Annotated in this window: 100 protein-coding genes and 2 pseudogenes (1 of these 102 running past the window's edge); 58 read left to right on the plus strand and 44 right to left on the minus strand. The window is 47.1% G+C overall.

The window, feature by feature from the left end; translation table 11 throughout:
• Nucleotides 1-52 precede the first annotated feature (52 nt).
• The 7 genes from M3P05_RS12840 to mutM form a co-directional block, all read right to left on the minus strand.
• Nucleotides 53-1,447, minus strand: a complete 1,395-nt coding sequence (locus M3P05_RS12840) for a hypothetical protein (RefSeq protein ID WP_249700103.1) — start codon at nt 1,445-1,447, stop codon at nt 53-55.
• A gap of 172 nt (nt 1,448-1,619) precedes the next feature.
• Nucleotides 1,620-2,555: an N-acetylmuramoyl-L-alanine amidase gene (locus M3P05_RS12845; protein WP_249700105.1), complete on the minus strand. Its 936-nt coding sequence runs from the start codon at nt 2,553-2,555 to the stop codon at nt 1,620-1,622.
• Between the two features lie 137 nt (nt 2,556-2,692).
• On the minus strand, nt 2,693-3,031 hold the full coding sequence (locus M3P05_RS12850; protein ID WP_249700106.1) for a hypothetical protein: 339 nt from the start codon (nt 3,029-3,031) through the stop codon (nt 2,693-2,695).
• Between the two features lie 79 nt (nt 3,032-3,110).
• Entirely contained in the window at nt 3,111-3,443 is a 333-nt protein-coding gene (locus M3P05_RS21020; protein ID WP_283777798.1) for a substrate-binding domain-containing protein, read from the minus strand.
• Complete coding sequence (locus tag M3P05_RS12855) at nt 3,421-4,143, minus strand: LacI family DNA-binding transcriptional regulator (RefSeq protein ID WP_332842013.1); 723 nt, start codon at nt 4,141-4,143, stop codon at nt 3,421-3,423. Before M3P05_RS12855 ends, M3P05_RS21020 begins: the two co-directional genes overlap by 23 nt.
• Complete coding sequence (locus M3P05_RS12860; RefSeq protein ID WP_249700107.1) at nt 4,127-4,333, minus strand: substrate-binding domain-containing protein; 207 nt, start codon at nt 4,331-4,333, stop codon at nt 4,127-4,129. Before M3P05_RS12860 ends, M3P05_RS12855 begins: the two co-directional genes overlap by 17 nt.
• Nucleotides 4,334-4,451: 118 nt before the next feature.
• Nucleotides 4,452-5,267, minus strand: coding sequence for a bifunctional DNA-formamidopyrimidine glycosylase/DNA-(apurinic or apyrimidinic site) lyase (gene mutM / locus M3P05_RS12865; RefSeq protein WP_249700108.1), 816 nt, complete (start codon nt 5,265-5,267; stop codon nt 4,452-4,454).
• 102 nt (nt 5,268-5,369) lie between these two features.
• Here mutM and M3P05_RS12870 point away from each other — a divergent pair, with 102 nt between their 5' ends.
• Complete coding sequence (locus M3P05_RS12870) at nt 5,370-5,858, plus strand: arylamine N-acetyltransferase family protein (protein WP_249700109.1); 489 nt, start codon at nt 5,370-5,372, stop codon at nt 5,856-5,858.
• A gap of 328 nt (nt 5,859-6,186) precedes the next feature.
• On the opposite strand, the gene M3P05_RS12875 is transcribed toward M3P05_RS12870, so the two are convergent.
• Nucleotides 6,187-7,206: a tryptophan--tRNA ligase gene (locus M3P05_RS12875; protein ID WP_249700110.1), complete on the minus strand. Its 1,020-nt coding sequence runs from the start codon at nt 7,204-7,206 to the stop codon at nt 6,187-6,189.
• 171 nt (nt 7,207-7,377) lie between these two features.
• Between M3P05_RS12875 and M3P05_RS12880 the strand changes: the two genes are divergently transcribed.
• The 6 genes from M3P05_RS12880 (at nt 7,378) to M3P05_RS12905 (ending at nt 14,852) form a co-directional block, all read left to right on the plus strand.
• The gene (locus M3P05_RS12880) at nt 7,378-8,790 is read left to right on the plus strand and encodes an FAD-binding protein (RefSeq protein ID WP_249700111.1); all 1,413 of its coding nucleotides are present in this window, start codon (nt 7,378-7,380) and stop codon (nt 8,788-8,790) included.
• A 362-nt stretch (nt 8,791-9,152) separates the two neighbouring features.
• On the plus strand, nt 9,153-10,184 hold the full coding sequence (locus M3P05_RS12885) for an ABC transporter substrate-binding protein (protein ID WP_249700112.1): 1,032 nt from the start codon (nt 9,153-9,155) through the stop codon (nt 10,182-10,184).
• A gap of 85 nt (nt 10,185-10,269) precedes the next feature.
• Nucleotides 10,270-12,375: an ABC transporter permease gene (locus tag M3P05_RS12890; RefSeq protein ID WP_249700114.1), complete on the plus strand. Its 2,106-nt coding sequence runs from the start codon at nt 10,270-10,272 to the stop codon at nt 12,373-12,375.
• Entirely contained in the window at nt 12,372-13,481 is a 1,110-nt protein-coding gene (gene fbpC, locus M3P05_RS12895; RefSeq protein ID WP_249700115.1) for a ferric ABC transporter ATP-binding protein, read from the plus strand. Before M3P05_RS12890 ends, fbpC begins: the two co-directional genes overlap by 4 nt.
• Nucleotides 13,482-13,539: 58 nt before the next feature.
• Nucleotides 13,540-13,788, plus strand: a complete 249-nt coding sequence (locus tag M3P05_RS12900) for a hypothetical protein (RefSeq protein ID WP_249700116.1) — start codon at nt 13,540-13,542, stop codon at nt 13,786-13,788.
• A gap of 83 nt (nt 13,789-13,871) precedes the next feature.
• Nucleotides 13,872-14,852 (plus strand): NAD-dependent epimerase/dehydratase family protein, encoded by a 981-nt coding sequence (locus tag M3P05_RS12905; RefSeq protein ID WP_249700118.1) that lies wholly within the window; start codon nt 13,872-13,874, stop codon nt 14,850-14,852.
• A gap of 63 nt (nt 14,853-14,915) precedes the next feature.
• Here M3P05_RS12905 and alaE read toward each other — a convergent pair whose 3' ends face one another.
• The gene (gene alaE / locus M3P05_RS12910) at nt 14,916-15,347 is read right to left on the minus strand and encodes an L-alanine exporter AlaE (RefSeq protein ID WP_249700119.1); all 432 of its coding nucleotides are present in this window, start codon (nt 15,345-15,347) and stop codon (nt 14,916-14,918) included.
• A gap of 606 nt (nt 15,348-15,953) precedes the next feature.
• Here alaE and M3P05_RS12915 point away from each other — a divergent pair.
• Complete coding sequence (locus M3P05_RS12915) at nt 15,954-16,553, plus strand: hypothetical protein (protein ID WP_249700120.1); 600 nt, start codon at nt 15,954-15,956, stop codon at nt 16,551-16,553.
• A 30-nt stretch (nt 16,554-16,583) separates the two neighbouring features.
• Here the strand turns inward: M3P05_RS12915 and M3P05_RS12920 are convergent, their stop codons facing one another.
• Nucleotides 16,584-17,336: an SDR family NAD(P)-dependent oxidoreductase gene (locus M3P05_RS12920; protein ID WP_249700121.1), complete on the minus strand. Its 753-nt coding sequence runs from the start codon at nt 17,334-17,336 to the stop codon at nt 16,584-16,586.
• 256 nt (nt 17,337-17,592) lie between these two features.
• Here M3P05_RS12920 and xapA point away from each other — a divergent pair, with 256 nt between their 5' ends.
• Nucleotides 17,593-18,444 carry a xanthosine phosphorylase gene (xapA, locus tag M3P05_RS12925; RefSeq protein ID WP_249700122.1) on the plus strand — a complete coding sequence of 284 codons (852 nt, stop codon included), beginning with the start codon at nt 17,593-17,595 and terminating at the stop codon, nt 18,442-18,444.
• A 70-nt stretch (nt 18,445-18,514) separates the two neighbouring features.
• Here the strand turns inward: xapA and M3P05_RS12930 are convergent, their stop codons facing one another.
• Nucleotides 18,515-19,432, minus strand: coding sequence for a LysR family transcriptional regulator (locus M3P05_RS12930; RefSeq protein WP_249700123.1), 918 nt, complete (start codon nt 19,430-19,432; stop codon nt 18,515-18,517).
• A gap of 208 nt (nt 19,433-19,640) precedes the next feature.
• Between M3P05_RS12930 and M3P05_RS12935 the strand changes: the two genes are divergently transcribed.
• From M3P05_RS12935 to M3P05_RS12955, 5 genes are all read left to right on the plus strand, one after another.
• Nucleotides 19,641-20,417 (plus strand): DeoR/GlpR family DNA-binding transcription regulator, encoded by a 777-nt coding sequence (locus tag M3P05_RS12935; protein ID WP_249700124.1) that lies wholly within the window; start codon nt 19,641-19,643, stop codon nt 20,415-20,417.
• A gap of 3 nt (nt 20,418-20,420) precedes the next feature.
• A complete protein-coding gene (locus M3P05_RS12940) occupies nt 20,421-21,599 on the plus strand; it encodes an MFS transporter (protein ID WP_249700125.1) in 1,179 nt (392 codons plus the stop codon).
• Between the two features lie 16 nt (nt 21,600-21,615).
• Nucleotides 21,616-21,801 (plus strand): hypothetical protein, encoded by a 186-nt coding sequence (locus M3P05_RS12945; protein ID WP_249700127.1) that lies wholly within the window; start codon nt 21,616-21,618, stop codon nt 21,799-21,801.
• A 661-nt stretch (nt 21,802-22,462) separates the two neighbouring features.
• Nucleotides 22,463-23,851 (plus strand): tryptophanase, encoded by a 1,389-nt coding sequence (locus tag M3P05_RS12950; protein ID WP_249700128.1) that lies wholly within the window; start codon nt 22,463-22,465, stop codon nt 23,849-23,851.
• A gap of 106 nt (nt 23,852-23,957) precedes the next feature.
• A complete protein-coding gene (locus tag M3P05_RS12955) occupies nt 23,958-24,440 on the plus strand; it encodes an SLC5/6 family protein (protein ID WP_249700129.1) in 483 nt (160 codons plus the stop codon).
• On the opposite strand, the gene M3P05_RS12960 is transcribed toward M3P05_RS12955, so the two are convergent.
• Nucleotides 24,425-25,537 carry a hypothetical protein gene (locus M3P05_RS12960; protein WP_249700130.1) on the minus strand — a complete coding sequence of 371 codons (1,113 nt, stop codon included), beginning with the start codon at nt 25,535-25,537 and terminating at the stop codon, nt 24,425-24,427. The two genes, M3P05_RS12955 and M3P05_RS12960, sit on opposite strands and share 16 nt — an antisense overlap.
• 100 nt (nt 25,538-25,637) lie before the next feature.
• On the opposite strand from M3P05_RS12960, the gene M3P05_RS12965 reads away from it, so the two are divergent.
• Nucleotides 25,638-25,856, plus strand: coding sequence for a hypothetical protein (locus tag M3P05_RS12965; RefSeq protein WP_249700131.1), 219 nt, complete (start codon nt 25,638-25,640; stop codon nt 25,854-25,856).
• Here M3P05_RS12965 and M3P05_RS12970 read toward each other — a convergent pair.
• On the minus strand, nt 25,823-25,933 hold the full coding sequence (locus tag M3P05_RS12970; RefSeq protein ID WP_408635912.1) for a hypothetical protein: 111 nt from the start codon (nt 25,931-25,933) through the stop codon (nt 25,823-25,825). The two genes, M3P05_RS12965 and M3P05_RS12970, sit on opposite strands and share 34 nt — an antisense overlap.
• 68 nt (nt 25,934-26,001) lie before the next feature.
• On the opposite strand from M3P05_RS12970, the gene M3P05_RS12975 reads away from it, so the two are divergent.
• On the plus strand, nt 26,002-26,202 hold the full coding sequence (locus M3P05_RS12975; RefSeq protein WP_249700132.1) for a hypothetical protein: 201 nt from the start codon (nt 26,002-26,004) through the stop codon (nt 26,200-26,202).
• Here M3P05_RS12975 and M3P05_RS12980 read toward each other — a convergent pair.
• From M3P05_RS12980 to M3P05_RS12990, 3 genes are all read right to left on the minus strand, one after another.
• On the minus strand, nt 26,145-27,299 hold the full coding sequence (locus tag M3P05_RS12980; protein WP_332842014.1) for a 5-(carboxyamino)imidazole ribonucleotide synthase: 1,155 nt from the start codon (nt 27,297-27,299) through the stop codon (nt 26,145-26,147). The genes M3P05_RS12975 and M3P05_RS12980 overlap by 58 nt on opposite strands.
• A 54-nt stretch (nt 27,300-27,353) precedes the next feature.
• Nucleotides 27,354-27,836 (minus strand): 5-(carboxyamino)imidazole ribonucleotide mutase, encoded by a 483-nt coding sequence (gene purE / locus M3P05_RS12985; RefSeq protein WP_249700135.1) that lies wholly within the window; start codon nt 27,834-27,836, stop codon nt 27,354-27,356.
• A 434-nt stretch (nt 27,837-28,270) separates the two neighbouring features.
• The gene (locus M3P05_RS12990) at nt 28,271-28,981 is read right to left on the minus strand and encodes a hypothetical protein (protein WP_249700137.1); all 711 of its coding nucleotides are present in this window, start codon (nt 28,979-28,981) and stop codon (nt 28,271-28,273) included.
• A 174-nt stretch (nt 28,982-29,155) separates the two neighbouring features.
• Here M3P05_RS12990 and M3P05_RS12995 point away from each other — a divergent pair, with 174 nt between their 5' ends.
• The gene (locus M3P05_RS12995; protein WP_249700138.1) at nt 29,156-29,629 is read left to right on the plus strand and encodes a hypothetical protein; all 474 of its coding nucleotides are present in this window, start codon (nt 29,156-29,158) and stop codon (nt 29,627-29,629) included.
• 317 nt (nt 29,630-29,946) lie between these two features.
• On the opposite strand, the gene M3P05_RS13000 is transcribed toward M3P05_RS12995, so the two are convergent.
• Complete coding sequence (locus M3P05_RS13000) at nt 29,947-30,216, minus strand: DUF411 domain-containing protein (RefSeq protein ID WP_249700140.1); 270 nt, start codon at nt 30,214-30,216, stop codon at nt 29,947-29,949.
• Nucleotides 30,217-30,476: 260 nt separating this feature from the next.
• Nucleotides 30,477-30,815 carry a hypothetical protein gene (locus M3P05_RS13005; RefSeq protein ID WP_249700141.1) on the minus strand — a complete coding sequence of 113 codons (339 nt, stop codon included), beginning with the start codon at nt 30,813-30,815 and terminating at the stop codon, nt 30,477-30,479.
• A 153-nt stretch (nt 30,816-30,968) separates the two neighbouring features.
• On the opposite strand from M3P05_RS13005, the gene M3P05_RS13010 reads away from it, so the two are divergent.
• Nucleotides 30,969-31,253, plus strand: coding sequence for a hypothetical protein (locus tag M3P05_RS13010; protein WP_249700142.1), 285 nt, complete (start codon nt 30,969-30,971; stop codon nt 31,251-31,253).
• 116 nt (nt 31,254-31,369) lie between these two features.
• Nucleotides 31,370-31,786 carry a hypothetical protein gene (locus tag M3P05_RS13015; protein ID WP_249700143.1) on the plus strand — a complete coding sequence of 139 codons (417 nt, stop codon included), beginning with the start codon at nt 31,370-31,372 and terminating at the stop codon, nt 31,784-31,786.
• 22 nt (nt 31,787-31,808) lie between these two features.
• On the opposite strand, the gene M3P05_RS13020 is transcribed toward M3P05_RS13015, so the two are convergent.
• The gene (locus M3P05_RS13020) at nt 31,809-32,891 is read right to left on the minus strand and encodes a hydrolase (protein WP_249700144.1); all 1,083 of its coding nucleotides are present in this window, start codon (nt 32,889-32,891) and stop codon (nt 31,809-31,811) included.
• On the minus strand, nt 32,815-33,402 hold the full coding sequence (gene rsmD / locus M3P05_RS13025; RefSeq protein ID WP_249700145.1) for a 16S rRNA (guanine(966)-N(2))-methyltransferase RsmD: 588 nt from the start codon (nt 33,400-33,402) through the stop codon (nt 32,815-32,817). Before rsmD ends, M3P05_RS13020 begins: the two co-directional genes overlap by 77 nt.
• 931 nt (nt 33,403-34,333) lie before the next feature.
• On the opposite strand from rsmD, the gene ftsY reads away from it, so the two are divergent.
• From ftsY to M3P05_RS13055, 6 genes are all read left to right on the plus strand, one after another.
• Nucleotides 34,334-35,653, plus strand: a complete 1,320-nt coding sequence (gene ftsY, locus M3P05_RS13030; RefSeq protein ID WP_249700146.1) for a signal recognition particle-docking protein FtsY — start codon at nt 34,334-34,336, stop codon at nt 35,651-35,653.
• 33 nt (nt 35,654-35,686) lie between these two features.
• A complete protein-coding gene (gene ftsE, locus M3P05_RS13035; RefSeq protein WP_249700148.1) occupies nt 35,687-36,358 on the plus strand; it encodes a cell division ATP-binding protein FtsE in 672 nt (223 codons plus the stop codon).
• Nucleotides 36,355-37,464: a permease-like cell division protein FtsX gene (gene ftsX, locus M3P05_RS13040; RefSeq protein ID WP_249700149.1), complete on the plus strand. Its 1,110-nt coding sequence runs from the start codon at nt 36,355-36,357 to the stop codon at nt 37,462-37,464. The genes ftsE and ftsX overlap by 4 nt, the downstream gene beginning before the upstream one ends.
• A 91-nt stretch (nt 37,465-37,555) precedes the next feature.
• Nucleotides 37,556-38,986, plus strand: a complete 1,431-nt coding sequence (locus M3P05_RS13045) for a hypothetical protein (protein ID WP_249700150.1) — start codon at nt 37,556-37,558, stop codon at nt 38,984-38,986.
• 186 nt (nt 38,987-39,172) lie between these two features.
• On the plus strand, nt 39,173-40,030 hold the full coding sequence (rpoH, locus tag M3P05_RS13050; RefSeq protein WP_249700151.1) for an RNA polymerase sigma factor RpoH: 858 nt from the start codon (nt 39,173-39,175) through the stop codon (nt 40,028-40,030).
• Nucleotides 40,031-40,059: 29 nt separating this feature from the next.
• Nucleotides 40,060-40,278 (plus strand): VF530 family protein, encoded by a 219-nt coding sequence (locus tag M3P05_RS13055; RefSeq protein WP_249700152.1) that lies wholly within the window; start codon nt 40,060-40,062, stop codon nt 40,276-40,278.
• A 36-nt stretch (nt 40,279-40,314) separates the two neighbouring features.
• Here M3P05_RS13055 and rep read toward each other — a convergent pair whose 3' ends face one another.
• Entirely contained in the window at nt 40,315-42,324 is a 2,010-nt protein-coding gene (gene rep, locus M3P05_RS13060) for a DNA helicase Rep (RefSeq protein WP_249700153.1), read from the minus strand.
• A gap of 234 nt (nt 42,325-42,558) precedes the next feature.
• Between rep and M3P05_RS13065 the strand changes: the two genes are divergently transcribed.
• Entirely contained in the window at nt 42,559-43,950 is a 1,392-nt protein-coding gene (locus tag M3P05_RS13065) for an MFS transporter (RefSeq protein ID WP_249700154.1), read from the plus strand.
• Nucleotides 43,951-44,017: 67 nt separating this feature from the next.
• Here the strand turns inward: M3P05_RS13065 and ppx are convergent, their stop codons facing one another.
• Nucleotides 44,018-45,520 (minus strand): exopolyphosphatase, encoded by a 1,503-nt coding sequence (gene ppx / locus M3P05_RS13070; RefSeq protein ID WP_249700155.1) that lies wholly within the window; start codon nt 45,518-45,520, stop codon nt 44,018-44,020.
• A 315-nt stretch (nt 45,521-45,835) separates the two neighbouring features.
• Here ppx and trxA point away from each other — a divergent pair, with 315 nt between their 5' ends.
• Both trxA and rho read left to right on the plus strand, forming a co-directional pair.
• Nucleotides 45,836-46,159, plus strand: coding sequence for a thioredoxin TrxA (trxA, locus tag M3P05_RS13075; protein ID WP_249700156.1), 324 nt, complete (start codon nt 45,836-45,838; stop codon nt 46,157-46,159).
• Nucleotides 46,160-46,556: 397 nt separating this feature from the next.
• Nucleotides 46,557-47,816, plus strand: coding sequence for a transcription termination factor Rho (gene rho / locus M3P05_RS13080; RefSeq protein ID WP_249700157.1), 1,260 nt, complete (start codon nt 46,557-46,559; stop codon nt 47,814-47,816).
• Between the two features lie 191 nt (nt 47,817-48,007).
• On the opposite strand, the gene M3P05_RS13085 is transcribed toward rho, so the two are convergent.
• Nucleotides 48,008-48,787 (minus strand): class I SAM-dependent methyltransferase, encoded by a 780-nt coding sequence (locus M3P05_RS13085; protein WP_249700158.1) that lies wholly within the window; start codon nt 48,785-48,787, stop codon nt 48,008-48,010.
• Between the two features lie 117 nt (nt 48,788-48,904).
• On the opposite strand from M3P05_RS13085, the gene ubiD reads away from it, so the two are divergent.
• Together ubiD and M3P05_RS13095 are read left to right on the plus strand one after the other, a co-directional pair.
• The gene (ubiD, locus tag M3P05_RS13090; protein ID WP_249700160.1) at nt 48,905-50,371 is read left to right on the plus strand and encodes a 4-hydroxy-3-polyprenylbenzoate decarboxylase; all 1,467 of its coding nucleotides are present in this window, start codon (nt 48,905-48,907) and stop codon (nt 50,369-50,371) included.
• A gap of 80 nt (nt 50,372-50,451) precedes the next feature.
• Nucleotides 50,452-51,198, plus strand: coding sequence for an NAD(P)H-flavin reductase (locus M3P05_RS13095; RefSeq protein ID WP_249700161.1), 747 nt, complete (start codon nt 50,452-50,454; stop codon nt 51,196-51,198).
• A gap of 215 nt (nt 51,199-51,413) precedes the next feature.
• On the opposite strand, the gene parC is transcribed toward M3P05_RS13095, so the two are convergent.
• Complete coding sequence (parC, locus tag M3P05_RS13100) at nt 51,414-53,663, minus strand: DNA topoisomerase IV subunit A (RefSeq protein WP_249700163.1); 2,250 nt, start codon at nt 53,661-53,663, stop codon at nt 51,414-51,416.
• 244 nt (nt 53,664-53,907) lie between these two features.
• Between parC and M3P05_RS13105 the strand changes: the two genes are divergently transcribed.
• Nucleotides 53,908-57,123, plus strand: coding sequence for a hypothetical protein (locus tag M3P05_RS13105; RefSeq protein WP_249700164.1), 3,216 nt, complete (start codon nt 53,908-53,910; stop codon nt 57,121-57,123).
• Between the two features lie 51 nt (nt 57,124-57,174).
• Here the strand turns inward: M3P05_RS13105 and M3P05_RS13110 are convergent, their stop codons facing one another.
• Nucleotides 57,175-58,548 (minus strand): serpin family protein, encoded by a 1,374-nt coding sequence (locus M3P05_RS13110; RefSeq protein WP_332842015.1) that lies wholly within the window; start codon nt 58,546-58,548, stop codon nt 57,175-57,177.
• A 174-nt stretch (nt 58,549-58,722) separates the two neighbouring features.
• Between M3P05_RS13110 and M3P05_RS13115 the strand changes: the two genes are divergently transcribed.
• From M3P05_RS13115 to M3P05_RS13130, 4 genes are all read left to right on the plus strand, one after another.
• A complete protein-coding gene (locus tag M3P05_RS13115) occupies nt 58,723-61,602 on the plus strand; it encodes an ankyrin repeat domain-containing protein (protein WP_249700166.1) in 2,880 nt (959 codons plus the stop codon).
• 103 nt (nt 61,603-61,705) lie between these two features.
• A complete protein-coding gene (locus M3P05_RS13120) occupies nt 61,706-62,728 on the plus strand; it encodes an AraC family transcriptional regulator (protein ID WP_249700167.1) in 1,023 nt (340 codons plus the stop codon).
• A 418-nt stretch (nt 62,729-63,146) separates the two neighbouring features.
• On the plus strand, nt 63,147-63,617 hold the full coding sequence (locus M3P05_RS13125; RefSeq protein ID WP_249700168.1) for a hypothetical protein: 471 nt from the start codon (nt 63,147-63,149) through the stop codon (nt 63,615-63,617).
• Nucleotides 63,618-63,839: 222 nt separating this feature from the next.
• On the plus strand, nt 63,840-66,743 hold the full coding sequence (locus M3P05_RS13130) for a hypothetical protein (protein ID WP_249700169.1): 2,904 nt from the start codon (nt 63,840-63,842) through the stop codon (nt 66,741-66,743).
• 306 nt (nt 66,744-67,049) lie between these two features.
• On the opposite strand, the pseudogene M3P05_RS21325 reads toward M3P05_RS13130, so the two are convergent.
• Nucleotides 67,050-67,656, minus strand: a pseudogene (locus M3P05_RS21325) (IS30 family transposase); the annotation flags it as partial.
• 119 nt (nt 67,657-67,775) lie between these two features.
• Between M3P05_RS21325 and M3P05_RS13145 the strand changes: the two are divergent.
• From M3P05_RS13145 to M3P05_RS13160, 4 genes are all read left to right on the plus strand, one after another.
• Nucleotides 67,776-67,976 carry a hypothetical protein gene (locus M3P05_RS13145; RefSeq protein ID WP_249700172.1) on the plus strand — a complete coding sequence of 67 codons (201 nt, stop codon included), beginning with the start codon at nt 67,776-67,778 and terminating at the stop codon, nt 67,974-67,976.
• A gap of 139 nt (nt 67,977-68,115) precedes the next feature.
• Nucleotides 68,116-69,321: an acetyl-CoA C-acetyltransferase gene (locus M3P05_RS13150; RefSeq protein WP_249700174.1), complete on the plus strand. Its 1,206-nt coding sequence runs from the start codon at nt 68,116-68,118 to the stop codon at nt 69,319-69,321.
• An 11-nt stretch (nt 69,322-69,332) separates the two neighbouring features.
• Complete coding sequence (locus tag M3P05_RS13155) at nt 69,333-71,477, plus strand: 3-hydroxyacyl-CoA dehydrogenase NAD-binding domain-containing protein (RefSeq protein WP_249700175.1); 2,145 nt, start codon at nt 69,333-69,335, stop codon at nt 71,475-71,477.
• 148 nt (nt 71,478-71,625) lie between these two features.
• Nucleotides 71,626-73,155: a hypothetical protein gene (locus M3P05_RS13160; protein WP_249700177.1), complete on the plus strand. Its 1,530-nt coding sequence runs from the start codon at nt 71,626-71,628 to the stop codon at nt 73,153-73,155.
• Nucleotides 73,156-73,174: 19 nt separating this feature from the next.
• Here M3P05_RS13160 and M3P05_RS13165 read toward each other — a convergent pair.
• From M3P05_RS13165 to rbsD, 5 genes and pseudogenes are all read right to left on the minus strand, one after another.
• Nucleotides 73,175-74,737, minus strand: a pseudogene (locus M3P05_RS13165) (FAD-dependent oxidoreductase).
• A gap of 50 nt (nt 74,738-74,787) precedes the next feature.
• Entirely contained in the window at nt 74,788-74,982 is a 195-nt protein-coding gene (locus M3P05_RS13170; protein WP_249700178.1) for a prolyl oligopeptidase family serine peptidase, read from the minus strand.
• On the minus strand, nt 74,963-75,127 hold the full coding sequence (locus M3P05_RS13175; RefSeq protein WP_249700179.1) for a hypothetical protein: 165 nt from the start codon (nt 75,125-75,127) through the stop codon (nt 74,963-74,965). The genes M3P05_RS13170 and M3P05_RS13175 overlap by 20 nt, the downstream gene beginning before the upstream one ends.
• 18 nt (nt 75,128-75,145) lie before the next feature.
• The gene (gene rbsK, locus M3P05_RS13180) at nt 75,146-76,081 is read right to left on the minus strand and encodes a ribokinase (protein ID WP_249700180.1); all 936 of its coding nucleotides are present in this window, start codon (nt 76,079-76,081) and stop codon (nt 75,146-75,148) included.
• A complete protein-coding gene (gene rbsD / locus M3P05_RS13185; protein WP_249700181.1) occupies nt 76,081-76,485 on the minus strand; it encodes a D-ribose pyranase in 405 nt (134 codons plus the stop codon). Before rbsD ends, rbsK begins: the two co-directional genes overlap by 1 nt.
• Nucleotides 76,486-76,751: 266 nt before the next feature.
• Here rbsD and M3P05_RS13190 point away from each other — a divergent pair, with 266 nt between their 5' ends.
• Entirely contained in the window at nt 76,752-77,936 is a 1,185-nt protein-coding gene (locus tag M3P05_RS13190) for a CaiB/BaiF CoA transferase family protein (RefSeq protein WP_249700182.1), read from the plus strand.
• 53 nt (nt 77,937-77,989) lie between these two features.
• Here M3P05_RS13190 and M3P05_RS13195 read toward each other — a convergent pair whose 3' ends face one another.
• Nucleotides 77,990-79,642 (minus strand): hypothetical protein, encoded by a 1,653-nt coding sequence (locus M3P05_RS13195; RefSeq protein WP_249700183.1) that lies wholly within the window; start codon nt 79,640-79,642, stop codon nt 77,990-77,992.
• A 168-nt stretch (nt 79,643-79,810) separates the two neighbouring features.
• Between M3P05_RS13195 and M3P05_RS13200 the strand changes: the two genes are divergently transcribed.
• The 5 genes from M3P05_RS13200 to M3P05_RS13220 all read left to right on the plus strand — a co-directional run bounded on the left by M3P05_RS13200 (nt 79,811) and on the right by M3P05_RS13220 (nt 87,129).
• On the plus strand, nt 79,811-81,100 hold the full coding sequence (locus M3P05_RS13200) for a hypothetical protein (protein WP_249700184.1): 1,290 nt from the start codon (nt 79,811-79,813) through the stop codon (nt 81,098-81,100).
• A gap of 68 nt (nt 81,101-81,168) precedes the next feature.
• On the plus strand, nt 81,169-82,323 hold the full coding sequence (locus tag M3P05_RS13205; protein ID WP_249700185.1) for an acyl-CoA dehydrogenase family protein: 1,155 nt from the start codon (nt 81,169-81,171) through the stop codon (nt 82,321-82,323).
• Between the two features lie 32 nt (nt 82,324-82,355).
• Complete coding sequence (locus M3P05_RS13210) at nt 82,356-83,132, plus strand: enoyl-CoA hydratase (protein WP_249700186.1); 777 nt, start codon at nt 82,356-82,358, stop codon at nt 83,130-83,132.
• Between the two features lie 176 nt (nt 83,133-83,308).
• Nucleotides 83,309-86,344 carry a hypothetical protein gene (locus M3P05_RS13215; RefSeq protein ID WP_249700187.1) on the plus strand — a complete coding sequence of 1,012 codons (3,036 nt, stop codon included), beginning with the start codon at nt 83,309-83,311 and terminating at the stop codon, nt 86,342-86,344.
• Nucleotides 86,345-86,496: 152 nt separating this feature from the next.
• Nucleotides 86,497-87,129: a hypothetical protein gene (locus tag M3P05_RS13220; protein ID WP_249700188.1), complete on the plus strand. Its 633-nt coding sequence runs from the start codon at nt 86,497-86,499 to the stop codon at nt 87,127-87,129.
• A 4-nt stretch (nt 87,130-87,133) separates the two neighbouring features.
• On the opposite strand, the gene M3P05_RS13225 is transcribed toward M3P05_RS13220, so the two are convergent.
• Nucleotides 87,134-87,568, minus strand: a complete 435-nt coding sequence (locus M3P05_RS13225; RefSeq protein ID WP_249700189.1) for a Rap1a/Tai family immunity protein — start codon at nt 87,566-87,568, stop codon at nt 87,134-87,136.
• A 191-nt stretch (nt 87,569-87,759) separates the two neighbouring features.
• On the opposite strand from M3P05_RS13225, the gene M3P05_RS13230 reads away from it, so the two are divergent.
• Nucleotides 87,760-88,110 (plus strand): hypothetical protein, encoded by a 351-nt coding sequence (locus tag M3P05_RS13230; RefSeq protein WP_249700190.1) that lies wholly within the window; start codon nt 87,760-87,762, stop codon nt 88,108-88,110.
• A gap of 64 nt (nt 88,111-88,174) precedes the next feature.
• Here M3P05_RS13230 and M3P05_RS13235 read toward each other — a convergent pair whose 3' ends face one another.
• The gene (locus tag M3P05_RS13235) at nt 88,175-89,077 is read right to left on the minus strand and encodes an L-type lectin family protein (protein ID WP_249700191.1); all 903 of its coding nucleotides are present in this window, start codon (nt 89,075-89,077) and stop codon (nt 88,175-88,177) included.
• Nucleotides 89,078-89,227: 150 nt separating this feature from the next.
• Between M3P05_RS13235 and glpX the strand changes: the two genes are divergently transcribed.
• From glpX to M3P05_RS13265, 6 genes are all read left to right on the plus strand, one after another.
• On the plus strand, nt 89,228-90,238 hold the full coding sequence (glpX, locus tag M3P05_RS13240) for a class II fructose-bisphosphatase (RefSeq protein WP_249700192.1): 1,011 nt from the start codon (nt 89,228-89,230) through the stop codon (nt 90,236-90,238).
• A gap of 94 nt (nt 90,239-90,332) precedes the next feature.
• On the plus strand, nt 90,333-90,848 hold the full coding sequence (locus tag M3P05_RS13245; protein WP_332842016.1) for a cytosine permease: 516 nt from the start codon (nt 90,333-90,335) through the stop codon (nt 90,846-90,848).
• A complete protein-coding gene (locus M3P05_RS13250; protein ID WP_249700193.1) occupies nt 90,833-91,045 on the plus strand; it encodes a hypothetical protein in 213 nt (70 codons plus the stop codon). Before M3P05_RS13245 ends, M3P05_RS13250 begins: the two co-directional genes overlap by 16 nt.
• A gap of 21 nt (nt 91,046-91,066) precedes the next feature.
• Nucleotides 91,067-91,417, plus strand: a complete 351-nt coding sequence (locus M3P05_RS13255; protein ID WP_249700194.1) for a hypothetical protein — start codon at nt 91,067-91,069, stop codon at nt 91,415-91,417.
• Between the two features lie 79 nt (nt 91,418-91,496).
• Nucleotides 91,497-92,621, plus strand: a complete 1,125-nt coding sequence (locus M3P05_RS13260; RefSeq protein ID WP_249700195.1) for a hypothetical protein — start codon at nt 91,497-91,499, stop codon at nt 92,619-92,621.
• Nucleotides 92,622-92,693: 72 nt separating this feature from the next.
• Nucleotides 92,694-92,885: a hypothetical protein gene (locus M3P05_RS13265; RefSeq protein ID WP_249700196.1), complete on the plus strand. Its 192-nt coding sequence runs from the start codon at nt 92,694-92,696 to the stop codon at nt 92,883-92,885.
• A 46-nt stretch (nt 92,886-92,931) separates the two neighbouring features.
• Here M3P05_RS13265 and M3P05_RS13270 read toward each other — a convergent pair whose 3' ends face one another.
• The 3 genes from M3P05_RS13270 to M3P05_RS13280 all read right to left on the minus strand — a co-directional run bounded on the left by M3P05_RS13270 (nt 92,932) and on the right by M3P05_RS13280 (nt 96,428).
• Nucleotides 92,932-94,110 carry a GGDEF domain-containing protein gene (locus M3P05_RS13270; RefSeq protein ID WP_249700198.1) on the minus strand — a complete coding sequence of 393 codons (1,179 nt, stop codon included), beginning with the start codon at nt 94,108-94,110 and terminating at the stop codon, nt 92,932-92,934.
• Between the two features lie 247 nt (nt 94,111-94,357).
• Entirely contained in the window at nt 94,358-95,842 is a 1,485-nt protein-coding gene (cls, locus tag M3P05_RS13275; RefSeq protein ID WP_249700200.1) for a cardiolipin synthase, read from the minus strand.
• Nucleotides 95,843-96,197: 355 nt separating this feature from the next.
• The gene (locus M3P05_RS13280; RefSeq protein WP_249700201.1) at nt 96,198-96,428 is read right to left on the minus strand and encodes a DUF2496 domain-containing protein; all 231 of its coding nucleotides are present in this window, start codon (nt 96,426-96,428) and stop codon (nt 96,198-96,200) included.
• Between the two features lie 311 nt (nt 96,429-96,739).
• Between M3P05_RS13280 and M3P05_RS13285 the strand changes: the two genes are divergently transcribed.
• Nucleotides 96,740-97,993 (plus strand): Bcr/CflA family multidrug efflux MFS transporter, encoded by a 1,254-nt coding sequence (locus M3P05_RS13285; protein ID WP_249700202.1) that lies wholly within the window; start codon nt 96,740-96,742, stop codon nt 97,991-97,993.
• A 60-nt stretch (nt 97,994-98,053) separates the two neighbouring features.
• The gene (locus tag M3P05_RS13290; protein ID WP_249700203.1) at nt 98,054-99,376 is read left to right on the plus strand and encodes a hypothetical protein; all 1,323 of its coding nucleotides are present in this window, start codon (nt 98,054-98,056) and stop codon (nt 99,374-99,376) included.
• Nucleotides 99,377-99,441: 65 nt separating this feature from the next.
• Here M3P05_RS13290 and M3P05_RS13295 read toward each other — a convergent pair whose 3' ends face one another.
• The 7 genes from M3P05_RS13295 to M3P05_RS13325 all read right to left on the minus strand — a co-directional run bounded on the left by M3P05_RS13295 (nt 99,442) and on the right by M3P05_RS13325 (nt 108,634).
• Entirely contained in the window at nt 99,442-100,632 is a 1,191-nt protein-coding gene (locus tag M3P05_RS13295; RefSeq protein ID WP_249700204.1) for an acetate kinase, read from the minus strand.
• A gap of 361 nt (nt 100,633-100,993) precedes the next feature.
• Nucleotides 100,994-101,986: a murein tripeptide/oligopeptide ABC transporter ATP binding protein OppF gene (oppF, locus tag M3P05_RS13300; protein WP_249700205.1), complete on the minus strand. Its 993-nt coding sequence runs from the start codon at nt 101,984-101,986 to the stop codon at nt 100,994-100,996.
• Nucleotides 101,983-102,969, minus strand: coding sequence for an oligopeptide ABC transporter ATP-binding protein OppD (gene oppD / locus M3P05_RS13305; protein ID WP_249700206.1), 987 nt, complete (start codon nt 102,967-102,969; stop codon nt 101,983-101,985). Before oppD ends, oppF begins: the two co-directional genes overlap by 4 nt.
• A 16-nt stretch (nt 102,970-102,985) precedes the next feature.
• On the minus strand, nt 102,986-103,894 hold the full coding sequence (oppC, locus tag M3P05_RS13310; protein WP_408635914.1) for an oligopeptide ABC transporter permease OppC: 909 nt from the start codon (nt 103,892-103,894) through the stop codon (nt 102,986-102,988).
• A gap of 24 nt (nt 103,895-103,918) precedes the next feature.
• Entirely contained in the window at nt 103,919-104,842 is a 924-nt protein-coding gene (gene oppB / locus M3P05_RS13315) for an oligopeptide ABC transporter permease OppB (protein ID WP_249700209.1), read from the minus strand.
• 70 nt (nt 104,843-104,912) lie between these two features.
• A complete protein-coding gene (locus M3P05_RS13320; protein ID WP_249700210.1) occupies nt 104,913-106,529 on the minus strand; it encodes a peptide ABC transporter substrate-binding protein in 1,617 nt (538 codons plus the stop codon).
• 482 nt (nt 106,530-107,011) lie between these two features.
• Nucleotides 107,012-108,634, minus strand: a complete 1,623-nt coding sequence (locus M3P05_RS13325) for a peptide ABC transporter substrate-binding protein (protein ID WP_249700211.1) — start codon at nt 108,632-108,634, stop codon at nt 107,012-107,014.
• 396 nt (nt 108,635-109,030) lie between these two features.
• Here M3P05_RS13325 and M3P05_RS13330 point away from each other — a divergent pair, with 396 nt between their 5' ends.
• The 4 genes from M3P05_RS13330 to M3P05_RS13345 form a co-directional block, all read left to right on the plus strand.
• Nucleotides 109,031-109,618 (plus strand): DNA-3-methyladenine glycosylase I, encoded by a 588-nt coding sequence (locus M3P05_RS13330; RefSeq protein WP_249700212.1) that lies wholly within the window; start codon nt 109,031-109,033, stop codon nt 109,616-109,618.
• A gap of 208 nt (nt 109,619-109,826) precedes the next feature.
• Nucleotides 109,827-111,983, plus strand: a complete 2,157-nt coding sequence (locus M3P05_RS13335; RefSeq protein ID WP_249700213.1) for a type I secretion system permease/ATPase — start codon at nt 109,827-109,829, stop codon at nt 111,981-111,983.
• A gap of 35 nt (nt 111,984-112,018) precedes the next feature.
• A complete protein-coding gene (locus M3P05_RS13340) occupies nt 112,019-113,362 on the plus strand; it encodes an HlyD family type I secretion periplasmic adaptor subunit (RefSeq protein WP_249700214.1) in 1,344 nt (447 codons plus the stop codon).
• Nucleotides 113,363-113,420: 58 nt separating this feature from the next.
• Nucleotides 113,421-115,343: part of a DUF5801 repeats-in-toxin domain-containing protein coding region (locus tag M3P05_RS13345; RefSeq protein ID WP_249700215.1), annotated on the plus strand (this coding region is incomplete at its 3' end). The annotated region continues 747 nt past the right edge of the window; the window shows 1,923 of its 2,670 annotated nt.

A 115,343-nucleotide genomic window follows, 5' to 3' on the forward strand; every position in this document is an offset into this window, starting at 1 on the left:
GCTGGAACGGCTGTTTTTAAGATGGTTTTTCTACAGATTCGTTATGCATCTTCTACTTAAAGAACCACGTGAAATCATGTCCATGATAATAATACTTGAGTAATTGCATTCCAACGAGGCTATGTGCTTCTTTGTAATATCGGTCTGGATTATAAGCATCATCAAGAGATTCACTCTTTGGCTTTTGATGAAGGTCTATAAGCCAAGGTCTCTTTAAAGCTCCTCTCAAAAAAACATCTTTAGAATGCTCTGACACAAAAAAACAACTATTTTCACCTTCCCAATAAACTCCTTCATCAGGTTTCAATAAATAATTGTAGTGAGGTGAAATATGTGCTAACTGTTCTGAAAGGTATTTGAAATTACATTCTGCCTCACCACTTAAAATATAATCAAAAAGCTTTTTGGCCTTTTCTGTAGACCATTTCCATGATTTACTTTTATCGAAGTAAGGGATTTCAGAGAAAAAAGATCTATGTTTCATTAAACGATGTTTATCGATGTCGGATAGTTTTTCTACAACGTCACCATCTATAGAGATAAGTGGTAGTGTTATTGAAAGCTTGGGCTGAGTAAAAATACCGTGACGGGCTAATATATAAGGTGGCTTAGATAACCACTGATTATCAATGTCTGAATAAAATAAATAATTAACACCGCATTTTTCTAAGCGCTTAGCTAATTTCATTTTTCTTTCAGAAATTGCTTTCTCTATACAAAAAGTTATAACCTTACTAATACTTTGAGATACAACAACTCTTATAGAATCCATAAACTCAACGCACATAGATTTAGCATGTTTCTCTAATTCGACGATGAATTTAAGTTGCAATTCAGTTTCGAAACTAACAAGTAAAATGTTGTTATGAATCTCAAATTCAGCCTTCATCTCATCAATTTGATTCTTTGTTAGGTTCATCTCTGAAAACACTATGAGTAGTGGGATATCATGCTTGCTAAGGTCAGTTGCTTCTCCCAATATTCTTTCAACATAATTAATTCCTGCGAGTTTTTTTGGATTATTAGAGCCATTAAATATAGTTGTACCATACAATCCAACCCATGTGTGAAATACTGGGCAGGGTGGGCATAATCTCAAATCCATAGCAATCGCTTTATCTAAGGAGTCAACACCTGAAAACATCAGGCTATCTGCCATATTTTTCCAAGATTCTTCATCAATGGAATCAAAAAAAACAGGATCAAATTTAGAAATTAGAGCTTTTGCTATGCCAGCGTAGTAACTATTGTCTTTTTTGGTGGAAACCGAAGAAGTGCATCTTGATTTTAATTTCTTTTGATAAGATTCATGCTCTATTTTCTGTGGCGCATTAGGAAGATGTTTTTGTTCATTGCTCCTATTTCTTGATGGACTGTCCAATCCTATTTCAGAATAGGGTTGGAGATATTCATCTAGAGGTTGGGCTGATCTTGAAAATGGTTGCATATCCTTACTCCTTACTCCTTAGTTGGTTGTAACCTTTATTCGTTCAAACTTATTGATAACAGGTGTGTAAGGATGCCTAACGAATAAGGATAGATTGCGCGCAAATGATGTAGCAATTATTGGTATAGGTATATTCCAAAAAATTGGGGCCGAAGGCCCTTAAAAACGTCCTTTAAGGAAGCTGGTCTCTGTCATACAGAGTAAGTAACTGTTTTGCCCTGAGGGGGTGATATTTCTCCAGCAGGGCAAATAGTGTGGCCGCGGTCATAATGTCTGGCTCACCATCTATCTGCCAGGGGAGGAAGTGAGTCTGAAAGGCAACGATAACATCTGTTGTCTGCTCATCCATTTCGCCGGTCTGTTTAACCCGGTATCCGTATTCACTCAGTGCAATCTGAATTAACTCCACAGAAGGCGGGTTTTCTGCAAAGTTATGCCAGTAGCGGGTAACTGTCTCATTGTCATACCAGGCACCAATACCTTCCTTGTACAGGTGATACCAGGGAAAGCGGGGGCCAGGGTCCAGTTTGCGTGATGGTGCAATATCTGAATGACCAATAATATTTTTGGCAGTGATCTCCGGATATTTTTTTTGGATCTTTTTAATCAGGGCAATTAACAAACTGATCTGTTCCGGATCAAAATCAGGGTAGAAACAGTAGTGGTTTGAGTAATCGAGCCTGGAGGCATAGTCTCGTGAAAACAACTCCTCCGGGCTTTGGTGGCAGTCCGGAACATTCACCAGCTCAATGCCTATGGACAGATCATTCAGATTTTCCTGGCCATCCCAGTAACTTATACCGGCATGCCAGGCGCGGAAAGACTCATCGACCAGCTGGAATATCTTTAGCTTCTTATCGTAGGTTTCATCATGATTTTCCGGAATCAGGTAATGAGAACTGACGCTGCGTTTTCCTTTTACCAGATAGTTCATTGACTTTTCGAAGTTTCCACCCGTGAAATGGAGAACAAGATAACGAACTCTGTTGTTGTAGTTCTGACTTGGGGTGTACTGAATTGGCAGGGATGAACAGCCGGTAAGAAAAGTGATTAGCCCAGCTACCAGAAAGTGTTTAATAGTTATTCTTTTCATGGAACGAAAAAACACGTTCTTCTCCCTGAGAACATTTTTCTTATTGATACTCAGCTTATCAGAATAGATTGCTGAAAAAGAATATGAGGGATGTGGGAAGTGTCTGATGCAGCAATTATTCAGGTAGAGCTGCACCATTCAGAGGAAAGAAATCAGAAGCCTTCGTCAGTATGAGCCGAACATCCCAGGCAACGCACAAAAGTTGCTTTGAATGGGTCGTAAACCAGAGTCTCGGCTGACTGCTTCACATTGCCTCCGAAAATGGAGAATGGAGAGCTGACCACAAATACCGCTGTACCGACGAGAGTGGTTGCAAGCATCAGCGGTCTGGCCAGTACCAGATCACCCGTCATGGCAAACAGGCTGGGGTTTTCCTTTCTGACCTGAGAGTCAGATCCCCAGGCCGGGGTAATGGATAAAGTGGCTGCGGTAGCGAGGGCCAGCGCTAATGAGCGGAGCTTGTTATGTCCGGTGTTGTTTCCGGTAATCATCTCTATTCTGCCTCCCTGCATTCTTAGAGTACCTTCAACAAATATATCAGCTCATATCAGACTTGCTTGAGTTCTCCGCTCAGGAAGCTGTTTGCAGCAGGGGTTCCAGAGGTTGATCAGCCCTGCTTTTAGCCTTCACCGATTTGCGCTCTACCAGACTGGATTTCAGTGTTCTGATAGCCGGGGCAATTGATGGATTCTCAATACGGTTCAGCAGGGTTTCAGCGGCCAGCTGGCCGAGACGGGCCTTGGGCTGGTGCATTGTGGTCAAAGGTGGAGATGTGTAGGAAGCCAGCTCGATATCATCGTATCCGATAACGGAAATATCTTCCGAAACCTTATGCCTGAGGCTCTGAATGGCGCAGATCGCACCCATAGCCATCAGGTCATTACCGGCTAGGCATCTCTCCATTGCCTTCTTTAACGCCCTTCATGAGCTGTTTGGTGGCCTGGTATCCACTTTCAGCATTCAGTTCACCCTGAATCACCCAGGAAGGGGTTACTCTCAGGCCTGCCTCTTTCATGGCGCGATGATAGCCGGCAAAACGGCCATTACTGGGAGAAAGGTGCTGTGGGCCACTAATGCAGGCAATATCGGCAAAACCCTGATCAATCAGGTAACGGGTGGCTTCATAACCACCGGCTTCAGGATCTTCCATAATGATGTCGGCTTTTATGCCGGGGGACTGGCAATCCAGGATGACCATCGGGCTTTCACTGCAGTCCTGCAGCAACTGGAAAAACTCAGGTTCACTGTGGGCTGTCATGATTAACAGACCATCAACCCGCTTTTCTTCCAGGGTTTTCAGGTTTTCAATTTTCTTTTCGGTATCGTCACCGGAGTTGCTAAGAATCAGATGGTAGCCCCGCTCGTTACAGGTCGCTTCAACGCCATGAATAACCTCCGCAAAGAACGGGTTGGTATTGGAGGACGTCAGCATACCTATGGTGCGGGTGCGATTGGTCTTCAGGCTGCGGGCTACAGCACTGGGCTTATAGCCGAGCTGCTTAATAGTGGCATGTACTCTCTCTGTCGCTGCATGGCTGACAAAGCGGGTGCCGTTAATTACATGGGAAACTGTGGAGATAGAGACATCAGTCAGCTTCGCCACGGTCCAGAGTGATTACAGGGATTTCAGCACGGTTGGCTGCGCGAACAGAATTACCGGCTGCATCGGAGTCTGCAGGGTTGATCAGGATAGCGCTGACGCCTTTAACGGTCAGGTCTTCAACGTTGGTCATTTCACGGGCAGAGTCGTTCTGGGAGTCGAGAATGGTCAGGGTAGATGTTAAGATGAGCATCGTCGAGGGCCTGGACTCCGGGGAATTCCTTTTGGCCTGAGAATAACAGTGGCTTCGCGCATGCGGGCATCAACGATGAAGAAGCAATTTTAAAAGGCAATTTGATGTTTGAGCCTCTTCACTTCTGGCATTCAGGGCAGTAGCAGGAAGCCCGGTTACTGAGCTTGATCTCTTTTATCGTTGTTCCACATGTTTTGCAGGGTTCACCGGAACGGCCATACATGGTCAGTTCAATTGCGAAGTATCCTGGTTTACCGTCTCCCCCCACAAAATCCTTCAGTGTTGTTCCCCCAACTGTAATCGCTCTTTCAAGAACCTTTTTGATAGCTTGTGCCAGCTTGTCGTATCGCTGACGTGAGATTTTGCCACAGTGAATGTCTGGTCTTATGCCAGCCATAAACAGCGCTTCGCTGGCATAGATATTCCCAACCCCCACCACATTGTGATTATCCATAATGAAAGTTTTCACAGCCTGTCTGCGACTACGCGAACGCTGGTAAAGTCGATCACCGGAAAACTCTTCGGATAATGGCTCAGGGCCAAGTTCAGCCAGAACCTTGTGATTATTAGGATCTCCTTCAGCCCATAGAAGAGCTCCAAACCGTCTTGGGTCAGTCAAACGCAGCAGCTTGCCGTTAGCGAAAACAATATCCACATGGTCGTGTTTTTCTGCGGGTGTTGAAGCCGGAAGAATTCTCATGGACCCGGACATACCCAGATGACCGATCAATGTGCCGTTGGGAAATGTCAGCAACAGGTACTTTGCCCGCCGGGTTACATCCAGCAGTTCCTTATCTTTCAGAAGTTGTGGCAGATCGTCTCTGACCGGCCAGCGCAGCTTTGGCTGACGAACAATAACATCAGCGATTTTCTGGTTTTTGATATGTGGTGAAATACCACGACGGGTTGTTTCAACTTCTGGTAGTTCAGGCATTGTTCTATTTACTGATCTCTGAGCAAGACAACCCTACCAGACAATCTTTCTCCTGTCGGTTATTGGTCTACATTGATTCACTTCTTCTGAGAGGGGCTGCCGGTGAAGACTGTTGAGAAATATCTGGATCGCATTGGTTTCCATGGAAGAGTTGAAGATACCCTTGAGACCTTTCAGCAGCTCCATCGTGCCCACCTTCATACGATTCCTTACGAAAATATTGAAATTCGCCTGGGCAGGAAAGTCTCTCTGGACACTGATGATGGAAAGATCGTTGTAAACGGAAGAGGTGGTTACTGCTATGAGTTAAACAGTCTCTTTGCCTGGCTTTTGCGGCAGATTGGTTTTGAGGTTCAACTTCTTTCTGCACGCCTTCTCTCTTTTTACTCTGACGGAAACCCGGGGCCTGAGTATGAGCACCTTGTTCTAAAGTTTAAAGCCGGAGATAACTGGTGGCTGGCAGATGTCGGGCATGGTGAGGTTTTTGAAATGCCAATGCCTTTGATGTCAGGTATTGAACAGAGTGAACCACTGGGTGATATGTGTCTTTTACAAACAGTGATTCAAACAACTCCCTGTTGGCGTAATTAGCGAAGCGTATATGCCTGCTATTGCTGGAATCGATGCTAAGAGCACCTTCTGTTTCTGAGTCTTGGGAAATATCAATGCCGAGTCTGGCTGAATCAAACTCAACAATCTCTGGGTTAACAAGTATCGCTGCTGCCGGTGTGTCCCATAAACTCCATATATGAGTACCATCAGTTTTCTTCCAGCCATCAATGGTCGTGGCTGAAAAGTCAGTAATGGGGTTCTTCTGGGCGCGAAGAGTTGCTGTCAGCTGATCATTTTGACGCTATCCGCATCAAAAACAAAAATGCCACACCTTTTGGGAGTGGCACTGCAATATTGAAATGAAATATTACTTAAAGCACTTGATGCCAGCAGCTTTACGGATTTTATCCAGGAATGGAGCCGCTTCAGCACGAGCTTTTTCAGCACCTTTTTGCAACTCAGCTTCCAGGTAAGCCGGGTCATTCATAATTTCGTTATAACGCTCACGAGCCGGTGCAATTTCAGTATTCACCAGTTCAAACAGGCGCTTCTTGGCTTCACCCCAGGCAATACCGTTTTCAAACTCACGGCGCATTTCTTCGGTTTGCTCCGGTGTTGCAAAGGCCTTCCAGATCTGGAATACCGCTGAGGTATCAGGGTCTTTAGGTTCACCTGGTTCCAGCAGGTTGGTCAGGATCTTGTTGATATGCTTCTTCAGCTGCTTTTCGGTCAGGAACAGCGGAATAGTGTTGTCATAGCTCTTGCTCATCTTGCGACCGTCAAGACCCTGCAATACAGCACTGCCATCATTAGCATCAGCTACCACTGCTTCAGGCAGTGTAAACAGCTTTTTGTTATAGATATGGTTGAAGCGGCCAGCAATATCACGCGCCATCTCGATATGCTGAATCTGGTCACGGCCAACAGGAACCTTGTTGGCATTAAACATCAGGATATCGGCAGCCATTAATACCGGATAGCTGAACAGACCCATGGTCACTTCGAAATCCGGGTCAGCACCATTGGCTACGTTCGCATCAACGGAAGCCTTGTAAGCATGAGCTCGGTTCATCAAACCTTTGGCGCAGACGCAGTTAAGCATCCAGGTCAGTTCTGGAATTTCAGGAATATCAGACTGACGGTAAAAAATCGTCTTGTCAGTATCAAGGCCCAAAGCCAGCCAGGTCGCAGCGATTTCCCGGGTGGATTGGTGAACCCGCTCAGGGTCCCAGCACTTGATCAGTGCGTGATAGTCGGCAAGAAAGTAGTAGGAGCGGACGTTTTCGTCCTTGCTGGCCTCAATTGCCGGGCGAATTGCGCCGACATAGTTCCCCAAATGCGGGGTACCGGATGTAGTAATACCGGTAAGTGTTCTAATTTTGCTCATAATCTTTCAATCTTGGGTATTGCTGCGAGCGAGCATTATACGACCGTAATGCAAAAGCCCCCAAGTCAAATGTGCAATGTTCCTGGATATTGCTGGTTATACTATTTATTAATACTCGAATAACAAATTAAAGGTGTCAGGAAGACACTTAAATAAGAGCAGGGCAGCACATTGAACAGCAGAGCTTGGGTTTATTTTTTAAGTGTCTACATCTGGCTGGTGGGTTATGGATCTGCACAGGCAGCCAACTTTGAAGATTTTTCCTTCTATGAAACCGTTGAAGTTCATACTGATGCTGGTGGTTTGAATACCTGCCAGGACATCAGAAAGTACTCGCCTGAAACCCGAAGGCAGCTGATTGATCTGGTTAAGAGCGCCAATCAGTCAGGAAAGAAGTTGATTCTCACCGGTTCCAGTCACAGCATGGCAGGGCAGGTGGCCTGTCACAGGGATGCCACGCCTGGTGAGTATGTGCTGGTCACCCTGAACAGCATGCCAATCAAACATGAGCTGGACGGGCGATATATCACCATATCTGCTCAGGCGACCTGGAAAGATTTGATTGAGGTATTGAAAACGAACGACAGCATTGGCCCCGGTCTGGCTCCCAGCATTATGCAGGACTTCAATGTTTTCACGATTGCCGGAACCTTGTCTGCCAATGCCATGGGGCGAGATCCGAACTTTGGTCCGGTGATAGAGTCGGTTCAGTCATTCACATTGCTTAAGGCAGATGGAGAAGTCATCGAGTGTTCCCGGCAGAGAAACAAAAACTGCTTTGAGGCGGTTATTGGAGGTTATGGCGCATTCGGTGTCATTCTGGATGCCAAGGTAATGCTGGTTCCCGATGTGGCTATTCAATCTGTCAGGTTGAGGCTCAGTAATGATGATTATGCCGAGCACCTTATGTCTAATGTTGTTGGTGTGGAAGAGCTTGATAAGCATTACGGCACCATCGAAATAGAATATGGCCGGGTTTTTGTGACTGTTCAGGAATATTACAAGGTTTCAGAACAAGGACTGCCATTCTGGGCAGAAGATTTAAAACAAAGCGGTCGCCTGCCCCTGTCTGCAAATCAGACAACCCGACGGGAGTATTTGGATAACCACAGGTTCTCTTATAAGTGGGGAGGTTTGAATCAATCCAGCCAGTTATTAAGTGTGGCTATACCGCTGCAGAGATATGAAACCTTTTCCAACAGTATTCCCCAGCTGGTGACCAGCTTTCCAAGTCTGAAGTTCCATGAAATCACGACAAGGTTTATACCTGAGCAGATTTCACCAAACATGTTGCAGTTGATTACTCAGGACTCAATCGTTTTTGTCTTTATGATTGAAAACCGAAGGGTTGATCAGCCAAGCCTTGAGCTGTTCAAAAAGCGACTATACAAGCTGGCCCGAGGAACTGGCGGCAAGCCTGACCTTGCATTTGACCTGCCCAGAGATGCGGGCTGGGTTATGGACTCATACCCACGAGTTGGTGAGTGGCTGGCACTGAAGCGGGAGTTCGATCCCAGCCATACCTTCTACAGTAAATTCTTTCATAACTTCCAATTGAGAATGACCGGAGCACCTCGGAAATAGTGAATTAATTAGAACTCTTTTTTCGATAGTTGTTCATAAGATATTCAATTGCTACCTGAAGATTGACAATTAAGATAATTATCAATCGCCTGGGCAATTAATCGACAATCCTTCCTTTGATGCCAATCAAAACAGCAAGTTACGATTAGTTGCACGATAACAAAGATGAATATTGTGAGTGTTGTTTCTTTTTCGCTTGTGCTTGATTTGATTAGATTGAAAAAGGCGTAAGAAGTTAGGAGCCACGTCATCAGGACTTAATCTGGATCTTCTCTCTGGATTTTCAAAGCAGGCTATCTCGCGCTCTGCTGTTTACGGATAAACGCCCCACACATTTCTCGACACCAAGGGAATTCAAAAGAATGAAGCGTCACCCTCTGACCCGGCTGGCTGCTGCCTGTCTGTTGACTTCAGCTGTTATTGCTCCTCAAGCCATGGCTAAAGGCCGTCTGACCGTATACTGCAGCGCGACTAACGCTGCCTGTGAAGCCCAGACCAAGGCTTTCTCTGAAAAGTACGATGTAAAGACTTCTTTCGTACGTAACGGTTCCGGTTCCACTCTGGCCAAGATCGAAGCTGAGAAGAAGAACCCACGTGCTGACGTTTGGTATGGCGGTACTCTGGACCCCCATTCCCAGGCTGGTGAGATGAACCTGCTGACTCCTTACAAGTCTGGCAACCTGACTGAAATCCTGACCCAGTTCCAGGACCCTGCCAAGCGCAAGGGCAATTACTCCTCTGCTGTATACATGGGTATTCTGGGCTTTGGTGTGAACACTGAGCGCCTGGCCGAAAAGGGCCTGCCTGTACCTAAGTGCTGGTCTGACCTGACCAAGCCTGAGTACAAGGAAGAGATCCAGATTGCTGACCCTCAGAGCTCCGGTACTGCGTACACTGCACTGGCTACCTTCATGCAGCTGTGGGGTGAAGAGAAGGCATTCGATTACTTCCAGAAGCTGGATAAGAACATCTCCCAGTACACCAAGTCCGGTGTAACTCCTTCCCGTAACTCTGCCCGTGGCGAAATCGCTATCGGTATCGGCTTCCTGCATGACTACTCCCTGGAGCAGTCCAAGGGTGCACCTCTGGAGCTGATTTCCCCTTGCGAAGGTACCGGTTATGAGATTGGTGGCGTAAGTATCATCAAGGGTGCCCGTAACCTGGATAACGCCAAGCTGTTCGTAGACTTCGTACTGTCCAAAGAAGGTCAGGAAAACGCATGGAAGAAAGGTCAGTCCCTGCAGATCCTGACTAACACCACTGCCGAGCAGTCTCCTTACGCTCTGGACCCAACCAAGCTTTCCCTGATCAACTACGACATGGAAACCTATGGTTCTGCTGACGTGCGTAAGCGCCTGATCAGCAAGTGGGTTGATGAAGTGAAGATGCAGTAATCGTTCTGATTACTGGTCTTTCGGACAGCCAGACGGATTTTCATCCGCCTGGCTGTTTGCGTTATGAAATAAAGCTGATGTTTATATGACTACTCTTGCAAGCGCTGCTGACGGGCGAATATCGCAGCTATCACAAACGCGCGATCCCGTTTTTTACTGGCTGCTGTTAATGATCGGGGCCTTTGTACTGTTCCCGGTATTTGCTCTCGACTATGGCCTGATGGAATCCACTTCTGATGAGCTCTATGAGGCTATGGGGTGGAGCAGCCAGAATGTTTCCTGGCTCTGGTTTGGCCTGCCGCTGTTACTGTTTCTTCGTCCGCTGCATGCCCCAGCTCGGAAAAAGTGCCGGGATGCAAAATCACGACACTGGTTTGATATTGGCTGGGCCGGATTCTGCGTACTGTTTATTGTGATCAGCGCATGGGTTCAGGGAACCGGTCTGGGTTACGGCTGCATTCTGCTGCTGTTGGGATTGGGAGCCATTGCCACGCTGGGCTTTTCCCGCCTTGAATTCCTGGGCGGTGATATTTTTATTATCGGTGCCCTGATCTCCATTGTTACCCTGATCTCGACCTTTATTATTTTCCCCAGTGCATCCATTTTCGTGCCGATGTTTGAAGGGGATATGGGAGAGTTCGCCCCCTGGCAGTTCCTCGATATTCTTGGCCGCAGGCAGATTATCCAGATAATCAAGAACTCCATTCTGCTGGGAACAACCGTTGGTGCCAGTGCCACCTTCTTCGGCCTGCTGTTTGCGATCTACACCACACGAATTGCCAAGCGCTCTGCCTTTATTGCCCGCATCTTTTCCATTCTGCCCATCGTGACTCCGCCATTTGTGGTTGGCCTGGGTGTGACTTTGATGCTGGGTCGTTCCGGTTATATCACCGAGTTGATGGTTGATCTGTTTGGCCTGACCAAAACCAACTGGCTGTATGGTTTTCCGGGAATCTGGATGGCGCAGGTGCTGGCCTTTACGCCGATGTCTTTCATGATTCTTGATGGCGCGATGAAGTCACTGCATCCGTCTCTGGAAGAAGCTTCCTACACTCTGCGGGCTAACCGTTCCCAGACCTTTATGAAAGTGGTGATGCCACTGCTGAAACCGGCACTGGCAAACTCTTTCCTGATTGTGTTTGTGCAGTCTCTGGCCGACTTCAGTAACCCACTGGTTCTGGGCGGCAGCTTCGATGTTCTGGCAACCCAGATTTACTTCTATATCGCTGGTGCCCAGCTGGATTACGCCTCTGCCAGCACTCTGGGTGCAGTGCTGCTGATCTTCTCCCTGGCGATCTTTGTGATCCAGTATATGTGGATTGGTAAGCGTTCCTACGTCACTGTATCCGGTAAGGCTTATCGTGGAGATGTTCAGCCGCTGCCGTCTTTTGTGAGGACTGGTGTAACTGCATTCCTGTATTTCTGGATGGCCTTCACTCTGCTGCTGTACGGAAGCATTGTGTTCGGTAGCTTTACCGTGAACTGGGGCGTGGATTACAGCCTGACGCTGGATAACTACATTCGCCTGTTTGGTCTGGGTGTGACAGAGGGTGCCTGGCCGTCACTGATTTCCACCATGACTTACGCCGGTATTGCTGCGCCAATTACTGCCATCTTCGGTCTGTTGATTGCTTATATCGTTGTGCGCCAGCAGTTCCACGGTAAGAAGGTTATCGAGTTCGCCACCATGCTTTGCTTTGCCGTTCCCGGCACTGTGGCAGGTGTGTCTTACATTCTGGCCTTTAACGATGCGCCGATTTATCTGACTGGTACTGCAGCAATCGTGGTGATCTCCATGGTGATGCGAAATGTGCCGGTGGGTATTCGTTCCGGTATTGCCGGACTGGGGCAGCTGGATAAATCTCTGGATGAAGCTTCCCTCAGCCTTCGCGCCAGCTCCTTCGGCACCATTATCCATGTTCTGGTACCATTGCTGCGCCCCGCGATTCTCTCCTCCCTGGTGTACAGCTTTGTCCGCGCCATGACCACCGTGAGTGCAATTATCTTCCTGGTGACTCCGGAAACCCGGGTGGCAACTGCCTACATCCTGAACCGGGTGGAAGATGGAGAATACGGTATCGCCATTGCTTATGGCTCCATTCTGATTTTCGTGATGATGGCCATCATCCTGACTTTTGACCGGCTTGTTGGTGAAGCCAGAAATGCCCGTACCAAGGCGAAAGAAATATGAGCAAAGACAGTAAAAACAACTTTGTAGTACTGAAAAATATCTGCAAGCGATTTGGTCAAAACACTGTTATTGGTGATCTGGATTTGGAAATCGAGAAGGGCAGTCTGGTAACTCTGCTTGGTCCATCCGGCTGTGGTAAAACCACAGTTCTACGGATGGTTGCAGGTCTGGAAAAGCCAACCAGCGGACAGATCTTCATCGATGGTGAGGATGTCACAGACCGTTCCGTACAGCACCGGGATATCTGCATGGTGTTCCAGTCCTACGCCCTGTTCCCGCACATGTCTCTGTACGGCAATGTGGCTTATGGTTTGAAGAACCTGAAACTGCCGGCAGATGAGATCAGTCAGCGAGTGGATGATGCTCTGAAACTGGTCAACCTGGAAGGAATGGGTGACCGTTTTGTGGATCAGATCTCCGGTGGTCAGCAGCAGCGTGTAGCACTGGCCCGTGCCCTGGTTCTGAAACCCAAGGTGCTGCTGTTTGATGAACCACTGAGTAACTTGGATGCCAACCTGCGCCGCAGTATGCGGGAAACCATTCGTGACCTGCAGAAGCGCTTCAATATTACCTCTCTTTACGTAACTCACGACCAGGCTGAAGCCTTTGCGGTTTCCGATAAGGTCGTAGTTATGAAAGATGGCGATATTATGCAGCAGGGCGCTCCGTCCGAACTGTACCAGGTGCCGGACTCCCTGTTTATGGCCAACTTTATGGGCGATGCCAATATCTTTGATGGCCACTTTGATGGCGAAACCATCACCATCAATGGGGTACAGGTTAAAGCCAATCAGCGCACGGTTGAAAGCAAGGCATCCGGTCATTACCAGGTAGGTGTACGACCAGAAGCGATTACCCTGAGCCATGAAGGACAGCCCGAGCATATCTGCAAGGTCAACAAAGTCGTCTATATGGGCGCTATGTATGAAGTCTCAGTGACCTGGGGTGAGCATGAACTGCTGCTGCAGATTAACTCCACGGAATTTGATACGGATATTAAGGATCAGGCTTATTTGTCTGTGAATCCTGTCGGAGTGTTTTTGCTTGATCCGGTGGTGCTTTCTTCTAAGAAGGTGCAGCCAGAGCTAACTGCAGAAGTTGCCTAGTGGCATTCGGCAATACTGAGATTTCTCCGGTATTGCCTTTTTATTTTCAGGAATAGATGTGGACAACAATAGAATAAAAATTATTATTAATTGCTTAATCGCACTTGTATTTGGAACTGGTGTGCTCTTATACGGTGTTATGGTATATGGCGATGGGCAGCTAACTTCTGTTGGGAGCTATGGTTTTGTTCATCAGCTTAGTGAAGAGGCGGGAGAAGCTGTTGGTGGAGTTCTGATGCTTGTAGGGATTATTTTTAATCTATTAACCATCAAAGATGTCAAAAAACTTTGGACTAATACTAAGTAGAGCATTACTGACTAAAAATAGACATCGCTAAGGTTTCTCTTAGCTGTTAGGCTCACAAAAACTAATAAAAATGAGCTTGTAGCATGTCGATCACTCTAATCACCGGAGCCACAGGAACCGTAGGCTTCAATGTCGTAAAGAGCCTGCTTAAACAGAATCGTGCTGTTCGAGTGCTGGTCAGAGATATTGAGAAAGCCAAAAAGCTCCTTCCACAGGAATGTGAATTTATCCAAGGTGATATAACCGATATTCCCAGTATCGAAAAAGCCATGACCGGCTGTGATGTTGTCCATCATGCAGCTGGCCTGCCGGAACAGTGGTTCAAAAATCCCGATATCTTCGAACAGGTCAATGTAGCTGGAACCTGTAATGTGCTGGCAGCAGCTAAAAAGTTGGGTGTGAAAAAGCTTGTGTATACCAGCACGATTGATGTGTTTGAGGGTGAGGCGCATCAGCAGTTTGATGAGTCTGTTATTGCTTCAGAGCCAAAGGGAACATTCTACGAACGCAGCAAGCAGAAAGCTGACCAGTGTGTTGTTGAGGCGATTAAAGATGGTTTGGATGCAGTCTTTATTCATCCTTCTGCCGTTTATGGCCCAGGGCCGGATATCCATCATTCCGTGGGTGTGAATACCATTATCACCAAGGTTAAGAACAATGATATTCCTGTTCTTCTGCCGGGTGGTTTCCCTGTTGTATATAGCGAAAATGTTGGGGAAGCCCATGTTGCTGCTGAGAGCATGCCAGCGGGGAGCCGTTATATTGTCAGCGACCAATACGTCACTCTGACAGAACTTGTTGGGCAGATTCACAGCCAGCTGAAAATCAAGCGTGCGGTTCCAAAGGTGATGCCGGTATGGGTAGGAAAGGCCCTGGCCGGAGCAGGAGAGTTTATTGCTGGAATTATCAACAGGAGCCCGCTGATAGCTAAAGGTGAACTCACTTTTCTGCAGTGGCAGGCTATTCCCAATGGACAGAAAGCTACAAAAGAGTTGGGGATAAGTTATGTCGGTTTGCAGGATGGTTTGAATCGAACCATTGAGCTGCAAAAGCAGGGGAGCTAAAAGGGCCTGTATCGATTAGGTCATGGAACTCTGCTACAAGCTCCATGACCAACTCACTGAGACTCATGCCGGTGTCATGTTCTTATTCAGAATCATGGAGCGAACAAAGCCAAGCCAGCGTCCGTAGGGTGCACCCAGAATAACCAGAGCCAGAGTTTGGGTTACAGAAGCCTTGATAATTCCCTGCATATCCATACCAACAGCAATCAGAATCCCGATGTAGAGAGGAAGCTGGAAAGAGAGGTAAGACAGGATATCTCCCAGTGTCTCTTTCAAAAATGTTCTCTTCTCACCACAGATTTTGTTGATGATCTTATCCCGATAAAGTCCGTAGACCCTTCCCAGGGAGATATTGAGGGGCTGGCACATAAGCCGGGAGATGATCGACTGGCGCAAAGTCATCCCGACAATCGCAATTTCAATAAACATCCCTGTTACAACGGTAAAGGAGATCAGGGCGACAGTATCAGCGATCCAGCTGCGATTCAGTTTCATGGTTTTCAGCTTAAAAACAGCAGACAAACGACCATTACTCTTCACAATGTGAAAAGTAATACCGGACAGGCAAAGAGTTACCTTGTAAAAATTACGTATGCAGGATTTATTTCTTTTTAATAGGTAATGAAAAGCAATTAACCATATTTGTAGTTAGTTGGAATTTCATTGGTTTAAAAAGAAAGCCTGAAGAATCAGTTTCTGCCGTAGAAAACTGACAGGCAGCGGCCGCCGAACAGGCCCATCATGGCCCGCAAGCTGGATAAAGACATTTGCTGGCAGTTTCTTGATTCCATCATGGCAGGAATACCATAAAAGAGGGGGTGAAAGAGGCCTGTATTGTAAGTGAGTATGATCTCTTTGGAAAATAGGGTGGGGTTAGTGATTTTGTGATTCTGGTCAATAAGAGCTCTATTAAAGATGGGCTAAAAAATCATAGCCAAAATTAAATTGACCACAGTTAAAAATATTATTTTTTAGGGTGCGTTTACTCATGCAGATGCTCACTGTGTCAGGTTGTTACCTATAACAGTGATGTTATAGATCATCAGCTCCCAATAGATATTAATGTTCGTTTCAACTAGCTGACCTAGGAATGTATCGAGTATGAAAAGGTTATTTCCGTGCCTGTGCATGACACTGCTGATGGCTTCGTATTGTTACGGAGAGGATGTCCGGGAAATTGAGGGCCTCAAGGTCTTTCTCGGGGACTATAGCGAGGTGGATGCTTCATCAAGTGAGATAGATACAGTTGCCAACTTTTTCCTGGAGCACCTTATGACGAAAGGAGGTGTTGATGGCTGGATATGGGGTATATCCAAGTACAAGTACATCGAAAAAGACTTTGGAGATTTGGTTAAGCTGTATAAATTCATGAAATTTGGTGAAGATCTTGCAAAGAGAAGATTGACTCTATTTTTTAAATCAACAATAGATATTTTTATGAGAAATGATATTAACGAAGTTGTCTCAAAGAAGTTATTAGCTTTCATGGGGGGGGAAGATGCATGTCTTTACTCTGGGAGTGTTAATAGTTTTACTTGTGAAGCACATCTGCCAGAATATTTAAATGTTGATAACAAAGATCACATATACCTGAATCCAAAATTATTGCTTAATAAAATAACTAATCTATTTATTGATCACCTTGGTCATGAATTTACTGTTTATTTTTATGAGAAGTACTTGCAGCAGAGCGAGGAGTAGAATCCATTACACGGAAGATGCTCATAGTCATTAATTGGCCCTTCCCATCAGGAAGAAATACATACAGTAAGGCAGAATTTTCATCAAGTGCAGCAAGCTTGCAAATATGAAGGGAAAGCGTATTTCGAACCCAGAGCGTGAGAGGCCTTTGATAATGGCCTGAGCGGCCTTATCTGCCGGTGTCAGGAAAGGCATTGGAAATTTGTTCTTATCGGTAAGAGGGGTTTTCACAAAGCCGGGGTTAATCACTTTTACATCAATGCCGTTACCGTGCAGTTCCAGCTTCAGGCATTCAGCCATATTGATAAGGGCAGCCTTGCTGGCACCATAAGCTGCAGCCTTCGGCAGCCCCCGGTAGCCAGATAGAGATGCATTAATGGCAATAACCCCACGTCCCTGTTTCTTCATAACTTCAATAACAGGTTCCAGGCAGTTGCAGACTCCCATCACGTTGATATCCATCTGTCTGCGAACAGTCTCAGCTCTAAACTCGTTACCTTTCATGGGGAAAAAGGTTCCGGCGTTTAAAACAGCCTGATCCAGCTGACCATGTTTATTCATGATCTGCATAATGGCCTGAGAACAAGCCTGAGCGTCGGTCACATCAAGAGGCAGAGGTTCTATACAACCTGACAGATTGCTGGACTCCTGAGCCAGTTGCTCAAGGTTTTCTCTGGATCTGGCACTGGCGACAACATGTGTACCCTGTTCGGCCATTGCCCAGGCTAATGCCTTGCCGATACCCTGGCTGGCACCTGTTATCCACACAACTTTTTTATTCATTATTTCTGTCTGGATACCTATGAGTGTTTTGCAAATACAAATATCAGGATACCCTGCAGTTTCATAACAGTCGATGCTTTGCAGACATTCATTTTCTTCTTCAACCAACTGAAAGAAAACTTACCTGACCAAAGTCTTCTGCAGCAGTAAACAATGCACCATTGTTTTGCAAAACAGAACGATCGGTTGGGTAATCGTGATTCATTAACAACCAGCATTTCAATATATTGGCCGCCACAGTGGATACCTTACAACCATGGAGGTTGATAGAGAGATGGATGCTCCTAATAACGCAGTTGCGACGATTCTTAAATATAAGTCCGGTTTTCAACCTAAAGCGGCTTTTATTCTTGGCTCCGGTCTTGGAGTGATTGCTGACCAGCTTAAGGACAAGGTTGAGATCCCCTATGAAGATCTTGCAGGTTTTCCTGTCAGTACCGTCGAGGGGCACTCCGGAACACTGGTGATCGGTTCATTAAATGGTGTTGAAGTTGCCTGCATGAAGGGGCGTGGCCACTTTTATGAACACCAGACCATGAGAGTCATGACTGTTCCGGTGCGCACATTCAAGCTGCTCGGGTGTGAGTTTATGCTGACGACCTGTGCGGCCGGCTCCCTGAATCCGGATCGTATCCAGGTAGGTTCGGTGGTTGCGCTGACTGATCATATCAACACGATGCCTGATTCACCGATGTGCGGGAAAAATGATGAGGAATATGGTCCGCGCTTTTTCAGCCTTGCCAATGCTTATGACAGGCAGCTTCGTGAAGAAGTTCTACAGGTTGCCAGCCAGAAGGGTATTGCAGTAGAGACCGGAGTATATGTTTCCTACACCGGTCCAAATTTTGAGACGGCGGCAGAAATTCGCATGATGCAGATAATGGGTGGGGACGTTGTGGGAATGTCGATTGTTCCTGAAATCATTACTGCTGCTCATTGCGGCCTGCCTGCCTTTGCTCTTGCTGCAATCACAAATATGGCCGAAGGGCTTGGTGAAACGGAGCTTTCACATAATCAGACTCTTGAATGTGCCAAACTGGCGCAGCCCAAGCTGATCAAGCTGATTCAGTCATTTATGGAGAATCACTTCCAGATAACTTCGATGTAAAGTTGGGGGCAAACCCGCTTTGTAGCTTCACTTGCTTAAGGGGTTGCTGCTACAAGGCGGGTTTCCATGCTTAAGCAATTCCCTTGATAAATTTATGTACGACAGCTGAACTGCTCTTGTGATCATAAAGGGCATACAACCCCGCCGGGATATACTCTTTTAAAGCCAGAAAGCGAATATGACTCCACTTGTGAAATTTGAATGAGGAGGGGACGATTGTGATTGACTGGTTTGAAACAACAAATGCCAGAGCTGTGTGTGGCTCTTTGACCTCATGGTAAATATCTGGGTGAAAACCAGCTTCCAGGCAGGCACTGATAACCAGATCAGTCTGGTCAGACTGGTTCTTATTCATGGCTACCATCTGTTCATTTCTTATCTCATCAAGACGAACTACCTTCCGGTTTTTCAGAGAATGCTCATCCGAAACGGCAACACACATTTTTTCTTCAGTAATTTTCTTTGATGACAGCGGGCTGATGTTATGGGTATCAGCATAACGCGATATTCCTATATCAATTCGATTTTCCTTTAATGCCAGCTTCTGTTCTGCTGGAGACATTTCTATGAACTTAAGCTCGCAATCCGGTTGATTGGTCTTGAAGTTCTTCACCATAGAAAGGAAGTTTGTCCAGAAAGCGGAGCTGACAATACCGATATTCAGAGTGTTATTCTGATTTCTTTCGGCCCTGATAACATTGTTCACCGAAGCATTCATAACATCGAATATCTTCCGGCATTCACTTTTCAGTAGCTCACCTGTTGGTGTTAGCCTGACATTTCTGGAATCCCTGATAAAAAGAGTTGTCTCAAGGGCATCTTCCAGCTCCTTGATCTTGGTACTGAGCGGAGACTTGGAGATGTTCAGTTCTTCTGCCGCATGACCAAAGTGCTCGTTTTCAGCGACGGCATAAAAGTACCGCAACATTCGCAATGTAAGACGGCCACTGGAAATCAGGTTGCTTGTCATTGTCTGCTTAGAATCCATTCCATATGCCAGAGGCAGAAATAGTAGGAGCTTTTCTGCGGAAATACTTTGATTAAGCTTCCAGTTCCTTCAGGGCAGACAGTACATTTGAGTGCCTTTTGCATTGTTTTGCATTTCAATGCATTATCTTGCCTATTAGTGCATAATGCGCTTCGACCTGTCCAGGTCACCAGCTTTCATTGGATTTCAGTCTTCAGGGGTAACTGCAATGTTGGACCTTAATAATCCTGATACCCGTCAGGCGGCAATTGCTGCCAAGCTCAACATTGGAACACCGTTGGTTATTGCTGATGTGGCCGAGGAGTTTGGTGTATCTGTCGATACTATCCGCAGAGATTTTATTTCCCTTGAGCAGCAGGGGCTTCTTAAACGGGTGAAGGGAGGTGCAGTTCCGCTGTTGCCGCCATCGAAGCCGATCAATGTGAGAATAAAGGAAGCTGATCAGTGGCTTTCTTCGGGGCGGGAAACCATTGCTGAAGTAACTGCGGGGTGTCATACGATTTTCTTTGACGGAGGAACTTCAGTTGTGGAGTTCGCCTCTCTTTTGCCCAATAACTTCAATGGCCTGGCTGTCACACCTTCGCCGCTGGTGGCTGTAGAACTGCTTAAAGCTGGTATCGAAACTCAGCTGATAGGTGGAAACCTGAAAGGCCAGGGAGGCATTGCAACTGGTGCTCAAACTGTTCAGTCGTTGTCTGATATCAAAGCGGATCTTTGTGTTTTGGGTGCCTGTGGCATTGATGCTGGGTTTGGTCTGTCAGCGGATGACCTGAGTGAAGCAGATGTGAAGCGGCAGATGATTCTATCTTCAAAGAAAGTCCTGGTGCTGGCATCGGTACAGAAATTTAATGCCTGTGCGCGTCATAAAGTCGCTCCTGTTACTGATATCGACATCATTATTTCCAATGGCCCTGACGAAACTGTTACATCAATCCGTGAAGCCGGCGTGACAGTTCTCAAAGTGAATGGCGAGGCAGAAGAATAAACAATGGATTTGTCACAACTTAAATCACCAAAGAAAGCTGTTTCTGCACTCTTTATCCTGAATGGGGCTTTATTTGGTGCCTGGGCTTCAAGAATTCCATCTCTGCAAACGCAGTTCGGCTTGTCAGAACAAGATCTGGGACTTTATCTTCTTCTCCTTGCGGGAGGCGCTGTTATTTCATTCCCGGTTGCTGGGGTTCTGTCTGACAGGTTTGGTGCTGTCAGAGTTTCCAGAATAGCCACCATACTTTATTGCATAAGTCTGCCGCTTATTGCCCTGGCTCCAAATCTTCTGTTTCTTTCTCTGGCTATTTTCCTGTTTGGTATGGCACATGGCGGGCTGGATGTTGCGATGAATACCTGGGGTACGGAAGTTGAGGCATCGCTTGATAAGCCTGTTATGTCTTTCTTCCATGCCATGTTCAGTGTAGGGGCTGGAAGTGGTGCCGCATTTGGAGGGATGACAGCCTGGATGGGACTGAACACCCTTCAGCACTTTGTGATTTTTGCCATCTTGATGGTTCCAATTCTATCGTTCGCTAACGTTCCCTGGGCCAGTAAAACTGTTAGCAAGCGGGAAAGTGTCGGGTTCCGTATACCAAAAGGTTCTCTTCTTATTGTTGCACTGATTGCCTTTTCGTCAGCTTTGGTGGAAGGAGCCATGGCAGACTGGAGTGCTGTATTCCTTGCCAGTGAGATTCAGGCATCTGTAAGTGCAGCGGCGGCTGGTTACACCGTGTTCTCAATTTTAATGGTGATGATGCGCCTGAATGGAGACTGGATAACCCGAAAACTTGGGCCTGACAGCACCGTTAAGTTGTGTGGAGCCTTTGCACTTATCGGGAGCCTGGTTTTGATTCTGGCTGATACACTGTTTATGTCGTATTTAGGCTTTGGATTTATGGGTATGGGTTTCGCCATTATTATGCCACTGGTGTTTTCTCGTGCGGCGCAGGAGGGGGCTGCTCTTGAAGATGGGGGCGGGGCTGGTGCATCAATAGCGGGAGTTGCCAGCTTCGGTTATGGCGGCATGTTACTGGGGCCACCAGTTATTGGTTTCATTGCAGAATATTTCTCTTTAAGAACGGCATTTTCTCTCTTTGTTGCCATCGGAATCGCCATTATTTTCAGCTCGTCCTTCTTCAGACGGGAAAGAACCTGTTGTGCGACAGCGGCTGGTTGATCAGGAGAAAACTGAAATGAAAGATTATCAAATTTGGGGTACTGTTCTTTCTTCCAGCCAGATAGAGCAGGGTACAGGTACTGTTGCCAGCATGCTCAATGATAGATCCAATAACTCTGCCATTGTTTACCATCAGAATATTTCAATTCAGGGTAGGCATGTTCTACTCGTTGATGATGGCATTGATCAGGTGGAACAGTAAAAAGGATTGTTGAGTTCATTAAGCGAGAGCACGATCCTCTATCTGTTTCAATTGCAACGCTATTCGCAAAACCCGGACGAGTAGTGATACCAGCAGATCATTATTTTGCTTATGAAATGGAAAATGACGACCTGATAGTAGGTTATGGCCTTCCCTTGAAAGACAAGCACAGGAATATTCCATATATATCCAGATTGGTACTACTGGTGACGAAATCGTGAGATATGTCTGGAGTTCCATTCTTTTTACCAGACATACAAAGAAAGTACTTCCCAAATATAAACAAAAGCAAACATTGATCGTGCTTGATTAATGTCAATATGAACACAAAACTATAGGTGTACGTTACTCGCGTAATATGTGAACTCACCTATGGGGAGTTATTGTGTTCTCATTCATATGCACAGATGGCAACAAGAGTTCCTTCTGGTATACTCAGGATGAACGGTTGTCTGCCTCGCTTCTACGTTTCTAATTTCTTGTCCTTATCTTAAACAGCTGATTGCAGCATGTTTTGCTGTGGCCGCTGTTAACAAAAGACTAATCATTTGCCTTTCGAACTATTGGAGCTTGTTTACCAAGCATCCAATGGGTGAGTTATGGCTGCTGAAAATTGATCGAACCAGATTAGAAAAATTCTCAAGATAACAGGCCTTTGAAAATGAAGCGTATTCCAGAACCTTTCCGCATCAAGATGGTTGAACCGATCCGTATGACCACTATGGAAGATCGGCAGAAAGCTCTTGAGGGGTCTGGCTACAACCCGTTCCTGCTGAAGAGTGAAGACGTTTATATCGATCTGCTGACCGACTCCGGCACCGGTGCCATGAGTGACCGCCAGTGGGCCGGCTTGATGATGGGTGATGAGTCTTACGCAGGAAGCCGTAACTTCTTCCATCTGGAGCAGAATGTTAAGGAGCTGTTCGACTATAACTACACCATTCCTGTCCACCAGGGTCGTGGTGCTGAGCAGATTCTGTTCCCAAGCCTGATCAACCGTGTTCAGGGTGGCAGCCCTGTCTTTATTTCCAACTATCACTTTGACACTACTGCAGCTCACGTTGAGCTGAATGGTGCCAAGGCAATCAACACCCTGACTCCGGAAGCTCTGGACACCACCACATACCACGAGTGGAAGGGTAACTTTGATGTTGATAGCCTGAAGCAGGCTATCGCCAATAATGGCCCTGAGAATGTTGCTGCGGTTATCGTTACCGTAACCTGTAACAGCTCCGGTGGTCAGCCAATCTCCATGGCCAATATCCGTGAAGTCAGTGCTATTGCCCGTGGACACAACATTCCTGTTGTTATCGACTCCGCCCGTTTCTGCGAGAACGCCTGGTTTATCAAGCAACGAGAGAAGGGTTACGCCGATAAGAGCATCCGCGAAATCATCATGGAGATGTACAGCTATGGCGACATGCTGACCATGTCTGCCAAGAAAGATTCTATGGTTAATATCGGTGGACTGTGCTGTTTCAAGGACGACGAAGAACTGTTCCAGGAAGTGCGTACCCGCTGCGTACCTATGGAAGGGTTTGTGACTTATGGCGGTCTGGCTGGCCGGGATATGGAAGCTCTGGCTGTTGGCCTGATGGAAGGTACTGATGAGGACTTCCTGACTTACCGTATCAGCCAGGTGGAATACCTGGGTGAGCGCCTGCGTCAGGGCGGTGTACCCATTCAGTATCCTACCGGTGGTCACGCGGTATTTGTGGATGCCAAGCTGATGTTGCCTCATATCCCAGGTGACCAGTTCCCGGCTCACGCTCTTGCTAATGAGCTGTACCTGGAAAGTGGTGTACGTGGCGTTGAGATTGGTTCCCTGCTGCTGGGTCGTGATCCTGAGACCGGCGAGCAGAAGCCTTCTCCTCTTGAGCTGCTGCGTTTGACCATCCCGCGTCGTGTATATACCAATGATCATATGGACTACATCGCTGACAGCCTGATCTCTGTGTATCAGCGTCGTGAGCAGATCAAGGGACTTGAATTTGAGTATGAGCCGCCCGTATTGCGGCACTTCACTGCCAGGCTGAAGCCAGTGAAATAACCCACCTGACCGGAGTTTAACGCTCCGGTCTTTATTTCTGTACTATTACAACAGTACAATAGTAGCCATTAAGAGTTACGTTGTACTTAATATTCCGGAAAAAAACATGCAGAGTGTTCAAAGCCATACCGCTGCCAGTGATGTTGCAGCGCCGGGGAGAGATAGTTTCAATACAAGGGTCGGATTTATTCTGGCCTGTATCTGTTCCGCGGTAGGCATGGCCAATATCTGGCTGTTTCCCTATCGTCTCGGGCAGTTCGGGGGAGCTGCATTCCTGATTCCCTACTTCTTTTTCATTATCGTCATCGGCCTGTTCGGCGTGATGGGGGAAATGGCATTTGGACGTGCCATGAAAACAGGCCCTCTGGGTGCATTCAAGAAAGCCTTTGAACGCAGAGGTGTAAAAGGAAGTGATGTCTTTGGCGTGATTCCTGTGATTGGTTCCCTCGGCATAGCAATTGGTTATGCCGTGGTAGTTGGCTGGATTCTTCGATTCACCTTTGGTTCCTTCTCTGGTGCGGTGCTGGCAGCGGAAAACAGCGGCGCCTACTTTGGTGAAATTGCAGGACCTTTTTATCGCCTGTATTGATCTTTTGCTTTTATCACATAGAAACGAAAGATGACGATTGCAGCCACTATCGCGCCGCTGTAACCACAGTACGTCATGATGTAATTCAGCAGCGCCTGATAGGGAAACAACAAGGTGACGAAATAGACAACAGCTCCTGCACCAACACAGATTATTTTATAGCTCAGACTCTTTTCATCCTTGGCAAGCATATGCGTGCAGGTCCAGATAATCGGACACAGCGTAGTATAGATCGCAAGAAGGATAAAAATGGCAAATACCCCACTAATCGAGCCAACAATATGATTTGCAAGTGTCAAATTCGGTATGGCTGCACTACTGGATTCATGAATATTTCCGATGTGATTAAAAGCCATGACAATATTGACGAATGGAAGTGCAACCGCTGCTACACACAAAATAATTCGGGTATATTTAAAACCATACTGCCGCAATCTGAAGCCCATACGACCAACCATTGCTGAGACCAGCAACAGACAATCCCCACCATATGATAATCCTGAAAGAATCACATTTGAGCCTGCCCTGCTGAGGTTAACCTCTGCGTTATTGATAGCTGTATTACCCGCACTAACCAGCGGATAGAACCTGAACGCTGATATAACAGCAATAATCAGTGTCAAAATAATGATCAACGGCCCCACTTTCCCAATGACATCAATCATTTTATTCAACCCCAGCATCGCAGTAGAGACAGAGATAATAACAGCCGCCAGATTGCCATAAGCTAAGGGGGCCCCCCATTGCTGAGAGAGTGTGTTACCAAACCCAGAGACCATAAATACATAAGCACTGGCATTGAAAGCCCATGCGCATGCTGCGAATGCCTTACCGAGTTCTGGCCCCGCATAAAACCTGAATACGCCACTGACATCTTCAAGTTCTCGGGTGCGACCTGCGTAGGCATAAGCGACATAGGCAAGATAGGTCATAATGAAGGTAATAAAGCCAACGACAACTGGCGCCCAGACAGTACCCCAGCAAGAATAGTACTGCAGCGTTTCCTGGCCGGTAGCAAACCCAGCCCCGATTAGGTATGCACACAAAGCCCCCGTCAGAGTGATTTGCATACCAAAGCCCATTTTTTCCGAGCCCATATCAATACTCCCAACTAGAGTTTAGAGTAAGCAGACTTCAAAAATTGCCAGAAAAAGGCGCAAGATGGCGGTTCCGAATCCGATAATGTTTGGAGTCGCCATGCTCACCCAAGAACAGAAAACCATCCTCGGTAAGCTGGGCTATTACAGCTCTTTTCTGACTGTAGCGCTACCCTCAAGATCAGTACCGACGTTTTGCGGACTGCTCGTCGCCAGCATGATCACTACCGAGGATTTTGTCACACAGTCATGGTTTCAGGAGAAGCTTCATAACTTTTGGGGCAACTACCACAAATGGTTGGACACAGGCCAGAAGTAAGCCTTCTGCATTTTGCCTTTTACTTTACGACCTGCTTTGATCGGGGGTTCGTCAATGGCCAGAACGCTGCTCTCCAAAACACAGGCAAGCAGGGCGTCGTATATAGGGCGTAACAGTTCGATATGGCAGTGTCAGCTGGCACTTTATGGCACTGGCAATCACCTTTGCTGTCATGATGGGTATCTCCAACGGTATTGAGAAAGTGAACAAGGTGATGATGCCTGCCGACCATCTGTTTGCTGTCGTCTTCTTTGTCGTTGTGCTGTTTGCCGGAGTCCGTATTGTTAATTACGCATCAAACCACTGTTTGCGAACACTTTCCAGCTTCTCAGCCAGCTCTTCCTGACTGCTTGCCAGTACATTCACATGGCCGATTTTCCTGCCCGGGCGGGAGGTTTTTCCGTACCAGTGTAAGAACTGCTTTGGCTTAACTAGCGCCGTTGGCGGCGTTGTGTCGTCAGATAGGGTTTTTCCAAGCAGGTTGTGCATACCCGCTACGCCATATTGCTGTGTACTGCCAAGAGGCAAATTGGCAATGGCCCGAACATGATTTTCAAACTGGCTGGTATCGGCCCCATCCATGGTCCAGTGACCACTGTTATGCACTCTTGGCGCCAGCTCATTAATCAGTAAATCATCACCAACCACAAAGCACTCGACAGCCAGCACTCCCGCATACCCTGTTTGCTCCAACAAAGTAGAGATGTAGTTTTCAGCTTTAGCCCGAATGGTTTCTGAAAGCTTTGGTGCAGGCACTATTGTTGTATGAAGAATTCCGTTTTGATGGACATTTTCTCCCGGAATATAGGAGGTGATGTCTCCATCAACATTTCGTGCTCCGATAACGGAGATTTCCCGTTCAAATGAAATTTTCTTTTCAACAATCCATTCAAGAAGAGAATGTTTGTGCTTGCTTTCACCTTTCAGGATTAACTTTCGGTCTGATTCAAAAGCTGCAATCTGGTCAGGTGTATCAAGAACCCACTGATTATGGCCGTCATAACCATCTTCTGTTGACTTGATTACGACCGGCAAACCACCAATGGCTTCTATTGCATCTGGCAGTGATTCCTCACCCTGAATACGCGACCAGGGAGAAGTCGCAAGACCTAGTTCATGGACTAGTGATTTTTCGCGGTGGCGGTTTTGAATTGTCCAGGCAATATCCGGATCAGGATAAACAGGACAAAAAGCTTTTAACTCTTTAAGTAAAGGAACATCAACGGCTTCACGCTCAATAGTGATGACGTCCGGCTGACCCAGAGCTTTATAAATCTCCTCGGCAGACATTCCATTAGCAAAGGTAACTGTGTTGCCAAGCCCGGATATACACCGGGTAGATTCTCTTGGGTCTGCCAGGAAGCTGAATTCAAACCCCATTGGCCAGCCTGCCAATGCCAACATCCTTGATAACTGTCCACAGCCTATGATGGAAATACGCATAATGAAATTACTGATACCTGTGCCGGGCTCACAAAATGAGAGTTAATCGCTTAATTATTCAACGTCTTCGGGAACCTGCTCGGTCTGGCGAGCACGCCAGTCAATCAGCCTTCCGGTGAGAGCTTTATCAGACGTAGCCAGAATCTGGGCAGCCATCAAGCCAGCATTTGCAGCACCAGCTTCACCAATGGCCTGAGTGGCTACAGCCACACCTTTTGGCATTTGGGCAATAGAAAGGAGGCTATCGACACCACTCAGAGTCCGGCTCTGGACAGGCACAGCGACAACAGGCAGATGTGTCATGGCAGCAACCATTCCCGGTAAATGAGCAGCACCACCGGCACCGGCGATAATTACTTTGCAGCCTTTGTCAGCGGCATTTTTCGAAAAATCGACGAGACGATCTGGGGTGCGATGGGCAGATACCACCTTGGCAATATAGGGTACTTGCAGCTGATCAAGGATTTCAGCTGCTTTTTTCATAGTTGGCCAATCTGACTGAGAGCCCATCACAATATGAACTAAAGCCGTCGTCATTTAATAGTCCTGAGTTGTTATTCGTAAAAACGGTTAGAGCTGCATGAAATGGATTTTATCAGGTTTGGAAAAGTTTGCTTTGGTTCTTTCAATGGAAAATGGATTTAAATCCAAAACTCTGGGTATCGATTCTTAATTTATTGAAATAAATGAGTTTTTTGTTTTCTGGGTATCGGCCTTATCCCTGCGGTATCTGAATTGATGGCAGCTCGCTTTGGATTGCCTTCATGGATTGTGGTCTTTTGGAAGCACAAAGAACCTTTCAAAGTACCTTGGCTGGAAACGTTACCTTAAGACCGAAACCTTTTCGGATGATGGGCCTTTAGATCGCATTGCAAGTCACTGGGTTAAACCACTATTTAACTAAACAGCGCTGGCTATGTACACAATAACCTTGTTAGGGCTACTAACAAGGTTATTGTGTCTGATTTGGCTTAATACTTTCTTAAGGTAGGCTCAATTGACTTTCCGACGTAGGTTGAGTCAGGCAAAGGCTCCCTGAGAAAATCACCAGTTATAAATGGGTTGGGATTTACGCAAATGTTTGTAAGTATCAGCGCTTCCTGCCGGATATAGACTCTGTTGGCATAATCCAGGCTGAATATCCACTGAATCAAAAAGTTGAAAGCCTTGTAATTGTCCTTGTACTTCTTCAGGTGATCAATTGTATCTTCGTTTACAGAAATAATTTTGTTGCGGTAAACATTGATCAGGTTTCCACATTCAGGGTTATCACTGTGGACATAACTGCCTAATTTATTGAGTAGATTTTTTTCAAGGGAGTTTTGCCGGGAAAGCCACGCGATAACCTGCCTCCCGGCATCATTGTCGATACTGCCACCAAATTTTTTGTCAAAATAAGCAAGTCTCTGTGAATCAGATGCCTCTGATATCGCTACAAGCTCGGCAATGCTTATTTCTGAGTTAAAAGCCGTTGAATCTGGAGCTTCAGGCATCGTTTCGAAGTGATCCAGAAGTGGCTGGTAGAGTTTTTGAGCTTCTGCGGCACGTTTCTCAACTTCTTCATACGACGTTTCTTCAATAACCAGTGCTGTCGCTGATTGAGAGAAGATCCAGGACAGGGAAAGCAGAATGATTGCAGCAATTTCTTTTCTGATAAGTTCTGCTTTGAATAGCGGTAACATTGAGTGATTTCCGGTTATCTTGTTTTTGTATTCAGCAAGAATAATCGTAATCAGGGTTCATCTTCAAATGTGAAAGTTTGATGATCTGATATTTTGTTGCAATATGGTGCATAACCACAGGGGAAATCAGCGAAAATAGAGATACCACATCGTCTATCGCTGATATTTACCCCCATGGATTCCGTATTTCAGGGGAAAGCCACGTTCCGCAACCTGAGCCGGTATTCTGATGCCAGTGAAAAACGCTTCAGCCGTTGGTTTCGTCGTACATTCGACTTCGTCGCGCTGAATTGGCTTACCCTCTCTGATGCTCTTTCGTCAACCAACGAGCGGATTGCAGCAGTGGTTGCCAGTTTTGTCCGCAAGAGTGGTAAGAAGACGGATGGACTCGGCGTATTCTATAACGGCTGTGCTGGAAAAGCAGAACAAGGTTTGGACATCTCTTTGCTTTCACTGGTCAGCTTATCATCCAATACAGCCTATGCTCTTGATGCGGAACAGACCGTTGATGAAGAAGGTAAGACACGCGCTGACCTTTACGCAGAGCAGGTGGTCAAGCTCGCGGGACAACTTCTCGAAGAGGGCGTCAAGTACCTTGCAGCTGATAGTTATTATTTCAAGCAGAAGTTTGTAACCCCCCGTTGTTGAAGCGGGTTTGCATGTTGTCAGTAAATTGAGAAATGATACTTTCCTTCGATGGCTTATCCCTGAATGACGAAAAAAACATGGATACCTACAGGCAGCTCAGTAGCTACGGAGCTATTGCTGCCTAAAAGTGTCCGAAGTATTGTACTAATGAGACTATCATCATCTGTTCGTTGTAAAATCAAGGTTGCGATATGTAATCTCGATTCAGTATTGGGTCGTGATTTTGTTTTTATTCTATCTGCTGTGGGTTTAATTTCTATCAATGCATCAACAGTGACTCGAAAGAGTCACTGTTGATTTGAACAAATAATGATTAATCAGTGAGAGGCAAAAACGCTTACTTCTCCCTCAGCTGTATAGCTGAAGGTCTCATAAGGAACCTTTTTACCATACTCCATGCCGGGTGATCCCATTGGCATACCCGGTACAGCCAGGCCTCTGACATCAGACTTCTGCTCCAGCAGTCGTTTGATATCGGATGCCGGTACATGACCTTCAATAGCATAATCATCGACAAAAGCGGTATGACAGCCTCCCAGTCCCCTTGGTAACTGCGCTTTTTGTTTATAGGCGGTGACATCCTTCACATTATGGTTTCTAACAGTAAAACCATTGTCTTTTAAATGACTGACCCAGCCATCACAGCAGCCTCAGGTTGGAGACTTGTAGACATCGATAACGGGTAACGGCTCAAGAGCCAGTGCACTCAGGGATGCAAATCCCAGAACTGTGCTGATAATCAGTTTCTTGATGGCAGACATGCTGCATTCTCCACATTTACTGGATATAAAAATTTCAAGTTGATTGTTCAGACTCATCGCAATGATCTGAAAGCGGAGAATGTGATCTATTCCAGGAAAGTGGCATTGGCCAGATAGATATCGGGCCTCAGAGCCAGCATGTCAGGCTCGGTATTAGACAACCATTGATGAAGCTTTCGTGGTTGGGTGATTACTAGCGGGGCAACAACATAAAGCAGGGCAAATATTGGCTCTGCATTATCCAGCGGCTGGATCTTCAACGCTGAGCTGATACTGACACATTCCGGGCAGGTTTCATCCATTTCCAGAATAGGCGTGTTATCAAGGCAGCAGTCATGGAGCTCCATATCCATAACCGTTTCCTGAACGCTTTCTGCCAAGGCTGGCGCTGCCTTGACTGCAGGCATCACACAAAGTTGCAGCACAGACAGTATCATCACAGCGATCAGGGCTGTGCAGATAGATCTATGGTGCTGACTGTGAATCATCGTTACCTTGAGTACAGGAATAAGGATTGTGTAATGAGAACACTTTCGGCAACATCTGGTCAATCGATAATCACCCACTGATAGACAGGTATGAAACCGGATACCCAAACAGCTATGACGGATCTGATTGCGGAAGTCAGAAAAGTCATCCCCTTCGGGCTGTCAGAAACAGAGCTATGCAGTGGAACCTGTAAAGGGTGTTCAAAAAAGCTGCTGGAGTTTCTGGATCAGGAGCTGAGTGAGTGGAGCCTTTTTATTGAACAGGGCGGAAAGCCAAAGCTGGGTGATGTCAGTAAACTGGCTCGAATATCAACAAAAGTGTACAAGGCTCTGGAAAAGAATAATCTGGTCAACAGTTTTGATACTGACAACTAAAAGAAACTGATAAATCGTACATACCCGCAAGTTATTGAAGCTTTATTTCTGACATAGCCTTCTACACTGAAAATCCCGTGCACAGGATGTGCTTCAAGCCTTAAGCAAGCATGATCATGAGTAATACAATTTTATTTTCTGATATATCAGGTAAAAGACACTTATCAATACTCCATATATTTTTATTGTCTCTGGTTTCTTTTGATTTGTCTTCTTATGAAAGGGATTCTCTCTCTGTGACTGATGAAAGAACTGATATGGAGGTTATTCATAACTACGAGAGAAATAATAAGATTCTTAAATTCACTTTAAGAAGCCCATCTGAAATAAGAGATTTTGCGAAAAGAATCCGAGATGAAGGAATAAGAAAACAAGATTTGAAAAATGCGAAGCTTGAAGAAGTATCAGCTGGTGGTTACACATACTACAGACCGATCGATCCAAATGAGAAAGTTTCCCCGGAGGTAGAGGAAAAGAGAAGAGCGCTCTATAAATCTTTAGGCAAATCCTATGCAAGAATGTATGGTTTCTAAAACCTTTCACACAGCAGCGTAATTATGGATAGCCTCTAAGAAACTGTGGAATTCTTTGCTCTAACCAGTAAACAGGTTTCAAACCATCACTACTGATAAAACCAACATGTCCTCCACCTGAGGAAAGTTCCATCTGAGTGCTGCTGCTTAACTCATCCTGTTCAGGGACTGAGTACGTAAATAAAAATGGGTCATCAGAAGCCTGCAGGATAAGAGTTGGCTTGGTGATATGTCCCAGAAACCCACGGGAGCTGCACTTCCGGTAATAGTCTTCAGCGCTGGAATAACCATGCAGCGGGGCTGTCACCTGGTCATCGTATTCGTAGAAGGTTGTTAGATTCTCCACACAACCCAGCTCATCCATAGTTTTCAATCTGTCGTGCCAGTCATGCTTGCGGAAGTGCTCTTTCTTGACGGCGACATACTCTTTCAGCTCCTGCATAAAGCGGTTGCGATAGACTCTTGAAAAGCCCTGGTCTATACGCCTTGAGCATTGGTCAAGCTCAAAAGGAACAGAAACAGCAACTGCCGCATCCAACAGGCTTTTACCCCCGTTTTCCCCTTGGTATTTGAGCAGAACATTGCCGCCAAGTGAGTAGCCAACAGCCCGCAAGGTTCTTCCTGGAAAACGGCTGCTTAACTCATTAAGCACCAGCTTCAAATCACTGCTGATTCCCGAGTGATAACCAACAGTCAAATTGTTAGGTTCGCCACCACAGCCCCGAAAATTCATAGCGACACTGGGCAGCCCTTCACCGGCCAGTGCCCGCTGGAGCCCGACAATATATTTTGACTGGGAGCATCCGGTCAGGCCGTGGAGAAGAATCGTTAAGGGCTTTTTCCCGTCTTCAGGTCCAAACCAGTCGAGGTTGATAAAGTCGCCGTCTGCCAGCTCCAGCCTTTCACGGTGACGTTCAGGAATTTCCTGCCGTCGAAACAGAGGAGACCACAGCGTTTGCATATGAGCACTGGATAACCATGGCGCTGTTTGAAAAGGCAAATGTCCGGCAGACATGTGAAAACCAGAATCAATTTGTTCGATAAAGGCGGGAGACCAGTTGTCCTGCTCCCTTCTCTTTCCATAGTTGCCAGTTATCTGGAACATCCGGTTGTCCCAGGGTGGCTTCTGTTTCCACGTAAATTACAACATCTTCTTTTAAATAACCATTTTCAGCCAGCTGCCTGCAGGCTGGTGCCAGCATCCCTTTATTGAAAGGGGGATCAAGGAAAATCAGGTCATAACCTTCGGTCGCGGGTTGATTCAGCCAAAGGCTGGCATCCGTCTGAATCACTTCGGCATTGTTACATTTCAGAGTATTCAGGTTGTCCTTCAGCATGCGGGCAGCAATGGGAGAAAACTCCAGAAAGGTTGTGTGCGCTGCTCCTCGTGACAGAGCCTCCAGTCCGAGAGCACCAGTACCAGAGAAGACATCAAGACAGCGTGCACCGGCGACCCAGCCGGTCAGCCAGTTATAGACTGTTTCACGAACACGGTCTGGAGTGGGGCGAAGTCCTTCAACGGAGGCCACGGGAAGCTGACGGCTTCTCCAGTCTCCGCCAATAATTCGCAGGCGGCCAGCTCCGTTATGGGAGGTCGTTTTACGTTTGCGGGGCATGAATGATGAAATCAGATCAAAAGATCCATTCTACTATGAATCCTGTTTCCAGTCGGCAATAAAGACAGGGCTTACGCATCAGTATTCTCATTCTCATCTAGGTGAGCTGTAATAACGGGATACTCGCCCTTGGGTCTACATAGCTCCGTTCACTAACCTGTAGAATGATGTGTTTTTGATACATGATTTTCGACTCTCCCTCTCATGACATTCCTAACGATCTCAACTTACTGTCTACCCACAAGGAATGGCAGGGCATCTTAGCGGCTTAAGGAAGAACTGCTGAATTGTGGAAAGCTCACGGAAAGATGGTGGCAGGCCCACCGGAGTCTGTTGTCGGAGACCGGCTCCAAACCACCTCATGAAGCTGGCAGGTGTGGTATAGAGAGGCGAGTTTAGGCGAACCTATGTGGACGCGTCGTAATCCAGAGACTGACATCAAAACCGGGGGCGTTTCTATCTCTCGGGACAAGTCTGCAGGTGAATTCCGAATGCTGTGCAGGCGGTGTCCGGCGTTATAGTGGGCGCGACTCTATATCGGGCTTTCCGTGGAAACTGCGGGAACCAGTCATCACGATGCTAAGGGAGAAATACAAATCACTGAATTGATGAGTATGAGAGTACCGATGCGTGGTACTGGAGCGGAGTTGCTCGTAGTAGTGAGGAAGTACCTGTAATGGGTATGGAGCGAAGAGTGTCTCTGTCATGTGCTTGGCTTGATCAAAGAATGATTATGCGTTTGCCCTGAATCAGATGCGATATGACTAACGGAAAAGAAAGAATAACTAACCATGTCCTACAGCCATCAGCTCCAACTGAACAACATTCTTTATGCTGCAGGCACCTCTCTATGCCATGAAAGGAGAGGAGGTGTTAATATTACCCGCTGTTTCACCCGTTACACTGCGGAATGCGGGAATTTTCTTATACGATGTTTTCCAAAAAAGACGATAAATCAGCCAGTCGCAAAAAGCGTTTCTGGCCTTGGGGTCGCAAGAGCGAAGAGGCCTCCGTCGAGCCAACACAACCGGTTGAAGATGTAAAAACCGAGGCTCCGGAAGAGACCGCCCCTGCTCCAGCCGTTGAACCGTCCCAGCCCGCTGAGCCAGTAGCCCAGCAGCCTGTTGCGGAACAGGAAAAACAGCTGGAAGAGCCTTCTCCTGTTGAAGCTGCTGTTGCTGAAGCCACTGTACAGCTATCAGCAGAACCAGTAGAGCCAATCGAGAAGGTTGAGAAGCCTGAACCTGCTGCTCCTGTTCAAACTGCACCAGTTCCTGAACCTCAGCCTCAATCCATGCCCGCAGAAGAGCCCGTTGCTGAAACGAATGGTTTCTTCTCCCGGATGAAATCCGGCCTGGCCAAAACCCGCTCTTCTCTGGTGCAGGGGGTTACCACCCTGTTCATCGGTAAGAAGGAAATTGATGATGAGCTGCTGGAAGACCTGGAAACCCAGCTGCTTGTTTCCGATGTGGGTATTGAGGCAACACGTCAGATCATTGATGGCCTGACCCAGCGTGTCGCCTATAAAGAACTGGATGATGCAGATGCGCTGGTCAATGCGCTGAAGGCTGAACTTGGCAAGATACTTGAGCCTGCTGATAAGCCTCTGGTTATTGATACCAGCAAAAAGCCTTTCGTGATTCTGGTTGTGGGTGTTAATGGTGTGGGTAAGACCACCACCATCGGCAAAATGGCCCGTCAGTTCCAGAACGACGGTAAGAAGGTGATGCTGGCAGCTGGTGATACCTTCCGTGCGGCTGCCGTTGAACAGCTACAGGTCTGGGGTGAGCGTAACGATATTCCTGTTGTTGCCCAGCATACCGGTGCTGACTCTGCCTCGGTTCTTTATGATGCCTTTGAAGCCGCCAAGGCCCGCCAGATGGATATCCTGATAGCGGATACCGCAGGTCGTCTGCATAACAAAGACAACCTGATGGAAGAGCTGAAGAAGGTGAAGCGGGTGCTTGGCAAGATCGATCCGGAAGCTCCCCATGAAGTTCTGCTGGTTGTTGATGCCGGTACTGGTCAAAATGCCCTGAGTCAGGCGCACCTGTTCGACAAGACTGTAGGTCTGACCGGTATGGCACTGACCAAGTTAGATGGCACTGCTAAGGGGGGGGTAACCTTCGCCCTGTCTCAGGAGATGAGTCTCCCGATTCGTTTCCTTGGTGTTGGTGAGCAGATCGAAGATCTGCGTCCGTTCAAAGCCAAAGAGTTTGTCGATGCGCTTTTTGCGGATCTTGACCTTTGAGCATGATCTGACTGACAGGGCAGGGAGTGGCCAGTGATTATCTTTGAAAAAGTCTGTAAGCGCTTTTCCAACGAACATATTGGTCTGGATGACATAACCCTGCGCCTTGAACGCGGGGAGATGGCCTTCTTGACCGGCCATTCCGGTGCTGGAAAAAGCACCCTGTTGAAGCTGATCATGTTGATGGAACGGCCAACCAGCGGTCAGGTGTGGGTTGGTGGCTATATGCTGTCCAAGCTGCGCCGGGGCCAGATACCTGCCCTGCGTCGTAATATTGGTGTGGTTTTTCAGGATCACCAGCTCCTGTTTGACCGCACTGTTTACGACAATGTTGCCATTCCACTGTTGGTATCCGGCTATAACCCTAATGATATTGGTAAGCGTGTTCGAGCTGCCCTCGATATGGTTGGGCTGCTGGATCGTGAAAAGCTGAACCCTCTGGCACTGTCCGGCGGTGAACAACAGCGGGTTGGTATTGCCCGTGCCATGGTTAACCGCCCGGCAGTTCTGCTGGCGGATGAACCAACCGGTAATCTCGACCCTGATCTTTCTGCAGATATCATGCAGCGCTTTCATATGTTCAATCAGGCAGGGACTACGATTCTGATTGCTACCCATGATCTGGGTCTGGTTAAACGTATGGGGCACAGGGTCATCACCCTTGATAAAGGTCATCTGTATAACCAGCAGGAGCAGATGGCATGATTCAGAAAGTAAAAGATGGGAAAGCGAAAGACAGGTCTGGCCGTAAAGCGGCTGTAACGACCTGGCGCAGAACTCCCCAGATAGAGCTAGATCATTCTGCAGCGCATAACGCCAAACAGAAAGCAGAGCAGAACAATACAGCGAAACACAAAGCGAGAAGAGGTGCAAAAAAACGGGAAACCGGCTCGTCTGCCCAGCACTGGAAAATCATTTTTGCTTTACACCGCCAGGTTGCCGGAGAAGCTTTGTCCCGAATAATGGTAACGCCAATAGCAAGTTTGATGACCATTCTTGTGCTTGGTATAACCTTGGCGCTGCCCGCCACATTGTCCATGACATTGGAAAACCTTCAGGCTGCAGCAGGTGGTACAAGTTCTGTTGTGCGTCTGGCACTCTACCTTGATGAAGGGTTGAGTAATACCAAGGCTCTGGATCTTAAAAAGGATCTTCAGGGTGATCCAGCTATCAATAAAGTGACGTATATTTCACCCAAGCAGGGGCTGGCGGAATTCGAGAAATTCTCTGGTCTTGGGCAGGCATTGGACTTACTTGATGATAATCCGCTACCAGGTGTTCTGGAAGTAGAGCCAAAAGATACAACTCCCCTGGCTGTCAGCAATCTTCAGAACCGGCTGGGCAGGCTTGGTGAAGTCAACGATATCAGAGTCGATAACGAGTGGCTTAAGCGCCTGCATGCCATGCTTGAGCTGGGGGAACGCGCTCTGAATGGTTTAACGACTCTGGTCGTTCTGTCAGTGCTTCTGGCTGTAGGAAATACCATTCGTTTGCTGGTTGTTAACCGTAAAGAAGAGATTAAAGTTGTTAAGCTGGTGGGTGGTTCCGACAGCTTTGTCATGATGCCGTTTTTATACAGTGGTTTCTGGTATGGCCTGCTTGGTGGTGTTCTGGCCTGGCTGGTGACTGCCTGCCTGTGGTTTATGCTGGCGGATTCTGCCAATTCTCTTGCAAGTCTTTATCAAAGTTCGTTCCAGATGAGTTTTCCTGACTTTGCCACAACGGTTACGGTCATTTTTGGAAGTGTTTTGCTGGGTGTAACCGGAGCTTTCTTTACAAGCTGGCGGCAACTCAGAGCGATTGACCCGTAACAGTCGATAACGAATTTCATCTTTTCTATCTGAACCTGCTTTCTGATCAGGGTGTCATAGCTGACTCTTGGGCAAATAGCAGGTCTCTCCTGTGCGGGTAAGATTCCTATGCTGGTGGTTCTTTATTGCCGTAGCCACTTTCCTCAGCTCTGTGACTGCTGCTTCCATGCAGTACCCGGAAGTAGAGGGTGGAGACCGCAGCATTCTGGAATCCTTTCAGAACTGGCTTCCTGATATTTCCGGTTCACTGGGTGACCTGGCTCAGCAGGGACGATATCTGATGTCCGACTGGACGGGTATATACCAGGGAGCCACCGACCTCTCAGGCTTTGAAGAAAACGAACTGCAGGATCAGCTGGAAAACCTCCAGTCTCAAATCTGTTACCTGGGAAATCCCGGACCACTCCTGACAACATTGCATCGAAGAAATGATCTCTACTACCTCGGCAACCGGGTATTGAACTGGGATGAGCAGGTCAATATGACCCTGGTCTCTGAAGAAGATCTGCCTGATGCCGGCCGGGAGTTATTAATGGCTCCGCAGAAAACAGACAACAGCTCTCTGGAAGTTGCTGAAAAGCAGGCCGCTGGCTCGAAAACCAAAGCCAGAGTTGCCTGTTTTGCAATGCAGACAGAACGCTGGAGGCAGCTGGGAAACCTGCTCAGATATCATGGATTCCTCTCCCAACCCCATGGCTTTACAGCCATTGTGAATCGCAATCAGGATACGGTGATCCGCCTGGGTAACAGCCGTGTTCTGGCCTATTCGGCAGAGGGGCACCAGCAGGCCGCCAGTGCCGCTATGGAACTGGGGCGAATGGACAGCAATGATTTCTTTCTGCTTACCAACAGCTCTGAAGCCTACCATCTTCGCGCTGACACTCTGGCCAGTTATGCCAGCTATGGTTACGCACGATATGTGGAAGTTGTACAGATTGAAGATGTTTTTCCACGCTATTACGGACATTTCTGGGATATGCTGTCCCGAGTCTCACTGGGGGGAGTCGTTGCAACCACTGCAACTGTTCTGGTGATGGGGAAACTGCTGGCTTCTGCTGCCGTCGCGACAACAGTTGGAGTTGGAATCACCCTCGGGGTGTTACTGCCCATTCTTGCCCACACAACGATGGATGCCTGGGCTATTTACGATACACCGGATACCCTTCTTCCTATGGTGGCTCTGCAGTCCATGTTTGGCTCGGCCCTGAGTATGGGAGGACGGCTGGTTTCCTATCTTGGGGCCGGAATAAGCCTGTTTGGCAGGGGGATGGGACATGCGGTTCAGCATGCGCCCAACCTGTCACTTATGACCAGTATCGGGGCTTTGCTGGGGATTATGCTTCTTCCCTATGGTGTTCCATTTGGCTCATTGCTGGCCTTTGGAACCGGGGCTGCTGCTGTTGCTGCAGGAACAGCTGTTACCGGGGTGGGTTTTTTGGCTGCTCTTATCTACATGAACCCCTCACGGGTACTGACGGCTACGAATACTCTCTGGAATAGTTTGAATGGTCACCAAAAGTAACCTGGTCGTTATAAAAAAAACCTCAATTTCCCCCTATTTTTATGCCTCGCCTGTAAGTAGCTGTCCCAAGATTGGGCAGGTTGTATCAAAGTGTATAAAGAGCTGATTTGGCCGCTTTTCCTGTATAATTAGCTATAGAAACAGTGGTAATATCGCCATCTACTTATTATTTGGAGTATGTTGTTGATGGGTACCAGCCTTCAACCAGTTGACCTTCTGACACCAGGGCAGAACATTGATGCCTACATCCATGCTGTCAGCAGTATTGCTGTGTTGTCTGCCGACCAGGAGAAGGAAATTGCAGATCGTCTCTACTATGAGAATGATCTTGAAGCTGCACGTCAGCTGGTAATGTCTCACCTGCGTTTCGTGGTACATATCGCCAAGAGCTACTCTGGCTATGGCTTGGCCCAGTCTGACCTGATTCAGGAAGGCAATGTTGGCCTGATGAAAGCCGTACGCCGCTTTAACCCGGAAGTCGGAGTCCGTCTGGTCTCTTTTGCCGTTCATTGGGTTAAGGCCGAGATTCACGAATTTATTCTGCGCAACTGGCGGATTGTGAAAGTCGCAACCACCAAGTCCCAGCGCAAACTGTTCTTCAATCTGCGTTCCAGCAAGAAGCGTCTGGGCTGGCTGAACCAGGAAGAAACCGACGCTGTCGCCAAGGATCTTGGCGTAGACCCGAGTGTGGTTCAGGAAATGGAAAGCCGTATGGCTGGCCAGGATACCGCATTTGACGGCTATGCCGATGATGACAGCGATACAGCCTACCAGGCACCAGCTCATTATCTGGAAGACCGTGGTGCTGATCCTTCTGCTCAGCTGGAAGAGGCTGACTGGAGTGACAACTCCACCATGCGCCTGCTGAATGCTCTGGCAACTCTGGATGAGCGTAGCCAGGATATCCTCAAAAGCCGCTGGCTGGATGATGGCAACAAGGCCACTCTCCACGAACTGGCAGCCCGCTATAGTGTTTCCGCTGAACGTATCCGTCAGCTGGAAAAGAATGCCCTCAAGAAACTGAAAGGTGTATTGGCAGCCTGATTCCTTCAGGCTTCCACCGCAATTCCTTTATGACCCAACACCAACCGAATAACCCGCTCCATGGTGTCACCCTGGAGCGGATTGTTGTGACTCTCGTTGATTACTACGGGTGGGATGAGCTGGGACGACGGATCAATATTCGTTGTTTCAATAATAATCCGTCTGTGAAATCCAGCCTTAAGTTCCTGCGCAAAACACCCTGGGCCAGGAAAAAAGCAGAAGATCTGTTTCTGAATATGGCCAGCTAGAAAGATTTTCTAGCTGGCAAGCAGTTCTGATATGAATTAGAGGTCAAGGCCCCGAAGAATATCATCAAGAGCTTCCTGACCTCTGGCATGACGCTGCTCTGGTGTTGACCTCTGCTCCCACCCTTCATAAACGAGATCTTCCTGGGGAAGCTCATCCAGAAAGCGGCTGGGGGTTGTATCCAGAGTTTCACCAAACTGGCGGCGCGAAGCTGCCAGGGTCATTACCAGTCGCTGTCTGGCACGGGTAATGCCCACGTAGGTCAGGCGACGCTCTTCCTCGATATTGTCTTCTTCAATACTGGTACGGTGTGGGAGAAGTTCCTCTTCCATTCCAATCATAAAGACATGGGGATATTCCAATCCCTTGGAAGCATGCAGGGTCAGCAGCTGAACCTTGTCGTGATCCTCCTCTTCTTCCTGACGATCCATCATATCCCGCAGAATCAGTCGGGTAATGGCGTCTTCCAGGGTTGTATCCTCATCTCCACGTTCCAGTGACTGTTGAATAGAGCCAACAAGAAACTCGATATTACCCATCCGCTTTTCAGCAATAATATCGCTGCTGCAGTTCTGGTAGAGCCAGTTTTCGTAATCGCTCTCTGTAACCAGCAAACGAACACCTTTCATAGGCTCGGAATCGCTGATTCTGGCCAGATCATCCATCCACTTGGTAAAGCGACGTAGTTTGTCTACGTAGCGGGCATCCATAACCTCTTCCAGCCCCATTTCATGGCAGGCCTGGTAAAGGCTGATATGACGCTGTCCGGCATAGGTTCCCAGCTTTTCCAGAGTACTGGCACCAATTTCACGACGCGGGACGTTCACTATGCGCAGGAAGGCATTATCATCATCCGGGTTCACCAGCAGGCGCAGGTAGGCCATCATATCTTTCACCTCTGCACGGGCGAAGAACGATGTGCCGCCATTGATATGGTAGGGGATCTGGTGTTCCTGAAGTTTCATCTCCAACAGGCGTGACTGGAAGTTGCCTCGGTAAAGAATGGCATAATCTTTCCAGGAGGTGTCATGCTTCAGCCGGTGGGTAAGAATCTCTGTGGCGACGCGCTCGGATTCGGAGTCTTCGTTACGACAGCGAACCACACGAATCTCATCGCCCATACCCATATCACTCCACAATGTTTTTTCAAACACGTGTGGGTTGTTGGCAATCAGTACGTTGGCGGCTTTCAGAATACGGCTGGTGGAGCGATAGTTCTGCTCAAGCTTCACCAGTTTCAGCCCGGGGAAATCCTGATTGAGCAGACCCAGATTCTCCGGGCGTGCGCCACGCCAGGCATAGATGGACTGATCATCATCACCTACCACCGTAAACATGGCACGGTCACCAACCAGCTGCTTAACCATCAGGTACTGACTGGAGTTGGTGTCCTGGTATTCATCAACCAGCATATAGTGAATTTTGTTCTGCCATTTTTGCAGGATTTCCTGGTGTTCCCTGAACATTTGTACTGGCAGAAGAATCAGGTCATCAAAATCAACGGCATTAAATGCTTTCAAGGTACGGTTGTAATTCACATAAACCCTTGCCGCCAGCATCTCTTCTTCATTGCGGGCGCGATCAAGAGCCTGCTGGGGAAGAACCAGATCATTCTTCCAGTTGGAGATCATATGCTGGACAACATCCACGCTGTCTTCACCATCGCTGAGCTGCTTATGCATCAGCTCTACCAGCAGAGCCCGGGCATCCTGCTGGTCAAAGATGGAGAAGCCGGGTTTGAATCCCAGGGCTTTATATTCCTTGCGGATAATGTTCATCCCAAGGTTGTGGAACGTGGAGACAGTCAGCCCGTGAGAAGCCTTACCCTGAACCAGTTTGCCAACACGCTCCTTCATCTCTCGTGCCGCTTTGTTGGTAAACGTCACAGCGACAATATTTCGGGCCTTGAGTCCGCATTCCTGAATCAGATAGGCAATTTTTGTGGTGATAACGCTGGTTTTGCCACTGCCTGCACCGGCCAGTACCAGTAGAGGACCTGAGACATATTTAACAGCTTCATCCTGACGGTCATTCAGACGGTGGGCCACTGGGACAGTATCTCCGAGAAAGACAAATTCAGCATTCTACTATGGATTAGCTGCTGCCATCATCCAAGGACATTGTTCGTGCCGAAACAAACGTGCCGTTAAAAATCCGGCAACATTTTTCAAGTCTGCTAAGTTTTTCATCCAATTTGTCTACGTGTCTGGTTGTTGTTTTGGAATCTGGTGTTTTGCACGTCTTGTTCCTGGCAGCACAATTCAAAAGAGTCTCTGTCCAGCATGTTTACTATTGGATCTCCTGATGTTCCCCCCGGTTACAGCCATTCCCAACTTAAAACCTACAGCCGGTTAAGGCTTCAGGTTCTTCTGGGGATTTTTTTTTGCTACGCCGCTTATTATCTGGTTCGAAAAGATTTTGTACTGGTTCTGCCCGACCTTGTGTCACAAGGTTTCAGTAAAAGTGAACTTGGGCAGGTCATGGCCATCATGGCCATCATCTATGGAATCAGTAACTTCGTTATGGGGTTTCTGGCTGATAGGGTTACGGTCCGCTGGCTGATGCCCGGATGCTTGATACTCTCAGCACTTATTTCATTGGGATTGGCAGGGGCAACATATATGCATTGCCCCTTTTTTTTAATTGCCATATTGATGGGGATGAACGGTTGGGTTCAGGGAGCGGGATGGCCTTCCAGTGCCAAGATTATCGCGCACTGGTTCCAGCGACAGGAGCGGGGACGGGCGACGGGGTTCTGGAATCTTTCCAATAACCTGGGTGCAGGAATTCTTGGCCCTTTGGCAATTGTTGCCGTAACAATCTCATCGGTATGGCAGACCAAACTGCTGCTTCCTGCCGTCATAGCCATAATTGCTGCTGTGACGTGTATATTCTGGCTGCGTGATAAGCCTGAAGACACCGGCCTTCCTGCCTTGAGTGACAGCTCTCACGGGGAAAAGCCTATTGTCTGTGAGGAAGGTGAGCCAAAAGAGAAAAACACTTTCAAGGGCTTTTGCAAAGACTGCCTGACAATGCCCCAGCTCTGGGTGCTGGCGATGGTTAACGTCTGTATTTATTTCATTCGTTATGGGGTTATTGACTGGGTGCCTCTTTATATGACTGAGGCACGGCATTTCAGTTTTGAAGTGGCCAGCTGGGCCTTCTTTGCCTTTGAGTTTGCCGCTATTCCGGGAACACTTCTCTGTGGATTTGTGTCAGACCGAATTTTTCGTGGACGCAGAGTGCCTGTGAACCTTTTATATATGTCGCTGGTGCTTCTTGCTCTGCTTGGTTACTGGCATTGTGATGCTGATGACCACTGGTTTATGCCTGTCTTAATGCTCGTATTGATCGGGTTTCTGATTTATGGCTGTGTGGCGATATCCCATGTTCATATGATTGATGTTGCTCCACGGAGATATGTCGCAGCCTGTGTCGGCTTTTGTGGACTTTTTGGTTATATGCTGGGAGCTTCAGGTTCCAATCTCCTGCTGGGAGCAGTTATAGATTCCAGAGGGTGGGAGGGAGCGTTTCAGATGATAACCGGATCGGGTGTTCTGGCACTGGCCCTGTTGTTACTGCTCTGGTATCTGGATAACAACAAACCAGGACCTGTCACCGAACCTGCCGACAGCATGGACAGAGAAAACTCCCTGTCTAAGAATATGGCTTGAATGGTGATGGGGTTCGTCACAGCCTCTCAAAGTTAATGGCTGTGACTTATCTGGCTTGTGCCTGGTTCTAGGTTACTTCGAAACGATAACCTGCACGGGTTAGGTACTGTTGTTCCTGTTCAAAGTCGGCCTGAGTCAGTGGGTTTTTCTCCAGCCAACCTTTAGGAAACTCAAGGGTGATTCTGCGACCAGAAACAGAAAAGTCATACTCTGGCAGATAATCAGAACGCTGATGATTCAGCAGAATGGCCAGACGCAAAAGAGCCATCAATTTCAGAAGCCTGTGACATTCCTCTTTGGGCATCTGGAACAGTGATTGCAGCGGCAAAGAGCGACGATGTCCGCGCACCAGCATGGACAGGTTCTGCTGCTGGCGTTTATTAAAGCCAAGGAGGTCAGCGTTTCTCAAAATATAAGCGCCGTGTCTGTGGAACTGGGTATGGGAAATATCCAGGCCAATTTCATGAACCATTGCCGCACTGAGGAGAAGTTCACAATCCTCGTCAGTCAAATCCCAGTTGCTTTGTGCATTTTCAAGGAACGTCTTAAGAGTCTGCTTGACTCTGCGGGCCTGCTTCTTATCTGCGTGATAGCGCTTTTGAATAGCTTTTACTGTGCGCTTGCGAACATCTTCATGGCCACTGCGACCCACCATGTCATAAAGCAGGCCTTCCCTCAGGGCTCCTTCAGAGAAGGACATGCGCTTAATTTTCAGGCTGTCGAAGATGGCGCATAAAATCGCCAGGCCACCTGGGAATATGCTGACACGCTCCGGCTTCAGGCCTGTAAAGGCAATGCGATCAACATGTTTGTAGCGCAGAAGTTCCTTACGCAGTTGCTCCAGACCTTTGGGCGTTATGGCATCGTGACCACGCTCAATGAGTACATTACATATGGACTTGATGGAGCCGGATGAGCCAATGGCTTCTTCCCAGCCCAGGTCGCGATACTCATGTTCAATATTAAGTAGTTCCAGACGGGCACTGTAATAAGCCTCGTCAAACTGGCGGGCAGTGATTTTGCCATCCGGGAAGTACTGTTTAGTCCAGGACACGCAACCCATATGCAGACTTTCCAGCAGCTTGGGCTCAAAGCGTTCACCAATAATAAACTCGGTACTGCCGCCACCAATATCAACGACCAGCCGTTTGTCATGGTCATCAGACTGGGTATGGGCAACGCCAAGGTAAATCAGACGGGCCTCTTCACGACCGGCGATGATATCCACTGGGTGACCAAGAACCGCATGGGCGCGGCGGGCGAACTCATGGGCATTTTTTGCCTTGCGCAGGGCATTGGTACCGACAACCCGAATAGATGTGTCATTCATGCCTGCACAGTATTGGCCCAGCTTTCTCAGGCAGGAAAGGCCGCGCTGCATGGCTTCTTCGGTGAGATTGTTATCTTCGTCCAGTCCGGCTGCCAGCTGAACTTTCTCTCCCAGTCGCTCAACGGGACGGAGTTCGCCATGATCCATTCTGGCAACGATCAGGTGAAAACTGTTGGAACCCAGATCGATAGCCGCAACCAGGGGCGTGTTATCGTACTGCTCTGTATCAAGTTCGCTCATTCGTTCAGGCTGTCCTCGCAAGGTCAACGCAAAATTTTATCCGAAACCTTCAGGGGGTGTTGAGGTTTTTCGGCGCATTGTTGCAACCGAACAGGATTAATCCACAGCAATTAAGATCGGACAAGAGGGGCGTTGTCATTTGTTTCAGTAAAAATATCAGCTCCACAGGATCGGGGTAAACAGCCAGATGGCAACAAGTCCGGATTTTTAAAGGATTTTTCCCGAGTTTGTGGATTCCGCAAAAATATGGGGGTTTATCCTAGTAATATGGCGGTGCTATGATTGCACGCTGACTTAATGAGAGGATCCACATCCATGAGCGAGATCGTCAACGTCACGGATGCTACCTTTGAGGACGAAGTGCTGAAGTCCGACACACCTGTTCTGGTAGATTACTGGGCGGAATGGTGTGGTCCCTGCAAGATGATCGCGCCTGTACTCGATGAGATTTCCCGCGATTATGCAGACCGCCTGAAGGTATGTAAGCTGAATATTGATGAAAACGAGGCGACTGCGCCGAAGTACAATGTTCGCGGTATTCCGACCCTGATGTTGTTCAAAAATGGCAATGTTGAAGCGACGAAAGTGGGCGCTCTGTCCAAGTCACAGCTGACTGCATTCCTTGACAGCAATCTCTGATTCAATCAGTGCGTCAGACGTCTCGGTGGCTCATAAAAATATGTAGTCCACCAGAGACGTGCTGATGGAAATTTCAACAACCGGGCAAATAATAAAAAATTTTTCTTGCCATTCCGCAAACTTCCATACTATTTTTGGATCGTGATGCTGGACGCTTCACCGGGACGGTGATAGATTAAGAACAAATTACCTGCTGTGATGGCTATGCAGCTGCGAATCTCTGATCGGTGTAGATAGCGCAATTAATGAATTATTAAGTAGTTCAACTCATTAAGAAAGTGCGGCGATCAGGTTTACAGGCTAGTCTCAATCCAATTCATAAAACGAATTCAGGCCTGAAGTTCCCAGCAACAGCCACCATTGTTTGCCTTTCAGAAAGTAACCCACACGGCCAGTTATGCATCTTACCGAGCTTAAGAAAAAGAGCGTTCCAGAGCTCCTAAAAATTGCGGAAGAAATAGGTATCGATAACCTAGCTCGTTCCCGCAAACAGGACATTATTTTCACCATTCTCAAGCGTCATGCCCGCAGCGGTGAAGATATTTACGGGGATGGTGTTCTGGAAATTCTCCAGGATGGATTTGGCTTCCTGCGTTCTGCTGACAGCTCTTATCTGGCCGGTCCTGATGATATTTATGTTTCTCCAAGCCAGATTCGCCGATTCAACCTGCGCACTGGTGATACCATTTCCGGTAAAATCAGACCTCCTAAAGAAGGTGAACGTTATTTTGCCCTTCTGAAAGTTAATGAAATTAACTTTGACCAGCCTGAAAACGCCCGCAATAAAATTCTTTTCGAAAACCTTACTCCATTATTCCCGCAAGATCGCCTTGTTATGCAAATGGGTAATGGTTCCACTGAAGATTTAACCGGTCGAATTATTGACCTGGTTGCTCCGGTTGGTAAAGGTCAGCGTGGTTTGATTGTTTCTCCGCCAAAAGCGGGTAAAACATTAATGCTGCAGAATATTGCAGCCAATATCACTCGTAATAATCCAGAATGTCATTTGATTGTTCTTCTGATTGACGAACGTCCGGAAGAAGTAACAGAAATGTCCCGTTCTGTACGTGGTGAAGTTGTTGCTTCCACCTTTGATGAACCACCTTCCCGTCACGTACAGGTTGCGGAAATGGTTCTGGAAAAGGCCAAGCGTCTGGTTGAGCACAAGAAAGATGTGGTTATCCTGCTGGACTCCATTACCCGTCTGGCTCGTGCCTACAACACCGTAATTCCTTCTTCCGGTAAGGTTCTGACTGGTGGTGTTGACGCCCATGCCCTGGAGCGCCCCAAGCGCTTCTTCGGTGCTGCCCGTAATATTGAAGAGGGTGGTAGCCTGACCATCCTGGCGACAGCCCTGGTTGATACTGGTTCCAAGATGGACGAGGTTATCTTCGAAGAATTCAAGGGCACCGGCAACATGGAACTGCACCTTGATCGTCGTATTGCTGAGAAGCGTGTGTTCCCAGCCATGAACATTAATAAGTCAGGTACCCGTCGAGAAGATCTCCTGACAACCGAAGAAGAGCTTCAGCGTATGTGGATTCTGCGTAAGCTGCTGCATCCAATGGATGAAATTGCAGCTGTTGAATTCCTGTTGGATCGTATGAAGCATACCAAGACCAATATTGAATTCTTCCGGTCCATGAAACGTAAATAATATTTGCGATAATTGTCTAATAAAAAACCCGCTGAATAAGCGGGTTTTTTTAATCTCTGAGGGTCTAATTCCCCGCAGCTTGCTGCGCTTCCACGACGAAGTCGTGGTAAAAGATAAGATCCAATACCCCGCTTTCGCATAGCGAAAGTTCGAGCGAAGCGAGAAGGGCTTGCCCCGAGGTTATTGATTCTTTATTTTTTAACTGCGATAAGACGAACCTGGTCATCCTTTCCATGTTCCCAGAGTGGGTAATGATCGGCCGGACCTGTATCGAGATGCTCAATTTCAAAACCGAGACGGGAAAACACCATAGCTAACTGTTGTGGGTTAAAGCAGCTGAAATAAGTTGTTGGCAGAGTTTTCTGCTTCATCAAATCGTATATTTCTTGAGCTAATTGAGTCGGTGAACTTTTCTCGAGAATATTGCGTAAAAACCGGATGTAATCTGGAATCAATCCCAGCTTGAGTGGGGAGTGAATTCGTTGTTTTTCTTGTTGCTCTTGAATTCCCCCAACCTGAAAAGCTTTAATCAGTTCACTGGCGCAAGTCACAATCGCTTTGCCGCCGGGGGCAAGTATTCTGTGAAACTCCCAGACGGTGGCAACTACATCGGCATGGGTGAGAAAGTGAAACACTTCGGAGCAAAGAATGCCTGAAAAGGAATTATCCTGAAACGGAACTTCCTGAGGCAGTTTTAGGTAGTGAAAGCTGATCTGTTCATTGCCTTTAAATGTCCTCTTGTGCTGTTCAATGGCAGCTGTATCCATCTCTGCCGCAAAAACAGTTGCACCTGTCTCAAGTGCTTTTCTTGAGTTGTTACAGTTCCCACAGCCGATATCCAGAAGAGGGTGCCTGCCATCCCAGCTTGCTATCCAATCATTGATCAGTACGTTGGTAACAGAAAAGGCCATACCTCCCTGATGAGCCAGAGGGGTATAAAGAGGAGAGGGAGAAGACACCGTTGCATTCATATTCAACACATCCTTCTGATTTCTGGCAGAAGAGTATAGAGGGAGTTACGTATACATCTTCGCTATTGACTGTTTTGCGGATATCATAGCTGCGCTGTAATCCAGAAAGGTCTGTCCATGAAATACCGGGATCTGCGGGATTTTATCGACCAACTTGAGAAGTTGGGCGAACTAAAACGCATTAAACAGGAAGTTGACCCCAATCTCGAAATCACAGAGATCAGTGACCGCACGCTCCGGCGTGGCGGGCCTGCCCTGTTGTTTGAGAATCCCAAAGGTTCTGATGTTCCTCTGCTGGCCAACCTGTTTGGCACACCCAGAAGGGTTGCCTTGGGTATGGGGCAGGAGAGCGTTGAAACCCTGCGCGAAGTTGGACAGCTGATGGCTTACCTGAAGGAGCCTGATCCGCCCAAAGGTTTTCGGGATGCTTTGGAGAAGCTGCCAATCTTCCTTCAGGTGAAAAATATGGGGCCAAAGATGGTTCGTAAGGCCCCCTGTCAGGAAGTTGTTCTGGAAGGTGATCAGATTGATCTGACCAAACTGCCGGTTCAAACCTGCTGGCCCGGCGATGTGGCACCACTGGTGACCTGGCCGCTGGTGATTACCAAAGGGCCGCTGAAAGGGCGACAGAACCTGGGTATTTATCGCCAGCAGTTGCTTGGCCCTAATCGTTTGATTATGCGCTGGTTGTCACATCGTGGTGGTGCACTGGATCTACGAGACTGGCAGGAAAAGTATCCGGGAAAACCTTTTCCTGTTGCTGTCGCAATCGGAGCTGATCCAGCAACTATTCTTGGAGCGGTTACCCCAGTACCGGACAGTCTTTCCGAGTATGCCTTTGCTGGTTTGCTGCGAGGTTCCAGAACGGAGCTGGTGAAATGTAAAACCATTGATCTGGAAGTGCCCGCCAGTGCCGAGATTGTTCTGGAAGGACATATCTATCCGGAAGACTTTGCTGATGAAGGCCCTTATGGTGATCATACTGGTTATTACAATGAGGTGGAGTCATTCCCGGTTTTCACAATTGAGTGCATGACTCATCGGAAAGATCCGATTTATCACAGCACCTACACCGGTCGCCCACCTGATGAGCCAGCCATGCTGGGTGTGGCTTTGAACGAAGTATTTGTGCCGATCCTGCAGAAACAGTTTCCGGAAATTGTGGATTTCTATCTGCCGCCTGAAGGTTGTTCTTATCGTATGGCTGTAGTAACCATTCGCAAGGAATATCCCGGGCACGCCAAGCGGGTCATGCTGGGTGTCTGGTCATTCCTGCGACAGTTTATGTATACCAAGTTTGTGGTGGTTTGTGATGATGACGTGAATGCCCGTGACTGGCAGGATGTGATCTGGGCCATGACGACACGTATGGATCCTAAACGGGATACTATTTTTATTGAAAACACTCCGATTGATTACCTGGACTTTGCCTCTCCTGAAGCCGGACTGGGTTCCAAGGTTGGCTTTGATGCCACCAATAAATGGAACGGGGAAACAAAGAGAGAGTGGGGCCGTGCTATTTCCATGACCGATGAGATCAAGGCACGGGTTGATGAGATCTGGGATGAGCTTGGCATTGAATAAGTCAGACAGTTCAGGGATGGAGTTGAAATCTCGACTCCTCCATATTGCGATAAGCGAAGAAATATTTGTGGGGATTTTTTGTGCCAGGTGAAATTGTAGTACCGCAGGATGCCGAACAGCGTCTGGTAAAAGTAGAAAACTTAAATACTGTTGCTGGTGATGTGTACCAGGTTATTCTTCGTTCGGCAGATAATCGTCCTCTGGCCTGGCATGCCGGTCAGTATCTGGAAGTGGTTATGCCCGAGGGTGCTCCCTGTGCTTACTCGATTGCTTCGGCAACTGCGAAAGACGGGATGACTCTGGAGCTGCATATTCAATGTTACCCAGGACATACGCGAGCTCAGGAGGTGATTGAGCACCTGCGCTCCGAGCAGGCAGTAACAATTCATCTCCCCAAAGGTAATTGCCATATTGGTGAATGTCCGCAGGTACCATTGGTGTTTATTGCTGCAGGCACAGGTTTTGCCCAGATGAAGGCGATGATTGAGCAGTCATTCCTGAATGCACACCCCTGCCCTTTGCATTTGTACTGGGGAGTACGTCGCCCTAACGGTTTTTATATGCCCAGCCTGCCTGTGTACTGGGCCAGTGAGAAGAGTGTGCACTATCATCCTGTTGTCAGCGATCCTGAAGCTGGTGATGGCTGGAATGGCCGGGATGGTCTGCTCTATAAGGCTGTTCTTGATGATAAGGAACAACTGGCCGACGCACATTTTTATATCAGCGGTTCGCCTGATATGGTGTATTCAACCTTTGATGAACTGGTTACGGCTGGTTTTCCTGCAAAACATATTCATTCGGATGTGTTTGATTATTGTCCGCGATAAGAAATAAGTTCTCTTTTAGAAGTGATATGCAGTACTTTTTGGTTATATGAGAAACCAAGAAGTACTGCATAATGATTTTTTCCTTGTGTTCAGTGATTGTGAAGGATATTCCACTGATGAACCTATTTTTAACGAGCTATTAAAGCAGCAGGAAATGAAAGAATAATTGTGGTAGCAGGTTGAAAGTATCATACATCCAACCTGCTAAATTGATACTAGTTTACTTCAATCCGATCCACTTTCTGGAAGCCACGAGGAAGCTTGTTCCCACGGCGTCCACGCTCACCTTGATAATGCTCAAGATCTGCAGGTTTTAACGTCAAGTGCCGTTTTCCGGCAAACACAGTCAGAGATTCTTCCGCCCCAATAACCGTCATCGCAACCATAAACTCTTCACGGCTGGTAGCACGGGCTGCAGGGATATTAATAATCTTGTTACCTTTACCTCGTGCCATAACCGGCAGCTCGGAGATCGGGAACAGCAGCATCCGGCCCTCATTGGTGATGGCAATAACCTTCTGGCTGTTTTCATCTGTCACTTTTACCGGCTGCATCACTCGTGTGAACTTGGGCAGAGTCAGAGTGGTCTTACCGGCTTTGTTGCGGGAAATCATATCCTTAAACGAAGCCACAAAACCGTAACCGGAGTCACTTGCCAGTAGATACAAAGCCTTTTCATCATCAATCACTGCAGCTTCAAACAGAGCACCGGCCGGTGGGTTAACCCGTTTGGTCAGTGGCTCACCCTGGCTTCGGGCAGAAGGCAGTGTATGAGTGGTGATGGTGTAAGTTCGCCCGGTTGAATCAAGGAAGATCGTCGGCTGATTGCTGCGGCCTTTCACTGAGAACCCAAAATTGTCACCAGACTTATAGCTGAGTTTGTTCGGGTCAATATCGTGACCCTTGGCAACACGTACCCAGCCTTTGGAAGACATAACCACGGTAACCGGGTCGGCAGTCATCATGTCAGTTTCGGAAAGAGCGTGGGCTTCGTCGCGTGCAACGATTGGAGAACGGCGATCATCACCATATTCCTTGGCATCAGCGATAATCTCTTTCTTCATCAGCGTCTTCATGCGACGGTCAGAGCTGAGAATCAGCTGCAGGGAGTCACGCTCTTTGCTCAGTTCATCCTGCTCGGCACGCAGTTTCTCTTCTTCCAATCGGGCCAGATGACGCAGCTTTAAGTCGAGAATGGCCTCAGCCTGTTTTTCGCTCAGGGCAAAGCGGTTCATCAGCTCAGCTTTGGGATCATCCTCGTGACGGATAATCTCAATCACCTCATCAATACTGAGGAAGGCTTTAATCAGGCCATCCAGAATATGCAGTCGGGCCAGAACCTTCTCAAGGCGGAATTCCAGACGACGGGTCACAGTGGTCTGACGATACTTCAGCCACTCTTTCAGAATGTCATCAAGAGCCTTCACCTGTGGTCGGCCATCAATGCCAATCATATTCATATTGACCCGGTAGGTACGCTCCAGGTCAGTGGTGGCAAACAGGTGGCCCATCAGCTGTTCGACATCACAGCGTTTCTTGGCTGGAGTAATAACCAGACGGGTTGGATTTTCGTGGTCAGACTCATCCCGCAGGTCGGCAACCATCGGCAGTTTTTTCTTCTGCATCTGGTCGGCAATCTGTTCCAGTACCTTGGCACCGGATACCTGATGAGGCAGGGCGGTAATCACGATATCGCCATTCTCTCGGTTGTAGACTGCGCGCATACGCAGGCTGCCGCGACCGTTGGCGTACATCTTCCGAATATCTTCAACCGGAGTAATGATCTCGGCATCAGTGGGGAAGTCAGGTGCCTGGATATGCTCACAAACATCATCAAGAGTGGCCTTTGGGTTATCCAGCAGATGCACACAGGCTGCCGCCACTTCTTTCAGGTTATGGGGCGGAATATCCGTTGCCATACCCACAGCAATACCGGTGGTACCGTTCAGCAGCAGATTGGGCAGGCGTGCTGGCAGAGTGGAAGGTTCATTCATCGTGCCATCGAAGTTAGGCACCCAGTCCACAGTTCCCTGGCCCAGTTCACCCAGCAGCACATCGGCATAACGGCCAAGACGTGCCTCCGTGTAACGCATGGCAGCGAAAGATTTGGGGTCATCCGGAGAGCCCCAGTTGCCCTGACCATCAACCAGTGGGTAACGGTAGGAGAAAGGCTGAGCCATCAGCACCATGGCCTCATAACAGGCGCTGTCGCCGTGAGGGTGGTATTTACCCAGCACATCACCAACGGTACGGGCTGATTTCTTGTACTTGGCGGTGTTCTTCAGGCCAAGTTCACTCATTGCGTACACGATACGTCGCTGAACCGGTTTCAGGCCATCGCCGATATGGGGCAGGGCCCGATCCAGAATGACGTACATGGAGTAATTGAGGTAGGCCATTTCTGTATAGGCCTTGAGCGACTGGCGTTCAACGCCGTCATCGCCGATCACGATCTGGTCCGTCATGGGGGTATCCGTAGACAAAATCTTATGCGCTCAGCTTATCTGGAGATGAGAACGCAAATATAGATGTTTCTTTTGGCTGATAGTTTGCCAGTTTGGGGGGCGGCTGTCAGTTGTGGGATGTCGGATGTCGGGAAGTGGAGGCAACATGACTGTTAGCAGTAACAACAAAGAGGTAACCGAGGGGAATTGAAAGGAGATATCAGGTGTCCATTGTTCTTCTTCTGACTAATGGACTGGTGACAATATGGCTATATGGCAACCTGGAAGTCAACACGCAAATCGCGCAGGTTCGAATGCTGTTGAGGCATCTCAGAGAGGCTCAAACCCAGAAATCGACCCTCGCAAAGGTGGGGAATACGGCTCCCGCAGAACTAGTATCATGCCCCCATCAACCGGGGCAGGCACACCATTATTGAAGGCTCCACTATCAACCAGCTCGGGTGCCCTTTTTGGTAATAGTCAACCCGTGCTGGGCCGAAGTATTTCAGGTGATGATAAAGGAAGCGCATATCTTGGTCTTGGCGGTGATTCCTGCCATAAACGTTATCTAAGTGCCGATGATACTCATACTCTTGCAGTGGGTTCGCCTTTATCTGGAGGGCAGTCAACTTCAACTTTCAGCCCATCCGGCACGGATTTGTCTTCAGGTCCTTCTAATACCAGCCTTCGGGATGCTGGGGATATCTATTTTGATCGGGCTGAGTTTGCCCGAGAGCTGGAAGAATTAATTCATTCCCCTTGTGCGCAGAGCTATCTCTATCTCAGACAGCTTTTGATTCGGCTTCTCCTTGATCCCAAGCTTGCAGTGCTGCGTGATCATATTGCGCCGATGCCAATTGGTGATTCAGAGTTCGCCCTTTGCCAACTGTCGGCCTTGATTAACAAGGTGCGTAGCTGGACTCTCCCCAAGAAAAATGCTGAAGCTCAGGTTCAAATGAAGAAGCTTGAGCAAACTATTCTCGTGGATATTGAGGAGATTTTTCCAACCTACAATGTCGTTATGCCGGTAGATGCTCACACCTGGAATGAAGAGACAAGGAAAGAAAAGGATCTTTTGGTTGTGAATCAGGATGCCATGGCGGAAAACATAAAAAAACTGGGAGAAATGCTGAGACCTATTGCCTCTGAAAATGGACTTGTTGCCGGAGAAATTAACAACCCGGCGGCATATTATCGACCTGAAGCCGAAGTACCACCTCATCCGGTTGAAGGGGGGAATGAATTATTTTATATACCCGTTGAATTTGCCTTTGTACTTGATGGAAAAAGTGTATCGCTCCCTCACAAACACTTCCAGGATCTTGCCCGGAGAAATTTCATTCGCCTGTATCAGGCAAAACAGAATGTTGTGAGCAGCGAAGAATACTGGAAACAGTTAACCAGAGAGGATCAAAAGCAGATCGCTGGTGAGATTTTTAATGATGACTTCTCAATGAGCAATGATACGACACGGTTTGATTGTAAGTATGTCATGGCTCCTGGGGATCAACTGCCTCCCTGCGAGGTCTTTTCATCAAGGGAATATCGGACAGCTTACCAGAAGGCTAATCTGGGTGCTGCCACAGATGTTGCAACAGGGCAGATGTTTATGGAAGTGCTCAGACAAATAGGAGGATTTAATCCCCAGGAGTTGCAATTGGTCGCCGGATCATTCAGTCAGGGGCCGGTCAATGAAGTGTTTAACTATTGCTGTGCCTGGTATTTTCCTGATAGAGATGTTGCCTTTTTCTCGCCAACAGTGAGTAGTGAGCTTAATAGTGATCCGGCAAAACTGGCCAGAATGGAGGTAATTAATTGGGGCCATGGGTGTCTGGAGATTATCTGTGAGTTTGAATATGACCGTTACATAATGCAGCCTGGTGATCAAAATCTGTTCAATGCAGATAGTAAGGCAACGGTCAAATTGCTTGCCAAATCTTCTGAAGGAAAAGTCGCCCTTGCCAAGGTTACGATGACCATTGAGGTTGATAGAATTTTCAACCCTATAGACAAAGTGGCTATGCTGGGCAAAAGAAGAGCTGCCCTTAGGGGTAATAAGGACAGAGCAGGAAAATACCAAGAGGATCATGTCCAGGCTATTTCTAATAGCCAAAGATATGTGAACCGAACCTATAACGCTCAGTGTGATCAATTAGCTAATCATCTGGTTGATCAAAAATGCACAGTGGCTGGCCTGCTATCTTCCCAAGAAGAGCAGGAGGCTGTTATAAATTTATTGGAGGCAAAGTATCCGGGAAAAGATGGTAAAGAACAGAGAGACGCAAAAGTTAAAGCTGTCCATGCGTGCTTGAAGGGGTGCAAGTCGCTTATCAGGCCACAAATTGGCGTGACCAGGCCTCTCCCTTTATGGTTGGTGACGGTGAAACAGGAAGGGGATAAGTCAGGGGCTGAAAATCATCTGGAGCGCGAACGCTGCCGCTTGATTTGGGTGAATAAATATGGCTGGATAGCAACAAATATTCCTGAAAGTGCTATTCAGTCAGTTCAAGCAACTCCTCCAGAGATGATGGCTGCAATCTCTAGAGATAATCTCCTGGAGGATACAATGATACCGGACAGCGAGCCTGTCCCTGTGGATAAAGCTGGTAACATTAAACCGCTGATTAACATGCGCAAACGCTATTCATCGAAATACAAAGAATTTGAGAAAGGGATGGGTAAATATCGAATTTCGCCAAGCGCACTGACCAAGTTGGCAGCGTATTTTAAACAACCAAAGGGCACCAAAGAAAGAGAACTCATGGTGAAGTTGCAGGGGTATTTTGGTGACAAAATAGCTCAGCCAGGCTGGGAGAATGAGTTGGATAAATTTCTGGACAATAATGATCTAAATGAAAAGGAAAGAACATCTGCCAAAAAATATATTAATATGTACTTTCAGTCAAGGCCCTCATTTACTGGGAAAAGATGTAAGTCATTGTCTTGTATTACGCGTGTTGGAGTGGCCTCCTATGATGATAAGCCCCAAAGAAGTCACAGTGGTAACAGTCCCCAGCTGAAGGAATTTTCCGTTTATCCAACGCTGCACGGAGTGAGCAGCGCTATATCGAACCTGAATCTTTTGCATGAAGAGGAGTCAGCTTTGTTTTCTTCTGGCGAAAATCGTACTCCTGAGCTTAAGGTACCTGCTCCTGAAAATCGGGCTCCACAGCTCACATTCACAACTGAAGATGATTACGATCATCTCGATCGTTTCGATCATCCTTTTGTTGCACGCTTAAAAACGCTGGATTCCAAGTCTCTTAGACAACGTGCAGTTGAAGAATATGTGAAAGACTCAATAACAGAAATCTCTAGTGTATTGCTTGATAATACTCCACGTTTGAAGTTAATTGTTGCCAATACTAGGCAAGAGAATTTATCAAGTTACCTCAAATTAGCAGGTGTTGATGAAGAAGAAATCAAAGAACATGTCTCTGCACACAAACTGGCTATGGCTTCCCAGATGAAGCCGTTGTAGGAAGTCAGAGCAGCATTGACCTACATTGTGTTTAAAGAATGCCAGCTCGCATCAGGTGCCTGCAGGGTTGCAGACCTGGCCAATAAACTGGATATCCCTCGCATCTTTGTCTCGAATAAGAAACAGAAAAGGCCTATTAATATCGATATTTATACTTGGCGCTTTCTCAATTCCTTTAAACATGATACCCGTTGAGGAAGCAGCTGCCCTGGTCCCCTCCTTATTTGTTTCAATTCTGACTTTGTGCTTCATCTTAAGAGTACCTGCTTGAGGCTTTTCGAGCATCTCGCTGAAGTCAGGTGAATCAGAGAAAATATCCGGATCTTTCGATTTTAGATATTTCTCCAAATCATAATCAACATCAAAAACATACTCGGGCATAACAAGATGAACAGAGTAAATACCATCGTCTTCAATAGATTGAAGTTGGCCAAAAATGTTCGGCGAAATTTGTGATGGGGCAATACCAGAGGGAGGCAGTATAATAACCATTTCCGTACCATCTTGGTAAGGGATACCGACAGCCTGCCAGGGTTCATCTCGGTCACCAGAATCATTCACATAGCACTTATAGGATATATGTGTGCTTTTTGCTTTAAGCATCGGAGTCTGGATTTCATTCTCCTCCAAAGTCTTAAAGGCATCCTGGATATTTTCAAATGGAACACCCCATTTTCCTTTAAAGAGACAGGCATTGACGATTATAAATTCAGTACTGGAATCAACATCGCCACTGCCAATGCATTCTTTGATCATACCGTCTGTCACCTGACAAACTTTGTTATTCACAGAAGAAGTAAATGCTTTAATCAGTTCTGGGGTTGAAAAGTCGACCTCTTCCGTTACATCAATTTTGGGAGCAATTTGAATAGCAAAACTCTTGTAACGGGGGGTAAATCGGTTGCCACGGGCTACGTTCAGGGTGTTAAACCTGGTGAAACTCTCTTCGGCCTCTTTAGAAAAAGACTGGATTAAACGGTTATATTGATGGAAGCCTTCCGGCGTTGCGCCAATCAGATTCAGTGTTGAAGATAATGTTGTTCCTGTTGTGCCGGCAGCTATCAGAGATATTGTTTCGAAGATACTGTGAGGAGATATAACATGATTGTCTGATGTATCGGCTACTTTCTTGAACAGTGATAAAGCTGCGCTATTCCAGTTTTTATGATAACTGTGGGGCAGGGGAGAATTATCCAAGTCAGCGCATCGTGGGCAACCCTCTACCTGTGACGAAAGATAGAACAATGGTGGCGCATGCTTCTTGCAGCTGAGTATACCGGATACTGCATCTGCTGATCTGGCCAACAAAAACACGACAGAACAAAAAACGAATAATGGTAGAACTGCGTTAGTGAGAGTATTTGCCAACTGACTAGAAAGCCGAACCCGTATTATAAGGCTTGCAAGGTTGCTGAAACGGATCACGTCAGGCCCACTTGATTGATTGCAGAACCAGAATAGTCGTTGATCAAAATATTGCTGCAACCGATGAACAGGATAAGTTGATCTATTTGGTCCGCCAGCATTTCATGAAAGCCCTGACCAACCTGTTACCTGAAGAGATTTTCTGGTTGCGCGCGCGGTCAAATAGGCATCTACATGAATGTTAAGCTAACCGTTATGGTAATATGTAATGTGGGTCTCCCGGCTAGTCGCTCAATATTATTTGAACGCTATCGCCCCACCTATCATGGCATTGATTCAAGCCGGAATAGCGGTCAGAGAACTGCTGGGGACGAGCCTTACCTGATGCTGCCCCGTTTGCACATTGATAAGTACTCACAACTCCAAAGGCATCAAAATTTTGCAAAGATCAAAAATCAGTTTCTTCAAGATATTGATAAACTGATTAAACTGGCTCCAGGTTATGTCGGCGAAAAGTACAAAACAGCTTTAAATACTTTCCGGGGAAATATTGCAGACCCTGCTCTAATAATCCAGGACAGTCAGATTCCTCTTTATCGCGAAACCCGCTACCAACTTCACCAGATTGTCGCCAGAATGGAGGCAAATTCTCATGTATCTGATGGCTTTGAGCCTGACGTGCCTGAAGCTGACATGGAAAGAGACAAAATCATTCAGGTACTGCATACCTGCCTGGATGAAATTGATCGCTGTTCCGCCGGTATCCATGACCGCTTTACCATGGCTTACAGCCTCCTCCAGGTCGACTCAAAAAGCCTGCAAGGTAAGCTCTTCCAGATAAGAAAAGATCGACTTGATAGTTTTATCAGCGCTTTTCTGAAGCAGATTGAACGAGAAGGTTTCGTCAGCATTCCAAACGGCATGGAAATTCACTGGGCCAGCACATTATACAACAGTGTCTGCAGACAATATGGGCTTGATTCCATTGAAGATCCGACTGCTCCCCCGCTCCGCCACGCTGTGACTGAACGGTTTTTGGCCGATCTGCCTCTTGCGATTAATGAATTCATTATTGTTAATGATCTGGTCTCTGAGAACTATCAACAGCTTTGCGATTATCTGCAAAAAAGCAACCTGTCCCACTGGCTTAAAGGCACTGTTAGTCCCGGTGAGCTGACAACCGAAAGGACGGAGCCTCTGGAACAAACAGTTCTTCAGCCAATAAACACAATGTGTAAGGTCAATAATTCTGACAAGAAAATATGCTTTCAAAACCTTGTGGTTGATGAGGGCAGCGGCTATTCACTGGCTCGCTGTCGTGAGTTCATACATGGCTGGATAACTCGTACCGTTATAGGTGACTCCGCCACAGTTCTGGCAAGTATTCCTGTTGGGCCAGATCAACCATCCCGCTGTATTGGTACATATCAAAACCTGTTTTTCTGGATATTTGAAACAAAATACCCATTGGGTGCCGGAGAGGATTGCCTGCCATATGATACAGAAGCCCAAACGCAACCACTGACCATATCAGAGCTCTCTGCCATTGATATTTTCACTTGGCCTGAACACGTCCAAATGGCACTGCTGACTCAGGCTATAGCACAGACCGGGATCGCTCGGGAGGATGCGAACAAAATAGCCGACTTTCTTCTTGGATCTGGTACCGGGCAGCCTTTGCAGGAATACCCCCCCAATATACAAAAAGCAGTTTTGAACCTGTTATCTGAAAAGATGGCAACCAGCCCGGCGTTTGCTGAAAGTTTGGTGAAAACGCTCAGTCAGTCATTCACAGACACGCTGCCTGACTGGGTGATCAATTCCCCTCTATTGGAACCTTTGCTATTAAGCATGCAGGATGAGGGAAAAAATATACAGACGGTGACAGATAAACTTAGTCTGTGGGATATCATGCCGCTGTCTTCTGAAACATTGAAAAAGATATTGACCAGACAGCGGTGCCAGGAGTTCTTTCGGTTGGCGCTTGATGAGGAACTGGGAGGGCTTATGTGGCGATTACTGCAAACGGATCACTGTGATGACTTGAAAAATCACAGCTCTCAACAGACCAATACAGTGCTGATGGTATTCTCGGCACAAGGGGTCACAGATGGTGTGATTTATCTGCTTGAGAGATTAAGTATTGAAGATATAAATAGTAAGAATATCAAAGGAGAGACTGTACTCCACAAAGCAGCAGGGCATGGCCAGGCAGCTTGTCTGGAAAAACTGCTGGCAAAAGACGGCATTGCCTTGAAAGAAAAGGGTATTCACGGTTGGATTGCACTGCATAATGCAGCTTTTTATAACTATCCCGCGTGCCTGAAAATGCTAATTGACAAAGACAGCAGCACCCTGCAAGAAAAGACTCACCAGGGGTGGACGGGGCTTCATATAGTATCCCGGTATGGATATGAAGAATGCCTTGAGCTGATACTGGCGAGTAACAATATTCCCCTCAATGTGAAAAACGAATCAGGCTGGACAGCTCTTCATTTAGTGGTGGGTAATGGACATACGGAATGCCTTGAAAAACTGTTGGAAAAACCTGACCTCGCTTTGAACATGAAAACCAGCCATACCGGGGGGACAGCTGTTCATGTTGCTGTTGCATATAATCGTTCAGATTGCCTCAAAAAACTGCTGCTACAGCCCGGCATTGCTCTGAATAAGAAAAGCGGGATTGGTTTGACTGCACTCCATTATTCAGTAGATAAAGGTCACACCGTATGCCTTGAAAAACTACTGGCACACCCCGGCATTGACCCTAACCGCAGAACCCGCAATGGCTCGACAGCACTTCATCTGGCCGCAAAGCTTGGGCATGAGGAGTGCCTTAAAAAACTGCTTCAGGAGGAGCGCGTCAGACATAACGCTAAAGATTTTTGGAGGCGGACTGCCCTTATTCAGGCCGTGAGCAACGGGAACAATGCGTGTGTATGGCAGTTACTCAATAACCCGAATACCGCTCTTAACAGTATCTCTTTACGTGGGCACACAGCCCGCAACCTGGCACGGACCCGTAACAATGTTAACGCTATTTTCTGGCTGGAGAATGACCTTCGCTTCAATAGAAGATTAAATGATTTCCTTTGGGCTCATTGCTGTTATTAAGTTTTCACTTATTACTTGAATCCAGCCCCAATGGCCCCCTTGCCAGCTCATTAAAGGAATGGAACAATCGGTTATGATCTGTGGATAATAAGAAGTGACAGGCATGATCGATCCCGAACAGGCAAGAACCATTGCCAATATCTTTGTCCGTTCAGCGCTGGTGGGTGTGATTCATAAGGGTATTGATTGCAGGCCCTTGCTGGAGCAGGCAGATGTTCCTGCTGATGTTTTGGAAAATCCCGAACGACGGGTTGAACCTGAAGCCTACAGTCGACTGGTTCAGGTCATCTGCAGAGAACTGAATGATGAGTTTTTCGGGTTGTCAGGCAGCACCTGCCCTCCGGGTGCTTTTGCCATGATGGTGCAAGCCTGTATTACCTGTGCTTCTCTTGGTGATGCTTTAAAGCGCAGCCAGAAATTCTTCTCTATGGTTGCTCCCAGCTTCCGATACAGTCTTGATGTTCATGGTGAAGAAGCCATTGTTTCCGTGGAGCATATCCATCCAGGTGAACTGGATGACCACTTTCTGGTTGAGTCATTGCTGATCTGTATCGTCCGCTGGAGCAGCTGGATTATTGGTCGTCATCTTTTGCTTAACCGGGTGGATTTCTGCCGAAGGGAGCCGCGGGACGTCGATGAATATAATCTGCTTTTCCCCTGTCTGAGAAACTATGAACAACCCGTAAACCGGGTGATCTTCAGTTCCCGCTACCTTGATATGCCGGTGGTTCAGGATGCCAGAGCTCTGGACGCTTACCTGACGGAGGTTCCAGGTAATCTTTTGACGCGTTACCGTCATGATGACAGTATTTCTGCACATATTCGCAGACGTTTGGAAAATATGAGTTACGAAGATCTTCCTTCCTTTGAGGACATCGCCTTCAGCCTCAATATGTCGACCCAGACTTTGCGCAGGAGATTAAAGGCAGAAGGCAATTCATACCGTGAAATAAAAGACAGCATTCGGCGGGATATCGCGGTTTATCATCTGCTGCGGCAGGATCTTTCCATTAATGAAATCGCTGAAGCAACAGGTTTTGCCGAACCCAGTACGTTTCATCGGGCCTTTAAAAAGTGGACAGGTTTGACACCGGGGGCCTGGCGGGATGAGAGGCAGGTATCCTGAGACTCTCAGCTTCAGGCACAACATTTTCAGTTTAAAAAGATTGCCGGATCATGATATTCCTATAGAGGAAAGGGAGGAATAGACTAGGTTCTGTTGACATAAGTTTATGCGATTAGCGGCTTTCTGGGCCACCCGAAGGGCGCCAGCGAGGCTTTCCAGCTCGTCGTTGCAGCCGTTCGAAAGACAACCAGTCTTCCTTCACGCCAGCGTCTAGATCTGAAAAGCCTCGCTGGCGCTGAATGCATAAACTTATGTCAACAGAACCTAAACCCAGAGCTGCATGAAGCAGAAAGTGTCTACCACGCATAATGATAACAAGTGGCATTTTTAAAATAATATAAAGCCAGTGTCTGAGAAATATCGTTTGCATGGCTTACAGTGTTGAAACGGTATTTCAGCAGAATAGGGGAGATCAAAGATGGATAAAAAGAACCCCAACCAGAAGATGAGCGGTCGACACCAGGAACTGATCGACCAGTTTCATAATTCAAACCTTAGCCCCAAGGAGTTTGTGATCCGCTGCCTGGCGAATAGAACAGTGTCTGCAGCTGATGCTATAGATTTGATGACGGTATTAAAGGCAAAGGTTCTGACCCGATCTTTTGCTTTGGCTGACCTGAGTGATGATGACTTCTACCGGCTGGGGCTCTATGAAACCATGGGGGAAGATGTTGAGAATAATCCCCTGTTCGTTATTCAGTTAAATAACTCCATGCGGGAACATAGTGAAGCTGTCAGTGATTTGCTGGAAGACTTTTCCCGCAAACTGGCAGAGCTGGCTGCCCGCAACCAGGAAGACACCAGCGGTGCACCGGATCCGTTGGTTTCCCGCCAGGAAGCCATGGATACCATTCTTGATACTTTGTCTGTAGATGCCGTTCAGCACTAATTGCAAAAGGCCCCTGTATATGTAGGGGCTTATCCAGCAATCCTCTGAAATTAAATATATTTCAGCTTTATTTCCTGCAAAATCTTCATTGTTGGCTATTTTCACTAATGTGTGTAGATGCTAGCACGTGTAAGTGGTGAGCGTGTAATGTAAATAGTTGAGAAGGCACTCGACGTCTTATCTGCAGCTTGCACGCCGACTGGGGATAGAGGAGGGGCGACAATGTACATCAAAGATTTCAATAATAAGATTCTCTGCCTCTGCATTTTCCTATTCTGTCAACAGACTTTTGGTCTTTCAACTTTATTTTTGCCTGGTATATATATCAATCAGGTCAAGTCTACTTTGGTTACGGAACCTTGTATCGAAGTCGTTACTGGTGTTGATAACACTGGTGAGCTTACACCGCAGCAGTGGTTATTAACACTAGCTGAACGGTCTGAGAATAACTTCCCCCTTAAAAGCTTCCCGCCAAATGCCAGGCCACGCGATTTTTCAAAAGGAGCTCTTGCCAGAATCGCTGTAATTATTTCACATCAGTATAAGGGAGAAGAGCAGATATTTTTATCGCTATTCTTACCCAAGAAAACTAAGAATGAGGAGCCGCTATTTGAGCTTCTTGCAAGCACAGTTCAAAACTCGGAATCCCCTAAAAAAATTACTCCGTTTTATCAGCGTGTCAACGTCGCTGTTACAAAGAGTTTTGCTGACCTGCTAATCAGAAAAGCAACAAGCGCCCCGGAAAAAGGCAAGCCTGGTGCAGAGACAGCTCTTTTTGATTTGAGGGAAGAGGATGACGAGGCAGCTGTTGCAATTGCAATACTAGACCAAACTCCTTGCCTGCCGACCTCCGGGCAGCTGATATCTGCTGAAACCTATCCTGTTTTTGTGGTGAGAGCGAAATTAGAATCTGAAGACTCAGATTATATATCTGTTGAAAACCCACTTGAGCTGGAAGCCGTTCGCGAGGGAGCTGAGATATTGTTATCGACATCATCTCCTTTTCTGTCCAGTGGAATCGAGTCAATGGGGGCAACCCCATCTTCCACCTATTCGCCTTCAAGTCATTGTCAAATGATTTCCATGCGCTCAAGGAAATATGGAGAGATACCGTCGCCTGGTGCAGCAAAGAAACAGCCCCCTTCAAGATATCGAACTGCTCACACTCCACTTCCAGTTATGGCAGCCGAAAAGGAGCCGGACATACAATTTGAATTGTCACTGGACGATAAATTTATAGAACGACTGACTGAAGTCGAGCTTGTTAGCGAATCACATTATGAAAATTCCCCGGTAGTTTCGAGTGATAACGAAGCATCAGAGGATATGATGTTCGGTCATTTTTCTCCCATTTCTAGTTATACCCATGGTTCATCACCATCACCAAGCGCTTCCGGGGGAGGGTTCCCAGCAGCGTCGCCTTATGATAATTCGTTACGGAAGAAGATAGGTAACAACAAACCCTCTCTACGAACTTTCCGTTTCGTATCTGATGATAAATATGTCAATAGCTTCCAAGCCATTCCTTTGGCTCCCTCCTCAAGTCGCAACAATGCGGATGATCAAGACGATGATGAATATGTAGAGATGGGGAGCCATTCTGAATTTCGCAAAGATGATTGGGGAGTACCTTCAGCGGTTCAACCACTAACTCATCCCGTGCGTCGCCAACCAGCAGGAGAAAGTCTACATATTCCAGATGTTTTTTTGCAGGGTGCAGGCATTGTTTCATTTCCAGAGTGTACTGATCAGAGTGGTAAATGCTTTCCTCAATATTTCAGCTGTATTCTGGAACAATACTTTTTAAAAAAAATAAAAAACGTAAATCCCATAATGAGTGAACACGATCAAGAACTTATCGAATGGTTAAAGAAAACTGTAAGAGTTGCTAAAGAAGATTTAGATAGTGTTATCGATTGGGAACACCCTTTCATGCTTAATTTTTCCGAGCGGCATATGGAATTTTTATCACTCTTTAAAGGGTTTGATGAATACCGAGATGCTTTGTTTGAGATTTTTGACGTGGTTTTCTCCCACTCTGAAGAAGTGGTGATTAATATTAAAAAATTAAAAGAATGGCAGTTTTTCAGTAATGGAATGACCTCTGAATCAAATGGGTGGATGGAAAATGTATCTCAGGAAGGCCTGAGGGTCATTGCTGCTGCAAAAAATGATGATCCAGTCATATTATTATGCCCGCATATACCCCCACTAAAAGAGGTACTCAGTCAGGAAAGTCACATAGATAATGTTCATAAATTTAAGAGGTTTGAATCAAGAGTATCTCAATTTAATGAATTTTCAAAAAAAGGGGAAGTATTGTATTTATCGTATATGGAAATAGAAACAAAGCATGAAGGAGTTACTAAAACTCAACATGAACAAACAAAGGATTCTTATAATAAAATGCTTGCCTGCTTGAGTGATCTGATGCCATTTATGATTATCAGTGATTGCGTGCGCTCAGTTGCTGGCTTTAATGAAATGCTATCTAGTTTAAAAGTTGTAAGGAATATTGTTTCATCAAAAGATGGTCAAAGTTATTACAAATACGATGCTGTAAGGAAAGTTCAGTTTATACTTTTTATTAGACTTCTTCTCCATAGGTTTGACGATACAGTAGATAAGTCTCTTGTCAAAGGTCTCGTACGAAAGTTTTTAAATCATATTGATAAAGATGTTTGGTTTCATGTTCACGAAATGCCACAAGTAAAAATGATTGATATTAAAAGTCAACTGGCATGGCTTAATGCTTTGAATTTATTTAAGTTTCAACGTGATTATCAAATGTATTCTTCTAATGAAAAATTACAGATTAATGTGGTAAGGCGTGTAGGAAATGTTGCAAGAGGGCTATTGGGATCGGTTCGAAAAATCTATCCATATGGTATACCTCGTGAGGTAATTAGTGTTGATAAGCTGGGTATATTATCAAATACAGCTGAACTTTATGATCAGCAACAACTTCCTAGTCACACGAGTGACCCCTCTAAGTATAAGTCTCCTAAATCATTTATGAAATCAAGAAAAAGTGATGATGAAGTTGTTCGTGAGTTGGACAGTGTTGTATCGCTGTCTAGAGAGGTTTTCTTTGTAAGAGTTTATGATCATTTCACGAGCAAGTAATGCTGGTACTGTCGTTTGATTGAAACAATAAATCCAGTTTGATATCGATAGGTGAGATTGATCCGTTTTATATGACAAATTCCTACTATATTTCTCTCCATGAAATTTTGAGCGATTGCCACAGTGGCACCATTTTCTATTGAACTGGCGTGCTAAACAAAGGAGGGGTTTGTTTTGGTGATTTGGAGTGCAGACTACTTTATTTATTAATGCCTCTGAGTTTTGTGAAATTAAATGTCGTATTTGGTGTCCTGTTATCTGTATATTTTCACTTTTGAAATTACGAATCTCAAAATACAATCAAGCTGATGAGACCCGTTTTAAAAGCTCAACCATCGCATCTGCAACAATGTCAGCATGTTTTGTGTCCACTTTCTTAATCAGTGTAAAGCGGCTCTTGTGGTCAACCAGAGTGACCAGGTGGGCGTCTTGGCCATAGACGGTATCACCTTCCCTATCTCCCAGCCGGGAACGGAGATCAACAATTTCGGGTCGTTCAGATATGTTAACACGGTTAGGGATCAGGGACCGCCCTGCTTTGCGTTTGCCACCCTTACAACGCCTTTTACCAAACCGGGGCAGGTCTTTATACAGTGAGCCTCCTTGAACTTTATCATTTGCGATTCGTTGGTAAATTGTTGTGTGACTGAGGGCCACGTCCGGTAACTCAACTTTCATTCTGTAGCTGATGCTTTCTGGCTGATTTCCGCCGTTGGGTAGCCAAAGCATGGGCAACTTCTGCACTGTACCCGCTTTCACCGCTATTTCGCTGTATTTCACGGGATAAGGCTCCTTCGCTTATGCCTATGGAAAGGGCAACTTCTTTCTGCGTGTGGCCTTTTCCAAGAAGAGCTTCAATCTGGTATCTTTGCCCTTGAGTCAGCTGCTTGTATTGTCTGGTTTGTGAACTCATTCCCGACTTCCATTTCTGAGTGTGAGAGCTACGAAATGATACATGCAGCTGGCCCACATCTAAAACATCAGCCGATTGCACTTATTCTATTAATCCAGCCTCTTTCATCGCACTCAGTGATGAGTTCAGATGTAAATAATGGGCCTTATAAGCTATTCCCAGAAGATAAAAATACAGATTCATGCGATCTATATAGTTTTTTACAATTTTTAAGGCAGGAAGAAGGGAGTATGACAGTTTCTGAGGATGAAACCTCAACTGCATCAGCTTTGAGCCTGATGGGTAGTGGAGGAAGTGGCGCAAAAGGGATAAATAATTAAGGCTGGATTCAAGCAATAGATTTCCTGAATATAACGCAATCTGGAGCTGACCCATAGAGCCAGTCCTATTGACTCCTTTTGCTATTGAGACTCCCGTCTTTCCCGCTATGTTGTAAACACAATATGGAGGGGGAGCCCCATGAGCGAAGCTTATATCTACGATGCCATCAGAACGCCCCGTGGGCGTGGAAAGAAAACCGGTTCTCTGTACGAGGTTAAGCCGGTCACTATAATGGCAAATCTTCTGAACACTCTGCAGGAGCGCAATGGTTTTGAAACCAGCGCAGTTGACGATATCGTGCTGGGTTGTGTTACTGCTGTTGGTGACTTGGGTGCCGATATCGCCAAAACGGCAGCACTGGCAGCCAACTGGCAGGATGATGTTGGTGGTGTCACGCTCAACCGTTTCTGTGCCTCTGGCGCGGAAGCTGTGAACCTGGCGGCCATGAAGATTCGCTCAGGCTGGGAGCATCTGGTTGTTGCAGGTGGTGTAGAGTCTATGTCCCGTATACCTATGGGCAGCGATGGCGGTGCCTGGGTGATGGATCCTGAAACCAATATCAATACAGGTTTTCTGCCCCAGGGTATTGGTGCTGACCTGATCGCGACTCTTGAAGACTTTTCCCGCAATGATGTTGACGAATATGCCGTCAACTCACATCAGAAGGCGGCAGCAGCCTGGCAAAAAGGTGCCTTTGAAAAATCCATTATTCCCGTTAAGGATCGCAACGGCATAACCATTCTGGATAAGGATGAACTGGTACGGGCGGACTGTTCTGTTGATGGTCTGTCCGGTTTGAATCCCTCTTTCCAGATGATGGGTGATTTGGGCTTTGATTGTGTTGCCCGTGACAAGTATCCGCAGGTTGAAAAAATCAGCCATGTTCACCATGCAGGTAATTCATCCGGCATTGTTGATGGGGCCACTGTTCTTCTTATTGGCAGTGAAGACGCCGGTAAGAAAATAGGCATCAAACCAAGGGCAAAAGTGATTTCAACAGCAGTAGTGGGCACGGATCCCACAATTATGCTGACAGGCCCGGCTCCTGCCGCCCGTAAAGCACTCGCGCTGGCAGGTTTGAGCTTTGATGATATTGATCTGTTCGAAGTGAATGAGGCATTTGCTTCAGTCGTGATGAGATTCCAGAAGGAGACTCAGGTTCCCTGGGAAAAAATCAATGTAAACGGTGGCTCAATTGCCATGGGGCACCCATTGGGTGCAACAGGTGCCATTCTGGTTGGCATTGTTCTGGATGAGCTGGAAGCCCGACAACAACGTTATGGTCTGGTCACCCTGTGCGTGGGTGGCGGTATGGGTATTGCCACTGTCATTGAACGTGTTTAAGGGGCTAAAACATGACGACTTCTATTCGCTACGAAAAAGACGACAACAGTATTGTTCATCTGATTATGGATCGCCAGAACGGCTCGGCGAACGTAATGGATGAAGCGTTTCAGAATGACTTCAAGCTGGTAACAGCCCGGCTGGTTACAGAAGCGGAAGACGTTAAAGGTGTTATCTTCCGCTCTGCCAAGAAGACTTTTTTTGCCGGTGGTGATCTCAACAGCATTTACCAGGTAACACCCGAGCAAGGCGAAGAGTTCTTCAATATGGTGGAAACCATGAAGGCCAATATGCGCCGGATTGAAACACTGGGTAAGCCTGTTGTGGCTGCAATTAATGGCGCAGCTCTTGGTGGAGGCTGGGAAATCTGCCTGATGTGTCATCACCGGATTGCGCTGGACGATGAGCGTCTCAGGGTTGGCCTTCCTGAAGTCACGCTGGGCCTATTGCCTGGAGGCGGTGGTGTAGTCCGCACTGTTCGTATGCTGGGTCTGGAAGCAGCTTTTCCTCTTCTTATGGAAGGAAAGCAGATGTCACCATCCAAGGCTCTCAAGGCTGGTCTGATATCGGAACTGGCCAGTGATGCGGATGATCTGCTGGCAAAAGCCGTTGCTTATATTGATGCAAATCCAAAAGCAGCACAGCCCTGGGATCAGAAAGGCTACAGGATGCCTGGTGGAAAACCATCAAGCCCGGCTCTTGCTCCCAAGCTATCAATTGCACCTGCAATGCTGAAAGATAAAACCAAAGGCTGCTTCCCTGCGCCCGAGGCTATTATGAGCGCAGCAGTGGAAGGTGCTCAGGTTGATTTTGAAACAGCCACTCGTATTGAATCCCGCTACTTCACCAAACTGGTCACCGGGCAGGTCAGTAAAAATATGATCGGAACCTTCTGGTTCCAGCTAAACGAAATCAAAGCTGGCGCACGCCGACCAGAAGGGATTGAGCAGAAACCGGTTAAAAAGGTCGGCATTCTTGGTGCAGGCATGATGGGGGCAGGTATTGCCTGGTCCTGTGCCAGCAAAGGTATTGATGTTGTTCTGAAGGATGTTTCTCAGGAAGCGGCAGAAAAGGGCAAAGCTTATTCTGAGAGTTTGCTGAAGAAACGTCTGTCCCGTGGACGAACAACTCCGGAGAAGAGTGAAGCCATTCTTAGCAGAATCCAGCCAACAACAGAGGCTTCTGATCTTGCCGGTTGTGATCTGGTGATAGAGGCGGTTTTTGAAAACCGCGATCTGAAAGCCAGGGTGACTCAGGAAGCAGAAGCACAGCTGGAAAGCTCTACTGTCTTTGCCTCCAATACTTCAACTCTGCCGATAACCGGTCTGGCACAGGCCAGTGAGCGGCCCGATAATTTTATCGGTCTGCACTTCTTCTCACCTGTGGATAAGATGCCGTTGGTTGAAATTATCTGCGGTGAACAAACATCGGATGAAACACTGGCCCGTTCTTATGACTTTGTTCTTCAGATCGCCAAGACGCCTATTGTCGTAAATGACAGCCGTGGTTTCTTTACCTCACGAGTATTTGGCACCTTCCTGAATGAAGGTGTGGCAATGCTGGGTGAAGGTGTTCCGGCAGCCGCTATTGAAAACGGTGCTTTGCTGGCTGGTATGCCTATAGGCCCTCTTGGGGTCGCTGATGAAGTGAGCCTGGAGCTGACCGCCAAGATCCGAAACCAGACCATTAAGGATATGGAAGCTGAAGGTAAGGAGTATACCTCTCACCCGGCTGAAGCAGTTATTGATCGAATGCTGGGTGCAAACCGTGCAGGCAAAGCAACAGGTGCAGGGTTTTATGAATACCCACAGGGTGGGAAAAAGCACCTCAGTCCTGAACTGAAAGCCATGTTTGGTGGCGAAGCAGACATGTCCCTGAAAGATATCAAGGAACGGCTGCTGTTTATCCAGGCTGTGGAGACGGTTCGCTGCTTTGAAGAGAATGTGCTGACCTCTGTGCGTGATGCCAATATCGGCTCCATCTTCGGAATAGGCTTTGCTGCCTGGAGTGGTGGTGCCCTGCAGTACATCAACCAATATGGTTTGCCAGCATTTGTAGCCAGAGCTGGTGAACTTACTGAAAAATATGGTGAGCGCTTTACGCCTCCCAAGCTGCTGGTTGAAATGGCAGAAAAGGGTGAGACCTTTAAGGATTAACCTGCCAGATTTTTAGACAGAATTCTGACCTCAAACTATCCCCCTGTGCCATAAACTGCTGGCACAGGGGGATTTCTTTTGTATTGAACTTTGGTCTGACAGGCCGGTCAAAAGTGAGAGAAAAGGACTTTATTCGTGAGGTGAAAGGATGCAGAATCAGTCTCTTGTGCCAATAAATGGCTTAAACTTCAGTGTGTTAGGATCGCTTGGCTCTTCTGTTGCCAGTGAAGTTCAACCCCTCTTGCATTCAGCTCTGGGCACCTATGTTCAGGTTGTAGAAGCCGTCAAATACTTCTTCTATGAGTATGTTTGCCCGTTTTTTGCCACGCTTCTCTCTGATCGTGATATCAAAGCTGTTGAGCCAGCTGCTCCCTATATGAGTCAGGCAAAATTTCCTGATAAGGCAGCTTCTGAACAACATGTGCAAAAAAGTTTAATTTCTACTCTCGGATCAGAAGTTTCTAAATCGTCAGATTGCATGATGACAGAAGTTGAAAAAGAGCCACTTTCTAAAGCGCCTGTTAGCCGCTTGGTTATTGATACTGATGATGCTGATACCCGTGATCTGACGGATGAAGTAGATATTCAAGATCCTGAAATGGCAATTAAGCCAGGCACACCAGGCTTTCAGAAACTTGTCGAAAGCTATATTCCTGAAATTGAAGAAGAGGCAGTTAGTCTTGAGGAAGACGATTCACCGTCTGTTCCTCAGATAACTGTGACAGATGAAAGTACAGATACTGCTGATACCGGAGTTGAGTTGGTTACTGAGCAAAGCCCTTCTTTAGAGCTCTCCATCACTCCCCAGCAGTCACTGATAGCATTATCTGCGGCCTTGTTCAGTGCCCTGCCTGAACATGTACGTGAATCTATTCGAAGCCAGGAGTTGACACCTCAGGAAGATAAGAGTGAAGACGATGAGCTGCGAGCTATGCAAATGGCAGAGAAATCTCTTCAAACGTTTGGTGTGAATGTGAATAAGGGTGTTCAGGGTCTGTATGCTGACCTGTTTCAGTTTGGAAAAACAATTGAATCAGAAGACTTGCTGACTCCAAGAACAGCGTTCACAAAGAAATCTGGCGCTGAGTTAAGCCAGATCACAGAAAGGCATCAAGATGTAAAACTGGCCTGGGAAGCATTTAAAGATGCAGCGGTAAACGTTCTGGAAGTTGTTGATACATGTACCGACAACCCACTGGGTTACAGCAAACTCAAGCACAGAGCCGAAAAAGCCGAAGATCTGCAGGCTGATGCACTGAAGTGGGGCAGTAATTTCTCGCGCCTGGCCACAGATCATAAAAAAATTCGCCCACTGTTAAGACAGACAGTTGGACGCCATGCGGTAAGCAGAACGCGAAAATATCGTGACTACAGAGATGCAAAAGTGACCCCCATGACTGATGCGCTGGATGAAGCTGTTCAGGAATGGCTGGACAACTCACCATACTGGCAGCGTGTTCTTGCCAATTTCTCTGTTTTTGAACGAATCATGAAAGAGAAAGTACCCAGCTTTGAAATATCCAATGCCGCAGTTATTACTCAACTTCTGGTGTGGATACGTGGTCGTCTGCTGGATAGAGCGAAGGAGGAAACCTTGCCTCCAATGAGAGCTGAAACTGTTACGACAAAACTTAAGAGAGTTTTCACGGGCAAGAAGAAAAGCCCATTTGTGACATAATCTGATTACTTTGAGGTATTCAATGGAAGTGGTTTGCTGACTTAGTAAACCACTCTTTTACAGCCCTTGCCGCCTGGATTCCTGCCGCAGCAGCATTGATGGCCTGATTGGTAGAATCTGAAACTGCATCCCCTGCAATAAATACTCCTTCCTCACGTCCATACTGGAGACCATAACCAGCTTTCTCAGATAATTTATTGGTTTCAGTTATAAAAAAGCGGGTATGAATCTTCTGATTATACGTCTGAATAACCCATGATCCAGGGAGCTGATACAACTGATATGAAGGATCAAAAATCACCTTTGCCCCGGCAAGCCGAACTTGCTTTATTAACTGATGTTTCAACTTATGGGCTTTGATAAAGCCATGATCCGGCCAGAATACTTCCCCTGAGAGATCTCCGCAGGTATCAATAACAACGGTTTTGAAATGATCTCTTGCTGTGTACAGAGCCGCTGAATAGGTTGCAGCACCACAGCCACTGAAAACAACATCTTCCATATTTTCTGACCCACTAAGGTCTGCAAGTTTCTCGCGAAGCTTAAGAGCCGTTGCAACGCCTTCAGCAGCCATGGAAATATCCATAGCATGATGATGAAGTGGTGCTGTGAAAGAAGATTTTGCTTGCTGACATTTTCGGTATATATCTGGCTGGATAAGAAAACCTTCATTATCGAGAAGATGGGATTGAAGAAAATCGGTTGAAGGTGTTTGACCTGTCGCAATAAACAGAGCCGCTACTTCAAGTACTGGGCCTCCTGCAGTAGTAAGTTTCAGCTGGAGGTTTCGATTGTGAATGCCGGGTGCAAATTCCATAAATGGGGAATGATCAATGGCCTCTTGAACCTGAGTGTTATAAAGAATATTAATATTTGATGCGCTGAGAAGCTTTGTCTGGTTTTCAAGGTTGGCACGTAACTTATCACTGCGAACCAGCATGGTGACATGATTCACATAGTGTGACATAGCCAGTGCATCTTCAGCAGCACTGTCACCTCCGCCAATTATGGCGATTTTGTCTGCGCTATCATAACGCGGCCCATCACAATTGGCGCAGGTATGGATATGTTGATGACCATTCTCAAAGAGTTCTGAAAGCTGAGCTGGAATTTTGGGAGATGCACCAACGGCAAGAATAACGGTGTGAGCTGATAAATGATTGTTAGCAGAGCTTAACAGGAACAGTTGCCCCTGCTTGCGGATATCTGTCACCTAATCACTGAAACGGTGCACTTTCAGTTCTTTCGATACCGCCAGCATTCTGCTGATCAGTGTAGAACCGGTAATCTCCCGAGGTTCTCCCGGCCAGTTATTAAGAGTCTGGGTCAGACTGATCTGGCCACCATGATTGCCACCCGTGAAATGGGCCACGCTTAAGCCAAGCCTGGCTGCTTCAATAGTTGCACTGTGCCCGGCAGGGCCATCTCCAACAACTGCAACATCCCAGATTTCATCAGACAAAGCCGGGCTGGCTGGAAATAGAAAAAGACCTGATATCAGTGCTGTCAGAAATAATAACGGATGCATGGATCCACAGAAGCTCAATTCATGATGACTATGAATTGACTCTTCCTGGAGCATCTTTATTCATTTATATAAGGAAAATGTAAGGAGGTCTTCCCTTAGGGTTATCATCCAATGGCGGTGGGATTGGTGTTCTCAAGCAACCACTGATAAATATCCGGATTGTTGTAAGTTTCCGTCCAGCTATCGTGAGTGGCTTCCGGGTAGATGGTTAGCCGGGCATTTCCTCCCTGCTCAATGACAGCATTAACCATACGCTTGGATTCTTCAACAGGAACCAGATCATCTTTGGCACCATGCATCTTTGGCACCATGCAGGAAGAGGACAAGAGGCCATGTTATATCGGAGGACTCGTAGCCTTCAGTCAGATGCAGGATGTAATTGAAGGAAATGGTTTTGAGAATTTCCTTCTCGAATACATCACTGAGACTACGAGTGATATTCATGAAAAGATTACCGGGCTATTAGCTGCTTTTGGCCAGGTAATCATCCACTTCCTGTCGGGTAGGAACAGAAGGCTGTGCACCTGGACGGGTGACGGATATGGCACCGGCTGCATTGGCAAATGTCACGGCCTTTTCCAGAGGCTTTCCTTCAGCCAAGGCAACAACAAGTGCGCCATTAAAAGTATCACCGGCTGCTGTTGTGTCAACGGGAGTGACTTTGAAGCCGGAGATCAGATGCATTGCATCATTTTCAGAAATCCAGGCTCCGTGTTTGCCCATGGTAATCACAACGGTAGAGATTCCATGTTTGTGCAAATCTTCTGCTGCTTTCTGGGCACTGTCTTCGTCACTCACCGGAATACCTGTTAACAGTTCCGCCTCAGTCTGGTTAGGTGTGATCATATCCAGATTGGCAAGCAGACTGTCTGGCAGAGGGCGTGCCGGTGCAGGATTCAGGACAACTCTTGTTCCACTTTCTTTCGCTATCTTTGCAGCGGAAGTCAAACCTTTCAGAGGGGTTTCCAGCTGCATTAGCAGGGTATGGCCGGAGGCGATCAGATCCTTATGCTTTTGAACCACGCTTTCATCAAGACAGGCATTGGCTTCAGGGGCAATTGTGATGCAGTTCTCTGCATTCTGATCAACTGAGATAAGGGCAACGCCTGTCGCCTTTCCGGTAACTGCATTGACTGCGCTGGTGTCCATTCCCATTGCTGCCATACTAGCCGTGTTTTCCCGGCCAAAACTGTCTTCACCGACACAGGCAATAAAGGCAGTGTTGCTGGCTTCTTTCGAAATCAGGGCACAGGCAACGGCCTGGTTGGCACCCTTGCCACCGGGAATAACCTGGTAGCTGGTACCTGCCACAGTCTCGCCCGGGCGTGGCAGTTTGGGAGTCTGAATAACGTGGTCGGCATTTACGCTGCCAAGCACGATAATTTTATTGCCAGCCATTAAAACACTACCCCTGATTTCAGAATCACATTGGCATAAGGTGTGAACTCTCCTGTACGAACGACAGCGCGGGATTCATCAGCCAGTTGCTTCAGCGATTCATGGGATACTTCTGTTACCGGAATCTCATAAGGCGCAAGAGCTTCCAGCAAACGCTCATGCATATCGGGGCTGACCTGGGCCAGAGCTGAAGCGATGACAGCCTCTTCAACCTTCATTTCAGTCAGAACAGTTTTGAGAGTGTCGATAAAGCCCGGAATACCCTCGGTCAGCGCGAGATCAATGCGTTGTTGCGTAGTTGGGGCAATGGGGAGCCCTGCGTCAGCCAGTGTGATTGTCTGGCCATGGCCTGATTCGGCAATAACCCTGGAAAGTTCAGGATTCAGAAGTCTGCCTTTTTTCATAGTGAGCTCGCAGTAAATAGGTGAAGCAATCGTTTGCTTAAATGATGAAGCTTTATAGACTGGCTGTTGGTTATGGTTTGATCGAAGTCAACAACGAACAAAATTGCACCTTATGTCAACAGAATCAGGTGAAACCTTTTCACATGATGCCTGCTGCCAATGGTGGTGGCGGATTCAGCAGTTTTGTTATCAGCTGCTCCGTCATACACTCATCACCAGATAGCAACACCGACACCAACACCAAATAAAAGCAACAGGTGCCAGTTATGACTCGTCCACTTGCCGGTCTTAAGGTTCTGGACTTTTCCACGCTTCTTCCCGGCCCTTATGCCACACAACTTTTAGCAGATATGGGGGCAGAAGTCCTGCGGGTTGAGGCGCTGGGGCGCCATGATCTGGCACGCAGTATGCCACCGTTTATCGAGAAAGGGATTTCAGCGATTCATGCGGCCTTGAATCGCAATAAACAGAGCATTGCCCTGAATCTGAAAAAACCGGAAGCCATAAAAGTTGTTTACAGGCTTATAGAAGACTATGACATAGTGATTGAGCAGTTTCGCCCGGAAGTCATGGCGCGACTTGGTTTGGGGTATGAAGAGCTGAAGAAGATGAATTCCCGCCTGATTTACTGTTCAATCACTGGCTATGGGCAGACCGGTCCTCTGAAAAATCGGGCTGGGCATGATATTAACTATCTGGCACTTTCCGGGTTGGCATCCTATAGCGGGCGTGAAGAGACCGGTCCGGTACTTTCCGGCACCCAGATCGCTGATATCGCGGGCGGCTCGCACCATGCAGTGATGGGTATTCTGGCAGCTGTTCTGCAAAGGCAGGCTACAGGCGAAGGACAAAGTATTGATATCAGCATGACCGACTGTGCTTTTGCTTTGAATGCAATGTTTGGTGCCAACAGCCTGGCCAGCGGAAAATCTCCAAAAGCAGGTCGTGAGTTTTTGAATGGCGGCATTTTCTACGACTATTACCGAACAAGTGATGATCGCTGGATATCTGTAGGCAGCCTTGAACCACAGTTTGCTCAAGGTTTCTTTGCTGCGATTGGTCATCCGGAGTGGTTGGGCAGAGCTGTTGATCAAACGCATTTGAATCAGCAAAGTTTGAAGAGCGATGTTGACGGTGTTCTTTCATCGAAAAGCTTTAATGAATGGATGGAAGTGTTTGAGCCTCTGGATATCTGCGTGGAGCCGGTTCTTGATGTGCAGGAAGCAGCCGGGCATTCACACTTTACAGCCAGAAAAATGGTTGTTGATCTGCCGGTATCGGAAGAAAAGTCAGTTGCCCAGATTGCGAACCCGATTAAATTCTCAGGCAGTGAAGCGGAGTATCGAAAAGCGGGTGGAATGCCCGGAGAAGATACAAGAGCTGTTCTGGATAAACTTGGCTACAGCCCTGATGAGCTAGATGCATTACTGGGCGCTGGTACCTTTTCCTAGCTTTGAGAAAAAACAAACTTACTTTTGCTCTACTGGGATAATGCCGGGTTGATTTACACAGGTCCACATACATTACCCATTTTAGGGTGGGTAATGCTGGCTTGCGCGATGCGAGAAACTCTTTTAACTGTCCACAGACTTCGATTGCCGTCAATTTCGTCAAAAACCTTCGCAATATCTTCAGTACTCATTCCTTTATACTCCAACAAGTGTATTGCCAATTTGATTGGAATAGCCTGAAATGTTGCCAGTTTATCGTGTTTAATTAAAACAGATACATGATTAAGAAGTGCAGTTTCTTCTGGTTTCCATGCAAGGCATGGAGGTAATTTTCCGATTATCATCGAGCCACCGGCTTCATCACTGGAGAGGGGGGCAATGGCTTGATACCAAGGGTGACCTTGAATAGATGTTGTTGCTTTCAGTGCATTCCATACAGATCCAGTAGGCTGAGCCTGAACAGGGGGAGTCGCTGTAACATGCACTGGCGGTGTCGTTGTACTTCGAATTAAGGGTTGCTGGGCAACATGGGGAGACACAGATGCCTGAGGCTTTGCTTTCATTTGCCCTGGCCAGCAGCTTTGGTCTGTTTGGGTTTCTCTGCTGACAAGTGTTTGTTTTTTTCTTGATCGTGGTGTGGTTTTTTGGTCGCTTCTAATATTTACCTGAACACCGATATCCTGGGTTTGAAAGGGGGAGGCTTTGGGATCTGAAAGAATACTTATTGTTTCATCAATGGAAGCTCTTCCTTCCGAATATGCTTTAGCAACAGAAACTAAATATCTGCATTTGGATACCTGATCTTCCTGCTCTTTTAATCGTTTCTCATAGTTGGCTAGAGTTCTCATCATAATGACATCTGAGGGTCGTCTTCTCTTGTTCTGGCTAAGAGAGTCTGATGCTGCATTTATGAGAGAACTGATCAGGCGACCTCTTCCCCCGTAGACATCTTCAACTTTTTCTACCAGTTCATCCTTTGCTGCTTTCAGCGAATCTCTTTCTCCCTCAAGACGTTTAACTTTCTTCTTCAGCCCTTCAGCAGTGTTGTCATCTTCACCATTTGGGCAGAGTTCTGTAACGGATATCTGTCTTTTACTCCTTCTAGCTCTTGTACTTGTATCAGGCGGAGGGGTATCAGATTTTTCTGATTCTGCTTTTATGGAGGCAGAGGATTCTGAAGGTGATGGGCTTTGTGACTTAGTGACCTTCGGATTGGTATGACTTTCTTCGGCGACCTCAAATTTTTCTGGAGGTGGAAGTGCATCCCAGCGCGCAAGGGATGGTGATTTTTTTAAAGCAGTGTCGAGATAACCTGCCAGAGTGTTGGTTTTTAAATAGTCCAATTCTTCTGTGAAATCGTCAGAGTGGGCTTCGTTCCACTCATCAAAGGGTATTTCTTGATCTAGCAAGTCGCTGTATTTATAGAGCCAGTGATAAAGATCCCGGCTCACCTGGAATAAAGTGATGTCGTCACCCGCTTGGGCATATTGAATGGAAAATTCATGGAGTTTCCGGCATTGATCCCGCCAGCCTTCCGGTACCCATTTTTGGAATTTCATCTTTGAAATCACTGAGGGCTTTGCTTCCTGCAGGGATACGCCTGATTCAACAACAGCCTGGCTTATGACTTCATTTGGAAGTCTTTCTAGATGTAGTTTTGGAGTCCTGTCCTTGTAAGCTGCCTGCAATCCTTTTCGTGTGAGCATATGTCATTTCCGCAAATGATATTTGATGTAGATTATTTTGTTTTTGTTTTTGTTCTGTTGGAATAACTGTCTGGTTAGGTTGCTCCAATGCGGGCCAGCAGGATTTGATCTACTTTTCGACTTCGGTGTTGCATATGGAATAAAAATTCTGTGACAAAGGCGAATTTGATGGCAGCTGTGAGTGCTGCCTTTGTGATGCTGATTTGCGTTCAATCTCTAGACGTTTCTGCAGTGGGCAAACCACATAGTGTCACTGAAAATGGGGTGGGGCCAGGATATCACCGTCCCCGACTGATGCCCCGAAATAACCAGGCTCTTATCCAGAAAAAACTCCAATCCATAGTTGATAATGAGGGCCTTCCCCAGGCCCTGGAGGAACTCCAGTCATATGGTTACAGCTCTGGGTATCTTAAGCCTAAAGCCCATACAGGAAACCCTGTCACGTCTTTTAAGATTGAGGGTTACGACCTGGATTTTCGTTATCAGATAAATCTTCTTCGCTCGAACTATGTTCCAAAGTATGGGCGTGCAGGGAACTGTCCAATCTGCTGGGATGTGGTTGAATCCTTTCATAAACCGGGGCTAAGGGCGTATGGGCTGGAGTTAAACGGGCGCAAATGGTTTCTTCAGAATCCTCCGTTTCCTTATACCTATGGGCATGTCGTGATGATTGAAAAAACACATGGCAGAAGAATGGCCGTGAGAGAGGGAACGCTGAAAGATGGCCTGGCTTATCTTGATCTGGATCCTGAAGCAACGTTCTGCAGTAATTCCTCCTATTACTGGTCCAGTGCTTCGATTCCTGAGCATCAACACTATCAAATCATTCATGAGAGGATCTCTGGGGGAGGAAAACTACCTGTCGTCATGGCAAAGCCTAAACAAGGATATTGTGAGGAAAGTGATGGGGTGAAACGCTCGATTCTTAATTACCCGCTGCCAGTGATTCGTCTACAAAGCCAGGATAAAAAACAGCTGGCGAAATACGCCTGGGGAATGATTCAGCGTTGGGAGGCTATATTGCCTGGCCGAAACAGTGTAAATCTTTATATGAGAAAAGAAGGGGAGAATTACAAAGTCTGGATTCTCTATAGAAGTACGAACTTCAGAAATCCCAAAAGATTAAAGAACCTGAAATCAGAGAACCTTGGATACCTTGAGGTTGGTGGGGAGTTCATTCTTCCGGTTACTAAAGATCCGGAAATGAAGGAAAGGAGAGATAAAAATCCTGCCCCTTTATTTGAGAGATTCTTTAAGTCGGTTAACCCTCTCCTGGGCATAGAGAATGAGATTCTTCAAAAGTTATTAACACAGCCTTTGCCAACAGAAGAAGAGCGGAAAATATTGCGAGAGAAAAATCAACTATTGAAGCGGGTAAAACCTGGCAGCGAACTTCCCTTTAGTCAGGTGAAGCAGAGAAGTCGTCGGTCACAAAGAAATAAGAAGCTTGGTGCGTAAAAATATTGGCTCATTTCCCCCGTTCCCCCTAAGATAGCCGGACAATAATAATTAACGTCAGGGTCACTATGAATTTTGAGTTAACCTCTGATCAAAAAGCCTTTCAGGCTTCTGCCCGGGATTTCTCTCTCCATGAACTGGCTCCTAATGCCGCTGACTGGGATCGTGACAGTCATTTTCCAATAGACGTTTTACGCCGTGCCGGCGAGATGGGTTTTCTGTCAATCTACACACCGGAAGAAGCTGGTGGAATGGGGTTGGGTCGGCTTGATGCCAGCTTAATTTTTGAAGAGCTTTCTGCCGGGTGTACAGCAACAGCTGCCTTTATGACGATCCACAATATGGCGACCTGGATGGTGGCCGGTTTTGGCAGCGATGAAGTTCGGCAGCAATGGTGTCCGTCACTGGTAACAGGCGAGAAGCTCGCTTCTTATTGTTTAACTGAGCCAAATGCTGGCAGTGATGCTGCATCTCTGAAAACCACAGCCAGGCGTGATGGCTGTGACTATATCCTGAATGGAAGTAAATGCTTTATCTCCGGAGCTGGCAGTACCGATGTACTCGTGGCCATGGTTCGTACCGGTGAACCTGGGCCAAAGGGTATTTCTGCGTTGGTGATTCCCGCTGATGCTGAAGGTATCAGCTATGGTCGCAAGGAAGACAAAATGGGTTGGAATGCACAACCCACACGCACCATCACTTTTGAGAATGTTCGTGTTCCTGTCGCAAACCGCCTGGGAGAAGAGGGTGAAGGTTTCCGCTTCGCTATGAAGGGTCTGGATGGTGGCCGAATCAACATTGCCACATGTTCACTGGGAACCGCGCGTGCGGCTATAGAACAGGCAAGAACTTACCTGGCCGAGCGCAAGCAGTTTGGCAAGGAGATTGGCTCCTTCCAGGCTTTACAGTTCAAGCTGGCCGATATGGCGACCAACCTTGTGGCAGCCCGGCAAATGGTACATCTGGCTGCAGCCAAGCTGGATGCCAGAGACTCACAGGCAACCAGTTACTGCGCCATGGCAAAACGCTTTGCCACGGATGCCTGCTTTGATGTCTGCAATGATGCGCTGCAGCTTCATGGCGGATATGGCTATATTCGTGAATACCCGCTGGAACGGTTTGTGCGTGACAGCCGAGTTCATCAGATACTGGAAGGCACCAACGAGATTATGCGGGTAATTATTGCACGACGCCTGCTCTCTGATGACACTTTTCAGGTTTAGCGACTTTCTATGAACCCTGGAGAACTATAACAATGACAGATGCCCTGATTCTGGAAAAGCGTGGACCTGTAGCCACCGTTACGCTCAATAACCCTCCGGCCAATACCTGGACGCTGGAGAGCCTGAATGCTCTTGAACAGATGATTCGGGATTTAAGTGCTGATAACAGTATTGTTGCCCTGGTCTTTGTCAGCGATTCCCCCCGGTTCTTTTCTGCAGGGGCGGATCTCAAGCAGTTTGCTGAGGGAGATAAAGACAGTGCCGCTGAAATCGCATCGGCTTTTGGACGAGCCTTTGAAGCTGTTACGGACTTTCGTGGCGTTACAATTGCGGCCATAAATGGTTTTGCCATGGGAGGCGGTCTGGAGATTGCCCTGGCCTGTGATCTGAGAGTTGCCAGTGAGCAGGCTGTTATGGCGCTTCCTGAGGCTACTGTGGGCCTGCTCCCCTGTGCTGGAGGCACCCAGAATCTCACGCTGCTGGTGGGAGAAGGCTGGGCCAAGCGCATGATTCTTTGTGGTGAAAGAGTGAATGCTGAGCTGGCTCTTCGAATAGGGCTGGTGGAGGAAGTCGTTGCTCCTGATGATCTGCGGGAGAGAGCTCTTACTCTGGCTACCCAGGTTTCGAAGCAGAGCCCGGACAGCATTGTGGCCTGCAAACAGCTGGTACAGATGGGGCGAAGTTTGCCGGTTCGCCAGGTTCTTCCTGCTGAGCGGGAGCTCTTTGTTGCCCTGTTTGATGGAGATAACCAGAAAGAAGGGGTGACAGCCTTTCTGGAAAAACGTCAGCCGGAGTGGGTATACGACTAAACCCCTTAAGCAATCAAGCCACTCACAGCTCTCTTCTGTTACTGATACTGGCAGGAGATAGTTGCCTGCCTGACAAAGAAGTACTTGGTCAGACCTGCTGACAGTATTGTGATTTTTCCCCAACAATCCTTTCTATAGCCTTGCCTGCAGACATTTACTATCCAAAGGGAAAAGCTATGGAATCTTCACATCTTGCCAGACGCGGACTTCATGAAGGACGTCTCACACCACCATCAGAAGTAGCTGATCGTACAGGTACGGACGAACTACCAAAAAGCCCCCGTGCGAGTGCGATTGAAGCAGAACCAATGGTTCAGCAGCAAGATCAAGTAAGACCATTAGAGGAAACAAGCACGCCGATTACTGAACGGAAAGTAAAGCCCTTTCCTGTAGAAAAAGAACACTTTAAACCCCCCAAAACAGTACCGCCTTTCCCTGCTATGAACTTTATTAGACCTGATGGGTATAACACATGTTTTATTAGTAGTGCTCTGCAGTTTCTTGGAAGAATGCTTGATGATGATTATCTGAACAGGTTGATAGGTGCTCAAGATCGTTATCACCGAGATCCAAACAGTTCTGGCTGTCCCCCAGCCTTGTTAGCAGGGAAAAGTAAGGAAGATCAGAATGCTGTCATCCAGAATTGGCTGCATTTCCAAGAACTGTTCTGTGAAGCTATGGTGATGGTACGTCAGCCTTCGGGAGAACAAGAAACAGTTCCGGAAGGTTTTATGGATGAGTTCTTGAAACGGCTGAGACGACTTGGTCGGGATTCCGGTCATCAAAGAACGTGTGATTTACTGGGTCGAGAGGAAACAAATTCAAAGATAAATCAGACAGATGTTTGTGAGTTTCTACGCTGCCTAGATGAACTTCTTGGGCTGACAGACGAAGCGTATGACTGGAAGGGTGCCGTTAAACTTCAGGATGATCAAAGAGCTGTAGTTGGCAAGCTTGAAAATGGGCAGAACGTTTATGTAGATATGAGACAGGATAAGCCTGAGTTTGCCCCTTTTCATCTCGTGTCATTGCCGTATCAAAGTGAGCATGATCCAACCAACTATTTTGAAAAATGTCTGGCTCCTACAGTTGCAAAAGATCCAAAGCCGTTTTCTAAGAATGATGCTGAAATAAAAATTCGAGATGCTTTTGATGAAATTAGATTCAGTAACCCAGCGCTTTCAGAAGAGGTTGAGCAGAAACTCCATACTCTGCAAGTTAAACCGGGTTATCCTCTTGAAACAGGCACGAATATTTATTTAAAGCCTGATTGTGATTCAATAAGTATTCGCTTGAATATGACTGCCCGTGAATCAGATGTGGAGCCGGGGAGTTATGATCTACAAAAGGAAAGCGGAGGAATAATTCCTGAGAAACTCTCTTACACTACCGATGATGAAGCATTTTATATGCGAGACAAAACTACGGGTAAAAAGTATGTAGTGAAAATGAGTCCCATAGGAGGGGTGGACGCAGAAGAGAAGGATTCACGTCAACACGCTCAAGCATCACGTCTTGCCAGAAAGTTTTATGAGATAGCCGGGGCAAAAGTTTTAAAAAACTCAACTGTTACCAAAATCTATGAGAGTGACGACCCTGATAAGAACGGCGAGCCGAAAATTCTATCTGTTACTGAAGATCCTGCTGAAACACCAGAACAATGCCTGGATTGCAGGCCCAATGAGGTGTCCAGGGTATTGGACAGTAAGGACTGGCGGGGAAAGGAGTATATTATTTTTGATGCCTGGTTAGGAAACCTTGGTATTGTAAATGGACGTTCTGGCGGTTTGGGTCTGGCACGAGTCGAATTCCACAGCTCTACTAACCCAGACATCCTGATGGGCGAATCCCATGAACTATGTAGAACCGAGTTTGAGTGTTTTGGATATAAGTATAAGGAAGCTGAAAGGGGTATTTTCGCTAATACTGCATTACTTGATCTTAACGCTTTGCTTGACAGTAAGTTATTCAAAGATGCCGGTATAACCAAGAGAGATCTTGAATACGGAAAGCGGTTACTTAAAAAGATGACAGATAATGTTATCAAGGAAACTATATGGGGTTCCGGGTTTGCTGATAAGGAATGGTTAATTGATGTTTTGATATCGCGTAGAGATTCAATAAAAAATGACACTTTTGGAGATGGGGAAGATATTAACGCACTTGATAGTATGAACAGGAGAGAGACTAATCTTGAGTTTTCTCCTGATAATGGCTGTAGGAAGTTAACTAAGGAAGCTGTTAGAGCCCTTCAGTCAAGTAGAGGAGAAATTGAACTCCAGGCTAATGAACTTATCGAGGGTGATGAAACTAGAGAGGCAAAATTTACTGGTAAGGCTAAAAGCATTGTTTGTCATGCAGGCTCAACCTTATCTGAAGGGCACTATATAACTTTACAACGCTACCATGACACTTGGTTTGTTCTGGATGACTGCCTTAAATATAATGGGAAGCCTGCTGGGATGGTACCTGTTTGGGCTTATATTCGTATGCTTGATCCAGATTATAAGTCAGACAGCCCGAATGGTATTGATAATGTTATTGCGCTTTTCAAGATAGATGATGACAGAAAATTCGTGCCATATCTGGTGGGTTATGAGCGTAATAAAGGGGTACTTGATGAGCGATCTCTACAGCGCGCTACCTATGAGCAGCATGTTGTGGAAGCATATCACACTGCCCATCCTCAGTTTTTCCCTCAGCCGGTAAGTCCACCTGATGTCCATGTGGATGAGCCAATGGATAAAGCACCTATAGCCGATACTGGGTTGGAACAGATGGAAGTAAGCAATGCACCTGTTCTACCGCCAGAAAGCACCTTGCCAGTCTGCTCTGAAAGCGTGACTTCCTCTACTCAGGAAGCTGGCACTGTTACGGTTCAGCACGTTATAGACAATCCTAACGTTACGGTTGAGCCAGTGTTACTGTCGTCAGCTCGAAATAATGTAGTGCCCACACCGATGGCAGTACCAACACCCGTTCCCACGAATGTTGGTACTGCAACAGTTAGTCAACAACAGACCGGAATTCCGGCAGCTACAACTACCGGTATACAACAGCAACCGCCTGTAACACCTGCAGCGACTTCAAGTTCAGGTATCGGAACGCGGAGACCAAGAGACTCCTCTAGTCCTAGTCAACAAGATAATGCGAAGAGGAGAAAGCAGCAAATCCAATTCATACGCGAAAGGCATAACCACCGACGCAAATAGAAGTGAGTCAATGAGGATGTTTGGAAGGAATATTCTCATTCAGTATGATTCTGGAATAAATCATCTGCTGAAGTTATTCTGATGCTCTTCATATGGAAAATGAAAAAAGAATGAAGAGCATCAGGATTCTTATTATAACGACAGTCCTCTTTTTGACAGCCTGTGCAAACCAGACATTTGAAGTGACTGACTTGGCAAAAAGTGAAGTTGATCTTATTGCCGATGCTTATGTGGAAACGCAGGAAAATCTTCTCAAAAGCCTGCTGGTTAAGCTGTATAAGCGAAACCCTCGTGAGTTGAATAAAACGTCGGGACAAACCATTAATAAAAGGGCTGAAGAGCTGTTTGGGCCGGATGCCGGGATCGCTTTCGAAGGGTTACATGGCAAGAGTGGTATTGATGCCATGCTTTTAGCCTTTGATGAGCAATACCTCGGTGACAGGGTTTTTGCATTAATGGCTGGAATGGTTGGAATGCTCAGGCTCTCGTGGAATGGCCAAAGGGAGTTCTTTTTGCCGGATGCTCTGGATGAGCAGAAACTCTACAACGGGGCACGAAATATCGAAATTGTATCCTGGCGGTTGCGAAACAGGACCAAAGCGGATGGCCAGTCTTTTCTGATTGCACAGGGAAGTGGGGCGGATATTAACCTGAGCATTGTCAGGATCTTTGCCAAGTTAACAGCTCATCAGGATATGATGGCAAGGCTGGTTGCGCAGCGAAATGACCGGATGATCAACCGGGCTGTCCATGCCATAGCCACCACGGCTTTCCTTCCTATATAGATTCCTAACAGGGATATCTCACAGCTAAAGCTTCCAGCATGACTTTGGCTGGGTTTTCATCTTTGGCTTCTGGAACCTTGCGGGAATACTTGATCGTTAAATCCATTGTGTACTCAGGACTTATATTATCCGGCACACAGAACTGTTTCACGATGGCTGTTCGCTCAATATCCTTCATGGCTGATATTGTTGCAGAAGTGTAGGCGTAGCAGCGTTGCCAGTTTTTTGAGATTCGCTGAAGGGCAGGACTGTTGCTGATTTTCTGGTAATCCCCACAGACGGAAACAAAGTCGTTGACATCAATAATGGGGGCAAAATTCTGCACAGCGCCTGTATCAGCACTGGGCATTCCAGGGGTATTGGTAATTGCTATAGCCGGTACCGCACAGAGCAGACCGGATAGGGTGAGGACACTGCCAAATATGCGTGCTGATCTCACTTGATCCCTCCCAATCTCGTTCTTGTTGTCTTTGATCTGTGTCAAATTTTTGCCTGTTTTAGCCGTTTGGGCAAGACCTGGTAAATCTGGAAGACAGGGTTTTGGTTAGATTCCTTCGAAAAATCAGATAATTGAATAGAAATGTAAAGATATCCTTCCAAGAAGTTATATGTGTCTAGACTGGATAAAGCATGGATGCAGAAATCAAGGAGGATGATCCCATGTCGTTTAAAGTACCCGCTATGTTGTGCTGTTTGATGGCAGCTCCTTTAGCGATGGCTGAAGTATCCGTTTACCCTCATAGCAGTGCTCAAATAACGTCGGTACAGGTTTACGATGGAAAGGGTGCCGCCAAGATGGCTAAAGTGGAAATCACTAATCAACAAGGCCGCTTACTGGGTGAGGCTGTAACAAACAAGTGGGGCTGGGCCAAGATTAAGCTTGAGCATGGTGCCTACAATGTTCAGGTTCACGTAGAGACAGCTTCTGGTGAGAAGAAAGTTGTTGATTACATGCCAATGATTGCTTCAGATCGCAAATAAGAGCTGTAAACAGTTTCTTGATTTGGGATAAAAACCGGCAGTATTCTGCCGGTTTTTTTATGTATTACTGATCGCCTTCCGTATTTTCTGATTCAAGCGTTTGTGACAGGTTGCTGGAATCACTTGGAATTGGAACTAGAAGAGATTCCTCATCATTTAAGTCACCCCCCTCAGTTTCTTCAGTTTGCAGTTGGGGCGGGATTATTGGAGCTGGCGGTTCAGTACGGGATTCTGGTTTTTCCTCAACAGGAGCTCTTTCTTGCCGTACTGAAAGAGAGTCAAGGGTTCTGATACAGAAGTTTCTGATCTTGTGCAGCCCATCCGCCCGGCCGGTTGCGGCACTGAAACCGAGATCATTGTAAGTCATATCAAAGTTAAATGTGGCATCGATTAATCCCCATTTCCCTCCCCAGGCAATAACCCTGTTTGGCATAACCTGGATGCGAACTGGAACCCATTCTCCATGGGTATAAGCCTGGCGAAATGGTACTACTTTGTGGTCAAGCCCATCGGATGTTCTGAATGTTGCTCGACGTTGACCATAAGTTGGCATGGTGATGGCGTAACCCCCTCCATTTCTGGAAAAGCCCATCTGGTTACCTGCTGGAGGTTCTCCATAGGATTCACCACTTTTCAGGAAGAAAAAGGCAATACCATCAGCAGAGTTCCAAACCAGATTTTTTCCGCCATCATCGTCATAAGTGCTGAATTCGAAGCTCACTTCATAGGGGGGGCGAATGCTGTTTCTAAGAACAGCTGCTACGCCCGCTCCGAACATATTGTCAGGCAGAAGTTCCAGCTCTCCGGGGGCTAAGACCTTTGGCCAGCCTTTGGCAAAATTGTTATTCAGGAATGACCAGTTTTTCTCTGTAAAGTTAAAACACGTTGTCTGGCCAACTGGGGCTGCCATGGTTGTGGTTGTTGATAGCCCCATAAGGCAGGCTAAAAGAAGCTTTCCGTGCGGCATGATGAACTCCATCTCAGGTAGATAAATTTTTTAAAGAAAAGGCCTGTGAGAACAATGTCGGCAGAAAAGAACCTCTTGTGAGGCTTCACGTGGAATCAGGTTTGCTATACAGTCGGCGCGGATTCTCACCCAGACAACGGATTCCTGATAATGAAAAGAGAGCTCGCTCTAGAATTTTCCCGGGTTACGGAAGCTGCTGCCCTCGCAGCTTACAAATGGCTTGGTCGCGGCGATAAGAATAAAGCCGATGCTGCGGCAGTTCATACCATGAGAACCCTGCTCAATATGGTCGAGATCGATGGTGAGATCGTTATCGGTGAGGGTGAGATTGATGAAGCTCCGATGCTTTATATCGGAGAGAAAGTGGGGCGGGGAACCGGTGTTGAGGTCGATATCGCGGTTGATCCCATTGAAGGCACCCGTATGACAGCAATGGGCCAGTCCAATGCTGTGGCTGTCCTGGCTGCAGCCAACAAGGGCTGCTTCCTAAAGGCCCCTGATATGTACATGGAGAAACTGGCAGTTGGCCCTCAGGCCAAAGGCGTAATTGACCTGGATCGTCCTCTTGAAGATAACCTGAAGGCTATTGCAGCAGCTCTGGGCAAGGGTCTGGACTCCCTGACAGTGATCACCCTGGCCAAGCCTCGTCACGATGAAGTCATCAAAAAAATGCAGGATATGGGGATTCGGGTATTCGCTATCCCTGATGGTGATGTGGCGGCTTCTATCCTGACTTGTTTGCCGGATAGTGAAGTTGATGCCATGTACTGTATTGGCGGTGCTCCGGAAGGAGTTGTCTCTGCTGCAGTGATCCGCGCATTGAATGGTGAGCTGCAGGGCCGCCTTATGCTGCGTCACGAAGCCAAAGGCGATACTCCGGAAAATCTGGAAGCTGGCAAAATTGAGCTGAAACGCTGCCGTGAAATGGGCATTGAACCAGGTGAAAAGCTGACTTTGGATAAGCTGGTGTCTTCAGATGAGGTGGTGTTCTCAGCGACAGGCATCACCAAGGGAGATCTGCTCCACGGTGTGCAGCGCCAGGGCAATATGGCGACAACTGAGACACTTCTGATTCGCGGCAAATCCCGAACCATTCGCCGGATTCAGTCTACTCACTATCTTGAGCGTAAAGATCCAGAGGTTTGTGCTCATATTCTCTAAGAGAACTCACCAGCCTGCCTGATAAGCACTAAACTCCCCCGTTGCCATTTGGGGGGAGTCTGGCTTATGAGCGATTCAATGAGTCAGAGAAGGCATTCCCGGGCAAGTCTACTGCCGGGCGGTTTTTGGCCATAATGGAAGCCGCTGGCTGACATCACCTCTAAGAGTGCTGTGCTCGGTCTACTGGTATGCTTTTCAAACCATAGCCTCCATGATGGCAGTGGAAGCTATTCTTTCGAAATCATTTGATGTTGATATTCCTCTGGGCTGGCTTGCTGCAGGATTTGCAGCTCTGCAGGGAGGCGTTGCACTTCTGGGCTATGGTGGGGTTTCCCGGCTGTCCGGTATTACCCTGCCGCTGAAGTTAATCATCTTTATGATTTTGATTTTTTGGTTAGTTCAGAACGGAGGGCCAGCTGCGGCTTACTCGCATATTATCTCCTATCAGGCTGGAAGCTGGAAATGGGCAGTCGGTCTGGCATGGGTCAATGGCATTTTCTCAAACATGTTAACTTTGATGACAGATGCTGCGGATTTCAGCCGCTATACCCGTAAGATTGGACATATGGAAGCCGAGATTCTTCCGGTGTTCTTGTGGGAACAGCTGTAGGAGCCCTGTTTGGAGGTTGGTGCGTTATTGCTGGCGGAGTGATCAGCATCAATCCATTCGCATCCATAGTGGAGCTAGATCCAGAAGCATGGATTTTACTCTTGATACTGGTGGTAACTGTGTTGGATGCCTGGACTATAAATGTTCTCAATCTCTACACAGGTGGCTTTTCACTGGCAAACAGTATTCCGGTATAAGGGTGGTTTCACGCTACTGGAGTGGTAGTCATTGCTGCTACGGGATTATCACTGTTACCGGATATTGTTCACAGATACGTCGATATTCTTTCTTCAGCTGGGGCAATTCTTGGACCTGTTGGTGGTGCCCTGCTGGCTTGGGCTTGGATGAATAAAGGCCAGTTCGATATTTCTTCTTTATACAGCCTCCATGGGAAATATGGCTATTGGCAAGGTTGGAGCTGGAAAACATGTGTTCCAGTTATTCCTTTATTTATCATTGGGTTATGTCTTCCTCTGGCATTTTTGCCTGCTCTGGTAAGTTTTTCGTTCAGCTTTTTGTGTTGCTGGTTGATAACCGTAGTGAACAGGGGAGTTAGCAGTACTGACTGAAGTAATCGGATGTGAAACGGTTGTTACTTGTTTTGGTCTTATCTCGTAGTAATAATTTTTACAGGGATAGGTAAAACCAATGATGCATCAAGCTACTTCTTCATACACTGGAGCATCTTATTCCAGAACCAACTTTGACTCTCCTGGTGGTGGCTCTAGCTCTTATCCTGGTCGCCAAACAGGATATTTAGCATCACAAGAACAGCGTGTTCAACTTGAGAAATTCAAGAGTCTTGAGAAGAGAGTCATCGAGTGCTTAAACGCAGTGCCTTATGGAAAAGCCTTTGATGATAAGTATGAGCAAGAAAATAAAGAGCTTTACGAGCAACTGCGTAAACTGGAATGTGTAGTCTGCTATGAAATTGATCCTGGGAATTCTCGCATTCTGAGTTGCTGTAACAACGTAGTCAGCAACAAGTGGATTATAAGCTCTGAAGCCCGGCGTCTTAGTCTTGGCAGACGCGATAATGATAAAAAAAAGTGGGTGAATGATGATACGGTCTTATGTCCAATATGTCGGGAAAACCCCGACCAAAAGTATGCCCTTCGAAAGCGTGCAACCCTTTCTGGGTTACCTGGAAATGTCAGTGAATTAATTGAAAAAGGGCTGAGGCGAAGGCTGATTGAACCGATGCTTAATACAGTCAAATTTAATGGTAAGCACATAGATACGAGCGAAGGGATTTTTGAAGTTGTTCCCGGTGATGAATCAGCCGCAAAAAAAATGCGGCAGTCAACAAGTGGGCAGCCTGTTGAAGAGTTGAAAAAAACTGGGGTAGATAAAGTGGACTACGTATCATTTCATAGTTCTGAGTCTGTAGAGACTGTTGAAGAAAGCTTTATTAAAGCCGCTGATTCTGATGATGAAAGCAGTATGGATGTTAGCCCAGCAATCAGTTCAAGCTCTTCTACAACATTCGAAAGGCCAATACCAACAGGGAGTTACGCTCAGCTATCCAGAGACAGATGTAGGCTGTTTTCCATCGGAGGTACACTTGAGCGCCGCCATGTACTGTCTAGAAGGCCAATGGCTACATTAAGCATTGGATTGGATTTTTTCAGAGAACAGATGACGGTTCAGGCTGAAGATATTACTAGAGATCAGCCGCCAGCACAGAAACGCCCTAAACTGACACCAGCCAACGAAAAAAGACGACAGGAAATTCAAAGGGTTAGGAACAGGCACAAGCACAAGCACAAGTAGCCTTGATTAACACGAGTTGATGTGGGGACTAAATTTATACAGTAGAAGCATATGACCAGCAGGGAGGCTGGCATGAGAAGAAAAGCAATCTGGTTGTTAGTGTTCCTGCTGGCATGCAGTCTTTTGTTTGGGATTCCAGCACTATTACTGATGTCATGGAGCTGGCGTATTGGTGAGATGGATCAGTGGGGAGACTTGGCTCGCTTTGTGCTCATGATCCTTTTGCCGGTTGTGCCTCTTGTCTTTTGGTATTCACGCCAATGATTTCCCAGCCACTCTTTATTCTTGAATGGCTGACTGAGTCATAGAGTCAGGAGGTGGAGTCACCATTTTCTGGAGCTGCCAGCTTTTCTGTCCTGTGGGAATGGGTCTGTATCTGGTTGCATTTCTTGGTAAAAGCCCGGTATTGAACCGTTTTGTTTTTGCCGGTCTGTTTGGCTTTATAGAGGCACATATCAGCTTCGTGGATTTCCTGGTCAATGGACTTTTCCAGCTTTGAAAATGGGTCATTGGTATAAATGCCAAAGCTGGCTGTAATACTCAGTTCCTGATCACCAGCTAAAAATTTGGAGTTCATCAGAGTTGTTCTGATGCGCTCGGTAACTGCATTCGCTTCTTGGGCTCCAGTGTTAGCCAGAAGAAGAAGGAACTCTTCCCCTCCCCAGCGGGCAATATAATCTTCCTGGCGAAGGTGGCGGGTAAATGTCTTGGCCGTATGAGTGATTGCAGCATCACCAGCATTGTGGCCATAGATATCGTTTACATGCTTGAAATTATCTATATCCGCCAAGACTAGCGAGTAAACGATTCCATGACGTCTGGAGCGAGCTCGCTCATGGCGCATAAGATCATACATATGGCGCCTGTTTGCGAGGTTTGTCAGTGGATCACTGCATGCTTGCTGCTGCAGTTTCTCAGTAATGTGTTGGAGCCGTTGCTGAATTTTGTATCTGGAGTACTCAATGCCACAGGAGAAAAATATGGTACAGAACAGAACAGATAAATATCTGATCTTGTAGGTTGCAGAGTAAGCGCTATATGCCGGGAAAATCGGGTATAGCAAAATAAGTGAAGAAAGCAGAAAGAGGCCTGTAACCAGAATCAATCCTCTCCTCAAACCCAGATTAAACATAATCACTGGAGGGAGGATCAGGAGCCACAGAGAAACATTGGTCTTTTCTGAACCAATTGTCAGGGCATACATACCGGCAAATGACAGCAGAACAATCAATGGCCGTGTCACAAAGCGGGTATGTCTGGACACGGCAGTATAAATCAGTGCCAGGGCTGAAACCCCACCCAGGGCTGCAATCTGATACGCAGTTGAAGTCATGCCACTGGAAAAGTGAAACTGGGAAGCAATTCCCGAGACCAGGATTGCTGTCAGGCATGTCAGCTGGGTATTGAGAAAAACTCGTCGCTCGTCATGGGAGAGTCTTTCTTTGCGGCTAAACCGTGCTTTAAAAAAATCTATTATCTGGCTCTTCATGTAATTCAAATGATGCCTTTGAGTATAATTTGAGCATCTTTAACAAGGCGATGGAGCAGTGCCTTATCTTCGGGTGTTTCAGGAATCTAAAAAATATAAAAATCGACTTGTTGAGTGGGTTGGATACCTACAAAGTTGCACTCTACCGTGTACACGGAAAATGAAAATCCCTTTGAGTCAATAAATGGCATATTTATGTAGCAAAATTCATTAATACCATTTCAGCTTCCCTAATGTTTTTTGTATTTTACAGAAGGGGGCTGAGCAATTGAGCACTGTTCTCTGCCAGCCTTTGTAGATAAGGACGGGTTTGCCAACTGTCCTTTGCCACTTGATTTGAACGGTAGATGTAACTCTCCATTAATGTAGCCATGTGTTGGCCAAATGCCGGGTTATAGACAATCAGCGTTAATTCAAAATTAAGCCAGACACTTCTCATATCAAGGTTGACGGTGCCAAAAAGGACTGTTTCCCTATCAACCAGAACACACTTTGTATGCAGGAGTCCGGCAGTAAAATGCATGATTTTAATACCTGCATTCAGCAAGTCTTCGTAATAGGAGCGACTTGCATAATGTACCATTCGAGAGTCATTTTTCTCTGGTACAACCAGAGTCACTTCGACTCCTCTCATCGCAGCTGAACACAGAGCCGTAACCAGCGCATCGTCAGGAACGAAATACGGGGTGGTGATGATGAGTTCATGCTGGCTCTCGTAGGCTGCAGCCAAAAGCACCTGATGAATAAGCTCACGATCTACCCCAGGGCCAGACGGAACAATGTGTATGGCAGCACTGTCCTGAACTTGTTCATTACTCAGTGGCTGTTCGTACTTGTAGGCCTGGCGTATTGATTTAACCTCTTCACCCGTTTCAATTTCCCAGTCATACATGACCAGAGCACCTGAAACATGGGCTGCAGGTCCCTCAATACGTACCATGGCATCAACCCATTGCCCGACTCCTGCGTCCTGCTTGAAAAGGGCCGGGTCTATCAGGTTGAGGCTTCCTGTCCAGGCGATAGCGTCATCAATAACCACCAGTTTTCTGTGATTACGGAGATCCATCCGTTCAAACAGCATACGCACTGGGCCAACAGGCATGGAGCTCCTGATCTTGATTCCAGCAACTCTTAGCCGGAGAGCCTCGGTGCTGGACAAAAACTGCCGGCTGCCCACATTATCAAGCAAAAGGTGGCACCGGACTCCTCTTTGAGCTGCAGCCTCAAGAGCTGAGAGTACCCTGTTTACCTGGCCACCTTGCTGACAGATATAAAACTCCAGATAAATCGAGCTGGTGGACTGCTCGATATCTCTAATCAGTGCTGAAAAAATCTCATCTGTTTGATGAAACAGAGTGAGCGAATTACCCGGTATTCCTGGAATGCGTAAGGTATTCTGGGTCAATTGATAAACCCTGTTGTGGCTGCCGAAGGCCTGCTGTTCCTGTGACTGTAAAACCTGCTGAAGGTGATGAAACCACTCCGAGTAGGTTGGTGCCATGGCCTCGGCACGGCGTAACCTTTTACTACCAAGACGTCGGGTTCCGAACATCAGAAACAGAATGATTCCGGCGATCGGTAGCAGGAACAATAACAAAAGCCATGACAGTGTTACCCCAACCGGGCGTCGTTTCATAATCACTGTGATCGCAAAACCTGATGTAATCAGGAAATACACGAAACCAGCGATAGTGCTGAAAATCAGTGAAATAGACTGGGTTTCTGTTTGCATGTTGCTACTGGTGGAACTACTTTGGTAGTCAGATTACAACCCCTTTGAAGCAATTAACAGTTTTAATGAATGTTATCGAGAAATCGCTCCATGTTGCGGATTTTTCCAGTAAAAAATCAGTGTTTAATTTATCTTTTGTTAATAATTGGATACCAAAGTTCCAAGACTTTGTAAGCACTGTTGGATCTATGTTTTTAAAGGCGAATGGCTGTTAATTATCGTCTTGTTCGTGAATTTTGGTAACTTTTACCGAAACCTGTATAAGACTGTGCGGGAATTGAACAAGTGAGCTTTGAAGAGGCATGCCATTTCTCAATGGGTATATAGATTCAACTGATCACAGGTTGAGAAGAGTTTAATTAGGTTCTTTGGGTGAGGTTGTTTTAAATGAGCCGGGGACACTAAGAATACCACTCAGGCGCTGGCGCCAATGCAGACGCTGATCACTCGGTAGCTTGTTTAAAGTATCCTGGATGACCAGCAGGCTGGCTTCAAGAATCGTGTTTTCTGAAAATTCCAGGTTTTCCATCTGGCGAATCATGTCGACAGCGAGCCTGACATGCTCGGGAGCTTCTTCGGGGGCCATAATGATCTCGTTTTTTTGGTTAGATTCATTGGGATATTCGGCTCTGGTTTGTAAAGCTTTAATTCTCCAGTTAAGAATCATGCCTTGCAGCCGTTAATACCATCTGGTTATCGTTTTTGCCCCCTTAAATGCCAGTTACCACTCTGTGTAGGGAGTGTGTCTTCCAGGGGCGCATAGTTGCTGGTGAATCATCTTATTTTCGAAAGATGCCCAGATTGGCATAGTGGCCCGTTTCTCAAGTCATGTCTTGATGGCTCCAGAGGCGGTTCATGGTTCACCGTCTGCATTATATATGGGTTTACGAAGGATTCATGAATAGTACGACCTCAACTCAGAGTCAGAGATTTCTGATTCTGATACTGGGTGCTTTGACCTGCCTTGGGCCAATGGCCATCGACCTCTATCTTCCAGCCATGCCTGCAATCGCCAAGGGGATGGGGGAACCACTCGGGCTGATTCAACTGACCCTAAGTGCTTACACGATTGGGTTCGCCCTGGGACAAGTCATATTTGGGCCGCTTTCTGATCGTTTTGGGCGCAGGAGGGTTATGCTCTCGGGGCTGGTGGGATATGTTCTGACGAACTTTCTGGCGACAATGACTGAAACAGCAACACAGCTGATTGTTGTGCGAATTTTTCAGGCTCTGGCGGGAGCCTCCGTGATGGTTTGCATTCCAGCCATGGTGCGGGATCTTTTCCCCCGTAAAGAGTGCGCCAGGGCCATGTCTTCCATCCTGCTTGTCATGACCATTGCCCCTTTGGTGGCTCCGGTGATTGGTGGGCATATTCTCCGGTTTGCAGGTTGGCAAAGCCTCTTCTTGTTTCTCTCTGTGCTCGGTGTGCTTGCCCTTCTGCTTTCTCTTGCCCAGGTAAAAGAGTCGTTGCCAGCGGAGCGGCGAACCTATATGACGCCAAGAAAGCTCCTTCAGTCTTATAAAGATGTCATGACCCATCGCGAGGCGATGAGTTGCATTCTGGCCCACGGTTTTTTCTTTGGTGGAATGTTTGCCTTTATCAGTGGTTCGCCTTTCGTTTATATAGAACTGTTTGGCGTTCCTGCTGAGAATTATGGCTACCTCTTTGGGATGAATATTCTGGGGATGGCCTTCTGTAATGTCCTGAATATGCGCCTTATGAACAGCTTTCCTTTACACGGGTTGCTGCGCTTTGGGGTTGGAATGTCGTTTCTAGCCTCTTTAATCATGCTTCTCAACGCCTGGACAGGATTTGGCGGGCTGGCAGGTATCGCTGCCCCCGTGGTTCTTTATATAGCCTGCTCAGGGTTCTCAGGACCAAATGCGAATGCACTGGCTCTTGCTCACTTTCCGAAGATTGCTGGAACAGCCAATGCCGCAGCAGGAGTGGTGCGGTTTACCCTGGGAGGAATTACTGCCGGGCTTGCCGGAATTCTTCACAACGGTACAGTTTATCCAATGGTTGGACTGATGGTGGTGTGTGGGCTGCTGTCGGTTTTATCTCTCATTGTTCTCGGGGGAAGCAGGGAGAAGACGGAGGCAGAGTTGGAAACCGCCAATATGCCACTTGAGCAAAAAGAAGCTGCCTGATAGCAGCTTCCCAAAGTTGCATATACTGAAATAATTAAAAATCAAAACAGAGATAAGCTCATGGAAGGCAAGGGAGGAGTAGGAAGTGGTCAGTCTCCGGTATCAGTTCAAACTGGTCATGCGCCTGTCTCTGATACTGAATCTGTAAAATCGGTTCAGACAACAAAGTGGGGTAAGGTTTCTGTAGTCAAGGATGTAGAGCCACTTATTCCTAGAGGGTTGAAGGGGTTCACTCCAAAAGCGCTTTTTGACAGACTGATGATTAGAGTGGGGGGAGAAGAGAAATTTGTCGCTAAGCTGCTTTCAAAACATGCTAGTAAGAATGATTTTGGACAAATCCGCAGCTTATTACAGCAGCATGCCCCAACAGTAGAAAGTCTCGACAAGCTTGCTGCTAAACTGACCCCCAAACAACTGGCTGATCCTGTTATCCAGAAAGCTGTTCATAATCATTACATCAGCTTGAAAGCGGATTCTTCTACTCTGGCTGAAGCTTCTCTAGATCCAAAGAGTGATACATTGGAAGGTCAGGTTGAAATCCTTGTGCACGTTGCTTGGGATGGAACTGGGCAACCAGGTGGAACTTCCGAGAGAAAATGGATCGAAACAATACGGGATGATGAATCTAAGTACCCAGGCTTGTCAAAAGTATTGATTTCAGCCAGCAATCACCTTGCTCAAAATGCCCAGGAAGGGTTGTTGCAGGCCCGCATCCGCTATGAAGAGGCACGACTTCTGAGGGAGGAGTTAATTAACCTCAAATCTGATAGTGAAGCAATCAAGACAGGTATTCGTAAACTAGGTGTGGTTATGCAATTTACCAAAACTGAAATTGAAAGAAATGATACTCAAATATATAAATTAACCAATGCTTCATACCTGACCCCAGAAGACAATACGTTTCTAAGTAAAAATACTCCGGAACGACAGGAAGATGATCCTAAATTACTTACTACGCCTATTCTGGATACTCAAGCTGTAAAAGAGCTTTCTATTGCTAAAGCGACTCAGAGGCAGTTAGCGAGTGAAGTGGAAGAGCTAGATGACGAGGAGCTTGATGAGGAATTGCCATCTTTTAGTGAATCCAACCCCAAACTAATGAAGTCATTGAAGAAGCACCTGGAGCCATCAGAGGATCTCATGATGGATATTCACTTCGGTAACTTGGAAGAGCAGGGTGCTACTGAAGATGAATTTTCGACAATGATGAAGGCTTATCCCAAGTTTAAGAAAGAGAATGCAGCCAAAGGCCTTGGACTTACTGATTTCTTGGTTGTATGTTCTTATGCCAATGAGGCTCTGCGCAATGGGGATACTGATGATATATCAAGAGCCTTGCAGTTTGGCAAAGAATACTATCATAAGAAGTTCAAGAAACAGTGATGTTTAGTTATTAATAAAAAGCCCGGCAATTGCCGGGCTTTTTATTAAGGAGCCAGTACCGCAGATCAGCCGATCAGGATAGCAGTGTCCTTAGCGATCATCAGCTCTTCGTTGGTGGAAACTACGATAGCAGTTGCCTTGGAAGAGTCGGAAGTGATCACGCCTTCGTTGCCGAAGCGGCAGTCCAGGTTCTTCTGAGCATCCATCTCGAAGCCCATGAAGCCCAGCATTTCCAGAACCTTGCCACGGATAGCGTCGGAGTTCTCGCCAATACCGCCGGTAAAGGCCAGTGCATCACAGCCGCCAGTAGCAACCATCAGACCAGCCAGCTGCTTGGCCAGAACGTAGCAGAATACGTCCATTGCCAGCTGCGCCTGCTTGTTGCCTTCTTCACAGGCTTCTTCGATAGCACGGCAGTCATTGGACAGCTCGGACATACCCAGCAGGCCAGACTTCTTGTTCAGGATGTCGGTGATCTCGTCCAGAGAGTAGCCGTATTCCTTGTTCAGGAAGGAGTAGATGTTAGGGTCAACGTTACCGCAGCGAGTGCCCATAACCAGACCTTCCAGAGGAGTCAGACCCATGGTGGTGTCAACGCCTTCGCCATTCAAAACGGCTGCAGCACTTGCACCGTTACCCAGGTGACCGATGATAACCTTGCTGTTGGATACTTCCAGGTTCAGCATTTCGCAAACGCGCTTGGCAACGAAACGGTAGCTGGTGCCGTGGAAACCGTACTTACGTACACCGTGGTCACGGTAGAACTCGTAAGGCAGAGGGTAGATGTAGGCGTGCTCAGGCATGGTCTGGTGGAAAGAGGTATCAAATACCACAGACATAGGCAGACCTGGGAAGTGTTTCTGAGCCGCCTTGATGCCGATCAGGTTGGCTGGGTTGTGCAGGGGAGCCAGGTGAGAGCAGTTCTCGATGGCCTGCATAACTTCTTCATTAACCAGGCAGGATTCCTTGAAGGTTTCACCGCCGTGAACAACACGGTGACCAACAGCTGCGATGGAATCTTTCAGGCCCTTGTCAGCCAGCATGGACAGCAGGGCTGCAACTGCGGCATCGTGAGCGCCGCCATTCAGCTCTTCACGCTCTTTGTTGCCTTCGAACTTCCAACGGATCAGAGATTCAGGAGAACCCAGACGCTCGGCAATACCATTGATGGCTTCTTCGCCTGTAGCTGGGTTGATCACGGCAAACTTCATGGAGGAGCTGCCGCAGTTGATGATCAGAATGTTTTCTTTGCTCATAGTCCGTATCAACGCTGGTGAGTAAGACAGGAATTCGGCATTGACTGTTCAAACAAAAATCCGCACTCGACAGATTTGGGTGAGTCTGTTTGTCAGCTACAGCATATCTAGCTAACAAGCTGACTTTTGTCAGACTTATCTGAACAGTTTATAAATCAAATATATTTTAAACTATCAACCCTGGTTGATCCCAACAATCAGTAGTTGCTGCAATTAAACTTTTTTTGCTCTGCTATGCCTACCCAAAGGAGGTATAAAATAAATTTGAACGAATAATGGTGGGATTGATCTTGATTGGTAGAGAAAAAGATTCAATTGAGGATGTCTGCCTGTTAAATGCAGGCAGACTCTTGGGCTGGTTTTAACCAGCCATTACCACCGGGCAGGCAACCTGATGGTGCTCAACACCCATAAGTTCGGGCTTATTCTTGGCACAGCTTTCCTGAGCTTTCGGGCAGCGGGTACGGAAAACGCAGCCAGATGGTGGATTGATAGGTGAGGGCAGGTCACCTTCCAGCAGCTGGATGGTTTTGTTCCGCTCCAGATCCGGGTCAGGGTTTGGAACTGCAGACAACAGAGCCTGAGTGTAAGGATGGCTTGGGTTGGCGTAGAGAGATTCAGATGTAGCAACCTCTGCTTCGTTACCCAGGTACATTACCAGCACACGGTCGCTGATATGCTTCACAACGGAAAGGTCGTGGGCAATAAATACCAGAGACAGGCCCATTTCCTGCTGCAGTTCTTTCAGCAAGTTAACAACCTGTGCCTGAATGGATACGTCAAGTGCACTCACTGGCTCATCACAGATGATCAGCTTTGGCTTCAGAATCAACGCACGGGCAATACCAACACGCTGGCACTGACCACCGGAGAATTCGTGAGGGTAGCGGTTGATAACGTTAGGTAGCAGACCTACGCGATCCATAATCTGACGAACCCGCTGCTTCACTTCTTCAGAAGACAGGCCAGGCTCATAGTTACGCAGAGGTTCGGCAATAATATCGCCGATGGTCATACGTGGGTTCAGGGAGGCCAGAGGATCCTGGAAGATCATCTGAATATCACGACGTACGTCGTGGAAACCTTTGTCATCAAGACCTGCCAGGTTTTTGCCTTCCCAGGTGATTTCACCGGAACGAGCTTTCACCAGACCGATCAGGGCCCGGGCCAGAGTGGATTTGCCACAGCCGGATTCGCCTACAACGCCCAGTGTTTCACCGGGGTACAAGTCAAAGCTGACGCCATCAACGGCCTTCAGCATTGGCATTGGTTGCCAAGGCCAGTCACGACCCTTGGGAATCGGGAAGTAGACCTTAACGTCACGAACCTTCAGTAGAGGAGTCTGTTCGCTCATTGTGCACCTCCTGCAGTGACCAGTTCATGGGACCAGAAACAGGCACGCTGACGGCCATTACCGAAGGTTTCCAGGTTCGGCACCTGCTTACGACAGCTATCAGTTACATGACCACAGCGGTCCTGGAATGGGCAGCCGGTTGGCAGGTTAAGCAGGTTAGGTGGGTTACCCGGGATAATGGGCAGTTCCTTGGTATCATCAGTATCAAGGCGGGGAATGGATTCCAGCAGGCCAATGGTGTATGGGTGAGTTGGCTTATAGAAAATCTCGTCAACCGTCCCGTATTCCATGGTTTGACCAGCGTACATCACCATAACCTTGTCGCAGACACCTGCAACAACACCCAGGTCGTGGGTGATCATGATGATGGCAGTATTAAAGTCCCGCTTCAGGTCATTCAGCAGATCCATGATCTGCGCCTGAACGGTTACGTCCAGTGCCGTTGTTGGTTCGTCGGCAATCAGCAGCTTGGGACGACACAGCAGAGCCATGGCAATCATCACACGCTGACGCATACCGCCGGAGAACTCATGGGGGAACATATCCATACGCTTGCGGGCTTCAGGCATTTTCACCGCATCCAGCATACGTACGGATTCTTCAAAGGCTTCTGCCTTGCTGCAACCCTTGTGCATGATTAGCACTTCCATCAGCTGGGTGCCGACTTTCATGTAAGGGTTTAGTGAGGTCATTGGATCCTGGAAGATCATGGAGATCTTTTCCGCACGGATCTTGTTCAGTTCGGCTTCAGGCAGGTTAAGTACCTGTTTGCCTTCGAAGAGGGCCTGACCGCCAGTTCGACCATTCTTGGCCAGAAGGCCCATGATGGAGAAGGCTGTTTGGCTTTTACCGGAGCCGGATTCACCCACGATACCGAGGGTCTGACCCGCTTCCAGGGTGAAATTCAGGTTGTTAACTGCGGTAACGTCACCCTCAGGGGTGGAGAAGTGCACCTGCAGATCTTTAACTTCAAGAAGACTCATAATTCAGTGCGCTCCATTACCGGTCTTTGGGATCAAGTGCGTCGCGCAAACCATCGCCGACGTAGTTGAAACAGAACAGGGTTACGACCAGGAAGAACACCGGGAAGGCCAGCTGCCATGTGGCAACTTCCATGGACTGTGCACCTTCGTTAACCAGTGCGCCCCAGCTGGTCATGGGTTCCTGAACACCAAGACCCAGGAAGCTGAGGAAAGATTCAAACAGAATCATGCTTGGCACCAGCAGGGAAGCGTATACCACCACGATACCCAGAACATTGGGAACAATGTGGCGGACGATAATGGCAGAAGGCTTGGTGCCGCAGACGCGGGCAGCTTCAATGAACTCACGACCTTTCAGGCTGATGGTCTGGCCACGGACGATACGTGCCATATCCAGCCAGGATACGCCACCGATGCAGAGGAAGATCAGGTATATGGAACGGCCAAACATGGTCATCAGCAGGATAACCAGAAACATGAACGGGAAGGACTGAAGAATTTCCAGTACACGCATCATGGCGCTGTCAACCCGGCCACCGGCATAACCAGCAGTAGCACCGTACAGAGTACCAATAACAACGGCGGTCAGGGCTCCGAGAATACCAACCATAAAGGAGATACGGCCACCCATCAGGGTTCTTACAAACAGGTCACGGCCAAGTGAATCAGTACCAAACCAGTGGCTCATTTCTGTTTCTGGTGGCGCTGCCATGTAGCCCCAGTCAATGGCATCAAATTCATGGGGAGAGAGCCATGGACCTACAACAACCAGAATGCCGATAAACGCCAGGATAATCAGACTGATTACGGCAGCACGGTTACGGAAAAAACGATCGCGGGCATCAGCCCACAGACTGCGGCCTTCGATCTCGAGATCTTTGGCAAATTTGGCAACGGCTGCCTTCTTGTCCGCAGAGGGAGAAATTGCTGTCATTACACTAAACCTCCCTTACTGGTAGCGGATTTTTGGATCGATAACGGCATACAGGATGTCGACAATCGCAGTGAACAGGATGGTCAGGGAACCGATGATAATGGTCAGACCCAGAACCAGAGAGTAGTCACGGTTAAGTGCACCGTTAACGAAGTGTTGTCCGATACCTGGCAGGCCGAACACGGTTTCAACAACAACCGAGCCGGTGATAATGCCCACGAAAGCGGGGCCGAGGTAGGAAACAACAGGCAGCAGGGAAGGGCGCAGAGAATGGCGCAGGATAATCGTCCTCCAGGGCAGGCCTTTGGCGCGAGCAGTCCGGATATAGTTACTGTTCAGCACTTCAATCATGCTGCTTCGCTGAATACGTGCGATAGAAGCCATATACATAATGGCCATGGCGGTAACGGGAAGAATCAGGTATTCCCAGGTTCCCTCATTCCACCCTCCCGCAGGCAGCCATTGCAGGGTAATCGAAAAAATCATTACAAGAAGCGGTGCAATAACAAACGATGGCAGCACGACTCCCGTCATCGCCAGTGCCATTATTATGTAGTCGAGTATGGTGTTTTGTTTGAGTGCGGCTATGGTGCCGATACTGACACCAATAATAACGGTGAAAATAAAAGCGATGGCTCCAATTTTGAGGGAAACCGGGAAGCTTTGTTCCAGAAGGTCGTTAACCGTGTAATCACGGTATTTGAAAGAGGGACCGAGGTCACCCTTGGCGAGGTTGCCAAGATAGAGGAAGTACTGCTGCCAGACGGGCTTGTCCAGGTTGTACTTGGCTTCGATATTCTTGAGGATTTCCGGCGGAAGGTTTCTTTCACCGGTAAAAGGGCTCCCAGGCGCAGCCTGCATAAGGAAAAATGATATTGTGATCAGTACAAGCAGCGTTGGAACCGCTACAGCTAACCTTTTGATAATAAACTTCAGCATGAATTTATAACCTGTCACTCAGAAATCCTGCCAGCATAGTGTTGGCAGGGTTTCTGAGCTTCCCTAACTCCTAGTGCTTGATAATATAGATATCACGTGAATAAACGTTGTCTTCCGGGTTATTCATCGGATATCCACCCACATAGGGCTTCACAAGACGAGAAGTCACGTATTGGTAGATGGGGGCAGCAGGCATCTCACTGGAGAAAATCTGTTCTGCCTTCTCATAAATCAGGCCGCGCTTGCCTTCATCAATGGTGGAAGAAGCAGTTTCCAGCAGCTTGTCGTACTCCTTGTTTGTCCACTTAGCATCATTCAGGGAGCTTTCACTTGTCCACAAAGACAGCATTGTAGATGCTTCATTGTAATCACCGGTCCATCCTGCGCGAGTCACGTCGAAATTGCCTTCCCGTCGTGTATCAAGAAATGTTTTCCACTCTTCATTTCTCAAAGTCACTTCTACACCCAGAGCCTGTTTCCACATTTGGGAAATCGCAATCGCAACTTTCTTGTGGGATTCGCTGGTATTGTAGAGGAGCTCAACCTTCAGTGGATTACTCTTGCTGTAACCAACCTGCTTGAGAAGTTTAGCGGCTTCTTTTTCCCGTTCTTTCTGGGACATCTTTTCCCATGCAAGATCAGGCTTGACGAAGCCATTGATGGAGCTTGGGGTGAAACTGTAAGCAGGTTTTTGTCCCTGACCCGTGATGTACTTGGTGATAGCGTCGCGGTTTATGGCATAAGAGAGAGCCTTTCGCACGCGCACATCATCAAATGGCTTTTTCTTAGTATTGAACGAATAGTAGTACGTTGAGATCAGTGGGGTGATGGTGACTTCCTTTGGAATTTCTTTCTGCAGTTTCTTGAAATGATCCAGAGGAATTGTCGCCGTCATATCCAGCTCCCCGGCTTTGTAGCGGTTCAGCTCGGATGTTGCTGATGGAATTGGCAGATAGTTGACCTCTTCTACAACGGTCTTGTCATTATTCCAGTAAAAAGGGTTACGCTTTGCTGTCAGTTTTTCATTAACAACCCAGCCGCTGAGTTTGTAAGCGCCATTGGACACTATATTGTCTGGGCGGGTCCAGTCATCACCATATTTCTCAACCACCTTTTTGGGGGTCGGAAAGGTTGTGTAATGAGCCAGCAGTTTGGGGAAATAGGGAACCGGGTTTTCCAGAGTTACCTGGAATGTATAGTCATCTGTCGCCTTTACCCCCAGTGTACTGGGAGGCATTTCCCCATCAATAACGGCATCAGCGTTAACAATACCGGGGATCTGCATAAACCAGGCGTATTTGGAAGCGGTTACAGGGTCAACAGCACGCTGGAATGCATAAACGAAGTCGTGTGCTGTCAGTGGGTCACCATTGGACCAGCTGCTCTTGCGCAGGTGGAATGTATAGACTTTACCGTCATCAGATACATTCCAGGATTTGGCAATTCCGGGGATTGTATTGCCATCAGCGTCTTGGGAAACCAGTCCTTCAAAAAGATCTTTTACGATGAAGCCGCCAGGGGATCCTTCAACTTTCTGGGGGTCAATAGAAGCGGGTTCAGAACCAATTCCTCGATGAAAAACCTGCTCTTTTGCCAGTGTTACTCCGGCGGGAACCTGAGCTGCCTGTACGGGTAGCAATGCGCTTACGGCAGTTGCCAGCGCTAGCCCGACAAATAGTTTTTTCATTTTTTCCTGCGCCTTATCTGTGAAAATCGAAGTCACACTACCAGGTAGTAATGCGCTACCTAAAAATAGTAGGTGAATAATGTTTTATGGCTGCAGTTGTGAACGTCACAAGACAAACACCCTGCCACAAAAAGCGAACAATCCCGGTCTTGTGCTTTTTGTTCAATTTCAGGGTACCTGACAGAGTTGGCCGGTGAACTTAGTAAACTGCACAACAAAAAGTTCTCTCTATAGGTGTTTGACACTATATGTGTGCGTACATGTCTGTGGCAAGTAGGTAAATTCAGCTAAGGGGCGCTGTCTTTGCGTGCATGGTAATATAAGCTGGCAAGTGTTTGATTTTGGAGAAAGTATCCTGTGGCTGTGATTTTTTTTAGAAAATATAGCTCTTTCTGGTTTGTGGTAAATATGTAAATTAATCCTTACATTATGTAGAAATCCCCGTGTGGTGGCGGGGATTTCTAATGCGTCATAAGTGTCGCTTAATGCTTGATGATGTACAGATCTTTTGAGTAGACATTATCTTCAGCATTACCGTATGGGTATCCACCGACATAAGGCTTAACCATGCGGCTGACAACATATTGATAAATTGGCGCTGCGGGGAACTCTTCTGAGAAAATCTTTTCAGCCTTTTCATAGATCAGGCCGCGCTGACCCTCATCCAGAGTTGTTGCTGCAGTTTCAATCAGCTTGTCATATTCAGGGTTTTTCCAGTCGGCGTCGTTAACGGCGTTATAACTGGTCCAGAGACCCAGCATGGTGGAGGCTTCGTTGTAGTCACCAATCCAGCCGGCACGGGATACATCAAAGTTGTTGTTACGCTTGGAATCGAGGAAAGTCTTCCACTCTTCGTTGCGCAGAGTCACTTCAACGCCCAGGTTTCTCTTCCACATCTGGCCAATCGCGATAGCGATCTTCTTGTGGGATTCACTGGTGTTGTAAAGAAGCTCAACTTTCAGTGGGTTATTCTTGTCATAGCCAACTTCTTTAAGAAGGCGCTTGGCTTCTGCGTCCCGCTCTTTCTGGGTCATCTTTTCCCAGGCCAGGTCAGGCTTAACAAAGCCGTTAATAGCTTCTGGGGTAAAGGCATAAGCAGGTTTTTCACCCTGACCTTTAACAGCGTAAGCAATCGCGTCACGGTTGATGGAATATGTCAGAGCCTTACGAACACGAACGTCATTAAATGGTGCTTTCAGAGTGTTGAACACATAGTAGTAGGTGCCGACATAAGGAATAACGGTGACATCATCTGGCAGCTCTTTCTTCAGGCTCTTGAAGTGCTCAATGGGAATCTCGTAAGTCATATCCACTTCGCCAGCCTTGTAACGGCTCAAGTCGGCAGTCTGGGATACGATGGGCAGGAAATTAACCTGCTTCAGAACAGTCTCGTCAGCATTCCAGTAGTTGGGGTTAGGCTTGAGGCTGATTCGCTCGTTAACGACCCACTCGTCCAGAACAAAGGCACCGTTGGAAACAATGTTCTCAGGACGTGTCCATTGGTCACCATACTTCTCGACGATTTTCTGTGGAACCGGGAAGGTTGTCTGGTGAGCAAGCAGTTTCGGGAAGAATGGCAGAGGAGCTTTCAGGGATACCTGGAAAGTCTTGGCATCGAGAGCTTTAACACCAAGAGTATTTGCAGGCTTTTCGCCTTTGATGATTTCTGACGCGTTGATAATACCAGGCAGTTCCATAAACCAGGCATAGTTTGAGGCGGTTGCCGGGTCTACAGCACGCTGGAAAGCGAATACGAAATCATTGGCAGCGACAGGATCACCATTAGACCATTTGGCGTCACGGAGGTGGAAGGTATAAACTTTACCATCTTCTGATACATCATAGGATTTTGCTACACCGAAAACGGTATTACCGTCGCCATCCTGACTCATCAGACCTTCGAACATATCCTTGGCAACATTACCTCCGGGAACACCTTCAATTTTCTGAGGGTCGAGAGAGGCTGGTTCAGAGCCGTTGCCCCGGTTCAGAACCTGAACGTCGTCCAGCTTCACCCCGGCGGGTACGTCAGCAGCTTGAGTTGGTAATGCAGCGCTGACAGCGGCAGCCAACGCCAGACTGGCAAATAATGTTTTAGTTTTCATCCTGCGCCTTATATGTTGATTTATCTTTCCCACACACTTGGACGGTGTTAATCCCCCAAATAAGCTGTGTGGATTGTTGTTGGCGGCAGTTGTGAAAGTCTGGTGACAGACACTCTGCTCAATGTTGAGCGTTCCCTACTCTTACCCCGTACTTTGCACCCAGAAATTCCGTTTTTTGGTAAAAATAAACTGGGTACGCTGCGCAAAAAACAGACAGCAATGTACGTATGCCGCAATATATCCTTCGAGCTGTTTGAGTGACAAGGGATCAAGCATGATTGAAATCAATAAGATGGGAGAAAGAAGAAAAAAACTTTGTTTTTGGTGGTGCTTGCTTTGCAGGTATTCTGTTTTTTGTAGTGTTTTTAGTTGAATATACTTCTAAGGTGATTTGTAGTGATTGGTGAAAAAATACAGATAAGTGATGAAGACCGTTGTGAATGGTGTCATGGAGATGAGTTATACCGGGAATATCACGATAAAGAGTGGGGCGTACCTTGCCGCGATGATGATACCCTTTTTGAATTTTTGATTCTGGAGGGTGCCCAGGCCGGGCTGTCCTGGATTACCGTTCTGCGTAAGCGAGAACATTACCGGAAGGTTTTTGATAATTTCGATGCGCGCAAAATTGCAAAATATGATGACAGCAAAGTAGAGGAGCTGCTTCAGGATCCCGGAATTATAAGAAACAAACTGAAAGTAAACAGTGCGATCCGTAATGCCAAAGCCTTTTTGAAAATTCAAAAGAAACATGGGTCATTTTCTGAATACATCTGGTCATTTGTTAATGGAAAAACCATTCATAATCATTTCTCTTCATTAAAAGATGTTCCTGCATCGACAGAGATATCTGACCAAATGAGTAAGGCTTTAAAGAAAGAAGGTTTTAATTTTGTAGGAAGCACCATCTGTTATGCATTTATGCAGGCTACAGGAATGGTGAATGACCATGTTTTCAGCTGCCATAAATCCAGTCAGCATTGAAGAAGGCAGCAGAAATAAAAACGCCATGGCTTTCTGGTATGGGTTGAATACCCACAAGTATTTTATGGATTTGTATTGCTATTAATACCTGCAAGTGGCATAACTACATATGTATACAGTTATTGACTATTTTCTTACAATGAGATAGCTGTTCTGTATGGCGGGCTTCAGGTAGGTCATTAATACTTACAAGCGTCAGAAGTTGCATATGAATAAGAAGAAAATTACGGGTGCAACGCTGGTAGAATGTCTTGAAACCGTTTGCAACCTGTACCGCCGCAAAATCAGCCTTTCCAGTTTATTGGCTGGTTTGCCTCTGTCTGGTGGCCAGCTAACGCCATCGCTTTTCCATAGAGCTGCCGAGAGGGCTGGCCTTGAAGCCAGGGTGAGTGATGTTGCTAAAGAAAAGCTGGAAGAATTTAATTGCCCTCTGATTTTAATACTCAATAAAGGGGCGGTGGTGCTTTTGCGCCTGAATGTTCATAAAGATGAAGCATTCGTTTGGGATAATGGAGAACCAAAGGCGGAGTCTTTTTCTGAAATGATGGCAGACTACACCGGTTATGCGATTCCGGTCACGCAGGCAACCGACACCGGTCTTGATATGGATCGTGACGGGGAGCGTGCGTTTGTTAGTGGGTTCTTGTCTCGTTATCCATGGTTTGTGTCTGTTCTCAAGCGCTACTGGAAAGTCTATAGGGATGTTCTGCTGGCCAGCTTCCTGATCAATATTTTTGCGCTGGTTTCTCCCCTCTTTGTTATGAACGTTTATGATCGTGTTGTTCCCAATAACGCGACGGAAACGCTCTGGATGCTTTCTCTGGGGGTGCTGCTTGCCTTCGTTTTTGACTTTGTTCTCAAGCTGCAGAGAGCCTGGTTTATTGATTATGCCGGCAAAAATATTGATATGGAGATCTCTTCGCGACTGCTTGAGAAAGTGATGGGGCTGAAAATGATCGCTCGCCCGCAATCGACGGGCAGCTTTGTTAATAACCTGAATGAGTTTGACAGCCTTCGCTCCTTTATTACTTCGGCCTGCGTGACCACGCTGGTTGATTTGCCATTTGTCTTCCTGTTCTTTGCCTTGATTGCCTGGATTGGTGGTTACATGGCTCTTATTCCCTTGGTGAGCATGTTGCTCTGTCTGGGGATTGCCTGGCTCGTCAACCGACCTTTGCAGGAACGTATTAATAAGCAGCAGCAGGTTTCAGCTTCCAGACAGGCTCTGTTAACCGAAGCTGTGCAAGGACTGGAAGCGATTAAAGGCAGCGGCTCTGAATCTTCTATTCAGTACCGTTGGGAGAGAATGGTTTCATTTTTGGCTGATAATGGCCTGTTTATTCGTCGGTTGCAGAATCTCAGCAGCCAGGGGGCTATGTTTGTACTCCAGCTCAATACAGTGATGTTGGTAATAGCCGGTGTTTATATGATCGGACTGGGTGAACTTTCCATGGGAGGGTTGATCGCTTCCATTATGATTGCAGGTCGCTGTGCGGCTCCGGTTAACCAGTTAATTGGTTTGCTGAATCAATATGAGCGGGCAAAACAGGCTCTTGATCAGGGTGATCATATTATCTCGCTGCCACAGGAGCGTGAGCAGGATAAAAACTATCTACGTCCAGATAGGCTTGATGGCAGCTGGAATATTCAGCAGCTCAGATTCTCTTATCCTGAACAGCCTCCATTGCTGGACGGCCTCGATTTCACCATCAAGCCAAATGAAAAAGTTGCCATTCTTGGCCGCATGGGTTCAGGAAAAACATCACTGATAAAACTGCTGATGGGCTTCTATGAACCAACATCCGGCAATATCTCTCTGGATGGTATCGATCAGCGTCAGATTGACCCTGCCGTTATTCGCAAGGGAATTGGATATGTTCCACAAAGCGTTCAACTGCTGAGTGGAACGATTCGCGAAAATATTGAGATGGGACGGCATGGTTTCAGTGATGACGATGTTGTTAGGGCAGCAAGGCTGGCGGGGCTGGGTGAACTGATCAGTCATTCTCCAAATGGTTTGGAATATCAGGTTGGTGAAGCAGGCCGGAACCTTTCGGGTGGTCAGGTTCAGGCTGTCGGTTTGGCGCGCGCTTTACTTGGTGACCCAGGTATTTTGATTATGGATGAGCCTACCAGTGCCATGGATAACCGCACTGAAGCACAGGTGTGCGAAAACCTGCGCCAGATTTGCCAAAACAGAACTTTGATTATGGTGACTCATCGTATGTCCATGCTGGCAATGATGAGCAGGATTATTGTGGTTGAAAGGGGGCAGATCGTCGCTGACGGTTCGCCTGATATTTTGAAGGCAGGCCAAAACGAAAAGAGGAAACAAAATCTGAAAGTTCAGGCCGCAGACGTATAAATCTAATAATAAATAGTTGTACGCGGTAATAAGTGATGAAAGAAGAGCTCGATGATAAGAGTCGGAACGTCGCTGAAGAATTTTCGTTCTACTTAGACGCCAAAGCAGCAGTAGAAAGACGTCAGCCCAAAGGTGGTCGCATTCTGATATGGATGACGCTGGTGGCTATTGTCACGTTTATTCTCTGGGCGGCGTGGATAGAGATTGATGAAATAACCCGGGGTATGGGAAAGGTCATTCCGTCCCGTCAGATTCAGGATGTACAGAATCTTGAAGGCGGTATTGTGGGCGACATTCTGGTGAAAGAGGGGGAAACCGTCGACAAAGGCCAGATTTTGATGACCATGGATGACACCCAGTTTATGTCCAGCCTGGGTGGACAGAAGATTAGTCGTACGGCACTTGAGATCAAACGATCCCGCTTGCGGGCAGAAGTTGTTGGCGAGTTTCCACTGATCTCTGACCAGGCCTGGCAGGATGCCCCTGACCTGGCTCAGCAGGAACTGGAACTGTACGGAAGCAGGCAGCAGGAGTTGGAAAGCCGTAAGAATGTGCTGCTGGAACAGGTTGACCAGAACCAGCAGCAAATTGAAGAGATGGGTGAACAAAGAAAGCTGTTGGGCAGGCGCAGAAACCTGCTGAAGGAAGAACTGGGAATCGCCAGTCGTCTTGCGGAATCCGGTGCTGTCTCTCGAATAGAAGTTTTACGCTTGCAGCGTCAAGTCAGTGATGTAGATGGTGAACTGGCGGTAACCAAAGAAACCGTTGACCGGTTGAATGCGCAGCAGAAGGAAGTTCATCAGCGTATCAACGAACTGCAGCTGACTTTTGTTAGCAGTGTCCGCAGTGAGCTGAATGAAACGCAGGCAAAAATCAAAGAGCTGGAAGCAACAGGAACAGCACTGGAAGACCGGGTGGCAAGAACGCAGGTTCGCTCTCCGGTAAAAGGCGTTGTAAAGCAGATCCTGGTAAACACCAAAGGTGGTGTCGTTCAGCCAGGAATGAAAATGATGGAAGTTGTCCCCCTGGACGACAAGTTACTGATAGAAACAAGGATACGTCCGCAGGATATAGGGTTTCTTCATCCAGGGCAGAAAGCTGTTGTTCGGTTCACAGCTTACGATTTTACGATTTATGGCGGCATTGAGGGGAAACTCACCCATATAAGTGCTGACACCATAACGGACGAGCAGGGCGAGAGTTTCTACCTTGCTCATGTGGAAACGGAAAGAAACAATCTTGATGAAAACGACGCTACCAGGCCGGTCATTACGGGAATGATTGCCAACGTCGACATCATGACCGGTAAAAAGCCTTTGTTGTCGTATCTGCTGAAACCTGTATTGAGAGCCAGGCAACTGGCTTTTAGTGAGCGATAAGCAGAGAACGGGGCCCCTGAACAGTTAAAAATACGAATAAAAACTGGGGGTATAAAAAATGGATACGACAGCCGAAAAACTGCTGGGAACAATAAGCTCAGTTATTGGCAAGGCAACTATTCGTAAGGCCGATGGAACAGAAAAGCCATTACTGGCAGGGGACACTGTTAATACGGGTGATCAGATAATTGCTGAAGGTGGCAATATTCTGATCCAGCTCTCCAATGGGCGCGTTGCTGAAGTTATACCCGGGCAAATTTTCGATCTGGGGAATGACTTTGTTCTTGATAGCCTTGGTTTGAGCAACGATGGGTATGCCGTTGCAGAGCTCGATAGTTTGATTGAATCTTTAGCACATTTGCCTGCGCCGACGGCAGGTGTTGATCCAGTGGACGAAGTTGTTCAGCAGACTGAAGATGAGCCACCAGCGGCAGATGGTGATAACCAAATTCCCAATGACCCTCCTCAGGCAGGCCAGGATTCTGGTTCTATGGGCGTTGCTGGTCTAACTGAGTTTGGATCAAATTCAGTTCAGGTTGAACGTGGTTTTCTGACAGAGGCACTTGCCCCTCTGGAAGCAGGTTTTGCCAATGATATTACCGTCGATGGGACTAACGCTACACCATCGGTAGGGTTGAATGCGGAAGTCAGACTCGACGATGAATCACTGCCAGGTGGTATTACCGGTGGAACGGGAGATGATGAAGCCGCACCGCTTAATACAACGGGCACACTCGCCTTCGATTTTGGCGGTGATGGGGCTGGTTCAGTTACTTGGGGAGCAATTCCTGACCAAGGCAACCTGAGTTTTGATATCAGTTCTGACGGCAGTGTTTTAACCGTCATTCAAACAATCAACCAAACATCAACACCCGTTCTTCAAGTCTCATTAGATACAGCCACGGGCGCATACATAGTAACGCAGCTTGCTCCGATAAATCATGAAGCCGGACAGGATGAAAATGATTTGCAGCTGACACTGAGTTACGTGGTCAGCGACAGCAATGGGGATCAGGCAACGGGCAGTTTAGCCGTAAACATTGACGATGATACACCCGTTGTTGGAGTGGATGAGGGTGGGGAAGCTACGTCAGTTAATACAAACCTGATGGTAATTCTTGATAAGTCAGGAAGCATGGACTCTCCGTCAGGTGTAAAAATTGATCCTACTGATCCGAATAGTCCTGAGTACACACGTTTCGCTCTGGCCAAGCTAACGATCAACAAACTGATTGATGATTACGGTCAGTTTGGCGATGTAAGAGTCAAAATAGTCTTTTTTGATAGCGGAGCTTCAACTCCCCAGAGTGTCTGGGTTAATGCGGCTGATGCGAAAACCTATCTGAACAGTCTTTCTGATACATACGGCAGTGGTGGAACGAATTTTGACAGTGCGCTCAGGCTGGCTGAAGAAGCTTTCAAGCAGTCAGGAAAATTTGAGCCAGCACCGGACAGTACTGCTTCAGTCAATAATGTGTCTTACTTTTTGACTGATGGGCAGACATCCCAAATTGGCAGTGAACCCGATTGGGTAGCATTTCTGCAGCAACCTGATGGGAACCAGCCTCCAATAAATTCAATTGCTCTCGGCATAGGGTCTGGAACTTCCAGCAGCAATATTAACCATATTGCTTACGATGCACAGAAGTCCACAGATACAGATAGTATCGTAGTGACTGACCTGAATAACCTGCAGATTACTGTTGAAGGGACAATAAATGTTCCCTCTGGAGTCCAGCAGGTAGTTCTGGATGATGATGACCAGAATGCTCAGGGTAATCCCGGCGGGCTAAATGATGATGCACCAACTTCAGCATCTGCATCGCCTACCGTAGCCAGCGGTACTCTGATTCATAATTTTGGTGCAGATGGACCTGGTGGAATCGAATGGCAACAGCCAGCTGACGGATCAGGCCTGAGCTTCAGTGTCACTGATGGTGCTCAAGGCAGCACTTCTGTTCTGACAGTCACTCAACAGCAG

This window comes from Parendozoicomonas callyspongiae (assembly GCF_023502345.1).
Classification (GTDB): Bacteria; Pseudomonadota; Gammaproteobacteria; order Pseudomonadales; family Endozoicomonadaceae; genus Sansalvadorimonas; species Sansalvadorimonas callyspongiae.

Coding starts and splice junctions, on each gene's coding strand:
- M3P05_RS12840 (WP_249700103.1), bottom strand. CDS start 1,447: ATGCAACCATTTTCAAGATCAGCCCAACCTCTAGATGAATATCTCCAA.
- M3P05_RS12850 (WP_249700106.1), bottom strand. CDS start 3,031: ATGATTACCGGAAACAACACCGGACATAACAAGCTCCGCTCATTAGCG.
- M3P05_RS21020 (WP_283777798.1), bottom strand. CDS start 3,443: ATGGAGAGATGCCTAGCCGGTAATGACCTGATGGCTATGGGTGCGATC.
- M3P05_RS12860 (WP_249700107.1), bottom strand. CDS start 4,333: ATGCTCATCTTAACATCTACCCTGACCATTCTCGACTCCCAGAACGAC.
- mutM (WP_249700108.1), bottom strand. CDS start 5,267: ATGCCTGAACTACCAGAAGTTGAAACAACCCGTCGTGGTATTTCACCA.
- M3P05_RS12875 (WP_249700110.1), bottom strand. CDS start 7,206: ATGAGCAAAATTAGAACACTTACCGGTATTACTACATCCGGTACCCCG.
- M3P05_RS12885 (WP_249700112.1), top strand. CDS start 9,153: ATGAAGCGTCACCCTCTGACCCGGCTGGCTGCTGCCTGTCTGTTGACT.
- M3P05_RS12890 (WP_249700114.1), top strand. CDS start 10,270: ATGACTACTCTTGCAAGCGCTGCTGACGGGCGAATATCGCAGCTATCA.
- fbpC (WP_249700115.1), top strand. CDS start 12,372: ATGAGCAAAGACAGTAAAAACAACTTTGTAGTACTGAAAAATATCTGC.
- M3P05_RS12905 (WP_249700118.1), top strand. CDS start 13,872: ATGTCGATCACTCTAATCACCGGAGCCACAGGAACCGTAGGCTTCAAT.
- alaE (WP_249700119.1), bottom strand. CDS start 15,347: ATGAAACTGAATCGCAGCTGGATCGCTGATACTGTCGCCCTGATCTCC.
- M3P05_RS12915 (WP_249700120.1), top strand. CDS start 15,954: ATGAAAAGGTTATTTCCGTGCCTGTGCATGACACTGCTGATGGCTTCG.
- M3P05_RS12920 (WP_249700121.1), bottom strand. CDS start 17,336: ATGAATAAAAAAGTTGTGTGGATAACAGGTGCCAGCCAGGGTATCGGC.
- xapA (WP_249700122.1), top strand. CDS start 17,593: ATGGAGGTTGATAGAGAGATGGATGCTCCTAATAACGCAGTTGCGACG.
- M3P05_RS12930 (WP_249700123.1), bottom strand. CDS start 19,432: ATGGATTCTAAGCAGACAATGACAAGCAACCTGATTTCCAGTGGCCGT.
- M3P05_RS12935 (WP_249700124.1), top strand. CDS start 19,641: ATGTTGGACCTTAATAATCCTGATACCCGTCAGGCGGCAATTGCTGCC.
- M3P05_RS12940 (WP_249700125.1), top strand. CDS start 20,421: ATGGATTTGTCACAACTTAAATCACCAAAGAAAGCTGTTTCTGCACTC.
- M3P05_RS12945 (WP_249700127.1), top strand. CDS start 21,616: ATGAAAGATTATCAAATTTGGGGTACTGTTCTTTCTTCCAGCCAGATA.
- M3P05_RS12950 (WP_249700128.1), top strand. CDS start 22,463: ATGAAGCGTATTCCAGAACCTTTCCGCATCAAGATGGTTGAACCGATC.
- M3P05_RS12955 (WP_249700129.1), top strand. CDS start 23,958: ATGCAGAGTGTTCAAAGCCATACCGCTGCCAGTGATGTTGCAGCGCCG.
- M3P05_RS12960 (WP_249700130.1), bottom strand. CDS start 25,537: ATGGGCTCGGAAAAAATGGGCTTTGGTATGCAAATCACTCTGACGGGG.
- M3P05_RS12965 (WP_249700131.1), top strand. CDS start 25,638: ATGCTCACCCAAGAACAGAAAACCATCCTCGGTAAGCTGGGCTATTAC.
- M3P05_RS12975 (WP_249700132.1), top strand. CDS start 26,002: ATGGCACTGGCAATCACCTTTGCTGTCATGATGGGTATCTCCAACGGT.
- M3P05_RS12980 (WP_332842014.1), bottom strand. CDS start 27,299: ATGCGTATTTCCATCATAGGCTGTGGACAGTTATCAAGGATGTTGGCA.
- purE (WP_249700135.1), bottom strand. CDS start 27,836: ATGACGACGGCTTTAGTTCATATTGTGATGGGCTCTCAGTCAGATTGG.
- M3P05_RS12990 (WP_249700137.1), bottom strand. CDS start 28,981: ATGTTACCGCTATTCAAAGCAGAACTTATCAGAAAAGAAATTGCTGCA.
- M3P05_RS12995 (WP_249700138.1), top strand. CDS start 29,156: ATGGATTCCGTATTTCAGGGGAAAGCCACGTTCCGCAACCTGAGCCGG.
- M3P05_RS13010 (WP_249700142.1), top strand. CDS start 30,969: ATGAAACCGGATACCCAAACAGCTATGACGGATCTGATTGCGGAAGTC.
- M3P05_RS13015 (WP_249700143.1), top strand. CDS start 31,370: ATGAGTAATACAATTTTATTTTCTGATATATCAGGTAAAAGACACTTA.
- M3P05_RS13020 (WP_249700144.1), bottom strand. CDS start 32,891: ATGTTCCAGATAACTGGCAACTATGGAAAGAGAAGGGAGCAGGACAAC.
- rsmD (WP_249700145.1), bottom strand. CDS start 33,402: ATGCCCCGCAAACGTAAAACGACCTCCCATAACGGAGCTGGCCGCCTG.
- ftsY (WP_249700146.1), top strand. CDS start 34,334: ATGTTTTCCAAAAAAGACGATAAATCAGCCAGTCGCAAAAAGCGTTTC.
- ftsX (WP_249700149.1), top strand. CDS start 36,355: ATGATTCAGAAAGTAAAAGATGGGAAAGCGAAAGACAGGTCTGGCCGT.
- rpoH (WP_249700151.1), top strand. CDS start 39,173: ATGGGTACCAGCCTTCAACCAGTTGACCTTCTGACACCAGGGCAGAAC.
- M3P05_RS13055 (WP_249700152.1), top strand. CDS start 40,060: ATGACCCAACACCAACCGAATAACCCGCTCCATGGTGTCACCCTGGAG.
- M3P05_RS13065 (WP_249700154.1), top strand. CDS start 42,559: ATGTTTACTATTGGATCTCCTGATGTTCCCCCCGGTTACAGCCATTCC.
- ppx (WP_249700155.1), bottom strand. CDS start 45,520: ATGAGCGAACTTGATACAGAGCAGTACGATAACACGCCCCTGGTTGCG.
- trxA (WP_249700156.1), top strand. CDS start 45,836: ATGAGCGAGATCGTCAACGTCACGGATGCTACCTTTGAGGACGAAGTG.
- rho (WP_249700157.1), top strand. CDS start 46,557: ATGCATCTTACCGAGCTTAAGAAAAAGAGCGTTCCAGAGCTCCTAAAA.
- M3P05_RS13085 (WP_249700158.1), bottom strand. CDS start 48,787: ATGAATGCAACGGTGTCTTCTCCCTCTCCTCTTTATACCCCTCTGGCT.
- ubiD (WP_249700160.1), top strand. CDS start 48,905: ATGAAATACCGGGATCTGCGGGATTTTATCGACCAACTTGAGAAGTTG.
- parC (WP_249700163.1), bottom strand. CDS start 53,663: ATGACGGACCAGATCGTGATCGGCGATGACGGCGTTGAACGCCAGTCG.
- M3P05_RS13105 (WP_249700164.1), top strand. CDS start 53,908: ATGGCTATATGGCAACCTGGAAGTCAACACGCAAATCGCGCAGGTTCG.
- M3P05_RS13115 (WP_249700166.1), top strand. CDS start 58,723: ATGAATGTTAAGCTAACCGTTATGGTAATATGTAATGTGGGTCTCCCG.
- M3P05_RS13120 (WP_249700167.1), top strand. CDS start 61,706: ATGATCGATCCCGAACAGGCAAGAACCATTGCCAATATCTTTGTCCGT.
- M3P05_RS13125 (WP_249700168.1), top strand. CDS start 63,147: ATGGATAAAAAGAACCCCAACCAGAAGATGAGCGGTCGACACCAGGAA.
- M3P05_RS13130 (WP_249700169.1), top strand. CDS start 63,840: ATGTACATCAAAGATTTCAATAATAAGATTCTCTGCCTCTGCATTTTC.
- M3P05_RS13145 (WP_249700172.1), top strand. CDS start 67,776: ATGAGTTCAGATGTAAATAATGGGCCTTATAAGCTATTCCCAGAAGAT.
- M3P05_RS13150 (WP_249700174.1), top strand. CDS start 68,116: ATGAGCGAAGCTTATATCTACGATGCCATCAGAACGCCCCGTGGGCGT.
- M3P05_RS13155 (WP_249700175.1), top strand. CDS start 69,333: ATGACGACTTCTATTCGCTACGAAAAAGACGACAACAGTATTGTTCAT.
- M3P05_RS13160 (WP_249700177.1), top strand. CDS start 71,626: ATGCAGAATCAGTCTCTTGTGCCAATAAATGGCTTAAACTTCAGTGTG.
- M3P05_RS13170 (WP_249700178.1), bottom strand. CDS start 74,982: ATGCATGGTGCCAAAGATGATCTGGTTCCTGTTGAAGAATCCAAGCGT.
- M3P05_RS13175 (WP_249700179.1), bottom strand. CDS start 75,127: ATGAATATCACTCGTAGTCTCAGTGATGTATTCGAGAAGGAAATTCTC.
- rbsK (WP_249700180.1), bottom strand. CDS start 76,081: ATGGCTGGCAATAAAATTATCGTGCTTGGCAGCGTAAATGCCGACCAC.
- rbsD (WP_249700181.1), bottom strand. CDS start 76,485: ATGAAAAAAGGCAGACTTCTGAATCCTGAACTTTCCAGGGTTATTGCC.
- M3P05_RS13190 (WP_249700182.1), top strand. CDS start 76,752: ATGACTCGTCCACTTGCCGGTCTTAAGGTTCTGGACTTTTCCACGCTT.
- M3P05_RS13195 (WP_249700183.1), bottom strand. CDS start 79,642: ATGCTCACACGAAAAGGATTGCAGGCAGCTTACAAGGACAGGACTCCA.
- M3P05_RS13200 (WP_249700184.1), top strand. CDS start 79,811: ATGGCAGCTGTGAGTGCTGCCTTTGTGATGCTGATTTGCGTTCAATCT.
- M3P05_RS13205 (WP_249700185.1), top strand. CDS start 81,169: ATGAATTTTGAGTTAACCTCTGATCAAAAAGCCTTTCAGGCTTCTGCC.
- M3P05_RS13210 (WP_249700186.1), top strand. CDS start 82,356: ATGACAGATGCCCTGATTCTGGAAAAGCGTGGACCTGTAGCCACCGTT.
- M3P05_RS13215 (WP_249700187.1), top strand. CDS start 83,309: ATGGAATCTTCACATCTTGCCAGACGCGGACTTCATGAAGGACGTCTC.
- M3P05_RS13230 (WP_249700190.1), top strand. CDS start 87,760: ATGGATGCAGAAATCAAGGAGGATGATCCCATGTCGTTTAAAGTACCC.
- M3P05_RS13235 (WP_249700191.1), bottom strand. CDS start 89,077: ATGCCGCACGGAAAGCTTCTTTTAGCCTGCCTTATGGGGCTATCAACA.
- glpX (WP_249700192.1), top strand. CDS start 89,228: ATGAAAAGAGAGCTCGCTCTAGAATTTTCCCGGGTTACGGAAGCTGCT.
- M3P05_RS13260 (WP_249700195.1), top strand. CDS start 91,497: ATGATGCATCAAGCTACTTCTTCATACACTGGAGCATCTTATTCCAGA.
- M3P05_RS13265 (WP_249700196.1), top strand. CDS start 92,694: ATGAGAAGAAAAGCAATCTGGTTGTTAGTGTTCCTGCTGGCATGCAGT.
- M3P05_RS13270 (WP_249700198.1), bottom strand. CDS start 94,110: ATGAAGAGCCAGATAATAGATTTTTTTAAAGCACGGTTTAGCCGCAAA.
- cls (WP_249700200.1), bottom strand. CDS start 95,842: ATGCAAACAGAAACCCAGTCTATTTCACTGATTTTCAGCACTATCGCT.
- M3P05_RS13280 (WP_249700201.1), bottom strand. CDS start 96,428: ATGGCCCCCGAAGAAGCTCCCGAGCATGTCAGGCTCGCTGTCGACATG.
- M3P05_RS13285 (WP_249700202.1), top strand. CDS start 96,740: ATGAATAGTACGACCTCAACTCAGAGTCAGAGATTTCTGATTCTGATA.
- M3P05_RS13290 (WP_249700203.1), top strand. CDS start 98,054: ATGGAAGGCAAGGGAGGAGTAGGAAGTGGTCAGTCTCCGGTATCAGTT.
- M3P05_RS13295 (WP_249700204.1), bottom strand. CDS start 100,632: ATGAGCAAAGAAAACATTCTGATCATCAACTGCGGCAGCTCCTCCATG.
- oppF (WP_249700205.1), bottom strand. CDS start 101,986: ATGAGCGAACAGACTCCTCTACTGAAGGTTCGTGACGTTAAGGTCTAC.
- oppD (WP_249700206.1), bottom strand. CDS start 102,969: ATGAGTCTTCTTGAAGTTAAAGATCTGCAGGTGCACTTCTCCACCCCT.
- oppB (WP_249700209.1), bottom strand. CDS start 104,842: ATGCTGAAGTTTATTATCAAAAGGTTAGCTGTAGCGGTTCCAACGCTG.
- M3P05_RS13320 (WP_249700210.1), bottom strand. CDS start 106,529: ATGAAAAAACTATTTGTCGGGCTAGCGCTGGCAACTGCCGTAAGCGCA.
- M3P05_RS13325 (WP_249700211.1), bottom strand. CDS start 108,634: ATGAAAACTAAAACATTATTTGCCAGTCTGGCGTTGGCTGCCGCTGTC.
- M3P05_RS13335 (WP_249700213.1), top strand. CDS start 109,827: ATGAATAAGAAGAAAATTACGGGTGCAACGCTGGTAGAATGTCTTGAA.
- M3P05_RS13340 (WP_249700214.1), top strand. CDS start 112,019: ATGAAAGAAGAGCTCGATGATAAGAGTCGGAACGTCGCTGAAGAATTT.